Below are 87153 nucleotides of genomic sequence, written 5' to 3' on the forward strand. Positions count from 1 at the left end.
GCCAATCTGGATAACAGTTCGGGAATTGCGGTTTTTTCATTGGATTTTTCAGCCGTGGCTTGTTGCCCCAGTACTAAATTAGCTTGAGCGGCAAACGCAGACACCAGATGCAATGGCTTCTTATCTGCCTTGCCTGAACGGCGACTGGTTTTGCCATCTATCGCAATAATTTCGTTATCTGCAAAAATCGGCAATACGCCTCGAACCCAGCGGTAGAATGCTTGTTCAAATTCATCAGGGTCAATGAGAGAAAACACTCGCCCAAAAGTATCGTGTGAGGGAATACAGGGTAAGGAAGGAATTAGCTTCTGAAACCATTCAATTTTTTCTTTTGCCCATTGCTCCATCTCAACAAAAGTATCCGCCCCTGCCAACGAGGCACATATGGCAATGGTTAAAATGGCAGGCAACGAGTAAGCAATTTTGTGTTTTCCACGTGGATCTTTAATTTTTACCAATAAATCCAACAAATTATCTGTTTTTTCTATGATGAGTTTCTTTCTGATGAGAATAATTTATAGAAAATAATACACTATGGCTTAATTGATTAAAATGGTGAGAGAAAATTTTTCATGCGATTGCCCTGGGAAGGTGATGGTTCAGAAGGTATTGTTGCGGTTCAATATCACGGCAACGATTATTTAAGCGGCGGCAGCGGCAGTGACCATATGGCAGGCAACGGCGGTGATGACTGGCTGTTTGGCGGCGATGGCTATGATGTGCTTTTTGGTGATTCTTCCGTGGGCTATGATGTGTTTAGCGATCCTTCCGAGGATAATCATGAATTAAACCAAACCCAAATCGGCAATGATTATTTATTCGGCGAAGCGGGTGATGATGAAATCTTTGGCGGTTTCGGCGACGATACTTTAGACGGCGGCGAGGGCTATGATCAGTTATTTGGCGGCGGCGGACGCGATTATTTAATCGGCGGCAACGACGATGATTATCTGTACGGTGATTTTTCCTTTGGTATCGGGAACGATCAGGTTGCGGTTGCCGATGAATACGATGATGTTTTGGACGGCGGCGCGGGTGATGATGAATTATACGGCACTCAAGGCAATGATACCTTATCCGGCGGCACGGGCGATGATCGATTATGGGGCGATGATTATGCTGCCGGACATCAGCACAATCAAGACATGGTGGGTGATGATCGCTTGTATGGCGGCGATGGTAATGATTGGTTATTTGGCGGTTACGGTGATGACCATTTAGACGGTGGTTTGGATATTGATTCTTTAATTGGCAGCGGCGGACAGGATTATTTGGACGGCGGCAGCGGCGATGATTATATGTGGGGCGATTTTTCAGATGGAGATGGGCGCGATGTGATTCCTGAAAGCGATGAATACGATGATGTTTTAAACGGCGGCGACGGCAATGATCAAATGTGGGGCGGACAAGGCAGTGATGCGTTGTACGGCGGTGCGGGAAACGACTATTTAGACGGCGGCGATGTTGATTTAATCGGCGACGGCAATGATCGTTTATACGGTGAAGCGGGCAACGATACTTTGGTAGGCGGTTTGGGTGATGATGTCATAGACGGCGGCACAGATGATGATCACATGGCAGGAGAGGACGGCAACGATACACTGAATGGCGGTAGCGGCAATGACTTTTTGTGGGGTGATTTAAGTGCTCTCCCCACAGACCAGCTGCCGGAAACAGGGGGCAATGATGTTTTGAGCGGCGGCGATGGCGATGATTATTTAGATGCAGGGTCTGGTAACAATGTTTTAAATGGCGGCAACGGCAACGATACGCTGTGGGTTCGTGGTGGCACCAGTATTTATACCGGCGGTGCGGGCAATGATGTTTTTCAAGTGCTCCGCCAAGGTTTGGGGGTGCAGACCATTACCGATTTTGAAGCCGGCGATGTGTTGCTTTTGGTTGATGCGGCATTTTCGGATTTTGAATTTCGCCGAAACCAAGATGATTTGGTATTAAAGCTCAAAAGAGATACCCAACAGCAAGTGATTGTTCAAGGTTATTTTTTGCTGCCTGATGATGCTGCGGCATTTATTGTTGAACAGAGCAGTCAAACGGGTTTTGACCCGTTTGGGGTAAAACTTGAGTTGCTGATTAATGATTCCAACGGCGGCGTAGATCCTGTTGATCCTGAAGATCCTAAACCCATCAACACCCCGCCTGTTGTTGGTGAACCACTTGCCGCGCAAACCGCGCAAATCGGCAATGTGTTTCAGTTCAAGTTGCCTGAAAACGCCTTTACTGATCCAGACGGTGATGTTCTGATTTACCGCATCAACAACATACCCGATTGGCTGCACTTTGACGAAGCCACAAATACTTTGGTTGGTACGCCGCCGGAAGGCAGTGTCGGCAGCCTGAACATCGAAGTATTGGCAATTGATCCGAGCGGTGAACAAGCGGCGCAAACGTTTGTTTTGAACATTCAACCAAGCAACCACAACCAAGCCCCCGTAGTCGGTATCCCGATTGATGCGCAAACCATCACCGAAAACAGCGAATGGACATTCAGGCTGCCTGAAAGTGCGTTTACCGACCCCGATGGTGATGTTCTGACTTACCGCATCGGCACCATACCCGATTGGCTGCACTTTGACGAAGCCACCAAAACTTTGGTTGGTACGCCGCCGCAAGGCAGTGTCGGCAGCCTGAGCATTGAAGTCTTGGCAATTGATCCGAGCGGCGAACAAGCGGCGCAAACGTTTGTTCTGAATATTCAACCAAGCAACCACGCCCCCGTAGTCGGCACGCTGATTGATGCACAAACGCTTACCGAAAACAATGAATGGACATTCAGGCTGCCTGAAAATGCCTTTACTGATCCAGACGGTGATGTTCTGACTTACCGCATCAACACCATACCCGCGTGGCTGCGCTTTGACGAAGCCACAAATACCTTGGTTGGTACACCGCCGCAAGGCAGTGTCGGCAGTCTGAGCATCGAAGTATTGGCAATTGATCCGAGCGGCGAACAAGCGGCGCAAACGTTTGTTTTGAACATTCAATCAAGCAACCACGCCCCCGAAATCGGCACACCAATTGATGCACAAACGCTTACCGAAAACAGCGAATGGACATTCAGGCTGCCTGAAACTGCCTTTACCGACCCGGACGGTGATGTTCTGACTTACCGCATCAACACCATACCCGAGTGGCTGCACTTTGATGAAGCCACAAACACCTTGGTTGGCACACCACCCAAAGGCAGTGTCGGCAGCCTGAACATCGAAGTATTGGCAATAGATCCGAGCGGCGAACAAGCGGCGCAAACGTTTGTTTTGAACATTCAACCAAGCAACCACGCTCCCATAGTCGGCACGCTGATTGATGCGCAAACGCTTACCGAAAACAGCAAATGGACATTCAAGCTGCCTGAAACCGCATTTACCGATGCCGATGGCGATACACTCAATCTAACCGCCACCTTGGAAAACGGCGAAGCCCTGCCAGAATGGCTGCAATTCAATCCCGACACCCAAACCTTCAGCGGCACAGCCCCTTCAGGCAGCCTCGGTAATTACAGCATCGTCATGACTGCCGCCGACCCATACGGTGCAAGCATTTCACAAACGTTTACGCTGGCTGTTCAATCAGCCCCGTACACCGTGGTTATCGGTACAGAACAACAAGATTTCTTATACTTAGACGACCACACCACAGCCATTCATATTGATGGACGCGGCGGTAATGACAGCATCAACGGTTCAGCGTATTCAGACATCATCAGCGGCGGCGATGGTAATGATCGCATCTGGGCAGGTGATGGCGAGGACTTGCTAATCGGCGGCGCAGGTGATGACCTTTTGGGCGGAGATGAGGGACGCGATATTTATGAATTCAGTAAGGGGCATGGTCAAGATGCGATTTGTGAATATGAATACAACGTTGCCAACACCATTCGCTTCACCGATGTTTCCTTCAGTGAAGTATTGTTTCAAATAACGGATACACGCAGTTTGATTTTGAGTGGTTATCAAGCGGGTGATCAAATTGAAATACGTCAGTTTTTCTCCAAAGAATACGGCTTGGTTGATACCTTTGTGTTTGCCGACCAAACCCTCACTTTGAGCGACTTCCAAACCATCGGTTTTACCATGCACGGCAGCGACAACAGCGATTGGCTCAGTGCCGGCTTTCCTTTGGTGGGATACCCCTTGAATTTATACGGCGGCAACGGTGATGACTGGGTTACTGGCGACAGTTTCAATGATGTACTGTATGGTGAAGCCGGCAATGATAATTTATCGGGAGATGACGGCAACGACATCTTGGACGGCGGCATTGGCAACGATGGCTTAGTGGGCGGAGATGGTGATGATTGCTATGTTTTCAGTGGCTTATTCGGTCAAGACATTGTTACCGATATGGGCGGGGCTGATACTTTGCGTTTCACTGATTTAAGTCTGGCGGATTTGTTGTTTGATAAAAATTACGGTCAATTGATGCTTTACACTCAAGACGGTGAGAATAGCGTGCAGATTGCCGGTCAATTGAATGATAATCCTCGATACAAAATCGAGCGTATTGAATTAAAAGATGCGGTGTTGGAAAACATAGATTTCAGCCAATACCTCGTTGCTACTGACCCGCAGCCGCAATCAATGACGGTGTTTGATGAGTTGAATCAGATGAATCAGCTGATGCAAACGGCTGGAATTTTATAAACGCTTTATAAGCGTTTTATCAAAGTGTGTTGTCAGCTTTTATTCAGGCAGCCGATTGGCAAGTGCATGAACTGATTTTTTAGGCTGACTGCACACTTTGATTGCTGCATTTGATTGCGGCAGAAGCAGGGCTTTTTTCAGGCAGCCTATGATTATCTATCGGTGGCTGCCTGAAATTTTATGAAAAAATATTCGCAGATGATGTACTTACAACCAAACGACTTTTTTCATTACACGCCAATCCGAAACAATCAAGCTCCATATAGCAGAAAGCGGAATGGAAAGCCGTATCCATGTACAATCCAGGCACAATCCATGTGCAGAAAATAGTTGTTTCGCTGTAAGACAAGTATAAAGGCTGCCTGAAAACGGTTTCAGGCAGCCTGTTGTTTGGTATTCGGTTTTTTATTTAATCTGCTGAGATAATCACTTTCATGGCTTTTTCGGCAGCGGCGTTGCTGAATACTTTATAGGCTTGTTCAAATTGATTCATGCTGAAACGGTGGGTAACCAGTTTTTGCGGTTGGATTTTTTGGCTTTTTAAAACGTTCAGCAGCATGGGGGTGCTGGTGGTATTAACCAAGCCTGTGGTGATGCTGATGTTTTTAATCCACAGCTGTTCCAAGTGCAGGTCAACGGGTTTGCCGTGAACGCCGACGTTGGCGATGATGCCGCCTTTGGCGACGATGTCTTGGCACGCTTGGAAAGTGGCGGGAATGCCAACGCATTCAATGGCAACATCAACGCCGTCGTTATTGGTTAATGCGAAAATCGCTTTTTGAACATTTTCGCGTGATGGGTTGATGGTGTGTGTGGCACCGAATTGCGTTGCCATTGCCAAGCGTTCATCGTCGTTGTCGATCATGATGATGACGGCGGGCGAGTAGAATTGTGCGGTAAGCAATGCTGCCATGCCGACAGGACCGGCGCCGACAATGGCAATGATTTGACCGGGCTGAACTTTGCCGTTTAATACGCCGATTTCAAGACCGGTGGGCAGAATGTCACTGAGCATCACGGCGGCTTCTTCATCAACGCTTGGCGGCAATACAAACAAGCTGTTGTCTGCGTGCGGGGTGCGCACGTATTCGGCTTGGGTGCCGTTGATTAAATGCCCCAGCAGCCAGCCGCCGTCTTCACAGTGTGCGGGCAAGCTGCGTTTGCAGTAACGGCAGCCGCCACAGGAGGTGATGCAGGAAATAAGAACTTTATCGCCTTTTTTGATGTTTTTAACAGACGAACCAACTTCTTCAACAATACCGACACCTTCGTGTCCCAAGGTTAAGCCTGCGGGTACTTCGGGCGTATCGCCTTTGAGAATGTGCAAATCAGTGCCGCAGATGGTGGTCTTGAGAATTTTCACCACTGCATCGGTGGCTTGCTCAATTTTGGGTTTGTCTGCTTCTTGGTAACGAACAGAACCGGGACCGTGATAAACCATGGCTTTCATAATTGACTCCTTTGGTGTTCGCCAAACTTAATTGCCAATATGACGCTCAACCCGAAAAATACGCCGATTCAAAATATAAAACCAAATAAAAAACACATTCTGAATTCGGCACGAAAACACAGAATTGCATCGGGTTTATTGCGGTTTGCGCTGTGTTCAGAACCATTGGCAATGGGTTTTGCGAAATGGGTAAAAAATACCGATTACAGCAACAGTATTGCAGACAGGTACAAAATGTACTTGTGTGCGTAGCATCATACGCTTGTTCCGTTTATGCGGTAATGAATTTTCAATGACACAATAATCATGACACCGCTAAAACGTAAATCCGCTTTGCAATTCTTCATCACCCACCAATTCAACCAATAAACCATACAACGGCGCAAGCGCGGTATAGCGTCGGGCGGCGCGGCGTAAATAATTGAGAAAACGCGATATTTCGCTGCGGTATTTGCTTTTTCCGTCGCGGTGGTGCAAGCGGGCAAAGATACCGGCAACTTTTAAATGACGCTGTACGCCCATTAATTCAAAATCGCGGTAAAACGCGTCAAAATCGGCAGGGACGGGCAGTTTGGCGGCACGGGCTTTTTCCCAATAGCGTATCACCAAATCCAAGACAAATTCTTCTTCCCATTCCAGAAAAGCATCGCGCAAAAGGGATACCAAGTCATAGGTAATCGGCCCGTACAGTGCGTCTTGAAAATCCAGAATGCCGGGTCGTTCGCGGGTGAGCATTAGGTTGCGCACGATAAAATCGCGGTGAACATATACTTTGGCTTGTGCGGTAATAACGGGTAATAAGGCATTGAGTGTTTGCTGCCAGCTTTGCTGCTGCTTCAATGTGAATGATTTGCCCAATTCTTTGGCAACAAACCATTCCGGAAACAATTGCATTTCGCGCCGCAATACTGTTTCATCGTATTCAGGCAGCCTGTCCGGTTCGCTGGCTTGCTGTAAAACAATCAATTCATCAATGGCTTCCAGCAATAAGGCTTTGTGCACTTCGAGGCGGCTGTCGTGCTGAAGTGCCGCCAAATAAGGTGTGCTGCCCAAGTCGCTTAATGCCATAAAGCCGTGTTCTGCATCGGCGTGGTAAATTTTGGGTACATTTACCATGTGAAACAATTGCTGTACACGGATATAGGGGACAATGCTCATTTTGTCGGGCGGTGCGTCCATGCAAATCACGGTATTGCCGTCGGCAAAAACAGCACGGAAATAACGGCGGAAATCCGCATCGGCGGCGGCAAAATTCAGTTTAAAGGTTTGTTCCGGATAGCGTTGGGCAAGCCAGTTTTTTAATTCGGTTTCGCGTTGCATAATGTTTTTTCGGGTTAGAATACGCGCTATTTTAACGGGCAAATTGAGCTTGGGTGATAATTTGAAGCCATTGTTTTCACAAAAGCCGCTGGTTTCGGCATTGGCAGCCGTGTTTGTGGTGTTTTCCGCATCGGTTTGGGCGGAAGGGACTGTAAGGCTGCCTGAAAAAACGAATACTGATGATGCGGTTTGCCAAGCATCTGCCGCTTCGCCGTTGCCGAATATCTCAGGCAGCGGTGAGGCGGCTTTGCCAACCGATGCCGTGCGCGTGGTGGCGGATAAGGTGGAAGGGCAATCACAGGTGCGCGTGCGCGCTGAGGGTGATGTGATTGTTGAGCGCAACACGCAAATTTTAAATGCCGATTGGATAGATTACGATCAAATCACACAAGATGTGCGTGCGGGTGATGCGTTTGTGTTGAACGACGGGCGCAGTACGGTGGCGGGTGAAACTTTGAATTACAACCTCGATACCGAACATGGGCGCGCTGAAAAAGCCCGTTTTGAATCACAAACGGCACAACGGCGTTTGCAAGGCGAGGGTGGTGTGGTGCTGATGGCGGGCAAACAACGATACCGTTTGGAAGATGTTAAATTCAATACCTGTCAAGCGGGCGATAACAGCTGGTATATTGCCGCCAAAAGCATGGACGCGGATTATGAGCAAAATATCGGAGTGGCGCGTGATGCTCGGTTTGTGTTCGGCGGTGTGCCGCTGCTCTATACGCCGTGGATTGATTTTCCGCTTAATGGTGAACGTAAAAGCGGTTTGCTCACACCCACGGTTAAAATCGGTTCTGACGGCTTTGAATTGACTGCGCCGTATTATCTGAATCTTGCCCCCAATTATGATGCCACTATTCGCCCGCATTACATCAGTCGGCGCGGTTTACAATTGGGCGGTGAGGTGCGTTATCTTGAGCCGGCTTTTCAAGGTGAAGTGCAAGGAGCGTGGCTGCCTGATGACCGCAAAAGCCGCTACAACAATCGTTATGAAATAGACTGGGTGCACAGTCATCAGATCGGTGGCGACGGCAAAGTCGGCATTGATTTCCACCAAGTATCCGATGACGATTATGACCGCGATTTTTGGGGCGGTATCGGCAGCAATGATGTCAATCTCAATCGGCAAATCTGGCTGAACCAAGAAACCAATGCTTGGGGCGGCAGATTGAGTAATTATTTTACTTTTCAAAAATACCAAACCCTTGCTTCGGAAAGCGGCTATAAAAATGCACCTTATGCGCTGATGCCGCGGTTGTCGAGCAATTGGAATCGTTATCTCGGTAACAATTACAATATTAATGTATTCGCGCAAGCCACTCGCTTTACGCACGACAGCAAACAAGAAGGTAGCCGTGCGGTGCTTTATCCGAGCGTTGCCGCCGATTATCACAACAGCTGGGGTTTTATTCGTCCGAAAGTGGGCGTACACGTTACGCACTATGATTTGGACACGTTTAAACAAGAAAAACAGCGCAGCTTAAACCGAGTTTTGCCCATTGTGAGCGTGGACAGCGGCGTGGTATTTGAGCGTCCGTGGCAGATTCGCGGGCATGGGTTTACCCAAACTTTAGAACCGCGGTTGTTTTACACATATATTCCGGGGCGTGAACAAAATGACTTGCCCTTGTTTGATGCGTCGGAAAACAGCTGGTCTTACGAACAATTGTTTCGTGAAAACAGGTATTCAGGGCAAGACCGAATCAATGCCGCCAATTCCTTAACAACTGCTTTGCAAACGCGGGTGTATGATGATAAAAACGGCGCGGAGCGGTTCAGCGCGGGTATTGGTCAGAAATGGTATTTTAATAAAGACAGTGTTTTGTTAGACGGCTCTTTGCAAAAAAATGAACGGGATCGCTCTGATATTTTGATGTTTGCCCGCGCCAATCTGAACAATCAAATTTTCTTGGAAACCCATTGGCATTACAATGAAAATTTGAATAAAACCGATCGCGCTGATTTGGGTGTGCGTTATCAGCCCGAAATCGGCAAAACAATTTCGGTGCGCTATCGGTATGGGCGGTACGAGGAATTGTATGACGCGCATTACGGCAAAACCCAACAAATTGATGCTGCTTTGCAGTGGCCGATTAAAAATCGCTATTCTGTTGTGGCGCGGTATAACTATGATTTCAGCCACAGCAAAGCCCTTAATCAATTGCTGGGTTTGGAATACCAAAGTCCTTGCCGTTGCTGGAGTGTCAGCGTGGTGGGGCAGCGTTATGTTAATGAAGTAAATCACAGTAAAAATGCGGTTTTTATCCAATTGCAATTGCGTGATTTAACCAGTGTCGGTAATAATCCGTTCACACAGTTGCGCACGGCGATACCGGGCTACAGCAATATTTATAATATGAGGTAAAGGGTAGTATGAAACACATCAAGCAAAATTTGTGGGCTTTGGGCATATTATTACTGGGTTTTCAGGCAGCCTTGGCGGCGGGTATTCAGAGCGTGGACAGTATTGCGGCAGTGGTGGACAACGAAGCCATTACTCAGCGCGATTGGGACAATGCCGTTACTCAATTAAACCGCAATGCCGCGCCGAATAATCAGCAAAGCGATGATCGTGATCGAATCCGCAAAGAAGCCTTGCTTAATTTAATCAACCAAAGTTTGTTGACTCAGGCGGGTGAACGGGCGGGCATTCAAATCAGTGAGGCAGACATTGATGATGAGCTGGCTCATGTGGCGAAAACACAAAAAATGACGGTGGACGCGCTCTATCGGCAAATCGCCAAAGAGGGCGTTAACCGAGATACTTTGCGGCGCACTGTCCGCAAACAATTGCTGGCTTATCAAGTGGTGCAAAGCGAAGTAATGAGCAAAGGGCAGGTGAGTGATGAAGAAGTGGCAGAAGCAATTCAGCGCGCCCAAAGAGAAGGCAAACCATTGCCGCCGCCCGTTGAATCACACACTTATCATGTACAGCATATTTTGATTAAAGACGATACGGAAGACACCCGCAAGCTGGCGCGGCAAATCTATGAGCTGGCACGTACCGGTACTTCATTTGCACAATTGGCATCGCAATATTCACAAGACGGCAGTGCCTCGCAAGGCGGTGATTTGGGCTGGCTGAGTGAAGGGCAAACCGTGCGTCCGTTTGAAGCGGCATTCAAAGCCTTAGAACCCGGACAAATCAGCCAACCTGTGCGCAGTCAATTTGGCTGGCACATCATCAAATTGGTTGAAATCCAAGACATGAATACGCCGGAAGAGCGGCAGTTTAATGGTATGCGTGAAGTATTGGTGAAAGAGAAACGCAGTGCTTTGTATAGTCAATTATTACAGCGATTGCAAGAGCAGGCGTTTATTCAGATTCGGGCTAAGTAAGTTGAAAGTGAACAGTGTATTTTAGAATTTCAGGCAGCCTTGATTAAGTTCTTGGTTGCTTAAAGATATTTGGAAAGAAAATTTGAAATATACATTAAGAACCCATGTTCAAAAAAATTCTTAATAAAATCATATGATGTCAAAAAATGACTCAATCATCGCCCATTGGCTATCTGTCAAATCACTCGGGTACATAAAGGATTACCTACTATCTTGGTTTATCTGCTAATTATACGCCATATGATTTTATTAAGAATTTTTTGAATATTGGTTCTTAAATATTATTGAACATAGGTTCTAAGGAAACTGAATTTCATGTTCATTGCCAAAATCAATAATATTCACTAAACAGCTATCTTTTGCACATGGATAGGGTTTTGGCTCAAAATTAAAATACTTGTTATTGTGAGTGAATTGCGGCAGTTCGGTTTCTATCGCAGAGCTTGATTGTTTCGGATTTTCGCACCGCTTTTCTCCGCACTGCGATGGTATTGTAGAATTTTGAAAATGCAGTTGTTCAGCTGTATCTGCAAAATTTTGTTGATGTGGTTTTGGGACTGCTCCATTTTAGCTGTCAAATTTTCGGAGCACCTTGCTAATTCTTGCAATTAACAGGAGTCTGCCAATGTCTTTTATTCGTAAAATATCCGCAAGACAATTGAGCGTATTGGCTCTTGTTATTTGGTGTTGCGCCTTGGCGTTACCTTGTTTGGTTACCTATTCAACAGAAGACTATTTGATTGGTCTTGCCATATTATTAATGGGCTGGTTTTCCTTATTAATGGGTAATTTTGCCTGGCTTGCCAATATCTTTTTTTTCTATTGTATTAAGCGTTTATTTTCAAAGAAAGTGCCCACTAATGCGGCAGTCATTACGGTTCTGTTGTCATTGGATACTTTTCGTATTACCCGTTATTTAGCCAATGGAGTGGGATCATATGCAACAATTTATGGATATGGTTTGGGCGTTGTTTTTTGGTTTTTGTCTATCTGCTTGATGTTTGTGGCTGTGGGGGTGCAGCAAAGTGAAAATAATAAGCCATTGCAAAAAAACACAAGGGGGATTAAAAAAACTTTCTCCGGCTTTTTGTGCTTGGGTTTATGTCTGCTGTTTATTATGATCGGCACAACGATTTATTTCGCTGTTCATGATCGATTGATAGCTAATCCGGAGGAAAAGCAAAGACTTAGCCATGTTGCTTTCAAGCGCGGCAAAGTGTGCAGTGCGCGAATAACCGTTCCTCAGCCAATTCAAAATATATCAGGGCCGATAAAATTGGTGCTGGGTGAAAATTTAACAATGGCGAGGTATCCATTTGCTCAAATAAAAGATTTACTGAGTTATGGTATTCAAAGCATACGTGTTGATGGACGAGATTTCACCTATGATGCAAATTCACCAAGTGGCGGGTTGGTTTCCGTTCCCTCCGTAGGTAAAGCAGCTGCTTTTCTTTATGTAACGGAAAGACCGAAAGATGGGATTACCGTAAGACTGGTGGAAGCCGAGACCAGACGCACAGTGTTTGAACAAACATGGAAAAATGTTAATGATGGTTCTGGTACTTACTGTCCTGATTATGATACTTTTTCAAGAGCAGATGAGCAGCCAAGACTGATTCTCACGCAAGCATTGGGGCTTGACGGTATTCAGAATACAGCACAACAAAAGCAAGAAAATAAATATTCTGAGATTGAGGGTGTTATTGTTAAGCGCACTCAAGGCATGCCAATTGGTAGATTGGAAAATAATATTCATTGTCCCGATGATATTGGTTGGGGACGTATTCCTTACGATTCAAAAATAGATACAGATGGAAATCCATTTCAAGTAAGGGATAAAGCGTATTATTTGGGTAGAAGTTATGATGGAATACAGAGAGCGGTATGTGAGGGCGAGTTTGTCTATATCTATCAGGTTTATGAAAAACCATACAAGGAAGGGCAATATATATTCAATATTCATAAACGATCACTCGGTGATTTTAAACAAATGTGGCAAAGGAGAATGACTGTTTCAAACATCAGTCCCGCGATTCATGAGATCGATTTAATCATTCAATCCATTAACAGCACAGCAGATGGTGCAATGCTAGAGCTTATTGATGCGAATTCAGGTGAGATGATGCAGGTGCAAGTTCCGATACATGATTAAGGTTGTTTGAACACACTTTGGTCAAAGTGAACTAAATGCCCTGGCTGAATAATTGAGCAAACAGCACCAAAAAATCAAGCCATTTTTGTGTAAACAAAAATGGCTTGATTGATTTTGTTGATTTAATCTTAATTTTCTTGATTCAATGCTTCTTCTACTTTTTCTTCCGGTGTATGGCGCACATCGATGCCTTTTGCCAAATACACCACGTGTTCGGCAATATTCACGGCGTGATCACCAATGCGCTCTACCGCACGGTTCATGGACATCAATTCAATACCGGTGCTGATGTTGCGCGCGTCTTCGGTCATGTGGCTGATTAAATTGCGGATTTGGCTGCGGTAGTCGTGGTCTAATTCACGGTCTGCATTCAATAAACTCAATAATGTTGCGGCATCAATGCGGGCGAACGCATCTAAGGCTTGATGCAGCATATTGCCGGCATGGTGGCACATGCGGTTGAAATGATAAAAATTAGCGGTCAGCACACGCTCCTGATTCAGTAAATCATGTGCAATCAGTGCCGCTTTTTTGACTTCATCGCCGATGCGCTCCAAATCAATGGTGATGCGGCTTACTGCCAGTATCAAACGCAAATCCCCGGCGGTGGGCTGGCGGCGTGCGATGATGCTTTGGCATTCGTCATCAATCAGCAATTCCATCTCATTGATTTCTTTGTCCGATTCAATCACCGTTTGCAAGGTATCCATTGCCATGGCGGACAAGGCTTGTTGTATGACGCTGACTTGTCTTTCAACCAAACCGCCCATTTGCATCACGTGTGTGCGCACATTTTCCAGCTCTTGGTGAAACTGGGTAGAGGTATGTTTTGACATAAAATTAGCATTCAATCAGTAAGTTAATAAATAGTGGGAATTGTATTTGAGTATCATGACAAAACCATGACAAAAACCACAGGTCAAAGATGTTTTAATGAAATAATGTGTTGATGGAAGTATAGCAGTTAAAGCGGTTGGCGATATCGCTGCGGTGGGCGGTGAGCGGATATTTTGCGGCATGATTGAATTTCAAGCATCTGCCTTTATATCGCCTTTATATCACATTTGAAATCAGGTATGATTTCAAAGATTTTCAGCAAAAAAAGAACTGTGGCTGCCAATGTTATTATCAATCGCCGCCGATATTCGGAATCATTGAGCAGGGCGGACATCAGGCGTGATTTTTCCGCGAGGGAATAAGTGTTATCAGAATTGAAAGTAACCGCTTAAAAAATGACCTGATAAAGCGGTTGTCAAAATCAACAGCTGCCTGAAATAACTGAAAGTGTTGTTTGATTCAGGCAGCCTGTCTTTTGTTAAATTATTGAAAAATTAACGTAATCTATTATTTGTAATCACTTTGGTTGTGGAGTTGGTATATGTGTGGTGTTTTGGGTGTGGTTGGGCATGAGCCCGTGAATCAGTTGTTGTACGATGGTTTGCAGATGTTGCAGCATCGTGGGCAAGATGCGGCGGGAATTGTTACCGCACAGGGGCAAATGTTTCATATGCACAAGGGCAAAGGCATGGTGCGCGATGTGTTTCGCACCCGCAATATGCGTGATTTGCACGGCAATATCGGTATTGCCCATGTGCGCTATCCCACGGCGGGCAATGCCGGCAGCAATGCCGAGGCACAGCCTTTTTATGTGAATTCGCCGTTTGGTATTGTGTTGGCACACAACGGCAATCTGACCAATACCGATGAGTTGTATCAAAACGTCTGCTTTACTGATTTGCGTCATATCAATACCCGTTCTGATTCCGAAGTGTTGCTGAATGTATTTGCGTGTGAGCTGGAAAACCAGGTTGGCAAACAAGCGCAGCTGCGTGTGGACAATATTTTTGATGCGGTTGCTGATGTCCATCGGCGCATACGCGGTGCGTATGGTGTGGTGGCGTTGATTGCGGGTTATGGTTTATTGGCGTTTCGCGATCCGTTTGGTATCCGCCCCTTGTGTTTGGGCAAAAAAGAAGAAAACGGATACACGGATTATATTGTGGCTTCGGAATCGGTGGCGTTTCCGAGTCTGGGCTATGATTATGTGCGCGATATTGCACCCGGAGAAGCGGTATTTATCAGCATGGACAGGCAGTTACACGCCCGCCAATGTGCTGAAACCACGCAGCTGAATCCTTGTTTGTTTGAATATGTGTATTTTGCACGCCCGGATTCTGTGCTGGACGGTGTGTCTGTGTATCAGGCGCGTTTGAATATGGGCATCACGCTGGCTGAAAAGGTGCGGCGTGAGTTGAATTTAGATGACATTGATGTGGTGATGCCTGTTCCCGATACCAGCCGCCCCAGTGCTATGGAGCTGGCGCAACACTTGGGTAAACCTTATCGTGAGGGTTTGTTTAAAAACCGCTACATCGGGCGCACCTTTATTATGCCCGGGCAGGCGGTGCGTAAAAAATCAGTGCGCCAAAAGCTCAATCCAATGGGCTATGAGTTTGCGGGTAAAAGTGTGCTGCTGGTGGACGATTCCATTGTGCGCGGCACCACCAGCCGTGAAATTGTGGAAATGGCGCGCCAATCGGGTGCGCGCAAAGTTTATTTTGCGTCTGCTGCGCCTGCCGTGCGTTTTCCGAATGTCTATGGGATTGATATGCCCACACGCGAAGAATTGATTTCCAATAACCGCATTCCTGCCGAAGTGGCGGCGGAAATTGGTGCAGACGGTGTGGTGTTTCAGGATTTGGCGGATTTGGAACAGGTGGTGCGCGAACTCAATCCGCGCATTGAGGGTTTTGATACGTCTTGTTTCAGCGGCTGTTACATCACGGGTGATGTTGATGATGCGTATTTGGAACGCCTCAGTGCAGGCAAGAAATCTTCATCGGCAGCGGCGTTTATTGCGCCGGGCTTGGTGGATCACAGTGTGCGCGTGGGGGACGAAGAAGAGTAAATCAATGTGCGAAAGCTGCCTTTACCCGTCTTTTAACAGCGGTGCAGACAATAAATGGCGATATTTGTGCTGAAATTCGTGCTGAATAGTTAAGGAAATAAAATGAGTGTATTGCAAACGGTAAAAACATTGGGGCAGCAAGTTTGGCTGGATAATTTATCGCGGTCTCTGATTCAATCAGGCGAGCTGGCGCAATGGCTGGCACAGGGCGTGTGCGGTGTAACGTCTAATCCGGCAATTTTTCAAAAAGCATTTGCACAAGACGCACGCTATGCCGATGATGTGGCGCGGTTAAAGCAGCAGCCCATGAGTGCCAAGCAGCGTTATGAAGAGCTGGCGGTGTTTGATGTTCAGGCAGCCTGTGATGTGTGTTTGCCTGAATATGAGCGCAGTGGCGGCGTGAGCGGCTTGGTGAGCTTGGAAGTGGCTCCTGATTTGGCAGACAAAGCAGACGCCACCGTTGCCGAAGCGAAACGGTTGTTTGCCGCCGTCAATCGTGCCAATCTGATGATTAAAGTACCCGCCACCGATGCCGGCTTGATTGCTTTAACCGAACTGGTTGCCGAAGGCATTCATGTCAATCTCACTTTATTGTTTTCGCGGCAGCAAGTGATGCGTGCGTACTTCGCTTATTGTGCGGGCTTGAGCCGCCGTCTGGATAAAGGGCTGCCGATTTGCGGTATTCAAACCGTGGCGAGTTTTTTCTTGTCGCGCATTGATACGGCTTTAGACAGCACGCTTCCTGAACATTTGCAGGGAAAAATCGCCATTGCGCTAGCCAAAACCGCATATCGTGATTGGCAGGCATTTTTCGGCGGTGCAGATTTTGCGGCATTCGGTGTGCAAAATGCCGCTCCCATGCGTTTGTTGTGGGCATCTACCGGCACAAAAAATCCCGCTTATTCTGATGTGCTGTATGTTGAAAATCTGATTGGTGAACATACCGTCAATACTGTACCTGATGCGACTTTAGCTGCCTTTGTTGATCATGGTATTGCTGCATCAACCTTAACGAAAAACAGTGATGAAGCTCAAGATGTATTAACCGAATTGGCGGATTTGGGAATTGATGCGGAAGCACTGGCATTGCGTTTACAGCAAGATGGATTGGCACTGTTTGTTAAGGCATTCGACGATTTACTGAAACCATTGGCTTAACCATTGATGCAAAAGCAATTGAAAAATACCGTTATGGTTTTCTGATGAACAGTTTTGTTTGCCTTGGCGATTGGATACGCCAGAGTGGTTTACCGCGTTTGGAAGCGCATATACTGCTGAGGCATATCGGCGGGTTCAGTCATGTACAATTGATTACACAAAGTGATTTCAGGCTGCCTGAAAACCTATTGATGTGCTTAAACCAAGCAAAAGAGCGGCGTATTCTGGGTGAACCCATGGCTTATATTTTGGGTGAACGCGAATTTTACGGGCGCGTGTTTCGGGTGTCTCCCGCCGTGTTGATACCGCGGCCGGAAACGGAGCATCTGGTAGAAGCGGCAATAAAAAAATTACCGAAAAACGGGCTGATTTGGGATTTGGGAACAGGCAGCGGGGCGATAGCGGTAACGCTGGCGTGCGAGCGGACAGATGCAGCGGTGTGGGCAAGCGACATCAGCGAAGCGGCTTTGCAGGTAGCTGCTGATAATGCGGCGCAAATGAATGCGCGGGTGCGATTTATTCAAGGTGATTGGTTTGATGTTGCGCCCAAGCCGCAATCGGTTGATGTTTTGGTTTCTAATCCGCCCTATATTGAAGTGAACGATGCGCATTTGAGGCAGGGCGATTTGCGTTTTGAGCCGCAGGGCGCACTCACGGATTTTGCCAATGGCTTAAGTGCGATTGAACGCATTGCCAAAGACGCACCGCTGTATTTAAAAAAAGGCGGCTGGCTGTTGCTGGAACATGGATTCAATCAAGGCGAAGATGTCAGGGCGATTTTGAATCGGTATGGATTTATCCATATTGAAACCGAACGCGATTTGGCAGGTTTAGAGCGGGTGAGTTTGGGGCAGCTGGGTGAATGACTTTCCTGCTGGGTCAGCATTCATCTTCTTCGGTGATGATCATGGCGCGGGTTTGCTGCCATGCTGATAAGCAGGCGGCATAGTGCGCCAGCGGAATATTGACTTTCAGGCAGCAATCCATTTGCAAATCCTGCGATACAACGGTTGCGCCGTGTTGTTTGACTAAACGCAGTGCTTCACTTAAATGCGGATATTCACAGCGCAGGTGAACCATTTTTTGGATTTCTTTTTCAATTTTCGGTGCATTGGCAAGCGCAAGGGCGGCGGCGGTTTTATAGGCGTGAATCAAACCCGGCACACCCAATAATACACCGCCGAAATAACGCACCACCACCACCAAAACATCGGTTAAATCTGCCGAATCAATTTGCCCCAAAATCGGTCTGCCCGCACTGCCCGACGGTTCGCCGTCGTCGTTTGCCCGAAAACGGGTGCCGCGAACACCCAGCCGATAGGCATAGCACCAATGCACGGCTTTGTGGTGTTCCTTTTGCAAGGCTTGTACCCGTGTTTTCACATCATCTTCATCGCCGATGGGGTATGCAAACGCCAAGAAACGGCTGCCTTTGTCTTTAAATTCAGCTGCCGCATCGGCACAAATGGTGGTGTAAGCGGTTTGCATGCGTTTTTTCAGGCAGCCTGTTAAGCTGCTTTTTGGGCGTTGTTGCTGATGTCTTCCAAACGCAAGCAAGCCACTTGTCTGCCTTGCCATTCGCGCAACGGCGGCTCGGTTTGCCCGCATTCGGCTCGTGCATAAGGGCAGCGCTGGTTCAGCGCACAGCCGACAGGCGGATTGAGCGGGCTGGGTAATTCACCTTTTAAATGCAAATTGGTTTTGTGTCCGTTGACGCTGGGCGCGGCGGCGAGCAGGGCTTGGGTGTATGGGTGCTGCGGATTTTCAAAAATAGCCTCTTTGCTGCCGTGTTCGACTGCTCTGCCCAAATACATCACCATCACATCGTCTGCCACGTGGCGCACCACGGATAAATTGTGCGAAATAAACACATAGGCGGTGTGGTATTCGTCTTGCAAATCCATGAATAAATTCAATACTTGCGCTTGAATGGATACGTCAAGCGCAGACGTGGGTTCATCGGCAACCACGATTTTCGGGTTTAACATCATGGCACGCGCCAAAGCAATGCGCTGACGCTGACCGCCGGAAAACATGTGCGGATAACGGGCGGCGTGTTCGGGACGCAAGCCGACCTGTTTCATCATGGTGTGTACACGGTCGCGCTTTTCGGTTTTACTCAATCGGGTGTGTATATCCAATGGTTCAATAAGCGATTGGGCAATGCTGTGGCGCGGGTTGAGGCTGCCGTAGGGGTTTTGAAACACCATTTGAATTTGGGTGCGCAAATGCTTGAGTTCGGCTTTGTTTAACCGAGCGGTGGCTTCATTGTTGATAAATAATTCACCGCTGCTGGGCTGCTCAATCAAAGTGAGCTGGCGGGCAAGAGTGGATTTGCCGCAGCCGGATTCGCCCACCACTGCCAAGGTTTTGCCCGGCATCAAAGAGAAAGAGACGCCATTGAGGGCTTTAACCACGGCTTTACCTTTGCCCAAACCCAAAGAAACGGGATAGTGGCGATGCAGATTATCGGCTTTTAAAACGGTATTGTCGCTCATGGCTGACTTCCTTCATGGCGTTTCGGTAAAGTGGCGTGAATACAGCGAACCAAGCCGTGCGCACTGATTTGCATTGATGGCGGCGTGCCGCAGCGGTCTTGTTTGTAGGGGCAGCGCGGCGACAGCAGACAACCGGCAGGACGGTCGTATTGGCTGGGAACAACACCGGGCAGACTGTGCAGACGGCTTTCGCCAACCGCCAATTCGGGAATGGCTTGCAGCAAGGCTTCGGTATAGGGGTGAGCAGGCTGCCTGAAAATATCGGGAACCACGCTGGTTTCAACCACTTGTCCGGCATACATCACTGCCACATCGTGGGCGTTTTCTGCCACCAAGCCCAAGTCGTGGGTAATCAGCACCATTGCCATGTGGGTTTCGCGCTGTAAACGCGCCAGCAATTCCATGATTTGTGCTTGCACGGTAACGTCAAGTGCCGTGGTGGGTTCATCGGCAATCAGCAATTTCGGTTCACATGCCAATGCCATGGCAATCATCACGCGCTGGCTCATGCCGCCCGAAAGTTGGTGCGGATAGACTTCCATGCGGTTTTTGGCATCGGGAATTTCCACGAGATTCAGCAAATCCAAAATCCGTTGCTGCACTGCTGCACCACGCAAGCCCAAATGGGTTTTCAAGACTTCACCGATTTGCATTTGCACGGTGAAGCTGGGGTTTAGGCTGCTCATCGCGTCTTGAAAAATCATGGAGACATCTTTGCCGATGATTTGGCGTTTGGCACGTGTTGATAAGGCTTGCAAATCTTGCCCGCCGAACATGAGTTTGTCAGCGGTAATGGCGGCAGAATCGGGCAATAAGCCCATGAGTGCCATCATGGTAACTGATTTACCCGAACCCGATTCGCCCACTACTGCCAGTACTTCACTTTTTTTCAGCGACAACGATACTTTATCCACCGCCCGAAAGGCGCGGTGTCCTTTGCCGAATGTAACCGACAGGTTGTCTATTTCCAACAGCAATTCTTCTTTGTTCATATTAAGACACCTGTTTCAATTTCGGATCTAAAGCGTCGCGCAAGCCGTCGCCTGCCAAGTTAATGGATAAAGCCGACAAGAAAATCGCCAAGCCCGGCCAAATGGCGAGCCACACATTGCTTTGAATGTATTGCCGTGCCGTACCGAGCATTGCTCCCCATTCGGCATCGGGCGGCTGAACGCCGAAACCCAAGAAACCAATCGCACCCGCGTCCAAAATTGCCGATGAAAAAATCATGGTGGCTTGCACAATTAAGGGTGCCATGCAGTTGGGCAGAATGGTGATGAATAGCAGACGTAGCGTGCCCGCGCCCATAATGCGCGAAGCGGTTACGTAATCCCGCTGCAATTCCACCATAGCGGTAGCGCGGGTGAGGCGGATAAAGGGCGGCATGCACACCAATGAAATGGTGATGATGGTATTGGTCATCGACGGGCCCAAAATGGCGGCGATAATCACTGCCAGCAATAAACCGGGATAAGACATCAGGACATCGTTTACCAGCATCACCACTTTGCCCCAGAGCTTCGGCCAAAAAGCAGCAGACAGCCCCAAGCTGACGCCGGTAATCATTGCCAAAAAAGTGGCGCACAAGCCGATAAATAAGGAGTAGCGCGCACCGTACATCAGCCGCGATAAAGTATCGCGGCCGGCATCGTCCGTGCCCAGCGGGAACATGGCAGTGCCGCCCTCTAAAAAAGCGGGCGGCAATTGTTCTTGTCCTGAAAACAATTCAAAAGGATCGTGCGGTGCGAGCCACGGTGCGGCTAAGGCAATCACAATCATGCCTGCCAATACCAATAAACCCAATACCGCGCCTTTATTGCGGAAAAAAGTACCGATAAATAATTGCCATTGCGCGGGCGGTTTGGGCGCGGCAATGGTTTCGGAAACGGTCATGTTGGTTGTTCCTGTATTTTTATTCCCGACAGTAAAAGGTTTCGGGGTTTGAAACAAACCGATTGCAACAAACTGCATTTTAAATGAAACCAAAAAGGCGGTTTGTTGTCTCCGGTAACAAAAATCTGCCGTTGTTTTCTGTACGGCAAAAAATCAGATTGGCTTTTGTGAAGATTACGGGCAATCAACGCGCCAAATAATAAATTGATTTTTTTATAATTTATCAATCAGCTTACGGGCAGGCTGCCTGAAAAACACACAAAAATTTTCAGGCAGCCTGTTTGTTCCACCGTTCACTGTTTGTTGTTGGTTAAATCAAACCCTGCTGCTTTAACACGGTTTGTACGCCTGCATTGTTTTCCACGCGTTGATAAAAAGCGGGTAAATGTGCATATTGGCTTAAATCAATGCGTAAAGATTCAGCCCATCGCAGCGTGGTGTAAACGTAAACATCGGCAGCGGTGATAACAGAACCGCTGAGATAGTCGCTGTTGGCCAATGCGTTGTTGATTGACGCATACAAGCCAATCACTTTGGCTTTGGCTTTTTCTTTAAATTTGGCTTGTGCGTCATCGCCGTCGGCAAGGCGAGCGGCACCGAAAATCAAACCGATGGCAGGGTGCAAATCACTGTTGGCAAACGCCAGCCACTGACGCGCCCGTGCTTGTGAACGCGCATCGCCGCCGCCGTGAATGTTTGCTTGCGGCACGAGGTCGTTCAGATAATCAATAATGGCGGTGTTTTGGGTTAAAGTCCAATCACCGTCCACCAATAAAGGCACTTGCCCTTGTGGATTGAGTGCCAAATATTCAGGTGATTTAATGAGCTCACGGGTGGCGGCTTCGGCAACAAAATCCAAACCGGACCAAACCAAAGCAGTGTGCGGCACAATGGAACACGCGCCGGGTAAATAGTAGAGTTTCAACATAAAATTTCCTCATTGATGATGTTGTGAAAACAGTTTGAAACGGTGAAACAACAAAAAATCAAATTATTATTTTAAAAATAAGGCAGTCAGGGCAGTATTTTTTTAAATGTTTAAGGCTGCCTGAATCTTCGCTGCGGCTTCGTCCACGCCGATTGCCACTGCTTCAGTGCTGCGGCGTGCTTGATATTCTACCGTACCCGCCTGCAAGCCGCGATCGCCAATCACGATGCGGTGCGGGATGCCCAAGAGTTCGGAATCGGCAAGCAAAACGCCTGCGCGTTCATCGCGGTCGTCAAGCAAAACTTCGATACCGGCGGCGTTTAGTTGTGCATAAATTTTATCGGCAGCGGCTTTGACGGCTTCGGATTTGTGGTAATTCATCGGCACAATCACCACGCTGAACGGTGCCATGCTGTTTGTCCAGACAATGCCGCGCTCATCATGGTTTTGCTCAATGGCGGCGGCAACAATGCGGGTAACACCGATGCCGTAGCAACCCATTTCCATGATTTGGCTTTTGCCGTTTTGATCCAGATAAACGGCATTCATGGCGGCGGAATATTTGGTGCGCAACTGGAATACGTGTCCCACTTCAATACCACGTGCCAGTTTCAGGCAGCCTGTGCCGCAGGGGCTGGGGTCGCCTTCAATCACGCTGCGCAAGTCCACAAATTCGGGTTCGGCAGCATCACGCCCGAAATGAAAGCCTGTGTAGTGGTGGTCGTCTTCATTGGCACCAATCACCCAATTGCTTCCTTTTTCGGCGGCAAAATCGGCATACACTTTGCCTTTAAAGCCCACAGGACCCAAAGAGCCGCCGTTTGCCCCGAAGGCTGCCTGAATGGCTTCGGCAGAAGCAAAGGTCAGCGGGGTTTTTACATCCGCGAGTTTTTCGGCTTTGATGTCGTTGAATTGGTGGTCGCCGCGCAGCAGCAGCAATACCAAACTGCCGTCTTCTTCGCCCTCAACCACAATGGATTTCAGGGTTTGTTCAATGGGTATGGACAAAAAGGCAACCAATTCGTCAATGGTGCGCACATTGGGTGTGTGAATTTTGCTTAAAATCTGCGTGGGCGCGGCGCGGCTACCTGAAAGCGGCAGGGTGGCGGCAAGTTCCAAGTTGGCGGCATAATCAGAAGCATCGCTGTAGGCAATGATGTCCTCGCCGCTGTCTGCCAATACTTGAAATTCGTGTGAACCCGTGCCGCCGATGCTGCCGTTGTCGGCGGCAACAGGGCGGTAATTCAAACCCAAGCGGTCGAAGCTGCGGCAATAGGCGTTGTACATGTCTTGGTAGGTGGCTTGCAGCGAGGCGTAATCAGCGTGGAAAGAGTAGGCGTCTTTCATGATGAATTCGCGCGCACGCATGATGCCGAAACGCGGGCGTACTTCGTCGCGGAATTTGGTTTGGATATGGTAGAAATTCAGCGGCAATTGTTTGTAGCTTTTGATTTCGTTGCGCACAATGTCGGTAATCACTTCTTCGCAGGTAGGGGCGAAACAAAAATCACGGTTGTGGCGGTCTTTGATGCGTAGCAATTCTTTGCCGTAAAATTCCCAGCGGCCGCTTTCCTGCCACAATTCTGCCGGCTGTACGATGGGCATTAACAACTCAATGGCACCGGCGCGGTTCATTTCTTCGCGAATGATGGTTTCCACTTTGCGCAACACGCGCAAACCCATCGGCATCCATGTGTAAAGTCCGCCGGCTTCGCGTTTAATTAAGCCGGCGCGCAGCATGAGTTTGTGGCTGATTAACTCGGCTTCGGCAGGTGCTTCTTTTAAGGTTGAGATAAAAAAACGGCTGGCTTTCATGCGAAATACCTTCTGAAAATTTTTTGGCATTGTAGCGGAATAGGTACGGTAAAACCACTTTGTCGGTGCGGCGGTGGTCAGTGAGCGGCATCGGTATTGAGCGGTTTTCTTTAAAATTCAAGGATAAAAAACGGTTATTTGTTTTTTACTAAAATTAACAGAAACGAATTGTTTTTTGTTTTCTCGGGTTTTTATGTCGGTGTTTTAAATGCCTTACAGCAGGATACGACCTTATTGGTGTGTTTGTCATGTGCTTGACCTGACAAGGTAATTTCGATAAAATTACCCGTTTCGCATTATTTGTGCGAAATTTTTGAAATCCTTTTCACTGGAGTTGAGTATGTACGCGGTCATAAAAACCGGCGGTAAACAATACAAAGTTACCGTTGGCGAAAAATTGAAAGTAGAACAGATACCAGCCGAACTCGACAGCCAAATCGAACTGAACGAAGTTTTGATGATTGCTGACGGCGAAGCGGTAACGGTGGGTGCGCCCTTTATTGAAGGCGCAAAAGTAACCGCCAAAGTAGTGGCACACGGCCGCGGCGATAAAGTACGCATTTTCAAAATGCGCCGCCGCAAACACTATCAAAAACATCAGGGTCATCGCCAAAATTTCACCCAAATTGAAATCGTGGCAATCGCTTAATTTTTGAGTTTTTAAGGAGTAGTTAAATGGCAACCAAAAAAGCTGGCGGTAGCTCTAAAAACGGCCGCGATTCAGAAGCCAAACGCTTGGGTGTAAAAGCCTATGGCAGTGAATTGATTCCTGCCGGTTCTATTATCGTTCGCCAACGCGGTACTCGCTTTCACGCGGGCGACAATGTGGGCATGGGTAAAGATCATACGCTGTTTGCCAAAGTTGATGGTTATGTGGAATTCAGAACCAAAGGTGCATTAAATCGCAAAACAGTGAATGTGCTTCCTTATACCGGTGCTGATGAATAATATTTTCATTGTAAAGTGATAATAAAATCATTGTTTTTAAAAATGCTACTTGAAATAAAACATTAAAATCAAGTGGCTTCAAAAACGGAAGCTGAATTCTGTATGATGCGGAATTCAGCTTTTTTCTTAACCGAAAATCAGTCCTCAGCCTTCTGGGCGAAGTCAGCGTGTTTTTGCTTTGTAAGACCGGCAGGAAAGAACGATTAACCACAATACTGCTTTGCAGATTTGCCAAATTTTTCAGGCAGCCTGTAACTTAAAGTTTGTATTGTGTTTGTTGTTTTCTGCTGATTTGCCGATGAGCGCAAAAATAGTGATAAAATCGCTGAAAATTTGATGCTGCAAGACTTTTTGGTGATTTTTAAGCATGTTTTGCGGTATTTTTCACCACGAATAATATTTGCTTGAGTTATTTTTCAACTGCATTTTATGATCCGTATCTTATTAAAACAGACAACTTTTTGAAAAACACCTTCATGAAAAATCCGTTCTCATGGCAACTTGGTTCTGCTTGGATGGTGGTTGCCGCCTTTTTTTTCACGCTGATGGGTGTATTGGTTAAGAAAACCGCCAATGACTTCGATTTTGGTTTTTATGAATTGGTGTTTTGGCGCACGATATTTGCCGTTGTGGTTTTGGGTGTGCTGGCATTGGCTCGCGGTGACCACTTTTCGACACCGCATTGGCAGGCGCATATCTGGCGCGGTGTGGCAGGTTCTTTAGGGGTATTGCTGTTTTTTTACAGTATTGCCAATTTGTCTTTGGCAACGGCAACCACGCTCAGTTACACCTCTGCGATATTTTTGGCATTGCTTTCATGGTTGTTTTTGAAAGAAAAAATTGCGCCGATGACTTTATTGGTGTTGTTGGCGGGTTTTGTCGGCGTAGTATTGCTGCTGGGACCTTCATTTTCAGCAGGACAATCCTTGTCTGCCTTAATTGGTTTGTGTGCCGGTTTGAGCGCAGCGTGGGCGTATTTACAGGTGCGTTACTTGGCGCAGCTGGGCGAACCGAATTGGCGGGTGGTATTTTATTTTTCGGCAGTGGCGGCTTTGATGAGCGCGGCATTGAGTACCTTAAACGGCTGGCAGCCTTTAACCGCACAAAACCTGCTTTATGTGCTGGGCATCGGGCTGACTGCCACACTGGCACAGCTGGCATTAACGCAAGCGTATCGAGTGGGCAGAAAATTTGTGGTGGCGGCTTTGTCTTATCTGACAGTGGTTTTTTCTGCTTTGCTGGGTTTTATTTATTTGGGCGATACGCTGCACTGGCAAGAAGTGCTGGGTATGGGTATTATTATCGCTTCAGGCATTTTGAGCAGTGTGCGTAAAACATCAACGGTAAACTGAAACCAAGGGGACAATATGATTTCTATCCGCGAACAAAGCTATGGTTTGAATGTGGCTTTATATAATGAATTCACACTGGAAGATTTTCGCACTTTTGAAGAAGCGGTGGCGCAAAATGCAAAGCGGGTGCATCGGCCTGATATTTTGCTGGATTTATCCATGCTGAATGATTTCACCATTGACATGGCGTGGGAGCAATTGCGTTTTATGAACGACCACGGCGATGATTTCGGGCGCATTGCCATTGTGGTGGACGACATTTGGATTAAACTGGGTGCGCATATTTCCGGTTTACTCACACATCAACACCCAAAATACTTCACAGACACTGCCAAAGCACATGAATGGCTACTGGAAAGTGTCTGAATTCAGCTGAATTCAGCCGATTGGGTAAAAAAGCACAAGTTTATCGGCTTGTGCTTTTTTGTGTGTTCCATTCAAACCGCAATCAGAACGGTTTAAAAATCACCAAATACAAAGCCGCTGCCATTAATAATACGGGAACTTCATTAAACACACGATACCAGCGGTGGCTGCGCTTGTTTTGCCCGCGCTCAAAGTTTCGCAGCAGTTTCAGGCAGCCCATATTGTAGGTAAACAGCAGCAAGCCCAGCAGCAATTTCACATGAACCCAGCCGAATGACCACCAGTGATTGACAAACACAACCCACACACCCGCGATTAAAGCCAATATGCCCAGCGGTGTCATAAAACGCAGTAATTTTTGTGCCATTACCAGCAGCCGTTGGTACTCAGCACTTGCGGGTGCACTCATTGCCAAATTCACGTAAATACGCGGCAGGTAAAACAAACCGGCAAACCACGCAATCACAAAAAAAACATGAATCAATTTCAACCATAAATACATAAAAATTCCTTGATAAATAGCGGTTTAATCACCCATTACGGCGTATAAACTGCTCTGCTAACCGTATCCATTCCAGCCATTGGCTGATCATCAGCAAATAACTTTCTTCTGCCAGAAATTTCAGCTTGGATTGCCACGTTGTGTAGCGGCTGGTGGTGGTGGGCGACAGCTGGGCGTTAAGTTCCAATATTTTGGCAATATAGGCTGCCCGCGCCATATGATACGGGTCGCTCACGATAATTATCGACTCAATATTATTGTTTTCTGCCACTTCTTTGGCATTGAGCAAATTTTGATAAGTGTCGCGCGAAGTGCTTTCGTAAACCATATTGTCTTCAGGCACGCTGTGCTGCAATGCGTAATTTTTACCCACTACCGCTTCACTCAAAAAGCCTGATTTGGGTGTGCCGCCGGTGAACAATAATTTTTTTACCACACCGTTTTGATGCAGCAAAATGGCGTGATTAATGCGCTCACGAAACACGGGCGATGGTTGCTTATACCACGCCGCCGCACCCAGCACCACCGCTGCATCAGCAGGTTGTAAAGGCGTTGGGCGGCTGTGATACAGCACCAAAGCCGCGCACACTGCCAAATGGGTGAAAATCAGTAATAAGCTGATTTTCAAGCCCAGCCAAACGGCATGTAAAAATCGAGGAAACGGAGATAGCATAAAAGGGTTAATATATAAAAATTTAAGGAAGCAAACGCTCAAGATGATCCAACGGACGGGCAATCACAGCCTTGCCGCCGTAAACCACAATCGGGCGTTCAATCAGAATTGGGTATGCCACCATTGCCGCAATCAAAGCGTCCTCATCAGCCTTGTCCAAATGCTGTTCTTGATACACCGCTTCACCTGTTCGCATCATTTCACGGGCAGATTTTACGCCCAATTGGTTCAGCAGCCGATGAATTTCCGCCTCATCGGGCGTTTCTTGCAAATACGTCCGCAAGCACAGCTGTACATCGTTTTCTTGCGCATATTCTTGCAGCCGCGCCAAAGCCGCACAGGATTTCGTACAGCGCGGATTGTGATAAATCGTTATCATTGATTTGGTATCCATATCACCCATTTTAAAAGTTATCAATACTGTTTTGGATAAAGGAAAGGCGGCAAGATACCAGATTTTTCAACTTTTCAACATTAAAAAATGGCTTTCAGGCAGCCTGAAAAATCAATTAACTGCTTCGTTTATCAATGGCTTTATTCTATAATGTATCGCTTTATCAAAACTTAACTGATTAAGCTGTATGCAAATCTATTTCGGCAGTCTGCACAAACCGTTTTTTCCGCAAGGTGCGGCAGTAACCATTGGTAATTTTGACGGTGTGCATCTGGGGCATCGGCACATTGCCGAGCGTCTGAATCAAGAGGCGCGCGCACGGGGGTTGGGCAGTGTGGCGGTGGTGTTTGAGCCGCAGCCGCCGGAATTTTTCGCGGGCAAAAATCAAGGTAAGATGCCGTATCGGTTAACGCCTTTGCGCGATAAATTATTGCTGCTGGGTGATACCGATTGTTTTGATGCGGTATGGGTGCTGCGTTTTAACCAAGCCTTCGCGGCGATGACGGCAAACGATTTTATCCGCCGTGTATTGATTGACGACTTAAATACGCGTTATTTGCTGGTGGGCGATGATTTTCGTTTCGGCGCACAACGCGGCGGTGATTTTGCATTGCTGCGGCAACAAACGGCATTTACTACCGAAAATACCCCTTCAGTGTTGGTGGCAGATGTGCGCGCGTCCAGCACAGGTGTTCGCCAAGCCTTGGCAAGCGGTGATTTGGTGCGGGCAGCGCAATTGCTGGGGCATGATTATGTATTGAGCGGTCATGTGAAACACGGCGCGAAAATGGGGCGCGATTTTGGCTGCCCCACTGCCAATATTCATTTGCCGCCGCATCACTACGCCATGAGCGGCGTATTTGTTGTGGATGTGTCGTCCGATCATTTTGCACGGCGGCGCGGCGTGGCGAGTTTTGGTTTTAACCCAACGGTGTCGCAGGGATATTTACAAAAACTGGAAGCACATGTATTTGATTGGCAAGGTGATTTATATGGTCAGCGCGTCAGTGTGCATTTTCTACATAAATTGCGTGATGAAGTGAAATTTGCCGATTTGGCAGGTTTGAAAACGCAGATACAGGCGGATATGGCGGCGGCAAGGGCGTGGCAGGTGTAGGGATTGGGCATACCTCATTGTTTTACCGTGCTTCATTGCAATGACAAACAATTAAATTGAAAACATGAGCAATCAAATCATTATCTACAACAGTGAAGACGGGCAAACCAAAATAGAATTACATCGTTTGAGTGAAACGGTGTGGTTGAGCCAGCTGGAATTGGCGGAGTTGTTTCAAACCAGTAAGCAAAATATTTCCAAGCACATTCAAAGTATTTTTGCTGAGGGCGAATTAGAAGAACAAGTGGTTGTCAACCAACAGTTGACAACCACTCAACACGGCGCAATGGCAGACAAAACCCAAAGCAAAACTGTGCAGTATTACAACCTTGACATGATTTTAGCCATCGGCTATCGCGTTCGTTCCCGACGCGGTGCGGAGTTTCGGCAATGGGCGAGTACCGTGCTGAAAGAATATCTGTTGGTGGGAGCGAGTTTAAATCAAGACGTTTTGCGGGCGGAAGCGGATTACTTTAAGCAGGTTTTAGCCAAGATACGCGATATTCGCAGCAGCGAGAAAATTTTTTATCGTCAAGTATTGGATATTTTTGCCACCAGCGTGGACTACAGCGGCAAAAGTGCTGAAGCGCAAGTCTTTTTCAAAACTGTGCAGAACAAAATGATTTTTGCGGTAACGGGAAAAACTGCACCTGAACTGATTTTTGCGCGTTTAGACAGCGATAAATTGCATTTGGGTTTAAGTAGTTACCCGAAAAATTATCAGCACAAAGTTGATTTATCCGTCAGTAAAAATTATTTGAACCAAGCAGAGCTGAATCACTTGAATTTATTGGTGTCCGCTTTTTTGGATACCGCCGAGTTGCAAGCCGGTAAACGCATTCAAATGACCATGAGCGATTGGATTGCCGAAGTGGATCGTTTTTTAAGTTATCAGCGTGAAGAAATTTTAAACCACAAAGGTACGGTTTCTCGCGCCCAAGTCGAGCAAAAAATTGAACAAGAATACCTCAAATACCGCGCTCAACACCCCGACATCAGTGCTGTGGAACAGGATTATGCCCAAGCGATGAAAAAAGTATTGCAAGAAGTCAAAACCAAGAAATAATCAGTTCATAATACAGGCTGCCTGAAAAACACAAACAAATTTAATTAACCCAAAAATCTACTCAATCTCAGTTAAAAAAACAAGAGCCTCAACATGACCGACTACCGCAAAACCGTTAATCTTCTCGATACCCCGTTCCCCATGCGCGGCGATTTAGCCAAGCGCGAGGGTGGCTGGCTGAAATCGTGGTATGAACAAAAACGCTATCAAAAGCTGCGTGATGTTGCCAAAGGTCGTCCGAAATTTATTCTGCACGATGGTCCGCCCTATGCCAACGGTGATCTCCATATTGGTCATGCTGTTAATAAAATTTTAAAAGACATGATTTTGCGCAGCAAAACCTTGGCGGGTTTTGATGCGCCCTATGTGCCGGGCTGGGATTGTCATGGTCTGCCGATTGAACTCATGGTGGAAAAACTGCACGGCAAAAACATTCCCGCCACCAAGTTCCGCGAATTGTGCCGCGAATACGCCGCCGAACAAATTGCACGGCAAAAACGCGACTTTATCCGTTTGGGCGTATTGGGCGATTGGGACAATCCTTATCTCACCATGAATTTCCAAACCGAAGCAGATATTGTGCGGGTGTTGGGGAAAATTCAGGCAGCCGGATTTCTTTACCGCGGTGAGAAGCCTGTAAATTATTGCATTGAATGCGGTTCGGCTTTGGCGGAAGCCGAAGTGGAATATCACGACAAAACCTCGTCTGCCATTGATGTGGCGTTTGATTTTGTGGATACCGCCGCATTGCTGAAAGCATTTGGGCTACCTGAAAACACGGCAAACCAAGTCCGTGCGGTGATTTGGACAACAACGCCGTGGACGCTGCCGGCAAATCAAGCGGTGAGTCTTAATCCGAACGTGGTTTATCAATTGGTTGCCGCCGGTAAAGATTATTTGGTGCTGGCAAAAGACTTGGCAGAAGCGGCGTGTCAGCGTTATGGCACACCGTACACGGTATTGGCAGAAATCGATGGCTACACATTGGAAAATCTGCTGCTGCAACACCCGTTTCTGGCGCGGCAAGTGCCGATTATTCTGGGTGAACACGTTACCACCGATGCCGGTACCGGTTTAGTCCACACCGCACCCGCACACGGCATGGACGATTACTTGGTCGGTTTGCGCTATCACCTGCCGATTGACAATCCGGTGCTGAGCGACGGCACTTTCCGCAGCGACACGCCGCTGGTGGCGGGCGTGAACGTGTGGCAAGCCAATGGGCTGATTATTGATGCACTGACGCAGTCGGGTAATCTGCTTGCCAACGCCAAATTACAGCACAGTTATCCGCATTGCTGGCGGCACAAAACGCCGATTATTTTTCGTGCCACCAGCCAATGGTTTATCGGCATGGATAAAGCCGGCAACAATGGACAAACCCTGCGCAATACCGCCATGCAAGCTGTGGAAGCCACGGAATTCTTTCCGTCTTGGGGGCGGGCGCGGCTGGAAGCAATGATTGAAGGCCGCCCGGATTGGGTGGTGTCGCGCCAACGCCAATGGGGAACACCCATGACTTTCTTTGTGCATAAAGAAACGGGTGAATTGCACCCGCGTTCTCAAGAATTGCTGGAAGAAGTCGCCAAACGCATTGAAACCAAAGGCATTGAAGCTTGGTTTTCACTTGATGCCCGTGAGCTTCTGGGCGATGAAGCCGATGTTTACGAAAAGCTGAAAGACACATTAGATGTTTGGTTTGATTCAGGCAGCACCCACGCCGCCGTGTTAAGACGGCGCGAAGAATTGGCTTGGCCTGCTGACTTGTACTTAGAAGGCAGCGACCAGCATCGCGGCTGGTTTCAATCGTCTATGCTGACCGGTTGTGCCACAGCCGGCCGTGCGCCGTATAAGCAGTTGCTCACCCACGGTTTTGTGGTGGACGGTAATGGGCAGAAAATGTCGAAATCACTGGGCAATGTGATTGCACCGCAAAAAATCAACGACACATTGGGCGCGGATATTCTGCGCCTGTGGGTGGCATCTACCGATTATTCCGGCGAATTGGCAATTTCCGATGAAATCCTCAAACGCGTAACCGAAAGTTATCGCCGCCTACGCAATACCTTGCGTTTTCTGCTGGCAAACTTGAGCGATTTTAATCCGATTGAACACGCCGTGCCGCAAGAACAAATGATCAGCCTTGATCGCTATGCCTTGGTATTGGCGCGGCAGCTGCAAGAAAAACTGGCGGGCGACTACTACCCGCGCTATGCCTTTCACTATGCCGTACAAGAAATCGTGCATTTTTGTGCCGAAGACATGGGTGCGTTTTATCTTGATATTCTCAAAGACCGCCTCTACACCACCCGCACCGACAGCCATGCCCGCCGCAGTGCGCAAACCGCGCTCTATCACATCACCCGCAATCTGGTGCTGCTGATGTCGCCGATTTTGTGTTTCACTGCTGAAGAAGCATGGGACATCATTGGCGGCGGCGAAGAAGACAGCGTGTTGTTCCACACCCTGCACGACTTTCCCGTTATGCCGGCGGCGGCTGAAGCGGAATTACTGAAAAAATGGCAAGCGGTGCGCAGTGTACGCGATGCCGTAACCGCCGCCATTGAACCTTTGCGTACTGATAAAGTAATCGGCTCGTCGCTGCAAGCCGAAGCGGTGATTACCGCACCCGAACCTTTATCAGGCTACCTGAAAGCCTTGGGCAGCGAATTGCGTTTTGTATTGCTGGTGTCTAAAGTGCGTGTGGAAAACGGCACGGAATTGAGTGTAACCGCCGCCGCCAGCCAAAGCGAAAAATGTGAACGCTGTTGGCATTACACCGATGACATCGGCAGCCATGCCGATCACCCAACCCTGTGCGCACGGTGTGCAGACAATATTGATGGGCAGGGTGAGGAGCGGCATTATGCGTAGTGTGGTGTTTAAATATTGGCGGCAGTATATGCAGGGCGGCATTTTGCTGATATTGGGTGCAGTTTTATTGAGTGCTTGCCAGCCCAAAGCAGCAGATGTTGCCGATTTTCCTTTACCCGCCTTGGGCGCGGCCGTATCACCGCAAGATGCCGCCGCTTGGGTTGGTATTTACCGCGGGCAGCTGCTTTGTCCCAATTGCGATTATATTGAAGCGCGGCTGGAATTGTTTCCTGACCAACAATACCGCTTTAACAGCCGCTATGTTGGGCGCGTGGTGGGCGAATTGCCGCGTGAAATCACAGGACAATTTCACTGGCGGCCGGACGGTTTATTGCAATTAGACCAAGCGGGCGACCGCATGGTGTTTTTTGTGGACGGCAAACAGCTGCAAATGCGCGGCGAAGACGGCAAAGCCTATCCTGATGCAAAAGGGAAAGTGTGTGGTTTGGATAAACAGCATTAGTAAATCCCACTATTATATATAGTAAAATCAATAAGAAACTGAAAAATATATTGGCATAATTAACTTATTCATTTCAAAGCATCAGAACACTGTCATGGCAAGGAGCGAAGCGGCAACCCGAAAGTAAATCGTGCTGAGTATTTAATTGCTTCGCTCGCCATGATGATGTCAGCGGAACGGAATTAACTGCTGTGGCTAAAACCAAAAATAAAGGCTTGATTTTGGAAGAAAAGCCCCGCAAAATAAGTTATTATTGATTGCAAGCATGACACCATGACCGACCCCAAAACCGTTGTGTTCGCCATTTTCACCCTGCAAGGCGGGGGTGCAGAAAAGTTTGTTTTAACCTTAGCACAAGCTTTTGTACAATTGGGTTATCAAGCCCATGTGGTGGCGTTTAAAAAACACATTGACCACGCATCCGCCAGCGGCATTCATTGTCATTTTATTCCCTACCGCCCTTTACGCGCTCTGCCCAAAGGGCGCTTGCGCTATTGGCTGGCGGCTCGGCTGTTTGACCGTCATATTCGCCGCCACATCGGCACGCCCGATTTAATCGTGTCAAACTTATGGCAAGTTGATCAAATTTTACATCACAGCCGTTTGCCGAATATTGTGCATGTGCTGCACAACACCACAAGCTTGGATTATCAATTAAATAGCAAGTATCCCAAAGCCAGCATTGCCCAATTGCGTTATGTGTATGGTAAACGCCCGTTAATTGCGGTAAGCCGCGGGGTGATGTTGGATTATCAACAATACATTGACGGTCAAGCACGCATCACCACCATTTTGAACCCGATAGCGCGTGAACATATTCGTCACTTAGCACAAGTCGATAACGTTGCTTATCCATCGCCGTATTTAATTCATGTTGGTAGATTTTCACCACAAAAAGATCACGCCACCTTACTGCGAGCCTATGCCGCTTCACACCGCCTGATGCCTTTATTATTATTGGGACAGGGCAAAGAAGAGAACAATTGCCGCCGCTTGGTGCAAGAGTTGGGGATTGGTGAGCAAGTGATTTTCGTAGGTTTCCAAGCCAACCCCTACCCCTTGATTGCTCATGCCTCCGGGTTTGTATTGTCCTCTCGTTATGAAGGCTTTGGTTTGGTGATTGCCGAATCTTTGGCATTGGGCATACCCGTGATCAGCACCGATTGCCCGAGTGGTCCCAATGAATTACTGCCGCCGCATTGCTTAGTACCTGTCGGCGATATTGCCGCTTTAAGCGCGAAAATGAATGAATTGATGCAAGAGCTGGAACGCTTCAAAACCTCGTTTAACGAAGATTTATTGCCTGAAAAAGTAGCACAGCGGTATTTGGATTGGTTGCAAACCTGTCCGGTTGCCTGAAAAAATTGCTGACACGCTTACTTTGATTTAACATCAACCTCCAAACCGCTTCTCAATATAGTCATAACCATAATGTCTTCTCCCTCCTCAGCCTCAGTCGTTTTCGTGATCGCCAATCTGCACGGTGGCGGCGGTGAACGCTTTGTTTTAACCATGGCACGTGCTTTTGCGCGGCTGGGTTATCAAAGTCATATCATCACCTTTAAACCGCTTGCCGATTATTCCACCGATCAACAAGTGCATTATCACTGTCTGCACAATCCACTGGACAAATTCTTGCCCAAAGGCACTTTGCGCTATAGCTGGGCGGCGAGGGTATTGGACAACTATATCCGCCACCATATCGGCACACCTGTTTTGATTGTGTCGAATCTGTACACAGCCGACCGTATCTTGCATTACAGCAAACTGCCGAATATTGTTCATGTGTTGCACAACACTCTGTCAATAGAATACAACTTGACAGCAGACGCAAGCGGCAAACAAACCGCGTTTTTAAAACAGCTCTACGGTAATCGTCCACTGGCGGCGGTCAGCCGTGGGGTGATGGAAGATTATCTGCACCACATCAATCCCGAAGCACGGGTTAAGGCAATTTTAAACCCGATTGACCGCGATCATATTGTCGCCCAAGCGCAAACTGAAAAGTCACCGTATATGGGTGGCTATTTAATCAATGTTAGTCGCTTACATGCCCAAAAAGACCATGCCACTTTGATTCGCGCTTATGTCGCTTCTGCTCAAACCTTGCCGCTGGTGCTGGTGGGCAAAGGCGAAGAAGAAGACAATTGCCGCCGCTTGGTGCAAGAATTGGGCATTGCCGATCAAGTGATTTTCACGGGTTTCCAAGCCAACCCTTATCCTTTAATTGCCCATGCCACAGGATTTGTATTGTCTTCGCGCTATGAGGGCATGCCCATGGTGATTTTAGAAGCCTTGACATTGGGAACACCGTTTATCAGCACCGATTGCCCGAGCGGTCCCAATGAATTATTGCCGCTGCATTGCTTAGTACCTGTTGGTGATATTGCTGCATTAAGTGAAAAAATGAATGAGCTGATGCAGGAGCCTGAGCGTTTTAAAATCCCGTTTAATGAAGACTTGCTCCCTGGAAAAGTGGCATTGCGGTATTTGGAATGGGTACGACAATGTGAAGTTACCTGAAAGCCAAGTAATAAAATTCCCTCTTTGGGAATTTTATTACTATAATATATCTGTTTTCAAAGGTTTAACACAATGATTATTGTTGGCAGAAAATTATTGGAGGCATTTGCGCTCAAACACGCAGACAGCAGAAAAGCATTGAATGTGTGGATTAACTTGGTTGAAAACAGCCATTGGTACACACCACAAGATATTAAGAGCATGTATCGCAGTGTAGATTTTCTCTCGGATAATCGTGTGATTTTTAATATTCGCGACAATCATTATCGTTTGCTGGTGAAGGTGCGCTATATAAACGGCGTGGTAAAAGTGGAGTGGGTAGTACTCATGCCGAGTATGATCAATTAAAGCTGTAGGAGAGTACAGATGGATACAGTAAAAATCATTAGAACAGAAGCCGATTATGAAGCCACCGTTCAGCGACTCGAACAACTAATGGACAATAACCCGCCAACAGGAAGTGAGGAGAATGATGAGCTGGACGCATTGGCGTGTTTGCTGGAAGCCTATGAAAACAAACATTATATGATTGTGCGTGAACCGATCACGGCACTGGAAGTGATTAAGTTTCAAATGGAACAAAACGATTTAAGCCAAAAAGGCATGGAAGCCTATTTGGGTTCTCCGTCTAAAGTGTCGGAAGTCTTAAACGGCAAACGCGCTTTGAGCTTATCCATGATTAAAAAATTACACCAAGGCTTGCATATTCCTGCTGATTTACTGTTGGATATTCGGGTTTAAACCACTTCGGATTACCATTAACACCTCAAAACCGTTTAGTCCTCATTTTAAAGTTACCATGCACCCCTTAGTCTCCGTCATTATCCCGTTTTACAACAACGAAGCCACTCTGGCAGAAACCCTGCACAGTGCTTTAAACAGCACTTATCAACAGCTCGAAATCATCGTGATTGACGACGGCTCCAAACAATCGCCGCAAGCGATTATTGATCGCATAAACAGCCCTAAAATCCGTTTACTGAGCCAAGTCAATCGCGGTTTGGCAGGGGCGCGCAATGCGGGGGTACAAATAGCACGCGGGGAGTTTTTATTGTTTTTGGACAGCGATGATTTGATTGAGCCGACTTATATCAGCAAAGCGGTGAACATTTTGCAAGACAATCCTCGAGTCAAGTTGGTGTCGTGTTGGGTAACGGAGTTCAATGAACGCGGCGAAAATCATTGGCAGACAACAGAACCATCGATCAGCCGTTTATTGTGGCAAAACTATCTGGCGTGCAGCAATCTATTGCGCAAAGCCGATTTTGATGCACTCGGCGGTTGCGATGAAAATTTAACCGTGTGCGAGGATTGGGATTTGTGGATACGTTTATTGCAACACGATGAAGAACTACACATTATTCCTGAACGCCTGTTTCGCTACCGCAGGCATGGCGCAGAGCACTTATCCTTAACCAATGCTCATTTCAAAAACCGTGACAAACAGCAGCAGGCGTTTCAAAAAATCTACCACAAACACGCGGTACGCATTATTGAACACTTCGGTAACCCGGGTGCATATCAATGGCTGTTTCAAAACTATTTACAACGTTCGTGGTATAAAAAAATCAGCGCGGGCAAGTGGCTGAAACGCTGGCAGGAAAAATTGTTTATTCGGGTGGTGAATTAAGCATGCCAAAAAACCGAAACACCGACAAAACGGTCATTTTCACCGCGCTGGATTTATCGGAGGGCGGCTTATCACGCTTTGTGTTGATTATGGCGCGTGCATTTGTGAACTTGGGTTATAAGGTCCACATCATCACGTTTCAGGCAAGCTGCGATTATCCGCCCGAAGCAGATTTTCATTACCATTTATTGCCATATTCACCTTATGCATGGCTGCCGCGCGGATTGTTTCGGCAAATGTCCAGCACCATTCGCAATATCATCAACGTGCATCGCTTTGACCGTTATGTGCGCACCCATATCGGGCAGGCGGATTTAATCATCTCCAACCAATGGATAGATCCGATTTTGCGTTACAGCCGGTTACCGAATATCTTACATGTTCTGCACGGTACGGTATCAAAAGAGCATTATTTAAACGACAATTACCATAAAAAACAAAAATGGTTGCAACACCTGCATGAGTATAAAGTATTGGTTGCTGTTAGCCGCGGCGCGGCAGAAGATTATCGCCGTTATGTTAATGAACGCGCCAACATCACCGCCATTCTCAATCCCATTGACCGCGACCGCATTCTCCAATTAAGTCAGGCTTTCGCTTCGCCGTATTCGGGCGATTATTTGATTCATGTCGGTAGATTTTGTGAAGCCAAAGATCACGCCACTTTGCTTCGCGCTTATGCCCAATCTGCCAGGACTTTGCCTTTGGTGTTGGTGGGTAAAGGTCATCATCAAGAACAGTGCCACCGCTTGGTTCAGGAACTGGGTATTGATGACCACATTTTTTTTGCGGGCGCACACGCCAATCCGTATCCTTTAATGGCACACGCCAAAGGTTTGATTTTGTCTTCCCGCAATGAGGGGATGCCACTGGTACTGTTGGAAGCATTGGCATTGAGTATCCCCGTAATCAGTACCGATTGCCCGAGCGGTCCCAATGAAATCTTGCCGCCGCATTGTTTATCCCCTGTGGCAGACACGGCAGCATTGGCGGCACAAATCAACGCACTTGCCGATAATCCCACTTACTTTAAAGCCAAATTTCATGAAGAGTGGTTGCCTGAAGCAGTGGCACAACAGTATTTGGCACGAATAGATGAATACAATTGCCATCAAGAAATGACAAGGAAATAAGCCTATGCACAGTAGATCACCAGTGGTGCTGATGATTGACAGTTTACGCGGAGGAGGGGCGGAACGCTTTGTTTTAACGCTGGCGCAAGCGTTTTCGCATTTGGGGTATGACACCCATATTATCCTGTTTAAAGACGGTGGCGTAGATTATGCTCTGGAAGAAAATATTCATTACCATTTTTTTGATTATTATCCCTGTGCTTGGTTACCCAGAGGTGCGTTGCGGCAACTTTCCCATGCGTTTCGCTGTCGGCTTAATGCATGGAGATTGGACGCTTATATCAAATGGTATATTGGTAAGCCGGGTTTGATTTTGTCCAATTTATTGTTGGTAGATCAAATTTTACGCCTCAGCCGTTTCAACGTGGTTACCCATGTTTTGCACCATGCCTTGTCGGCAGAAATTTACACAGTTTATACCGACATCGCTTGGCAAAATCGAAAAATGCAGGAAACACAAAGGCTTTATTATGGGCGACGGCTGGTGGGTGTCAGTCAAGGCGTGGTTGATGATTATGTAAACCATATTGATCCGCAAGCGCGGATTACCGCCATTTTAAACCCTGTTGATCAAGCCAAAATCACCGCACTAAGCCAAATTGAGCCGAAACCGTATCCGTTTGCTTATTTGATACATGTCGGCAGATTTTCCGAGCAAAAAGATCATGCTACCTTGATCCGTGCTTATGCCGCTTCTGCCCAAACCTTGCCACTGGTGTTGGTAGGCAAAGGTGAAGAAGAAGACAATTGCCGCCGCTTGGTGCAAGAATTGGGCGTTGCTGAGCAAGTGATTTTTGCGGGTTTTCATGCCAATCCTTATCCCTTAATTGCCCATGCCACTGGGTTTGTATTGTCTTCGCGTTATGAAGGCTTTGGTTTGGTGATTGCCGAGTCTTTGGCATTGGGCATACCCGTGATCAGTACCGATTGCCCGAGTGGTCCCAATGAATTACTCCCGTCGCATTGCTTAGTGCCTGTCGGCAATATTGCCGCTTTAAGTGCGAAAATGGATGAACTGATGCAATCACCTGAGCAGTTTAAAGTACCGTTTAATGAAGACTTATTGCCTGAAAAAGTAGCACAGCGGTATTTGGATTGGCGGGATAACAAATTGTTTACATAAACATCATTAAAATTTTTAATATACAAGAAAACCAGGGGTTGTCCTTAAATAAACAGGGACTGCCCCTATTTCCTTATTAAGCAATACAAAGGTTGTTATCTCATGAATATCCTCATCACCGGTGGTGCGGGTTTTATCGGCTCAGCACTGATTCGTTATTTGATTAACGAAACGGAACACTGCATTTTAAATATAGATAAGCTCACTTATGCGGGCAATTTAGAATCATTGGCAAGCGTTTCAGCCAATCCGCGTTACCGCTTTGCCCGTGCCGACATCGGTGACCGTGCCGCTGTAGAAAAATGGCTAAATGATTTTCAGCCCGATGCGGTGATGCATTTGGCGGCAGAATCGCATGTGGATCGATCCATATCCGGTCCTGCTGCCTTTATTGAAACCAATATCGTGGGTACGTATCAATTGCTGGAAGCCGTTCGCGCTTATTGGCAAGGGCTGCTTGAAAACCGCCGCCATGATTTTCGTTTTCATCATATTTCCACCGATGAAGTGTATGGCGATTTGCACGGCAGTGATGATTTGTTCACAGAAACCACACCATACGCGCCAAGCTCGCCTTATTCCGCCAGCAAAGCAAGTTCCGACCATTTGGTGCGGGCATGGCATCGCACTTATGGTTTACCGATACTCATCACCAATTGTTCCAATAATTATGGTCCTTGTCATTTTCCTGAAAAACTGATTCCGCTGATTATTTTGAATGCTTTGGCGGGAAAACCACTGCCGATTTACGGCAGCGGCGAACAAGTCCGTGATTGGCTGTATGTGGAAGACCACGCCCGCGCCTTGTATTGTGTTTTGACTCAAGCGCAAGCGGGCGAAACCTACAACATTGGCGGACACAACGAGCAAAAAAATATTGAAGTGGTGCAAGCCGTTTGTGCCTTATTGGAAGAACTTGCGCCCGAAAAACCGCAAGGTGTGGCACGGTATGCGGATTTGATTACCCATGTTGCCGACCGACCCGGGCATGATGTGCGCTACGCCATTGATGCCGCAAAAATTCAGCGTGATTTGGGTTGGACACCGCAGGAAAGTTTCGAGAGCGGCTTGCGCAAAACAGTACAATGGTATTTAGACAATCAAACATGGGTGGCGCACGTAAAAAGCGGTGAATATCGGCAATGCCAAAACGGCAATACAGTAGCGGAATAACCATGAATATTTTATTGTTGGGCAAAAACGGACAAGTAGGCTGGGCTTTACAGCGTGCTTTGCAGCCGTTGGGCAGGGTATACGCTTTCGGGCAAGAAACCAAAGCCGATGGGTTAAGCGGCGATATTACCGATTTTGACGGCGTTGCCCGTTTAATAAATCAAATTAAACCCGATGTGGTGGTGAATGCGGCGGCTTATACGGCGGTGGATCGTGCCGAACAAGAGTGTGAACAAGCGGAACAAATTAATCATCATGCCGTACGTCATTTGGCAGCGCAGTGCCGAGAGATAAATGCTTTATTGGTGCATTATTCCACCGATTATGTATTTAATGGGCAAGGTTGCAGCCCTTGGCATGAAGACAATGAAACCGCCCCGCTAAATATCTATGGGCAGAGTAAACGTGCGGGTGAAATCGCACTCGAAAACAGCGGAGCGCGGTTTTTAAATTTTCGTACTTCGTGGGTGTATGGCGTACACGGCAGCAATTTTATTAAAACCATGCTGAAGCTGGCAAAAACCAAAGACACACTCAATATCATCAACGATCAAATCGGTGCGCCCACGGGTGCGGATTTAATTGCAGACATCACTGCACATGCGGTGCATCATTATTTCAGGCTGCCTGAAAACGAACGCGAAACTTTAATGGGAACATATCATTTGGCAGCAGCAGGTGAAACCACGTGGTATGAATATGCCAACTTTATTTTTCAGGCAGCCCGTGAACAGGGATACGCCATGCAAATAAAACAGGTAAGCCCAATTACCACGGCAAATTACCCGACACCGGCTGTGCGTCCCTTAAATTCACGACTGGATACTCAAAAATTGCGTGCAACATTTAGCCTGCATTTACCTGAATGGCAAATCGGTGTGAAACATGCGATTAACGATATTTTAGAAAGCAAACCATGACCCGAAAAGGCATTATTTTGGCAGGCGGTTCCGGTACGCGCCTGCATCCCATTACATTGGGTGTTTCCAAACAGCTTTTGCCTGTTTACGATAAGCCGATGATTTACTATCCATTATCGGTATTGATGATGGCGGGAATACGGGAAGTTTTGATTATTTCCACACCACAGGATTTACCCAGTTTTGAAAAATTGCTGGGCAGCGGTGATGATTTGGGTATGCGCTTTCAGTATCAAATACAGCCTTCGCCCGACGGTTTGGCGCAAGCGTTTATTTTGGGCGAAAATTTTATCGGACAAGATTCGGTATGCTTGATTTTAGGCGACAATATTTTCTATGGGCAAAGTTTTAGGCAGCAATTACAGAGTGCCGATAATCAAGTCAGCGGCGCAACGGTATTCGGCTACTATGTAAACGACCCCGAACGTTTCGGTGTGGTGGCGTTTGACGAAAACGGCAAGGCTTTGAGCATCGAAGAAAAACCCGCACAACCCAAATCACATTATGCCGTTACCGGTTTGTATTTTTATGATAACCAAGTGGTGGATATTGCCAAACACATCAAGCCCTCGCCGCGCGGTGAGCTGGAAATCACTGATGTTAATAATATTTACTTGCAGCAAGGCAATTTGAATGTGGAATTACTGGGGCGCGGTTTTGCTTGGCTGGATACCGGTACACACGATTCCTTAATTGAAGCAGGTCAATTTGTACAAACCATTGAACACCGCCAAGGTTTACAAATTGCCTGTTTGGAAGAAATTGCCTTTTATAACGGCTGGATTGATGCCGAACAGTTACACTGCCGTGCCGAATTTTTCAAGAAAACCGGCTATGGGCAATATTTACTGAAAATCAGCAAAGAGCAGAGAATTGACCGCCGTAAACCATGAATATCGTGCCGGCATGTCATTATTCATTTGATTATTATTCAGGCAGCCTGAAAACAGATTAATCATTGGCTGCTGTGGCGAGGCAGTGTAAAGCCGCATTGTTGGTAAAATGGTCAATCAGCGAAATGGCGGTATTTGGCTTGTAATGACAATGTCTTTATCTTTCAGGCAGCCTGAAAAATCCAAAAAACCGAAAGAAAATAAATGCAAATTTCCACAACCCCCATTCGTGATTTATTGATTATTGAGCCGCGTATTTTTGCCGATGACCGCGGCTGGTTTTGTGAGAGTTTTAATCAACAAGTATTTGATTCATTGCTTATCGAACACGAGCAACAACCCTTGCCTTGGGTACAGGACAATCATTCCTTGTCTGAAAAAGGCGTGGTGCGCGGGCTGCATTATCAACTGCCGCCCCATGCCCAAGGCAAACTCGTGCGGGTGGTGCAAGGGCAGGCGTGGGACGTGGCGGTTGATTTGCGCATGGACTCACCGACTTTCGGGCAATGGTTCGGCGTGGCACTTTCAGGCAGCAATCACAAACAATTTTGGATACCGCCGGGCTTTGCTCACGGTTTTATTGCTTTGGAAGACAATACACAATTTCTTTACAAAACCACGGCTTATTACAATAAATCCAGTGAGCGCGCCATTTTGTGGAACGATGAGGCACTGAATATCGACTGGCCTATTGACAGCGGTATGCGCATTCGGCAAACCGATAAAGACAATCAAGCCCCAACATTGAGTGAGGCGAAATCGGCGGGCGATGTATTCGGCTGTGTTTCAGTCAAATAAGCCTTTTTCCCAAGATTATGCCAATCGGGGTAAAATACGCTACAATTCAAGCCATTTTCGTGGCATTAAATTTAAAGGTTTTACTATGTTAACAGGCAGCTTGGTTGCTATTGTTACGCCGTTGTGCGAAGACGGTAGCGTGGACTTTGAGCAGTTCAAACAATTGATTGATTGGCACATTGATGCCGGCACCGACGGCATTGTTGTTGTCGGCACAACCGGTGAAACCGCAACATTAAGCGTGAGTGAGCACATCGCTGTGGTGGAAACTGCCGTCAAACATGCGGCAGGGCGCATTCCGGTGATTGCCGGTGCGGGCGCAAACAATACCGGTGAAGCCATTCACCTTTCCCGCGAAGCCGAGCGCGTTGGTGCGGACATGACTTTATCTGTTGTGCCGTACTACAACAAACCCAATCAAGAAGGCATTTACCGCCATTTCAAAGCCATTGCCGAAGCCGCGGCGATTCCGATGATTTTGTATAATGTGCCCGGGCGTACGGTTGCCGACATGAGCAATGACACCATTTTGCGTTTGGCTGAAATTGACAATATTATCGGTGTTAAAGAAGCCACGGGAAATTTGGGCAGAGCCTGTGATTTGTTCAAACGCGCCCCCGCCGATTTTGCCGTGTATTCAGGCGATGATGCGTCCGCTCTGGCGTTTTTATTGTGCGGCGGACACGGCATCATCAGTGTAACCGCCAACGTTGCGCCCAAAGCCTTTGCCGAAATGTGCCATGCCGCCATGAGCGGCGATATTGCCAAAGCCCGTTGGTTAAATGATCCTTTGCAAAAGCTGCACGTGGATTTATTCTGCGAACCCAGCCCCGCGCCCACCAAATGGGCATTGGCAAAACTGGGTAAAATCCGCCCGATTTCACGTTTGCCGATTATCGAATTGTCTGAAAAAGGGCAAGCTGTGGTATTGGCGGCAATGCAAGAAGCTAAACTGATTTAATTTAAACATCATGGGAAAAGAATAATGAATATGGGGAAAGCACTGGTTTTAAGCGCGTTGACAGTCAGCTTGGCGGCGTGTTCTTCAGCCGATACAAAAAAACCGCGATACGATTATCAATCACCCGACAGTAAAGTTGTGCGCTTAGATGTACCGCCGGATTTAACCGATCCCAATCAGGGTGATCGCTATTATCTGCCATCGGGCGGCGGTGCGGTGCGCGCCAGCGATTTAAATACCGCGAAACCCAATGTTTCTGCCAATCAGGCGGTATTGGCAAATGTGGACAACGTTCATCTTGAGCGCGATGGCAGCATTCGCTGGCTGAGTATTGCCGACAAACAACCTGCTGAAATTTGGCCCTTACTCAAGGCCTTTTGGCAAGAACAAGGCTTTACCATTGACCGCGAAGAGCCGTCAATTGGTTTAATGGAAACCGATTGGGCGGAAAACCGCGCTAAATTACCCACCGACATGGTGCGCAGTTTATTTGATAAAGTGGGGCTGGGCGGTATTTACTCCACAGGAGAACGCGATAAATTCATCATTCGCTTGGAACACAACGGTAAAAACGGCGCAGACGTGTTTTTTACCCAAAAAGGGTTAATCCAAGCGTTTGACAGCAAACAGCAAGACAGCTTGCAGTGGAAACCCCGTCCGAACGACCCCAATTTGGAAGCCGTATTTTTAGCGCGCTTTATGCAGTATCTGGGTGCTGATGAGCAGCAAATTCGCAAGGAAGTGAATAAGGAGCAAACCCAAGGGACATCATTGGCAAAATTGGAAGACGGCAGTATTTTGCTCAGCGGACAGCAAGAACGCAATTGGCGGCGCGTGGCATTGGCATTGGATCGTGTTGGCTTAGATGTTATTGGTGAAAACACCGATCGCCATGTGTTTTTGGTTCAAGTTGCGCCGGCTGAAGGCAGCGCGGTTGCCAACCAAGAACCGGGTTTCTTCAGCCGAATGTTTGGCAGCGATAAAGACAGCCAAGCACCTAAAATACCTGAAAAATTAACCGTGCTGGTGATGCCGGCCGCAGACGGTACTCGTGTCAGCCTTGCTGATATTAACGGCAGTGCCTATGACAAAGCCGATGCACAAACTTGGCTGAAAAAACTGTATCAAGAATTGCGCTGATGCCGGCAATATTTGTTCTGTTTCATTAATTTCAGGCAGCCTCATCAAACAGGCTGCCTGAAAACATATGGCTCAGCGGCTGTTTTTTGTACATGGATACGATTTTTTATTCCGATTTCTACCATACAATGTTTGATTGTTTCAGATTGCTGTGTGATGAAAAAAAGCAGTTTGACTGTAAAAACATCATGAAAACAATACAACGCGAAATAGTATTCTCAAAATAATGGGAAGTAAGTGAATCATGCTTTGGTGGCTCTCCTCGTGCAATTGTGAAAAAGAATTGCCGTTTGCTTTTGGAGTAATATTGATTTTGCAGTGGTATTGATATTTATTTTGTAAACATCGGTTTCAGGCAGCCATGATATGGCATCATCACACCGCCGCGCGGCACAAACGGCATCGGGAAAATCAAGAAACCATTTCTGACAACGATAATGATTTATTTTGTTTTCAGGCAGCCTGCTTGATAAGGCTGCCTGAAAACACAAAAACAGCACACCATGAAAAAAAACCAAACCTTTTTATTGCTGATTGCGTCATTCACCTTGATGTTTATCGGCTTGGTCGCTTTGGGCGGTTATTTTTGGACACAAAGCCAAAAGGGCATCTCCTTGGTTTGCTTTTTGTTGTCTTTTGCCGCCGTGATCGGACAAATGGCTTCTTTGGCGTTGTTTTTGCGTGAACGCAGTTTTCAGGCAGCCCGTTTATCTCAATATCAAATCCAAACGCAAAAAACGGAATCCAAATCATGACAAAGCCCATGACACAGTTGGTATTGGCGAGCAACAACAGCGGGAAATTGACAGAATTTCAAGCCTGTTTCGCACCTTTGAGCATTCAATTATTGCCGCAAGCACAATTTCAGGTTGCTGAATGTGCCGAACCGTATCACACCTTTATTGAAAATGCCTTAACCAAAGCCCGTCATGCCAGCCGCATCAGCGGCTTACCCGCATTGGCAGACGATTCCGGTATTTGTGCCGCCGCTTTGGGCGGATTGCCGGGCGTGTATTCAGCGCGTTATGCGGGTGATAATCCGAAATCCGATGCTGCCAACAATGCCAAACTCAGTGCCGAATTAAGCAAAAAGACGGATAAAAACGTTTATTACTATTGCGTATTGATTTTAACGCGCCATGAAAATGACCCGCAACCGCTGATTGCTGATGCTGTCTGGCACGGTGTGTGGCAAACAGAGGCAGCGGGCAGAGGCGGATTTGGCTACGACCCGCACTTTTACTTGCCTGAATATGGGAAAACAGCTGCCGAGCTCAGTGCTGCGGAAAAAAATCGGGTAAGTCATCGGGGGCAAGCGTTGGCGGCATTGATGAATAAGCTGAAAGCGGCTGAAACACCGTAAAACCATTGCGGATTGATGAATGAAATCACCATAAAATGCGTTCAGCAAAGCGAGGGCGTTAATAATGAAGGGCGGATAATCGGCAATGCAGTCATCAGATGAACGAGAAAACACTATGCAAAAATTATCACCTTTACCGCTTCCGCCGTTGGACGATACGTTTCCTCGGTTTTTACACTGGGCGCAGCCCTTTCTTAATGAACAGCAGCAAGCAGAAACCGCGGCAACCATTCAGCGCTTAAAACCCGATGCCGAACAATGGCAAGCACAGTTGGCAGAAAAACAGAAAAATCAACCAACAGGCTGGTTGTATGATGATTGGATTCACTCCTATCTCAGCACCCGCGAGCCGCTCACCTTGTCCGCCAATTTTGCTGTTGAAATTTTCCCCGAAGTTCAAAAAGATGTTTCGTTTTTAGAGCATTTTATTCATGCTTTGGTACACATCGCTTCTCTTTGGCAGCAGAAAAAATATCCGCCTGAATCAGATCTGCGCGGCAGTGCCATTGATATGAATCCTTTTGCCGTATTGGGCGGTTATTGCCGAATTCCCAAGCCGCGCGAAGACATGCTGTATTTTGCGAGAAACAGCAAACACATTGCTGTTTATCATCACGATCAATTGTATCGGCTTGAGGTTTTAGACAATGATTTTCAGGCAGCCCAATTGCCCGACATCATCGGTATGCTGACAGCAAAGGCGCATCAAAACAATGATATTAGGCTGTCTGCGGCGGGATTTATGCCTATTGATGATGCGGCGGCATGGCGGACAATGCTGAAAGAAAGCCACGCGGATTATTTTGAGACGATTGAATCATCATTGTTTACGATTACCTTGATCGATGAAGCGGCAAACACCGAAAATGAAGCCTTGCGGCAAGCCTTGTTTTTAAACGGAAGTCATGGCTGGCCGTTTAAATCCATGCACTTTGTGTTTAATACTTTTAATAACCGATTGTGGGCAAATTTTGAACACAGCTACCAAGATGCCGGATTGCTGACTGCGTTGTTACAGAAAGTGCAAATCTTTATGGCAAATAATGCAAACGTCATTGGCGGTAACATTATTCGGGCATTGCCGCAGCGCATCAGCGAAAACCTGAGTACAAAACAGCAAAAACAATTGGCGGTTTATCAGCAAAACTATCTTCAAAAAACACAAAATACAGTGATTCAATCACTTAAATATGCCGTAAACCCGCAAGTGATTAAAACAGTGGGTGCAGATGCTTTATGCCAGCTGATTCATGTGTATGCCATTCTTAAAGTAATGGGTGAACCAAGAAGCATTTATGAGGCCGTTGCCGTACCGCATTTTGCTTATGGCAGAACGGAATGTGTCAGGGCTTTTTCGGCGCAGATGCAGGCATTGGCAGCGGCGATGCTTGGCGGGTGTACGGCATCAAAAGAGATTCTGAGTGCTTTATTGGCAGCAGCGGTACAGGAACACAAAAACCGCATCAAGCAGTGTAAAAAAGGGCTGGGTGTGGACAGGCATCTGCTGGGATTGAAATTAGCAGCCGAACAAGATAAATCCGTATCAACTGCTGCCCAAGTGTTTTTTAACGGACAAGCCTATCAAAAAGAATCAGAAAATTTCTTTTCAACATCATCATTGGGTGCGGTTGGCTTAACAGGCGTGCTGATTTATAACCCCGTTGAAAGTGAAGGATTTGGTGTGGCGTATGGTTACCGAGAAAATGCCGTGATTTGGCATTTGTCTTATGCCAAGCATTTGTCTGCCCAAGCGCAAGCCATTGCCGAAGCCTTTCAGGAAGGTTTGGCGTGTGCGGAACGATTGGTTGGCATCTGCGGTGAATATCTATTGAATGAAAAAAACCAATAATGGCAACAGTTGTTAATGCGGCGCAAGAGCAGGCGGGGTATTTCTTTTCAGGCAGCCGTTCTGTTTCCCTGATCCAGTTGCCGCCTTTATCCTTGTATGTTCACATTCCGTGGTGTGTTCGGAAATGCCCGTATTGTGATTTCAATTCACACGCACAGCAAGGCAGTTTGTCAGAACAGGATTATATTCGGGCATTGCTGATGGATTTGGAACAAGAATTACCGCTGGTGTGGGGAAGGTCAATTGGCAGTATTTTTATCGGCGGCGGTACACCGGGATTGTTTTCAGCCGCAGCCATTGATGAATTATTAAGCGGTATCCGCGCCCGCTTGCGTGTGTTGCCTGAAGCCGAAATAACACTGGAAACCAACCCGGGAACATTTGAGCAAGTCCGTTTTCAAGGATTTCGCCAAGCAGGGATTAATCGCCTGTCGATTGGCGTGCAAAGTTTTAATGATGCGGCACTTGCGGCTCTGGGGCGTATTCACAACCACCGTGAAGCCTTGGTTGCCATTGAAGCGGCATTGATGCTGTTTGATAAAGTGAATATTGATTTAATGTATGCTTTGCCGGCACAAAATGTTCAGGCAGCCTTAAATGACATTCAAACGGCAATGAACACGGGTGTACGCCACATCAGCGCGTATCAGCTTACCTTAGAGCCGAATACCGCATTTGGGCATACGCCGCCGCCCGGCTTACCTGAAGAAGATGCGCTTGCTGATATTGAAGAAGCCGTGCATGGGCGGTTAAGCTCGGCAGGGTTTTATCGTTATGAAACCTCTGCTTTTGCCCGCGATGCCGCACAGCCATGCCGCCACAATCTGAATTACTGGCAATTTGGTGATTACCTCGGCATCGGTGCGGGCGCACATGGCAAGATTTCATCGGCAAACGGTATTCTGCGTACCGTAAAAAGCCGCCACCCCAAAGATTATTTGGCGGCAATGCTGTCATCTTGCCCGCAAGATGCCGTTGTGCGGAAAGAAATTCACCCGCACGATTTGCCGTTTGAATTTATGATGAATGCTTTGCGTTTAACCGAAGGCGTTGACACTGCTCTGTTCACTGAACGCACGGGTTTGAGTGTGGCAAATATTAGCCGCAATATTGACACTGCCGTTAAGCGCGGTTTATTGGACAGCAACCCCGCCCGTCTGTACCCCACTGCTTTAGGGCAGCGTTTTTTGAATGATTTGCTGGCAATATTTTTGGCGGAAGGGAAAAATTGAATACGATAATTTGATTTTAGAGGCAGTAATATTGTTCCTAAAAAAGCAACCGCACTTGTTTTTATCAAGACAAGTGCGGTTGCTTTTTGATACAGTATTACGGTTTTTCGTTTTTTTAGATGCAAGAATATCAGCCCAAAGCCGCTGTTAATTCCGGTACGGCGGTAAATAAATCCGCCACCAAACCATAATCTGCCACATTAAAAATCGGTGCGTCCGGGTCTTTATTGATGGCAACGATGACTTTGCTGTCTTGCATGCCCGCCAAGTGTTGTATTGCACCGGAAATGCCGATGGCGAAATATAATTCGGGAGCAACCACTTTACCGGTTTGTCCGACTTGGTAATCGTTGGGTGCGTAGCCCGCGTCCACGGCGGCGCGAGATGCACCGATGGCGGCGTTCAATTTGTCTGCCAGCGGCATCAATATGCGGTTAAATTCTTCGGCACTGCCCAAGGCTCGCCCGCCGGAAACGATGATTTTGGCTTGTGTTAATTCAGGGCGGTCTGATTGAGTTAATTCGCGGCTGACAAATCGGCTCAAGTTTTGCACCGGCGCAGCGGCAATACTTTCCACAACGGCATTGCCGCCTGTTGCTGCCGCTGCGTCAAACGCAGTCGCGCGAATGGTTAATACCAATTGGTTGTCATCGCTTTGTACCGTGGCAAAGGCGTTGCCGGCGTAAATTGGGCGCACAAAAGTATGTGCGTCCACCACCTCGGTTAAATCAGACACTTGCGGACAATCAAGCGATGCGGCGATGCGCGGCATCAGGTTTTTGCCAAACGCGGTTGCCGTGGCGGCGATGTGGCTGTAATCTTTGGCGATACTTACAACCAAAGGTGCGATTTCTTCAGCCAGCCCGTTGGCGTAGTGTTCGGCATCAGCGAGCAATATTTTGGCAACACCGTTAATGTGTTTGGCTTCTTCTGCCACGCTTTGCGCATGGCTGCCGGCAACCAAAACATGTACTTCACCCAGTTTTTCAGCGGCGGTAACGGCGTGTAAAGTGGCGGGATTGAGTTTATTGTTGTCGTGTTCGGCAATAATTAATATGGTCATTATCATTCCTCAAATAACTTTGGCTTCGTTTTTTAATTTGCTGACAAGTTCGGCAACGCTTTCTACTTTTACGCCGGCAGTGCGTGTTTTGGGTTCAGCCACTTTGATTTGGCGCAAGCGCGGGGTAATGTCCACGCCCAATTCAGCAGCGGTTTTTTTCTCCAGTGGTTTTTTCTTTGCTTGCATGATGTTGGGTAATTTTACGTAGCGCGGCTCGTTTAAGCGCAAATCGGTGCTGATAACCGCCGGTAAAGTTAATGCCAGTGTTTCCAAACCGCCGTCAATTTCACGGGTGAGCAAAACTTCACCTTCGCCGATGACCACTTTACTGGCAAATGTGCCTTGCGGTGCGTTCATCAGGGCTGCCAGCATTTGTGCGGTTTGATTGGCATCATCATCAATTGCTTGTTTACCCAAGAGCAGTAAGTCCGGTTTTTCGCTGTCGGCAATGGCTTTCAGCAGTTTTGCCACTGCTAAAGGTTCGAGTTTTTCATCGGTTTCAACGTGAACAGCACGGTCTGCACCCATTGCCAAAGCCGTGCGTAAGGTCTCTTCACATTGCTTCACACCCAAAGATACCACCACGATTTCGGTGATTTTTCCCGCTTCTTTCAAGCGCACGGCTTCTTCTACCGCGATTTCGTCAAACGGATTCATTGACATCTTAACGTTGCCGATGTCCACGTCTGAACCGTCTGTTTTTACACGCACTTTGACGTTGTAATCAACCACCCGTTTTACTGCAACCAATGCTTTCATGGATACTCCTTGTGTCTTGTCTGAATTCAGTTATCACACGATGTTTTCCGACTGTGGTTTATTTTAACCAAATATGAAGGTCAATAGTGATGAAACTGTTTTGATTGGATTTTTTAATTTTTACTTTATTCAAAGCAATTAAACAATTCCTTTTTCTGCCAATGTCTGTATTTGTGCGGCATCCATGCCGAGTAAATCACTCAAAATTTCATGGGTATGCTGCCCCAATGTTGGCGGTGCCATGCGGTATTCTACCGGTGAGCCGCTTAATTTCAGCGGGCTGGCAACCAGCGGCACGCTGCCGTTGGCGGTGAGCGGGTGCGGCAGTTCGACTTTCATGCCGCGATGCTGAACTTGCGGGTGCGCAAAGGTCTGGGCGATATTATTAATTGCGCCGCACGGAACACCGGCTTTTTCCAGCGGGCTAATCCAATCGGCAACATTTTTTTCTGATAACGCAGATTGCAGCATGGATATAATAATTTCACGGTTGCGCACACGTCCGGCATTGGTTTTGAAGCGGTCGTCTGCTGCCCATTCTCGGTGATCAAGAATTTCACAAAGTTTGGCAAATTGGCTGTCATTGCCCACCGCCAGCACCATTTGCCCGTCTTTGGTATCGAACACTTGATACGGTACGATGTTGGCATGGGCATTGCCTTGGCGTTTCGGAATATTGCCCGATACCAAGTAATTCATATTCATGTTTGCCAAGGCGGCTACCTGAACATCAAGCAAGGCAGTGTCAATGTATTGACCTTCGCCGCTGCTGTGGCGGTGATTAATGGCGGCAAGAATGGCAACGGTTGCGTACATGCCGGTCATAATATCGGCAAATGCCACGCCGACTTTTTGCGGACCGCCGCCGGGTAAATCGTCGCGCTCGCCGGTGATGCTCATCAAGCCGCCCATGCCTTGTACAACAAAATCATAACCTGCCAAAGAAGAAAGCGGACCGTCCTGCCCAAAGCCGGTAATGGAGCAGTAAATCAGGCGCGGATTGATGATTTTTAAATCGTCATAGCTCAAGCCGTAGCGTTTCATGTCGCCGACTTTGTAGTTTTCGATAAATACATCACTGTTTTTCACCAATTCACGCACCAAGGCTTGTCCTTCCGGCTTGGATAAATTCAGAGTCAGCGATTTTTTATTGCGGTTTGCCGCCAGATAATAAGCAGAATCCGCAGTGCATTCTTTACCGTCTTTGTCTTTCAAATAGGGAGGTCCCCAGCCGCGCGTGTCATCGCCTGCACCGGGTCGTTCCACTTTGATTACTTCCGCACCCAAATCTGCCAAGATTTGTCCGCACCACGGTCCTGCCAGCACCCGGGATAAGTCCAATACGCGAATACCGCTTAATGCACCGCTCATCATCATTCTCCAATAAAGGATTCAGTTAAAAAATACATCTGCGTAAGAATTTGGTGTGATGTAGTTTGTTCGCATTGCAGAATATTATTTCGCCATGCAGAACACAATGTCATTATTAAGTTTAAATTCTAAATAAAGTATTGGCATTTGTAAATTCAATAAAATAATAATTTTTTGATAAATAATATATTATTATTTTACAAGCAGTTATTATTAATTATTTTTTACAATATTCCGCATAGCGAAATGATATTTCATTTTTATTGACGAGGTGAAGAAAGGTATGCAAAATTATCACGGAAAGTGCAAAGTTGAATAAAGCCTGAATTGAGACATTGGTCTGCTGTAACAAAACAAAATAAAACGCCGCAAAAGGCAAATAAATACGGTTACGGTTGAAATTTACTGCTTGTGGGTTAAGTGCATCTGCATTGAGAAATTAAAGCGGCGGGTAAATTTCTGCGGCAGTGAATCGTTTTTCACTTGTAACAAGTAGTTGGCCGTATGGCATCTTGTTTTTTGACTGTGAAAAATGGGTTTGGTAAGACAACATAATAAATACAACATAAATGAATGATTTGAGTATGACTGACTACATCAATAATGACATCGCCCGTTTCAATGAAGGAAGCGGCGAAAAAGAGAGGCAGTTTGTTACTGCGCTGGCACGAGGATTGGAAATTTTACGTTGTTTCAGTCCGGGTGAACGGTATTTGGGTGTGGCGGAATTATCACGCCGTTCGGGGATTCCGAAGCCGTCGGTTTCGCGTTTGGCAGGCACTTTGGTAACGCTGGGCTACCTGGATTATTCGCCGGAGTTGTCCAAATACAGTTTGGGCATAGGTGTGTTGTCGCTGGGATATGCCATGCTGTCTAACATTGGTTTACGCCAAATGGTACGCCCGATGTTGCAGGAATTGGCGGAATATTCACAAGCTTCCGTGTCCATCGGCATGCGAGACCGTCTAAGTATGGTGTATGTGGAAACCGTGCGCAGCACCGCACCATTGGGCATGAGGCGAGGTGTCGGTTCACGCTTGCCAATGGGCTTAACGGCATTGGGTCATGCTTATTTAGCAGGGCTGCCTGAAAACGAGCGGGCATTTTTAATGGGACAATTGAGTGAACGTGCCGGTTCGGCATGGCCGCAAATGCAAGAATCCATTGAACAAAATTTGCATCACTGTGCTGTTCATGGGTTTTGTGTTTCCATTGCGCAGTGGGAAAAAGATGTGAGTGCGGTGGCTGTGCCGTTTCGTGATCACGACGGCACTTTGATGTCGTTCAGCTGCGGCGGTGCGGCATTTTTGCTGACTGAAGATCGTTTGAAAAGCGATATTGGTCCGCGTTTGGTCAATATCGTTAATAGCATCGGCGGACAATCCCGCTGAAAATCATAAAGGAAAAAACATGATTCGCGATCAAGAAACCTTATCAATTTTGCTGGATACCATATCGCGCTTTGTTAAAGAAAGGCTGATACCGGCGGAAGAAACCGTTGCCGAAACCGATGAAATTCCGGCAGACATTGTTTCTGAAATGAAAGAAATGGGCTTATTTGGTTTGAGCACTCCCGAGGAATACGGCGGGCTGGGCTTAACCATGGAAGAAGAAGTGATGGTGGGTTTTGAAATCGCCAAAACCTCTCCGTGTTTTCGTTCCCTGATTGGCACCAACAACGGCATCGGTTCACAAGGCATTATTGTGGACGGCACGGAAGCGCAAAAACAACACTATTTGCCCAAGCTGGCGGCAGGTGAATTGATTGCTTCGTTTGCTTTAACTGAGCCGGATTCGGGTTCAGATGCCGCTTCGCTGCGCACCACTGCCAAACGAGACGGTGATTTTTATGTGTTAAACGGCACAAAACGCTTCATCACCAATGCGCCTGAAGCAAGTATATTCACCGTGATGGCGCGAACCAATCCCGAGATTAAGGGTGCGAAAGGCATTACGGCTTTTATCGTAGAACGCGGCACGCCCGGGCTGACTGTGGGTAAAGCCGATAAAAAAATGGGACAAAAAGGCGCACACACTGCCGACGTGATTTTTGAAAATTGCCGTGTTCCCGCCGCCAATATCATCGGCGGACAAGAGGGCGTGGGTTTCGGCACAGCCATGAAAGTGTTGGACAAAGGCAGGCTGCACATTGCTTCTATTTGCACCGGCGCGGCAGAGCGCATGTTAAATGATGCCTTGCACTACGCTGTTGAACGCAAGCAATTCGGTAAACCAATTGTTGAATTTCAGCTGATTCAAGCGATGCTGGCAGACAGCAAAGCCGAAATCTACGCAGCCCGCTCCATGATTTTGGAAGCCGCCCGCAAACGTGATCGCGGTGAATCGGTGTCCACCGAGGCTTCGTGCTGCAAAATGTTTGCATCTGAAATGTGCGGACGGGTGGCAGACCGTGCGGTGCAAATTTTCGGCGGTGCGGGTTATATCGCCGAGTATCCGATTGAGCGGTTCTACCGTGATGTGCGTTTATTCCGCATTTACGAAGGCACCACGCAAATTCAGCAAATCGTGATTGCACGAAACATGGTGAAAGATTTGCAGGCTTAATCACAGGCTGCCTGAAAAGGTTTTCAGGCAGCCTTTTATTTCATTTGCCGCTTTGTTTGAAGGAGAAATAACTTCGCGCAAAAATACAACACCAAACCACAGAAATGAAGCAAACGAAAAATCAAGCAGCCAATGATTTTTCAATTAAGACCAATTTGATAACCAAATGGTTTTAAAAATCATTACTCACGGTATTTATACCCACGTTTTATATGCAAATACAGCATTGTTATCGTGTTTTGTATTGGTTTTTACACCCGCGGTACCCGATTAAGAAATATATATTTTACGTTTTAGTGTGTTTGACTCAAACAGCCACTGAAATATCCAAATAAAAAACAGGAGATAAGTCATGAATACAACCACAGCAACACAACAACAGCCCGGCGGCAAGATTTGGATTGCCGTGTTCATCTTCGGCTTTTTGGTGCTGATGATGGACGGTGCTGATTTGATGTTTTTGTCTTACAGTCTAACTTCATTGAAAAAAGAATTCGGCTTAGATTCGTCGCAAGTCGGTTCACTGGGTACGATTACACTGGTGGGCATGGCAATCGGCGGCATTTACGGCGGCTGGGCGGCAGACCGCTTTGGGCGCGTGAAAACCGTGGTGTGGTGTACGATTATTTTCTCGGTAGGCACAGCTGTTTTGGGCGCAACCCAAAGCTATTGGCAGTTTGCCATATTCCGTTTTATTGCCGCTTTGGGTTTGGGTGCAGCGTATGTAACTTGTAACACATTGATGGCAGAGTATGTGCCGACAAAATACCGCACCACCGTATTGGGTACCTTGCAGGCGGGTTGGTCGGTCGGTTATTTGGTGGCAACTCTTCTGGCACGTGCGATTATTCCTGTATATGGCTGGCGTTGGTTGTTTTACATCGCATTGATTCCGGTGGTGCTGGCATTTGCCATGCAGTGGATTGTGCCGGAACCGCAGGCTTGGATTGCCGCCAATGCCAAACGGCTGCAGCAAAAAGCGGCGGGGCTTGCCAATCAAGTGGTGGAAAAAACCGAAAATGCCTACAAAACCATTTTCAGCAACCCTGCTGTGCGTACCATGTTCATCTTGTGGTGTCTTACCGCCGGCTTTTTGCAATTCGGTTATTACGGCATTGCCACTTGGCTGCCAACCTATTTGGAACAAGAAACCGGCATGGCGTTTAAGACAATGACCGAGTACATGGTGGGCTATTACATTGCCATGATTCTGGGCAAAATCATCGCCGGTTGGGTAGCGGATCGCATTGGCAGACGCGCTGTGTATGCGTTTGGCGCAATTGGTGCAGCGGTGTGTATCCCTTTAATCGTGTTGTACAGTACCCCCGCTAATATTATTTACTTAATGATTGCCTTTGGTTTTGTTTATGGTATTCCCTATGGTGTCAATGCCACTTACATGACCGAAAGTTTTGAGACCCGTATTCGCGGTACAGCCGTGGGCGGTGCGTATAACGTGGGGCGTGTGATGGCTGCTGCTGCACCGTTTGTGATCGGTTTTCTTGCTGATAAAGGCATGATAGGGGTGGGCTTTTTCGTGATGGGCGGTGCATATTTCCTTTGCGGTTTAATCCCTGCCTTGTTTATTAAAGACAAATTGTTTGACCCGCAAAAGTCGAATTGAGTGAATTTAATTGGTTGCGGCTGTGTTTCAGGCAGCCTGAAAAGCAGAATGTGTGATTACCGTTGTGTTTGGCAGTCAGTAATCGGCATGATGTTTCAGGCAGCCTGAAAAACAAAACATGCTGTGGTGTGCATGGCGCACCAATCTGCGGTTTATGCTGCAACTTTTTAGAATTTCAGAATCGGCTGTTCTGCAAAGGAAACATCATGCAAGAAACAATCAACAGCGTGGTATTAACCGAATACCCTGCTCAATATGTTGCGCTGGTGCGTTTAAATCGCCCTGAAGCCAGAAATGCGTTGAATAATGAAGTACGCCGGCAATTGGCGCACGTGTTTACTGAATTGAGCGGCAATGCCGACATTCGCGCCATTGTTTTAACCGGCGGCGATGAAGTGTTTGCGGCAGGTGCAGACATCAAAGACATGACCACTGCCACCACCATCAGTATGTATCAGCGTCATGCCGAACGCTATTGGCAAGCCATAGCCGATTGCCCCAAGCCGATTATTGCCGCCGTGAACGGCTATGCTTTGGGCGGCGGCTGTGAATTGGCAATGCATGCCGACATCATCATTGCCGGTGAGGGCGCACGGTTTGGTCAGCCTGAAGTCAAAGTGGGCGTGATGCCGGGCGCGGGCGGGACACAACGCTTAATTCGTGCCGTTGGTAAATTCCAAGCAATGCGCTTGTTGTTTACCGGTTGTATGGTTAAAGCACCCGAAGCCTTGCGCATGGGTTTGGTGAGTGAAATGGTTGCCGACGGAGAAACGGTGGCGCGGGCAGTGGAAATGGCACAGGAAATCGCCAAAATGCCGCCGATTGCCATTGCGCAAATCAAAGAAGTGGTGCTGTCGGGAATGGATTTGCCTTTGGATGCGGCTTTAACCTTGGAGCGCAAAGCATTTCAGTTGCTGTTTAGCTCACAAGATCAAAAAGAGGGTGCAAACGCATTTGTGGAAAAACGCACCCCGAATTATCAGGGAGAATAAACATGGCAGTCAGCGAAATCAATATGATGGGTATTGTCGGCACCGGCATTATGGGTGCGGGTATTGCCCAAATTGCAGCGCAAGCAGGAATTCATGTGCTGCTGTTTGATGCGCGCGAGGGCGGTGCGCAAACGGCGAAAAATAATTTAACCAATACTTTAAATCGGTTGGCTGAAAAAGGGAAAATCACTGCTGAAGCGGCACGGCAAAGTGCGGCATGTTTGACGGCAGCAGAAAACTTAACTGCTTTATCGCCCTGTGATTTGGTGGTGGAAGCCATTGTTGAAAATTTGGAAGCAAAACGTGATTTGGTGCAGCAGCTGGAAGCCATTGTGCGCACTGATGCCATTATCGCGTCCAACACTTCATCGTTGTCGGTAAGCGCGATTGCCGCAGGTATGCAACACCCTGAACGCATTGCCGGCTTTCACTTTTTTAACCCAGTGCCGCTGATGAAAGTGGTGGAAATCATTCCGGGCATTAAAACCGATATAAGCGTATGCAATACCCTGCAAGCCTTGGCGGAAAAAATGGGACACACGGGTGTGCGTGCGCAAGATACCCCGGGCTTTATCGTCAATCACGCAGGGCGTGCTTACGGTACCGAAGCCTTGAAAATTCTGGGTGAGGGTGTGGCAAGTGTGGGCGACATTGACCGCATTTTGCGCGAAGGCGCGGGCTTTCGCATGGGACCGTTTGAACTCTTGGATTTGACCGCTTTAGACGTTTCCCACCCCGCTATGGAATCCATTTACAACCAGTTTTATCAAGACCCGCGCTATCGTCCGCACCCGCGCACCCGCCAAATGCTTACGGCAGGTTTACTCGGGCGGAAAACCAATGAGGGTTTCTACCGCTACGATAAAGGCGTGATGCTTAACCCTGCACCGCCGCAGCCTGTTCCCGAAGTGAACAATATTCCCGCTGTGTGGCTGGGTGCGGAGTGTGATGCAGATCGCGAGCAGCTACGGACTTTGGTGCAAAATGCAGGCGGTGTATTGGACGAGGGTGCAGCACCGCAACCTGCTTCTGTTTGTTTGCTTGCTGCTTGGGGCGAAGACGCAACCACTGCCGCATTGCGTTATCAGGTAAATCCTGCGCAAACAGTGTGTATTGATTTGTGGTGCAACCCTGCCAAACACCGCACGTTAATGCTCACCCCAATTACGGCAAAGCACACACGCGATGCTGTGCATGCTTTATTTGCTCAAGACGGTGTTGGTGTTACGGTGATTCACGATAGCAACGGCTTTGTGGCACAACGTGTTTTGGCAAGCATTGTGAATTTAGCTGCCGACATTGCGCAGCAACAAATTGCGGGTGTGAAAGACATTGATTTGGCGGTGCGTCTGGGCTTGGGCTACCCGTACGGTCCTTTGGCGTGGGGTGATTTACTGACTGCGCCGCGTGTTCTAACGGTGTTGACGCACATTTTCGAGGCAAGCAAAGACCCGCGCTATCGCCCCAGCCCGTGGCTGCGCCGCCGTGCTTTATTGGGCATACCGCTGGTGCAGGAAGAAACGGCGGCAGTTGGGTAGTGTTGTTGTTTCAGGCAGCTTTTCATGTCTGCAAAGGCTGTGTTCGCTATTGCAGCGAGAATGCAGCGGTGCGGTAATTTGCTTCAGAAATGATTGAGCGGTTGCTGATTGTCATTCGCATAGCTGCACAGGTTGCCTGAAAAGATGCCGGTACATGATTCAGCATGTATTGCACGGTATGTTACCCCTGAAAACCGTATTCCATTCAATCGGCGGCTTTATCCGAGTGCTGAAGCTAAGGGCAAGATCAACGTGCGGCACCCCTATTTTTAATCAATTACCTAATTTCGGAGTAAATCATGTTAGACGCTTTTATTTATGAGGGTTTGCGCACCCCGTTTGGTCGTCATGCAGGCGCGTTGGCAAGTGTACGTGCCGACGATTTGGTGGCGGGCGTGATGCGTCAATTGTTGGATAACAGCCCGTTTCAGGCAGCCGATATTGAAGACGTGATTTTGGGTTCGACCAATCAAGCGGGTGAAGACGCACGCAATGTGGCACGCAATGCGTTATTGGTGGCAGGGCTGCCCCATACCACGCCCGGACAAACCGTTAATCGGCTTTGTGCCAGCGGTTTGGCGGCAGTGATTGATGCGGCACGTGCCATTACTTGCCAAGAGGGTGAATTGTATTTGGCAGGCGGTGTTGAAAGCATGTCGCGCGCACCGTTTGTCATTGCCAAAGCCGAATCTGCCTACAGCCGTGATATGGTGGTATTTGATTCCACCATCGGCGCACGTTTTCCCAATCCGCGTTTGGTTGCACAATACGGCAACGATACCATGCCGCAAACAGGCGATAATGTGGCAAAAGAATACGGTATCAGCCGCGAAGAAGCCGATATTTTTGCCGCTGCCTCGCAAGCCAAGTATGAAACGGCGCGTCAAAATGGTTTTTTTGACGGCGAAATTTGTGCCGTGTCTGTGTCCACAGGGAGAAAAACACCGCCCAAACTGATCAGTGAAGACGAACATCCTCGCCCCGCTTCTGATTTTGCAGCGTTATCCAAATTAAAACCGCTGTTTGAAGGTGGTGTGGTTACGGCGGGCAATGCTTCGGGCGTAAATGACGGCGCGGGTGTATTGTTTATCGGCAACCGCCAAATTGGTGAACGGCGCGGCATTCAACCCATGGCACGTATCTTATCCGCCGCCGCTGCCGGTGTTGAACCGCGTATTATGGGCGTGGGACCTGTGGAAGCCATACGCAAGGCCTTGGTTCGAGCGAATTTAACCCTGAACGACATGGATATTATCGAAATAAACGAAGCCTTTGCGACACAAGTTCTTTCTTGTTTAAAAGGCTTGGGCTTGCCTTTGGACGATGCTCGTGTCAATCCCAACGGCGGTGCAATTGCCGTTGGTCATCCTTTGGGCGCGTCCGGTGCGCGATTGGCATTGACTGCTACACGGCAATTGCAGCGTACCCAACAACGTTATGCTGTGATTAGTTTGTGTATCGGGGTGGGGCAAGGTTTGGCGATGGTCATTGAACGGGTTTAAGTGAATGCAATTGTTGGCGCGGCAGACAAAAAAACGGTTTTTTTATCTTTATGTTTGCTGCGCCGCTATTCGTTGATTCAAGATTTATCGGTTGCGCAGATAAAGATGTTAAAAAATTTGGATTAGGTATTGACGAGTTAAATGCCTGTCCATATAATGCCGACTTCTTTCCCCGATAGCTCAGTCGGTAGAGCGACGGACTGTTAATCCGCAGGTCCCTGGTTCGAGCCCAGGTCGGGGAGCCAAAATTGGGTCGTTAGCTCAGCCGGTAGAGCAGCGGACTTTTAATCCGTTGGTCGAGCGTTCGAATCGCTCACGACCCACCAAATACTAAATTAAGCTAATCTGTCGATTAGCTTAATTTTTTTTGTATGTTAACCATGTTTATAATTCTTTTTTTGCTCAATTTATAGCTAAACGACTATTTTCTGCACATGGATACAATTTTCATTCTGCTTCCTGCCGTATAGGATTTGATTGTTTTGGATTGCTGTGTAATGAAAAAGAATGCAGTTTGGCTGTCAATTCTGATAAGACGAAATTTTATTTGCGTTAAGTCATATGGTTAAGTGATTTGCGAAGTAAAAATCCATTATTCCATTATAGGTATAGGCTTTAATCTCTTCGGGTCATATTCCCCGCCGCTCTGCGGCGTATAATTCGAAAATGAGTATATACCGATATAAGAATTATAATGTAATAGTTTTTCTTTACCACTTTGTATTTCCGGAAAAGTATACAGGATAGTGTTAAACGATAATGTTGATTTGGTATTAAGATAAGTATGTTTGGGAATAAAATTAAGGTACAAGGTCAAATTTTTGGAGATTGGAGCAGATAAAGATCATGTTCATTTTTTGCTTCAGTCTGTGCCAACGCATAGTATTATGAAATTGGTTACATTGATAAAGAGTTTAACGGCAAAGAAAATATTTAAACGTTGTTCAGATGTTAAAAAAAGGTTATGGGGCGGAGAATTTTGGAACAATGGTTATTTTGCAAGTGTAGTAAGTTAAGCATGGTGATGAATATATGATAAATCGCTGTGTACAAAAGCAGGGATTAGGGGATATAAAAACTTTATAATAATAATATACAACTGAAATTATTTTAGCAGATACCTCGCTGCTCTGCGGTGAGGTTATTCATTTATGGATAAATTGTTTGATATATTTTTGAATTTACAGTAAATTTATAAAAAAATCGGCGGCAAAAAATAAACATGATTTGCAGATAAATGTAAAAATGCACTAAGATGTTACCTTTGATTTATCAGATCTATATCAACAAAATTCACACAGAAAGACACACATGAAAATCTTATTATTGGGCGCGCCCGGCGCGGGCAAAGGCACACAGGCACAATTTCTTACTCAGGCTTTCGGTATTCCGCAAATTTCTACCGGCGATATGTTGCGTGCAGCAGTGAAAGCCGGAACGCCCTTGGGTTTGGAAGCAAAAAAAATTATGGACGAGGGCGGTTTGGTTCGTGATGACATCATCATCGGCTTGGTGAAAGAACGCATTGCCGAAGACGATTGTGCCAATGGTTTTTTGTTTGATGGTTTTCCGCGCACATTGGCGCAAGCGCAAGCCATGATTGAAGCCAATGTAGAATTAAATGCGGTTGTGGAAATTGATGTACCGGATGCTGCTATTATTGAACGGATGTCCGGCCGCCGAGTACATTTGGCTTCAGGGCGCAGTTATCATATTGTGTTTAATCCGCCGAAAACGGCAGGTAAAGATGATGTAACCGGTGAGGATCTGGTGCAGCGCGATGACGATAAAGAAGAAACTGTAAAAAAACGCTTGGCGGTTTATCATGAACAAACAGAAGTATTGGTGGGGTTTTACAGCCGGTTGAGCGGCGAGTCTGCGCCGCGTTATGTAAAAATCGATGGTACGCAAGCAGTGGAAAAAGTGAAACAGGATATTTTATCCGCATTGAAATAAATCGAAACCGCCGTTTATCAGAGAAAATAAGCGGCGATTTTTCAATTGGTTATTTAGACTTACTCTATGCACTGACGCTGATCAAATGCCATAAAAACATTGCTACTACGGTCAATAATATTGCCAGCGCACAACCGATTTTTGTTGCTACACCCACGATAAAGCCGATAAAAGTGGCTATGCCCACTTTGCCTGCCGTTAATAAATCACGGCGTGCCAAAAATTCACCGATAGCCGCACCAATCAATGGTCCGATAATCATGCCGGGCAAGGCAAAAAAGATGCCGATAACACCACCTGCCAACGCGCCCCACAGAGCTTGTTTGCTCGCACCGGAAAATTTCGCACCCAATAAGCCTGCCACATAATCTAAAGCCGAACCAATGATTACCAACACCGCAAGCACAATCAACGTGGTTGTGCCGATGATTTGATATTGGGTTGCGTAAGCCAAAAGCCATGTGCCGCCAAACATTAAAGGCAAACCGGGTACCGCAGGCATGATTGTTCCCAATAGGCCGACGCACAAGAAAATCAATGCCAAAGTAATTAAAATCGCTGTCATTTTTATCCTTTTATTCAATTTGATACAACAGACAAATATAGCCTAAAGTGGAAAAATCAATCCATCGTTTGAACAAGCAGGCACTTTTATTCCTTCAAAACACCACAATTCACTTAACGCACGTAAAGTAAAATTATTGCATCGGTTTGAATGTTTGTGCCGACAGAATAAAACAAGCAAACCGTGTATTTTGGTTGTCAAATATCATTACTAATTAAATGCTTTCAGGCAGCCTGAGTAAAAATACTCAAGCCATAAATGATAAATCAATGCTGTTCAATAGAACGGCAGCAGCTGGTCAATATTGCACTGTTTTCGGAAAAATAAGCCATTAAACTGCAAATTAATGCAATTTGAAGCAATAAATATTTGGCTTTTCAGGCTACCTGAAATCAGAGAAACAGCGTTGGTAAGCTCAGTTCACAATATCGAGTGCTTTCTTGAAATAAAGATGCCCCAAGGTGTAATATGCTGCCAGCTTAATACAACTGACGAATTGTACTATTAATATTAACGGGCAAAGATGCTGTATTAACAGGCGTGTCGGTGGCTTTGTTATTGGCATTGCTGATATTGCTTTCACTCTGTTGTCAAAATTATTTCCTATTGTATTTTTATCAAGAAAAAAGAAAATCAATCATCATGAGTTCCTCTGAAACCCGAGCTGTGTCAACAGCACCGCAACGACAATCCATTGATTCCATTCGGCGTAAACGCAATCTGATTATTTTGAGCATTACCTTGTTGCTGTTGGCGGTTGGTTTCACGCTGATGTATTTTTTAGTGTGGCAGCACAACGAAGAAACCGATGATGCTTATGTGAACGGGTATTTGGTTCAGATTACCCCGCAAATCAGCGGCACGGTGCAGGCAGTTGCCGTGGAAGACACCCAAAGCGTAAAAGCAGGGCAAATGTTGGTGAAGCTAGACGATACCGACATGAAGCTTGCCTATGAACGGGCGCAAAATGAGTTAATCAACACGATACGTCAAAATCAGCAGCAACATGCCTCACGTGATCAAACGCAAGCACAGGTTACTTCGCAGCAAGCGCAATTGGCGCGTTTACAAGCCGATTTACGGCGGCGTGAGCAATTAGCGGGTGCGATTTCAGCAGAAGAATTGAGTCATGCCCGCGCGGCGGTGGCAGAGGCGAAAGCAGCATTGCTTGCTGCGCAATCGCAGCAACGCTCCGCTGAAGCGGTGCTGGGACGCAATGTACCGCTACGTGAACAGCCGGCAGTATTGACTGCCGTAAGCCATGTAAAAAATGCTTGGTTGAATTTACGGCGCACCCATATTGCCGCGCCGATGGCAGGGCAAGTGGCAAAACGCAATGTCCAATTGGGGCAGGAAGTGGCAGTGGGTACGCCATTAATGGTGGTCGTCCCTTTGGAAAAAGTTTGGGTAGATGCTAATTTTAAAGAAGGACAGTTGGTGGACATGCGTGTGGGGCAGCCTGCACTGATTACCGCAGATATTTACGGCAGCAAAGTGAAATACCAAGGCACAGTCGTTGGTTTTTCTGCCGGTACGGGTTCTGCATTTTCCTTGCTGCCCGCACAAAACGCTACCGGCAACTGGATTAAAGTGGTGCAGCGTGTACCGGTGCGTATCGAATTAAACGCTAAAGATTTGGCGGCGCATCCTTTGCGTGTGGGTTTGTCAATGAATGTGGCTGTGGATACGCGTGATAAAAATGGTCAAACAATGCAGCCAGCCGCCGTATTGCCTGAGGGCGAGGCGTTGCCTGATGTGGATTGGTCGCCGGTGGAGCAGGTTATCGACAATATTTTTACAGAATATACGCATTGAATATCAAGGCTGCCTGAATGAAACATTCTCCTTTAAGCGGTGTGCCTTTGATATTGGTAACGTTGGCATTGTCGCTGGCGGTATTTATGCAGGTGCTGGATACCACCATTGCCAATGTGGCACTGCCCACCATTGCCGGTAATTTGGGTGCGGCAACCAGTCAGGGTACGTGGGTGATTACCTCGTTTGCGGTGGCGAATGCGATTTCCGTGCCGCTCACCGGTTGGCTGGCGCGGCGGTTCGGCGAGGTGCGGGTATTTGTGGGTGCCACGCTTTTGTTTGTGCTGACATCGCTTTTGTGCGGCATCGCGCCGAGTTTGGGCTTTTTGGTGGTGTTCCGCATATTGCAAGGCGCGGTGGCAGGACCAATGATTCCTTTGTCGCAAAGCCTGTTGATGGCGGCGTATCCGCCGGAAAAGCGTTCTATGGCGTTGGCGTTGTGGTCAATGACGATTGTGGTTGCGCCGATTGTCGGTCCGATTTTGGGCGGCATCATCAGCGATAATTGGCATTGGGGCTGGATTTTCTTCATCAATATCCCCGTGGGTTTAACCGCGGCATGGGTGAGCTGGCGGCAATTAAAACACCGTGAAACCGAGCGCGTGATTCAGCCGATTGACGGCATTGGCTTGGCGTTAATGGTGTTGGGCGTGGGCGCTTTGCAGATGATGCTGGATTTGGGTGAAGATGCAGACTGGTTCTCATCTACCGAAATTGTGGTGCTGGCCGTGGTGTCGGCGGTGTGTTTGAGCTATTTTGTGATTTGGGAATGGGGCGAAAAACACCCGATTGTGGATTTACAGTTATTTCGCGACCGTAATTTCAGCGTTGGCGTGATTACCACGAGTGCCGCATTTATGGTGTATATGGGTGCGGTGGTGCTGTTGCCTTTGGTGTTGCAAACTCAATTGGGCTACACTGCCACATGGGCAGGTTTGGCAACCGCACCCATTGGTATTTTCCCGATTTTGCTCTCGCCCATTATTGGTAAATTCGGCAATCGCTTGGATATGCGCGTATTGGTAACTTTTAGTTTTACTATTTACGCATCGTGTTTCTTTTGGCGATCCGAATTCACGGCGCAAACCGATTTTATGTCGGTGTTCTGGCCGCAATTTTGCCAAGGCTTGGGTGTGGCAATGTTTTTTATGCCATTGACCACCATTACGCTTTCGCACATGGCAGGTCATCAAATTGCTTCTGCCGCCGGTATTTCCAATTTTGTCCGCATTCTGGCAGGCGGCATCGGCACATCAATTATCACCAATATGTGGGATAACAGGGAAGCCTTGCATCATTCGCGTTTGGTTGAAGCGGTAACGCCATACAATGACACCGCACAGCAAACATTGAAGGGCTTGAATAACATAGGTTTGAACGGCGCACAGCAAGCGGGTTATTTAGACAAAATCATTGCGCAGCAAAGCCACATCATGGGTTCAAACGATGTGTTTTGGCTGTGCGGTATTGTGTTTTTGATATTGATTGTGCTGGTGTGGTTTGCCAAACCGCCGTTTGGCACTAAAAGCAGCAAAGGCGGCGGGGCGCATTGAATTTTGGTAAACACCCGCGTATTGAATATTTTGTATTTATTAAAGTTGTTTTGTGAAAAATGACAGCTGTTTTGGTATGAGAAATAGCAGACTTTATCTCGAAAAATCCGCTGTTTCCTGCTATAATTAACTGTTTCTGAATATCGGTTTCAGACCAAGCCATACGGCATTCAACTCGTGTTCAATCCCATAAAACAAAGGGCTTTGAATACAGGCTTTCAGGCAGCCTGAAAACCGTTCTCCCATTGCATAAAGAATCTCTATGACCAATACACATGAAGCGCAAGAATACGGTGCAGACAGCATTAAAGTCCTTAAAGGTTTAGACGCTGTGCGCAAACGCCCTGGTATGTATATCGGCGATACCCAAGATGGTACGGGTTTGCACCACATGGTATTCGAGGTGTTGGATAATGCGATTGATGAGGCTCTGGCTGGCTATTGCAACATCATCACTGTTGCCATTAATTCCGACCAATCAATCACGATTGAAGACAACGGACGCGGCATTCCAACCGATATTCACGCCGAAGAAAACCGTTCTGCCGCAGAAGTCATCATGACTGTGCTGCATGCCGGCGGTAAGTTTGACAATAACAGCTATAAAATTTCCGGCGGCTTGCACGGTGTTGGTGTGTCGGTGGTAAATGCTTTGTCCGATTGGCTGAAACTCACCATTTACCGCAATGGCAAAGAACATTTCGTGGCATTTAGCCGCGGTGATGTGGTCGCTCCTTTGCAAATATTGGGCGATACCGACAAACAAGGCACACGCGTTCAATTTTTAGCCAGCACGGATACCTTTGGTGTGGTGGAATACAGCTTTGATATTCTTGCCAAACGTATTCGTGAATTGTCTTTTTTAAACAATGGTGTGGCGATTGAATTAATTGATAAACGCGATGGGCGCCATGAAAATTTTGCATTCAGCGGCGGTGTGGCGGGTTTTGTTCAATACATGAACCGCAACAAAAACGCGTTACATGAAAAAGTGTTTTATGCCAACGGTGAAAAAGACGGCATGGGTGTGGAATGTGCCATGCAGTGGAACGACAGCTATCAAGAAAATGTGCAATGTTTCACCAACAATATTCCGCAGCGCGATGGCGGCAATCACTTAACCGCATTGCGTCAAGTGATGACGCGCACGCTGAATAATTACATCGAAGCCAACGAAGTTGCCAAAAAAGCCAAAGTGGAAACCAGCGGCGAAGACATGCGAGAGGGATTGACTTGCGTATTGTCCGTAAAATTGCCCGATCCGAAATTCTCTTCACAAACCAAAGACAAGCTGGTTTCCGGTGAAATCGGTGCGGTGGTGAATGAAATCATCAGCCAAACCCTAACTGATTTTTTGGAAGAAAATCCGGTCGAAGCCAAAATCATTACCGGCAAAATCGTTGATGCCGCCCGTGCCCGTGAAGCGGCACGTAAAGCACGTGAAATTACCCGCCGCAAAAGCGTTATGGACGGTTTAGGGTTGCCCGGGAAGTTAGCAGACTGCCAAGAAAAAGATCCCGCATTATCCGAGCTTTATCTGGTGGAGGGTGATTCCGCCGGCGGTTCTGCCAAACAAGGGCGAGACCGAAAATTTCAAGCGATTTTGCCGCTCAAGGGCAAGATTTTAAACGTAGAAAAAGCGCGTTTTGAAAAAATGCTTGCCAGCCAAGAAGTCGCCACTTTAATTACGGCACTGGGTGCGGGTATTGGCAAAGAAGAATTCAATCCCGATAAGCTGCGCTATCACCGCATTATTATCATGACCGATGCCGACGTGGACGGTGCGCACATTCGCACCTTATTGCTCACCTTCTTCTACCGTCAAATGCCCGAATTGGTAGAGCGCGGGCATATTTATATCGCCCAGCCGCCATTGTACAAAGCCAAACACGGCAAACAAGAGCGTTACTTAAAGGACGAATGGGAAAAAGACCAATTTCTGCTCAGCCTTGCCTTGGATAAAGCACAAATCGTGTGCGGCAACACGATATTAGAAGGTGATGCTTTGGCACAAATTGCCAAACAATTTTTGCTGGCAAAAAGCATGGTTCACCGCGAAAGCCGCCTGATTGATGCCGCTGTGCTTACTGTTTTGCTTGATATTGATGCTGATTTGGATTTCAGCACAGAACTCAGCACGGACACCACGATTGACCGCATCAGCCGACATCTGCAAGGCGGCGATATTGTTTTATTGCGCCGCACTGACGCAGATGGTGTCAATAGCATCGAAATTACCCGTAAATTGCACGGTAATACTGCCATAACTTACCTTAACCAAAAATTTGCAGACAGCAAAGCCGGTCAAATTATCCGCCAAACTGCTACGCTACTGAATGGGTTAGTAGGAGAGGGCGCGCAATTGGTTAAAGGCGACAACCGCATCCCCGTTTTCCGTTTTGACGAAGCACTGGATAAATTAATGAGTGCTGCCCAAAAAGGACTCAGTATTCAACGCTATAAAGGTTTGGGTGAAATGAATCCTGATCAGTTGTGGGAAACCACCATGGATCCGAAAGTGCGCCGTTTATTGAAAGTGCGTATCGAAGATGCGATGGTTGCCGATGATGTATTTGTTACCCTTATGGGTGATGAAGTTGAACCGCGCCGCTTGTTTATTGAAAATAATGCGCTGAATGCACAGGTGGATATTTAGACCAAGACCGAATGGTTCATTGAAACGGTAAAATTGCTTATGGTCATGAGATGAAGCTGTTTTGGATTGTGAGTACTTGGGTGATTACGATGCACCGCTTTCATTTTCAGATGATTGAACGGCAAATAATGGATTTCTGCATCGGCGTATTTCTTTGTTGCGGATATAACATGAGGTACTTGAACCGAAAAAACAGCGATTGCCGATGTTTGCAAATGATGAGGCAATCCAACGTTGTGATTTAATTTTCAATTCAATTGATTTAAAAGCGGATTATCGTATTTTGCTGCATTGATGTAATTATGTGGAACAGGCTGCCTGAAAACTTCAGTCAGCCTGTTTTTTGCCGTATTATGCACAGTGCGATGGTTGCAGCAGCTGCTTTTTATTTTATGGCTAAACTGCTGTTTTTGCACATAAGATATGGCTTTTCATCGCATTGGCTCAAAATCAAAAACATCAGTCATTGTAAATAAAGCGAGGCAATTCGGTTTTTGCCGTACATGGTTTGATTGTTTCGGATTGCCGCGTGATGAAAAAAGCAGTTTGGCTGTTATTGGCGGGGAAAACGAACGGCAAAGGAAATCCAAATGGATTGGTTTTGGTGGCAATACGCAGTCATGGCGGTTTTGGGGGTTGCGGCGGGAGTGGTTAATATTTTGGCGGGCGGCGGTTCTAATCTGGTGCTACCGGTATTGATGTTATTTGGTATTCCTCCTGATGTTGCCAACGGCAGTAATCGCATTGGTATTTTATTGCAAGTTTTTACCGGTATTCACGGTTTTCGGCGGGTTGGGCGGCTGCCAACGCAGGATTTGCCCGCCATTTTGCTGCCGGTATTAGCAGGGGGTGTGTGCGGTGCATTGCTGGCATCGGTTTTGCCCAATTCGCTGTTAAAACCATTGTTGTTGGGTACGATGTTGATTATGGCGGCTGTGATGTTGTTTAAGCCGGCTATTCTGTTGCCTGATACGATTGCCGCACCATTTACGGTTGCTCAAAAACCACAAGCCATTTTTTGGTTGTGGGTTGCGGGGGTGTACGGCGGTTTTGTGCAAGGCGGTGTGGGGTTTGTGCTGATGATGATTTTGGGTGGTTTATTGCGCTATGATTTACTCAGTACCAATGCCCTGAAATTGATCTGTACTTTGGTGTTTACTACGGTGGCATTGGCGGTGTTTATTTGGCAGGGAAAAGTATGGTGGTTTTTGGGATTGATTTTGGCGGCAGGTTACGTGGTTGGTGCTGTTATCGGTGTGCATTTTGCGGTAAAACTGTCCCCGAAAATCATGCGCTGGGTGGTGTTTGTGATGACGCTGGTTGCGGCATCGGCGGCATTGATTTTTTAAGTGCAGGGAAACATAGCCAAACCACTTTCTTTTTTACCATGCAGCAATCCGAAACAATCAAGCCCTGTGGGGTAGAAACCGCAATGAAAAGCCGTATCCATATATGCAACAAACAGTGGTTTAGTTATATAAAAGGCTGCCTGAAACTGTTTTTGTTTTCAGGCAGCCTTTTTATTGAATAAACAAGAGATTATTCTTCATTCAGCAATCGTTCTACTTCGGCAATGTATTGCTGCATTGCTTCGTCTTTACTCATGCCTTTAATTTTTCCCCATGCTTCATATTTTTTCTTTGCCACCAAATCAAACATACTTGGCTTTTCATCACCGGCATCGCCTGAAGTGGCTTGTTTATAAAAAGCATACAACTTCAATAAAGTGGTATTGTCAGGGCGTTCCGCCAAGCTCACAACATCATTTTGTGCTTGGGCAAATTGTTGGGCTAAATCGCTCATGCTCTATCCTTTCGTTCCGATATTGCCGTTGTGTTTTCAGGCAGCCTGAAAAACGAGAAATAATGGTGTATTACTGATTTTCCGTGATGGCTTTTTCCAGATTTTCCTGTTCCATGAAGCCGGAAAAAACTTTTCCGTTGGGGAAAACCAAAGTGGGTGTACCGTTAAAGCCAAGTGTTTGACCCAAACGCATGGTTTCGGCAATGGGGTTGGGGCAAGCGGGAACGGTTGGCGGTGCAATTTGATTGCGCATCCAGTCTGTCCATGCTTTGGTGCGGTTGGGCTGACACCAAAGCTGTTCTGATTTGGCTTGGGCTTGTGGGTGCAGACTGGGAATCGGCATCATAAAATTATCAATGGTGAGGTTATCCATTTTGGCAAATTCACTTTCCAAGCGTTTGCAATATGGACAATCGGTGTCGGTGAATACCGCAATTTTCCGCTCACCTTTGCCGCGCACTTCGCGAATGCTTTTGTCGAAGGGCAGAGCGGTAAAGTCCACTTTGGTGATTTCAGCCAGCCGCTCTTCACTCAGGCTTTTCATGTTGTTGATGTCCAATAATTCACCCACCAACATATGATCGGCATTGCCATCAACGTAAACCAATTGGTTGCCGCTTAACAACACTTCATATAAACCCGCCAGCGGTGCGGTTTCTACGCTCAAAACTTTCAGATTTTGAGCAGCGTAGGTTTTCTCCAGTTTGGCGGTGATGTTTTTTTTGGCTTGAGCCGTAACGGGTTTGCCGGCGGTTTGTGTGCTGCTGTTACCGGTAGATTCGCCGCAGGCAAACAGGGGCAGGATACACAGCAAGGTGAAACAGCGGTAAATAAAGTGATGAGTCATATTGTGCCTTTATGATATTCAGTACAGGCTGCCTGAAAAATTAATTGATGTGTTTGAAAAAAGGCAGGCTCATAAAGCCTGCCCTGATGAGAAGATATTATCGGTGGCGTTCCAAGTCAATGTCTAAGCCCAAAGAACGAATCTCTTTGACAAGTACATTGAACGATTCCGGCATGCCGGCTTCGATTTTGTGTTCACCTTTAACGATGTTTTCATACATTTTGGTGCGTCCGGTTACGTCGTCTGACTTCACAGTGAGCATCTCTTGCAAAGTATAAGATGCGCCGTAGGCCTCCAGAGCCCAAACCTCCATCTCACCAAAACGCTGACCACCGAATTGTGCTTTACCGCCCAAGGGTTGTTGGGTTACCAAGCTGTACGGACCGGTAGAACGGGCATGCATTTTTTCGTCCACCAAATGGTGCAGTTTCAGATAGTGCATCACGCCCACAGTTACTTTTCGGTCAAAGGCTTCACCGGAACGGCCGTCATACAAAGTGATTTGGGTTTTGCTGTCATTAAAGCCCAGTTTCTGAATATCCGTGTCATCGCTCGGATACGCCAATTCGAGCATGGCTTTGATTTCGTCTTCGTGTGCGCCGTCAAATACGGGAGAAGCAAAAGTCATGCCTTTGGACAAATTACGTGCCAGTGCCAGAATCTCATTGTCTTTTAAGGCTTTCAGATTTTCTTTTTTGCCGCTGTGATTGTAGAGTTTGTCGAGGAACGAACGAATATCTTTTATTTTGCGCTCTTCAGCCAGCATTTTGCTGATGCGCTCGCCAATGCCTTTTGCCGCCCAGCCCAAATGCACTTCCAAAATTTGTCCGATGTTCATGCGGCTCGGTACGCCCAAAGGATTTAACACAATATCCACGGCGCGGCCATCTGCCATATACGGCATGTCTTCCACCGGCAAAATACGCGAAATCACCCCTTTATTGCCGTGGCGGCCTGCCATTTTGTCGCCGGCTTGCAAGCTGCGTTTAATGGCAATGAATACTTTCACCATTTTTTGCACACCCGGCTGCAATTCATCGCCTTGAGTGAGTTTTTTCTTTTTGATTTCGTATTGTGCGTCGGCTTCTTCACGTTTTTGCTGTAAAGCGGCTTTGATGAGCTCCACTTGTTTGGCAATGGTATCATCTGCTAAACGAATATCAAACCAATCGTGTTTGCTTGGCAAAGAGGCAAGATATTCGGCAGTAACCGGTTTGCCTTTACCCAATTTCAAAGGACCGCCGTTGGCTTTTTGATCAATGATTAAACGCTCAATACGGTCAAATGCGTCTTCATCAAACACTCGCAGCTGGTCGGCTAAATCTTGGCGGTAGCGTTTTAATTCGGATTCAATAATGGATTGTGCGCGTTTGTCGCGGGGAATGCCTTCGCGGGTAAACACTTGCACATCAATAACTGTGCCGCTCATGCCTGTAGGCAAACGCAGAGAAGTGTCTTTTACATCACTGGCTTTTTCACCGAAAATCGCCCGCAGCAATTTTTCTTCGGGCGTAAGCTGGGTTTCGCCTTTTGGGGTTACTTTACCCACCAACACATCACCGGCTTCTACTTCTGCACCGATATACACAATGCCCGATTCGTCCAAGCGGTTTTGCATGCGTTCAGACAAATTGGGAATGTCGCGGGTGATTTCTTCCGCGCCCAATTTGGTGTCCCGCGCCACCACGTTCAATTCTTCGATATGAATGGTGGTGTAGCGGTCATCTGCCACCACGCGTTCAGAAATCAAAATGGAATCTTCGTAGTTGTAACCATTCCACGGCATAAAGGCGATGGTCATGTTCTGACCCAATGCCAATTCACCCAAATCGGTAGATGCACCGTCGGCAACCACATCACCGCGCTGCAAAACATCGCCTTTTTGCACAATCGGACGTTGGTTGATGTTGGTGTTTTGGTTGGAGCGGGTGAATTTCACCAAATTGTAAATATCCACGCCCACTTCACCGGCGGCGGCTTCATCATCGTGTACACGCACCACCACGCGGTTGGCATCAACATAATCCACCACGCCGCCGCGCCGTGCAGTGATGGCGGTTGCACTGTCAATGGCAACATCACGCTCAATACCGGTACCCACCAATGGTTTTTCGGCACGCAAACACGGCACGGCTTGACGCTGCATGTTCGCGCCCATCAAAGCACGGTTTGCGTCATCGTGTTCCAAAAACGGAATCAAAGAAGCGGCAACCGATACCACTTGATTGGTTGCTACGTCCATGTATTGCACACGGTCAGGCGTTGCCATAATGGTTTCGCCTCTTTCGCGGCAAGTAACCAATTCATCAATCAAGCGGCCTTTGTCGTCCAACTCGGCACTTGCTTGTGCAATCACATAGCGGCCTTCTTCAATGGCGGATAAATAATCAATGTTATCGGTAACTTTGCCATTTTCCACGCGGCGATAGGGAGTTTCCAAAAAGCCGTATTCATTGGTACGGGCATACACCGATAAAGAATTAATCAAGCCGATGTTCGGACCTTCCGGCGTTTCAATCGGGCAAACACGTCCGTAGTGCGTGGGGTGTACGTCGCGCACTTCAAAGCCGGCACGTTCACGGGTCAAACCGCCCGGACCCAATGCCGATACACGGCGTTTGTGGGTGATTTCTGACAGCGGGTTGGTTTGATCCATGAATTGTGATAATTGGCTGGATCCGAAAAATTCTTTAATGGCAGCGGAAATGGGTTTGGCATTGATTAAATCGTGCGGCATTAAATTTTCAGATTCCGCTTGGTTCAACCGCTCTTTAACGGCACGTTCAACCCGCGCCAAACCGTTGCGGAATTGGTTTTCAGTCAGCTCACCCACTGAACGCACACGGCGGTTGCCTAAGTGATCAATGTCATCTACTTCGCCTTTGCCGTTGCGTAATTCCACCAAAGTGGCAATGCTGGCAACGATGTCGGCAATCGACAGCACAAACGTGCCTTCTTTTTCCGCACCGGCAAAGGTTTGATTCATTAAGCGGTCATACCACGTGCCTTTTTGCGAATCAATTAAATGGTGTCCGTAAGTACGGGCATTGAATTTCATGCGACCGACGCGGGACAAATCATAGCTGTCTTCACTGAAAAACAGGCGGTTAAACAAGGCTTCCACTGCTTCTTCGGTGGGCGGCTCACCCGGGCGCATCATGCGGTAAATGGCAATCCGCGCTGCTTGCCGATCGGTAACTTCATCGGTGCGCAGGGTGTGTGAAATATAGCCGCCCTGATCCATATCGTTGACGTAAAGTGTGTCAATTTCACTCACGCCTTGAATATCGAAACGCGCCAATAATTCTTCGGTGATTTCGTCATTGGACGATGCTAAAATTTCACCGGTATCTGTAATAATGACATCGCTTGCCAATATTTTGCCGATTAAACTTTCCGGCTCAATTTGCAAACGTTCGATTTTGGCGGCGGTGATGTCGCGAATGTGTTTGGCGGTAATGCGTTTGCCTTGTTCTACCAACACTTTGCCTTTGCCGTCAATAATATCAAATTTAGCGGTTTCTCCGCGCAGGCGGGAGGGTACTAAAATGGTTTCCACGCCGTCTTTGGATAGGAAAAAGTGTTCTTTATCGTGGAACATTTCCAGAATTTGCTCGCCGGTGTAGCCCAAGGCTTTCAGTAAAATGGTTACCGGCATTTTGCGGCGGCGGTCAATACGGAAATACAGCAAGTCTTTTGGATCAAACTCAAAATCCAGCCAAGAGCCGCGATAGGGAATGATGCGGGCAGAGAATAATAATTTGCCGGAAGAGTGGGTTTTGCCTCGGTCGTGCTCAAAAAATACCCCGGGCGAGCGGTGTAATTGCGACACAATAACGCGCTCAGTACCGTTAATGACAAACGAACCGCTTGATGTCATCAGCGGAATTTCGCCCATATACACTTCATTTTCACGCACTTCTTTAACCACATTGGGTTTAGATGACTCTTTGTCCAAAATCACCAAACGAATGCGTGCACGTAACGGCGAGGCATAGGTCATACCGCGCAATTGACATTCTTGTACATCAAACAGCGGTTCACCCAGCACGTAATGCACAAATTCCAAACGTGCATAACCGTTATGACTCACAATCGGAAAAATAGACAGGAAAGCTGCCTGAAGGCCTGATTCTGCGCGCTGGTCAAAAGGGCGGTTGTTTTGCAGGAATTCAGAGTAAGAATCCAATTGGGTGGCCAATAAAAAAGGGACTTCCACGACATTGGCGCGTTTGGCAAAACTTTTGCGAATGCGTTTTTTTTCGGTAAAAGAATAGGACATGGGCGAAGCTCCAAAGGGCGGGTTTGGCAAGCAATGCTTTCTTGCGTCAAGTATTTGATTGTTTGAAAAGAAAATCAGCGGTTTTGTATTTTACATACAACAAAATAAAATCAATGAAAGCAAAACACCGCAAGGCGGCTGTCTTGAGAGCAGACAGCCTTCGGCAGTGTCAGTAAAAAATTGGGTTAATTTAAAAGAACTGATTATTATACCTTATTTTTTAATAATATGTTTAACTGGGGAATAAATATTTATGTGGTGCTTTGACAAAGTATAAAGCATGCGGCAAGCTGGGATACTGAATTTGTTGTGCCGAGTTTTGTCATCGGCCATTTTATTTCCAATAAAATTGGTGTCCGACAGGATTTTTCGGCTGTTTTTGCAGATAATACGGTTTTTTGGAATCATACCACTGCATTGTTGTTTTGCGCAGGGCTACCGTTGTTGTCCTGCTTTCATTTTTAACATTAACCAAAAATTAAACGGCATTCTTATGAATTTAACCCCCACCCAGTTTGTGCGCTATATCGCCGTCATTTTCTTTGCCATAGCGGCAGATCAGTTGAGTAAATGGCTGGTTTTGACGCGTTTTAATTTTGCCGAGCGGCTGAATATTGTCCCGAATTTTTTTGATTTAACCTTGGTTTTTAATACCGGTGCTGCGTTCAGTTTTTTGGCAAATGCCGGCGGCTGGCAAAAATTTTTCTTTCTCGGTTTGGCGGTTGTGGTCTGTGGTTATTTGCTGCGTGCTATTTGGAAAAATGAATTCGGCAGCGTGGGTAAGTGGGGCGCGGCTTTGATTGTCGGCGGGGCGGTCGGTAATGTGATTGACCGCCTGGTTCATGGTCATGTAATTGATTTTTTGCTGTTTTATATTAAAAATTGGTATTATCCCGCGTTTAATGCTGCCGATAGTTTTATCTGTGTCGGTGTGGTTTTGCTGTTGTGGGACGGATTTTGCAGTAAGAAAGATGTTGATTTAATTAAAAAAGCACGTTAAAACACAGCCGCGATACTGAAAAATAGGCATGTATCAAGATTGCAGATATTCGTGAACGATGTGGCAATTGCTTATTTTATTCGTAAAAACCAGTTGCTGCGGCTTATGCGCATGGCATCAGCTTGGTTGCTGATGGCACGCAATTTGGCAGTCATTTAGCAGTAAGCACGGTAACAACCGTTTTATTCGGCTCGTAAATGCCCGTTTTCCATAATCCACACGGCGTCAGCCAAGGCATTAACGTCGGCTTCGTCATGGGTAATCAACAAAACAGGCAGGTTTAAGCGCGTTTGCCATTCAAGCAGCTCGCGGCGCATTTTTTGGCGCAAATTTGCATCAAGTGCGGAAAAAGGTTCGTCCAAAAGCAGGGCTTGCGGCTCGGTAATCAAAGCGCGCGCCAGTGCGGTTCGCTGTTTTTGCCCGCCCGATAATTGTGCGGGATAGTGTTCTGCCACATTCTGCAAATCCATTTGTGTCAGCCAATAATCGGTTTCAGGCAGCCTTTGGTGCTTTTTTGGGTTGAATAAACCCGTTGTTAAACCGAAAGCAATGTTTTGGCGCACGGTTAAATGCGGGAATAGAGCATAATCTTGAAAGACAAACGCCAGCCGCCGCTTGTTTGCCGGTGCATTGATTTTTTTGGCGGCATCAAAAAAAACCTGTTGATTGAAGCGAATCTCGCCTGTGTCAGGGGTGAATAAACCGGCAATGCTTTTGAGCAGCAAAGTTTTGCCGCTGCCTGAAACCCCGAGTATTGCGTTGCGTTTGGCAGAGGTTTGAAACGCTGCCGACAAACAAAATGTTTTGTTGTCGGGTGCGGATAAGGTTTTTTGAATATTAACGTGAAACATGAGTGTGTTTGTGAAACATGAGTATATTATTGTGAAGTGAATTTGCGGTTTCGTCGGCGGGAAAGCGTATTCACCGCCAACAGCAACACGGCGCACACGGCAGAAATAATCAATACCAAACTGTTGGCAACATCGTCCTGCCCCGCTTGTACCGCTTCATAAACGGCAATCGAAAGCGTTTGGGTTTTACCCGGAATGCTGCCCGCTACCATAATGGTTGCACCGAATTCTCCCAGACAACGGGCAAACGCGAGCAGTAAACCTGCCAGAATGCCGTGCTGTGCCAAAGGCAGCGTTACCCGAAAAAACACCGCCCGTTCGGGCAGACCCAATATCACGGCGGCTTGCTCCAATTGTGTGCCCAAGGTCTCAAAAGCGGCGCGGGCGGGCTTATACACCAGCGGAAACGATGATACACAAGCAGCTATCACTGCCGCTTGCCAAGTAAAAATCAAATGGATACCAAAATAATCCGCCAGCCATTTGCCCAAAAAGCCTTGTTTGCCAATCAATACCAAAAGGTAGTAACCCAATACCGTTGGCGGCATGACCATGGGCAAGGTGCAGAAAATATCCAATATTTCTTTGCCCCAAAAGGTTTTCTTGGCGGCAAGATAAGCCAAAGCAATACCGAAAACGGCATTAATCGCTGTTGCCCATAATGCCACTTTCAGTGATAGCTGCAAAGCCTGCCAAGCGATACCCATACGTTATTTTCCGTGCAATGGTTTAAAGCCGTATTGCGTCAAAATATTTTGTGCCGGAGCCGATAACACAAACCGAATAAAACGCAAAGCGGCATCTTTGGGCGGCTGATTGTGGTTTACTGCCGCAATCGGATAAACAATGGCGGTTGGTACAGGTAAATTTAAACTTGTTTTAACGGTGTTTTGCATCTGCTTTGCATCGGTGGCAAACACCAAACCGGCATCGGTTTCATCACGAGCCACATAATTTAAAGCCTGCCGAACGTCTTGTGCTTTAATAAATTTTGGCTGCAATGCTTGCCATAACCCTGCTTGCGTCAATACCAGCTGCGCATAATGTCCGGCGGGTGCGGTGTCGGGATTGGCGATGGCAATTCTGCCAATGGCTTGTTGCTGTAAGTCTGACAATTGCCGCAAAACAACATTGCTGTTTTTCGGCACAATCAGCACCAATTCATTGCCCGCAAATACCTGCCGATGTTGTGGCATAATTAAATTTTTTTGCTGTGCTAAATCCATGGTGAGTGTATCGGCAGAGGCAAATACATCAGCCGGTGCACCATTTTCAATTTGCCGCAATAAAATGCCCGATCCGCCGAAATTCAGGTGCACCGTGTCTTGCGGATATTGCTGTTCATAGGCTTTGGCAATGTCTTTGAACGCATTGGTTAAGCTGGCTGCCGCTGACACCACAATATCCGCTGCCAGCAGGCTGCCTGAAAACAAACACAAAAATATGCTGAGCAGCAAACGTTTGCCTAAGCTGCGGGTGGTTGAATTGTTCATGATTTTCCTTTCATTAAGAATGTCAGTGTGCTAATGCCGCAGTACCGATTTTTGCCGGTGCAAGACATTAAGGCAAGAATAACACGGACGGTACGGGAAAGAGAATAATATCAAATGAGGATTGGTATCATCATTATTAATAATTAAGTAATGGCGTTTCATATTTAAACAGAATAAAAGCCAATCGGCGTATTTTTAATTCGAGATTCAACAGCATCTAAAGCGCAGTCAGTATTCAAACGGTGCTTTTTCAGGCAGCCATTTTTCTAAAACATGTTGCAATGCGGTTTTAAATTCAGTTAATGCGGTTAAGTCGGTTTTTTTAAAAGCGTCATTGAGGCAAGCAAAATGAATTTTCGGGTGTTGCTGAAGGTAATCAGCGGCTTTTTGCAGTTGGGTGAGGGTGGCGATATTGCGCACAAAGCCGTCGTTGTGCCATTGCGGGATAAATTGCCCCGAAGCCAAATGCCAATAACGGTACAAATAGGCGGTTAGATCATTATCGGCGCGGAAGCGGTTGGCTGAAGAGATGCACATGGCTTTGCCGCAATGTTGGTAAACCTGCTGTAAGGTGGTTTTGGTATGGGCTTGAGGCAAATGCCAGTGTGCAAACCAAAAATAGCGTTTGTAAAAAAAATAAAGCAACGCATTGCTGATTTTTGCTGTTAACGGATAGCTTTTGGCAAACAAATGTTCCTGTTTTAATGTGCCAATGGTGTGGTGTTGATTGATGAGTTCAACGGCGTTATTCAGCGAAGCAACCCATGTGCTGCTGCCGCGCAGCAAGGTGAACAGGCGGTTGCGTTTCAGCCAGCCGTGGTGAATAAAATCAACCGGCAAGCCGTGCTGAAAAAAGCGTTCCGGTGATATGGGGCGCAAACACATTGTATCGTCGTTTAAATACACAAAATGTTCGCTGACATCATCAGGTAAATTCACCAAATTCATTTCAATGGCAGATGAATTGAAGGTGGGCAGATGCGCTGTGTTGAGAAACAATTGCCGATGGGTGATGATTTTGATTTTGGGGTGATTGATGTTCAGCCACGGCGGCAGATGTCCTGCGGTAATCAACACAATATGGCGATACCATAGGCAATTTTTGGCAATCCCGCGCAATACATAGCGTAAAGTGCCTAAATCCTGATAACGAGTAATACCGGCAGCATCTGCATCTGCTGTTTGTTTGGGTAAATAACGCTGTTTTTCAGCCAGCCATTCAGGATCGGTATCGTCCACCCACGGCAAAACGAAATCAATTTCCATGATTATCCACTTGTTCCAATAATTGCCGCCACTTTTGATAGATATTGGCGGGTGTATAGGCAGCGGCATTGTGTTTACCCGCTTTACCCAATTGTTCGCGCAAAGTTTCGTTTGCCAATAAGCGGTTTAATGCGGCGGCAAATTGTTGGGCGTCGCGGTAAGGAATCAACAGACCGTCTTGCTCGTGCTGAATAATGTGGCGCGGTCCGTGGTTGCAATCATAGGAAACAATGGGCAAACCCAGAGACTTGGCCTCCAGCAAGGTCATGGGAAAACCCTCTTTGAGTGAACTGCAAACATACACCGAAGCGGACAAATATTCGGGTATCACTTCTTTAACAGCGGCTTGCAATATGACTTGCCCTTGTAATTGCTCTGCTTCGATTAAGTCTTGCAAACGCTGCTGCATTTCTCCCTTGCCGACAATATACAATTGCCAATCGGGATATTGGCGCAACACCGGTTTGATTTCCCGAATCAATAAATCATAACCTTTAATGGGCGCGAATCTGCCGAGTGTGATGATTTTTTTTGCCGCATAATCAGGTAATGGCAAATGCTCGGCGGCAAACGGCAGGGCATTGGGAATAACACATACATTGTTTAAACCGTTTTTTTGCTGATAAGTGTTGCGGTCTTCTTCGGTTAAGACAACTAAGGCATTTAAATGGCGGTAAATGCCTTTAAGCCAATTAACTTTGGGTCCTCCTGTACCATACGCACCGTGGTCACACCCGATAATTGTATTTTTTCTGAATAGGCGAAAAACACTGAACGCCAAATTACTCCACACATCTGTGCTGATATAAATTCGGTCTGATTTAATGTTTTTTAGCAGCCAGAAAATCAATTTAATCTCATAAACAATCTTCAATAATCTTCTGTGGGTATGCTTGCCAAAATTCAAATGTTGGATAGATAAGTTTGGGGGAATGTCATAGGTACAAGTATCATGATTGGCAGATTCAATACTGGTTAAATACACTTGATGACCCTGCTGAATAAACAAACGTGCTGTTTCCAATACCACACGTTCCCTGCCGCCAAGCGGATTGACATCGGGAATGAAAAAATGGATTTCCATACAAATTCCTTTTAATTTTATATGATTTTTTATCTTTTTTTACTTAAGCATCAATGCTTAGCTTCGCTGAAAATATCATTATTCATTGTGTGTTTTTGCGAAAAACCGTCCATAGCCGATACCACACACCAAACAGCACGGCACAAACCAAGCTGACAGCAGTAGCCGTTTGCAACCATGCCGCATAGTTGTTGATGGTTTGTTCGCGCAGTGCAAATATGCCCGCCGCCGTCAACGCCGTTGCCAGCACTGCCGTACCGATAATCAGGACATAAGTGCGCCATTGAGATAAGTGAATAATACGGCGATGACTGTAATACACCATTTCCGCTCCGCGCAACAAAAATGACAGCACCGCGCCGCCGAGTAAACCTGCCAAACCGTAGTGGCGGATTAAAATCACCGAGGCAATCAGGTTAATGCCGGTTTCCAGCAAGGCTTGCGGTTTGGTTTGGCGATAATGCCCCGCCGCCATAATCAGCGTAACGGCGGGAATGCGGCAGTTCTCAATAAACCCTGCCAATAAAAACATCAACGCCAATGTGGGCTGATGATAATCGGCATCGGTCATATTCGCGGTGTAAAGAGTGATAAACGGCATAAATAAAATGGCGGTTGCGCTGTAAATCCAGCCCAAGGCGCAGAAAAAGATGATTTCATAACGCAGAAAGTGTTGCTGTGTTTTTGCCAATTCGCCGTGCAGCGTGTGTCCGAAAATGGCTTGCATGCCTTGTGAGGCCGTTTGCAAAAACAGTTTTACGCCCATAAACACCAGCGCATAAACGGCATACACACTGGCATCTTTGAGTGTCAAAAACAGAGTAATCAACACCAAGGGTGAACTGAATATCACCAAGGCACACAATTGATGAAACAATACGTCCCACGTTTGTTCAATGTGATAAGCATTTTTTTTGTGCCAATGAAAATGCAGGTCCGAATAAGTGTGGCGCACATAAAATGCGGTCAGCCCGATTTTTAACAGCAAAACGGCAGAGGCGACACATTGAACCGCCACAATGGAATAGCCCCATTTAATCAGCACATACGATGCCGCCACATTACCCACAACGCTAACCGCTTGCACGGCAGACAAAACATATTGTTTTTGATCGGCAGCAAGCAATACGCGGTATGTGCCGAACAGAAAAAAATCCAGCACATTGATAAAACCCAGCAACAAAACCATGATCAGTGTTAATTGCGGGCTTAATTCATGGCGGGTAATCCACGCATAAACGCACGCCAACAGTATCAAAGCGGGAATAAACAGGCTGCCTGAAAAGCGATACAGCCGCCGCACCGATGCCAAAATACGGTTGCGCAATGCAATATCACCACGAGCCAGCGGCTGATACAAAGCCACAATACCAGCCGCGCCCACGCCTGCTTCCAGCAGGGTTAAATAGGAGATAAATTGTTTGGCAGAGGCAATCATGCCGTTGATTTCCGAGCCGTAATACACAATGATCAAGGGCGGCAGAATAAAACTGCCCACGGTGTTGATGATTTGCAGCAACAGATTGGCGGAAATATTTTTAATAACGAGGGTGCGGACGGCGGGCATGGTGGTTTAGTGGTTGGGCTTCGCCGTTAATCCATGGATTTCATGGTGTTGAAGACGGGCAGGCGTTCTTGAATTCGTGATAATTTGGCGTGGTTTAAGTGTGCGAGATGCAGACATTATTAAATTTTTATCGAGTTGTACTGCAATATATCATACTAGGGTCTGTGGATATTTAAAACTCAGCATAGTCATTTCAGCAGCACAAAAATAAATCATCACCGAAAAAGACAAATCCGTTTTATCGGTTCTCATTGTAACTCGCTTATATTCTTTCAACTGCATAAAGTAATTTTCAACCAATTGAGTATCATCTTCAGCAGCAAAACCGCACCCGAACCACTGCTTGACCCCTTTAGTGATTACCTTGATACGGTACATTATTATCGTGCTGATAACATCAGCGGCTTAATACAGCAAGGCGGTAATGAGACTGAACTGCCGACAGACACCACACCATACGGCGATAATCAAGACAATGAATTAACCGGCACACCGTATGATGATGAAATTTATGGTTTGGCGGGCAATGATACTTTGTATGGTTATTACGGCGATGATGTGTTAAACGGTGGCGACGGTGATGAAGAAAGTGCTATTAAAACCCTGTATCACGGCAACAATTATCTGGGTAGAGGCAGCAGTGTGGCATGTTGTTTGGAAATTGTGAAAAAGCCTAATTTTACCGTTGCATACCTAAAATAAAGGGGAGTAATATGCTGAAAAATGTTAAGCAGCATCGCGTTATCTATCTGTATCTTTGTGAGGATTGGGTAATGTATTCGATGAACCAAAATTTACTAGACAGGCTGCCTGAAAGCATGGGACTGAGTTTCCATGCTTTCAGGCAGCCTGTCTGTGCTTAAATTACAGGTTCTGAACTCTACTACTTTGTTGCATAGTAATAGCGACAGTATAGTGAATAGCAAAAAAGCATAGAATTTAGCTATTTACGAAAGCATTTTCTGTAAAATATTTTCGCAAATGGCTTGATTAGCAAACAAAGGCATACAGCCTGAGCAGTAAAAATCAAGGGTTTGATTATTTACCATACTTTAAACTAAGGATATATATTATGGCTTTTGTGAATGAAATTATTTCTGAGGAAGATATTCAGAAATATGGGCTTGATGAACTTATGGGTGATTTCTATCCTTTCGATCTTGATTGGGGTAAAGGAGGAAAAGGAAGACCACCTTTTTTCAAGCATGTTTGGACAATAGACCGTGAACGTGATATTTATTTCATGATGGTTAAAACAATTAAAGAAATAGGATTGAGTGATAACCCAGAACCAACAAACAAAAGAATTGCTGTTCTTAATTTTCAAGGGTGGCGTGTACCTTTGATAGTTGAACGTACCCATTGCCCGCATTCTTTTTCAGATAATCCTTTTTTGCTTGCTTGGGATTTATTGGAAATAGATACTTCAAATGTACCGGAGATGTCAAAAGAATCTGTTATTACTGTATTAAAAGATGCGCTTACTATTTATGGTTATAACAGTGCGAAAAGCAAACAAAGTCCTCATACCGTTGTTGAATTCAGTTTTTAATCACTAAAATTTTAGGAGAATCAAAATGTCACTAACCATGATAGAAGCCAATGCACTTCTTGCCAATGTTTCTACTGATGAAGATTTGCGTAATCTGATTGCTCAACTTGATGTTTCCGGTTCAGGTTCTACTACTTTGCTGTATAGCGGCAGTATAGTGAATAGTAAAAAAGCATAGAATTTAGCTATTTACGAAAGTATTTTCTGTAAAATATTTTCGCAAATGGCTTGATTAGTAAATAAAGGTATATTGCCTAAGCAGTAAAAATCAAGACTTTGATTGTTTACCACACTTTAAATAAAGGATACATATTATGGCTTTTGTGAATGAGAGAGTTTCTGAGGAAGATATTCAGAAATATGGACTTGATGAATTAATGAGAGAGTTTTTTCCTTTTGACAGAGAATGGAAAAATGGAAGACCGTCAGGGTTTTGGTACTCATGGACGATAGACCGTAATAGAGGTATCTATTTTTTAATAACAAAAACCATTACAGAGACAGGTGATAGTGGGCGTCCAGAACCAACAAATAAGAGAATTGCTATTCTTAATTTCCAAGGAAAGCGTATCAGTTTAATAATTAAACGTACTTATTGTTCACCTTCTTTTTCTGATAATCCATTTCTAGTTGCTTGGAGTTTACTGGAAATTAATACTTTAGAAGTCCATGAAATTGATAGAACAAATATAATTGATATTCTTAAAGAAGCACTTTCAGTTTATGGCTACAGAGGTGCTTATAGCAATAGAGCAACTAATGTTGTTGTTAAATTTAATTTTTAATCAATTTTTTAATCACTAAAATTTTAGGAGAATCAAAATGGCACTT

General features: G+C 46.7%; 76 protein-coding genes, 2 tRNA genes and 1 pseudogene. 52 read left to right on the plus strand and 27 right to left on the minus strand.

What is annotated here, in order from left to right:
• Positions 1–467 (minus strand): ISAs1 family transposase (locus tag Q384_RS00005; RefSeq protein ID WP_156956368.1); only part of this gene is annotated, 467 nt, incomplete at its 3' end.
• Between the two features lie 105 nt (positions 468–572).
• Between Q384_RS00005 and Q384_RS12465 the strand changes: the two genes are divergently transcribed.
• A complete protein-coding gene (locus tag Q384_RS12465) occupies positions 573–4661 on the plus strand; it encodes a putative Ig domain-containing protein (RefSeq protein WP_051940195.1) in 4089 nt (1362 codons plus the stop codon).
• 409 nt (positions 4662–5070) lie between these two features.
• Here the strand turns inward: Q384_RS12465 and Q384_RS00020 are convergent, their stop codons facing one another.
• On the minus strand, positions 5071–6111 hold the full coding sequence (locus Q384_RS00020; RefSeq protein ID WP_037585182.1) for a zinc-dependent alcohol dehydrogenase family protein: 1041 nt from the start codon (positions 6109–6111) through the stop codon (positions 5071–5073).
• A 315-nt stretch (positions 6112–6426) separates the two neighbouring features.
• Entirely contained in the window at positions 6427–7431 is a 1005-nt protein-coding gene (amgK, locus tag Q384_RS00030) for an N-acetylmuramate/N-acetylglucosamine kinase AmgK (protein WP_037585184.1), read from the minus strand.
• A gap of 1 nt (position 7432) precedes the next feature.
• Between amgK and Q384_RS00035 the strand changes: the two genes are divergently transcribed.
• The 3 genes from Q384_RS00035 (at position 7433) to Q384_RS00045 (ending at position 12925) form a co-directional block, all read left to right on the plus strand.
• Complete coding sequence (locus Q384_RS00035; protein WP_084224331.1) at positions 7433–9799, plus strand: LPS-assembly protein LptD; 2367 nt, start codon at positions 7433–7435, stop codon at positions 9797–9799.
• 8 nt (positions 9800–9807) lie between these two features.
• Positions 9808–10773 carry a peptidylprolyl isomerase gene (locus Q384_RS00040; RefSeq protein WP_051940197.1) on the plus strand — a complete coding sequence of 322 codons (966 nt, stop codon included), beginning with the start codon at positions 9808–9810 and terminating at the stop codon, positions 10771–10773.
• A 625-nt stretch (positions 10774–11398) separates the two neighbouring features.
• Positions 11399–12925 carry a hypothetical protein gene (locus Q384_RS00045; RefSeq protein WP_037585185.1) on the plus strand — a complete coding sequence of 509 codons (1527 nt, stop codon included), beginning with the start codon at positions 11399–11401 and terminating at the stop codon, positions 12923–12925.
• Between the two features lie 128 nt (positions 12926–13053).
• Here Q384_RS00045 and phoU read toward each other — a convergent pair whose 3' ends face one another.
• Positions 13054–13761: a phosphate signaling complex protein PhoU gene (gene phoU / locus Q384_RS00050; protein ID WP_037585186.1), complete on the minus strand. Its 708-nt coding sequence runs from the start codon at positions 13759–13761 to the stop codon at positions 13054–13056.
• A 542-nt stretch (positions 13762–14303) separates the two neighbouring features.
• Between phoU and purF the strand changes: the two genes are divergently transcribed.
• The 3 genes from purF to prmC all read left to right on the plus strand — a co-directional run bounded on the left by purF (position 14304) and on the right by prmC (position 17857).
• Complete coding sequence (gene purF / locus Q384_RS00055; RefSeq protein ID WP_037585187.1) at positions 14304–15833, plus strand: amidophosphoribosyltransferase; 1530 nt, start codon at positions 14304–14306, stop codon at positions 15831–15833.
• A gap of 102 nt (positions 15834–15935) precedes the next feature.
• On the plus strand, positions 15936–16991 hold the full coding sequence (gene tal, locus Q384_RS00060) for a transaldolase (RefSeq protein WP_037585188.1): 1056 nt from the start codon (positions 15936–15938) through the stop codon (positions 16989–16991).
• Positions 16992–17035: 44 nt separating this feature from the next.
• On the plus strand, positions 17036–17857 hold the full coding sequence (gene prmC / locus Q384_RS00065) for a peptide chain release factor N(5)-glutamine methyltransferase (protein ID WP_037585189.1): 822 nt from the start codon (positions 17036–17038) through the stop codon (positions 17855–17857).
• A 13-nt stretch (positions 17858–17870) separates the two neighbouring features.
• Here prmC and Q384_RS00070 read toward each other — a convergent pair whose 3' ends face one another.
• The 6 genes from Q384_RS00070 to Q384_RS00100 all read right to left on the minus strand — a co-directional run bounded on the left by Q384_RS00070 (position 17871) and on the right by Q384_RS00100 (position 24125).
• Positions 17871–18479: an IMPACT family protein gene (locus Q384_RS00070; RefSeq protein WP_156956373.1), complete on the minus strand. Its 609-nt coding sequence runs from the start codon at positions 18477–18479 to the stop codon at positions 17871–17873.
• A gap of 20 nt (positions 18480–18499) precedes the next feature.
• Positions 18500–19489 (minus strand): peptide ABC transporter ATP-binding protein, encoded by a 990-nt coding sequence (locus Q384_RS00075; protein WP_037585191.1) that lies wholly within the window; start codon positions 19487–19489, stop codon positions 18500–18502.
• Positions 19486–20481: an ABC transporter ATP-binding protein gene (locus tag Q384_RS00080; RefSeq protein ID WP_037585193.1), complete on the minus strand. Its 996-nt coding sequence runs from the start codon at positions 20479–20481 to the stop codon at positions 19486–19488. The genes Q384_RS00075 and Q384_RS00080 overlap by 4 nt, the downstream gene beginning before the upstream one ends.
• Position 20482: 1 nt before the next feature.
• Positions 20483–21382, minus strand: a complete 900-nt coding sequence (locus Q384_RS00085; protein WP_037585194.1) for an ABC transporter permease — start codon at positions 21380–21382, stop codon at positions 20483–20485.
• Positions 21383–21692: 310 nt separating this feature from the next.
• Positions 21693–22310: a glutathione S-transferase family protein gene (locus Q384_RS00095; RefSeq protein WP_037585196.1), complete on the minus strand. Its 618-nt coding sequence runs from the start codon at positions 22308–22310 to the stop codon at positions 21693–21695.
• A gap of 102 nt (positions 22311–22412) precedes the next feature.
• Positions 22413–24125 (minus strand): proline--tRNA ligase, encoded by a 1713-nt coding sequence (locus Q384_RS00100; RefSeq protein ID WP_037585197.1) that lies wholly within the window; start codon positions 24123–24125, stop codon positions 22413–22415.
• Between the two features lie 340 nt (positions 24126–24465).
• Here Q384_RS00100 and rplU point away from each other — a divergent pair, with 340 nt between their 5' ends.
• The 4 genes from rplU (at position 24466) to Q384_RS00120 (ending at position 26791) form a co-directional block, all read left to right on the plus strand.
• Positions 24466–24774, plus strand: a complete 309-nt coding sequence (gene rplU, locus Q384_RS00105; RefSeq protein ID WP_037585198.1) for a 50S ribosomal protein L21 — start codon at positions 24466–24468, stop codon at positions 24772–24774.
• Between the two features lie 26 nt (positions 24775–24800).
• A complete protein-coding gene (rpmA, locus tag Q384_RS00110; RefSeq protein ID WP_037585199.1) occupies positions 24801–25073 on the plus strand; it encodes a 50S ribosomal protein L27 in 273 nt (90 codons plus the stop codon).
• A 476-nt stretch (positions 25074–25549) separates the two neighbouring features.
• Complete coding sequence (locus Q384_RS00115) at positions 25550–26425, plus strand: DMT family transporter (protein WP_037585200.1); 876 nt, start codon at positions 25550–25552, stop codon at positions 26423–26425.
• Positions 26426–26440: 15 nt separating this feature from the next.
• Positions 26441–26791 carry a SpoIIAA family protein gene (locus tag Q384_RS00120; RefSeq protein WP_037585201.1) on the plus strand — a complete coding sequence of 117 codons (351 nt, stop codon included), beginning with the start codon at positions 26441–26443 and terminating at the stop codon, positions 26789–26791.
• 82 nt (positions 26792–26873) lie between these two features.
• Here Q384_RS00120 and Q384_RS00125 read toward each other — a convergent pair whose 3' ends face one another.
• From Q384_RS00125 to arsC, 3 genes are read right to left on the minus strand one after another with little or no spacing between them, the layout of a single operon-like run.
• Positions 26874–27293: a CopD family protein gene (locus Q384_RS00125; protein ID WP_037585202.1), complete on the minus strand. Its 420-nt coding sequence runs from the start codon at positions 27291–27293 to the stop codon at positions 26874–26876.
• A gap of 28 nt (positions 27294–27321) precedes the next feature.
• Positions 27322–27966: a YdcF family protein gene (locus Q384_RS00130; protein ID WP_037585265.1), complete on the minus strand. Its 645-nt coding sequence runs from the start codon at positions 27964–27966 to the stop codon at positions 27322–27324.
• A 22-nt stretch (positions 27967–27988) separates the two neighbouring features.
• Positions 27989–28345, minus strand: a complete 357-nt coding sequence (gene arsC / locus Q384_RS00135) for an arsenate reductase (glutaredoxin) (RefSeq protein WP_037585266.1) — start codon at positions 28343–28345, stop codon at positions 27989–27991.
• Between the two features lie 202 nt (positions 28346–28547).
• Here arsC and ribF point away from each other — a divergent pair, with 202 nt between their 5' ends.
• The 17 genes from ribF to bamC all read left to right on the plus strand — a co-directional run bounded on the left by ribF (position 28548) and on the right by bamC (position 46174).
• Positions 28548–29477, plus strand: coding sequence for a bifunctional riboflavin kinase/FAD synthetase (gene ribF / locus Q384_RS00140; RefSeq protein ID WP_037585203.1), 930 nt, complete (start codon positions 28548–28550; stop codon positions 29475–29477).
• 64 nt (positions 29478–29541) lie between these two features.
• A complete protein-coding gene (rhuM, locus tag Q384_RS00145) occupies positions 29542–30543 on the plus strand; it encodes a RhuM family protein (protein WP_037585204.1) in 1002 nt (333 codons plus the stop codon).
• A gap of 93 nt (positions 30544–30636) precedes the next feature.
• On the plus strand, positions 30637–33417 hold the full coding sequence (gene ileS / locus Q384_RS00150; protein ID WP_037585205.1) for an isoleucine--tRNA ligase: 2781 nt from the start codon (positions 30637–30639) through the stop codon (positions 33415–33417).
• Positions 33410–33880: a copper resistance protein NlpE N-terminal domain-containing protein gene (locus Q384_RS00155; RefSeq protein ID WP_037585206.1), complete on the plus strand. Its 471-nt coding sequence runs from the start codon at positions 33410–33412 to the stop codon at positions 33878–33880. The genes ileS and Q384_RS00155 overlap by 8 nt, the downstream gene beginning before the upstream one ends.
• A gap of 273 nt (positions 33881–34153) precedes the next feature.
• The gene (locus Q384_RS00160; RefSeq protein ID WP_037585207.1) at positions 34154–35239 is read left to right on the plus strand and encodes a glycosyltransferase; all 1086 of its coding nucleotides are present in this window, start codon (positions 34154–34156) and stop codon (positions 35237–35239) included.
• Positions 35240–35311: 72 nt separating this feature from the next.
• Positions 35312–36403, plus strand: a complete 1092-nt coding sequence (locus Q384_RS00165; protein WP_037585208.1) for a glycosyltransferase — start codon at positions 35312–35314, stop codon at positions 36401–36403.
• Between the two features lie 72 nt (positions 36404–36475).
• The gene (locus Q384_RS00170; protein WP_211251058.1) at positions 36476–36751 is read left to right on the plus strand and encodes a type II toxin-antitoxin system HigB family toxin; all 276 of its coding nucleotides are present in this window, start codon (positions 36476–36478) and stop codon (positions 36749–36751) included.
• Positions 36752–36769: 18 nt separating this feature from the next.
• On the plus strand, positions 36770–37144 hold the full coding sequence (locus Q384_RS00175; RefSeq protein ID WP_037585209.1) for a helix-turn-helix domain-containing protein: 375 nt from the start codon (positions 36770–36772) through the stop codon (positions 37142–37144).
• 58 nt (positions 37145–37202) lie between these two features.
• Positions 37203–38033, plus strand: coding sequence for a glycosyltransferase family 2 protein (locus tag Q384_RS00180; RefSeq protein ID WP_051940202.1), 831 nt, complete (start codon positions 37203–37205; stop codon positions 38031–38033).
• A 2-nt stretch (positions 38034–38035) separates the two neighbouring features.
• Positions 38036–39166 carry a glycosyltransferase gene (locus tag Q384_RS00185; protein WP_051940203.1) on the plus strand — a complete coding sequence of 377 codons (1131 nt, stop codon included), beginning with the start codon at positions 38036–38038 and terminating at the stop codon, positions 39164–39166.
• 4 nt (positions 39167–39170) lie between these two features.
• Positions 39171–40289 carry a glycosyltransferase gene (locus tag Q384_RS00190; RefSeq protein WP_037585210.1) on the plus strand — a complete coding sequence of 373 codons (1119 nt, stop codon included), beginning with the start codon at positions 39171–39173 and terminating at the stop codon, positions 40287–40289.
• A gap of 102 nt (positions 40290–40391) precedes the next feature.
• The gene (gene rfbB, locus Q384_RS00195) at positions 40392–41462 is read left to right on the plus strand and encodes a dTDP-glucose 4,6-dehydratase (protein ID WP_037585211.1); all 1071 of its coding nucleotides are present in this window, start codon (positions 40392–40394) and stop codon (positions 41460–41462) included.
• 2 nt (positions 41463–41464) lie between these two features.
• Positions 41465–42382: a dTDP-4-dehydrorhamnose reductase gene (gene rfbD, locus Q384_RS00200; RefSeq protein WP_037585212.1), complete on the plus strand. Its 918-nt coding sequence runs from the start codon at positions 41465–41467 to the stop codon at positions 42380–42382.
• A complete protein-coding gene (gene rfbA, locus Q384_RS00205; RefSeq protein WP_037585214.1) occupies positions 42379–43275 on the plus strand; it encodes a glucose-1-phosphate thymidylyltransferase RfbA in 897 nt (298 codons plus the stop codon). The genes rfbD and rfbA overlap by 4 nt, the downstream gene beginning before the upstream one ends.
• A 204-nt stretch (positions 43276–43479) precedes the next feature.
• A complete protein-coding gene (rfbC, locus tag Q384_RS00210; RefSeq protein ID WP_037585215.1) occupies positions 43480–44073 on the plus strand; it encodes a dTDP-4-dehydrorhamnose 3,5-epimerase in 594 nt (197 codons plus the stop codon).
• Between the two features lie 85 nt (positions 44074–44158).
• A complete protein-coding gene (gene dapA / locus Q384_RS00215; protein ID WP_037585269.1) occupies positions 44159–45034 on the plus strand; it encodes a 4-hydroxy-tetrahydrodipicolinate synthase in 876 nt (291 codons plus the stop codon).
• Between the two features lie 24 nt (positions 45035–45058).
• Positions 45059–46174, plus strand: coding sequence for an outer membrane protein assembly factor BamC (gene bamC, locus Q384_RS00220; protein ID WP_037585216.1), 1116 nt, complete (start codon positions 45059–45061; stop codon positions 46172–46174).
• A 242-nt stretch (positions 46175–46416) separates the two neighbouring features.
• Here the strand turns inward: bamC and Q384_RS00225 are convergent, their stop codons facing one another.
• Positions 46417–46692, minus strand: a complete 276-nt coding sequence (locus Q384_RS00225) for a hypothetical protein (RefSeq protein ID WP_156956369.1) — start codon at positions 46690–46692, stop codon at positions 46417–46419.
• On the opposite strand from Q384_RS00225, the gene Q384_RS00230 reads away from it, so the two are divergent.
• The 4 genes from Q384_RS00230 (at position 46678) to hemW (ending at position 50618) form a co-directional block, all read left to right on the plus strand.
• Entirely contained in the window at positions 46678–46929 is a 252-nt protein-coding gene (locus Q384_RS00230) for an NGO_0222 family membrane protein (protein ID WP_037585219.1), read from the plus strand. The genes Q384_RS00225 and Q384_RS00230 overlap by 15 nt on opposite strands.
• Entirely contained in the window at positions 46926–47537 is a 612-nt protein-coding gene (rdgB, locus tag Q384_RS00235) for an RdgB/HAM1 family non-canonical purine NTP pyrophosphatase (RefSeq protein ID WP_084224332.1), read from the plus strand. The genes Q384_RS00230 and rdgB overlap by 4 nt, the downstream gene beginning before the upstream one ends.
• A 115-nt stretch (positions 47538–47652) precedes the next feature.
• A complete protein-coding gene (locus tag Q384_RS00240) occupies positions 47653–49386 on the plus strand; it encodes a choline/carnitine O-acyltransferase (protein ID WP_037585220.1) in 1734 nt (577 codons plus the stop codon).
• Positions 49386–50618: a radical SAM family heme chaperone HemW gene (hemW, locus tag Q384_RS00245; RefSeq protein ID WP_084224334.1), complete on the plus strand. Its 1233-nt coding sequence runs from the start codon at positions 49386–49388 to the stop codon at positions 50616–50618. Before Q384_RS00240 ends, hemW begins: the two co-directional genes overlap by 1 nt.
• A gap of 130 nt (positions 50619–50748) precedes the next feature.
• Here hemW and Q384_RS00250 read toward each other — a convergent pair whose 3' ends face one another.
• The 3 genes from Q384_RS00250 to Q384_RS00260 form a co-directional block, all read right to left on the minus strand.
• The gene (locus Q384_RS00250) at positions 50749–51681 is read right to left on the minus strand and encodes an electron transfer flavoprotein subunit alpha/FixB family protein (RefSeq protein WP_037585222.1); all 933 of its coding nucleotides are present in this window, start codon (positions 51679–51681) and stop codon (positions 50749–50751) included.
• A gap of 9 nt (positions 51682–51690) precedes the next feature.
• On the minus strand, positions 51691–52440 hold the full coding sequence (locus Q384_RS00255) for an electron transfer flavoprotein subunit beta/FixA family protein (RefSeq protein ID WP_037585224.1): 750 nt from the start codon (positions 52438–52440) through the stop codon (positions 51691–51693).
• A gap of 138 nt (positions 52441–52578) precedes the next feature.
• Positions 52579–53811, minus strand: coding sequence for a CaiB/BaiF CoA transferase family protein (locus Q384_RS00260; protein ID WP_037585226.1), 1233 nt, complete (start codon positions 53809–53811; stop codon positions 52579–52581).
• A gap of 584 nt (positions 53812–54395) precedes the next feature.
• Here Q384_RS00260 and Q384_RS00265 point away from each other — a divergent pair.
• From Q384_RS00265 to adk, 10 genes and pseudogenes are all read left to right on the plus strand, one after another.
• Complete coding sequence (locus Q384_RS00265) at positions 54396–55202, plus strand: IclR family transcriptional regulator (protein ID WP_051940207.1); 807 nt, start codon at positions 54396–54398, stop codon at positions 55200–55202.
• Between the two features lie 19 nt (positions 55203–55221).
• Positions 55222–56376 (plus strand): acyl-CoA dehydrogenase family protein, encoded by a 1155-nt coding sequence (locus tag Q384_RS00270; protein WP_037585227.1) that lies wholly within the window; start codon positions 55222–55224, stop codon positions 56374–56376.
• A 352-nt stretch (positions 56377–56728) separates the two neighbouring features.
• A complete protein-coding gene (locus tag Q384_RS00275; protein ID WP_037585228.1) occupies positions 56729–58000 on the plus strand; it encodes an MFS transporter in 1272 nt (423 codons plus the stop codon).
• A gap of 206 nt (positions 58001–58206) precedes the next feature.
• Positions 58207–58992, plus strand: a complete 786-nt coding sequence (locus Q384_RS00280; protein WP_037585229.1) for an enoyl-CoA hydratase — start codon at positions 58207–58209, stop codon at positions 58990–58992.
• Between the two features lie 2 nt (positions 58993–58994).
• On the plus strand, positions 58995–60530 hold the full coding sequence (locus Q384_RS00285; RefSeq protein WP_037585231.1) for a 3-hydroxyacyl-CoA dehydrogenase: 1536 nt from the start codon (positions 58995–58997) through the stop codon (positions 60528–60530).
• Between the two features lie 299 nt (positions 60531–60829).
• Positions 60830–62032 carry a 3-oxoadipyl-CoA thiolase gene (locus Q384_RS00290; RefSeq protein WP_037585233.1) on the plus strand — a complete coding sequence of 401 codons (1203 nt, stop codon included), beginning with the start codon at positions 60830–60832 and terminating at the stop codon, positions 62030–62032.
• A gap of 169 nt (positions 62033–62201) precedes the next feature.
• Positions 62202–62277: transfer RNA gene (locus Q384_RS00295), tRNA-Asn, on the plus strand.
• Positions 62278–62282: 5 nt separating this feature from the next.
• Positions 62283–62358, plus strand: a tRNA-Lys gene (locus Q384_RS00300).
• A 340-nt stretch (positions 62359–62698) separates the two neighbouring features.
• Positions 62699–63118 (plus strand): annotated as a pseudogene (gene tnpA / locus Q384_RS12830) (IS200/IS605 family transposase).
• Positions 63119–63343: 225 nt separating this feature from the next.
• On the plus strand, positions 63344–63988 hold the full coding sequence (gene adk, locus Q384_RS00305; protein ID WP_037585235.1) for an adenylate kinase: 645 nt from the start codon (positions 63344–63346) through the stop codon (positions 63986–63988).
• A 64-nt stretch (positions 63989–64052) separates the two neighbouring features.
• Here the strand turns inward: adk and Q384_RS00310 are convergent, their stop codons facing one another.
• On the minus strand, positions 64053–64553 hold the full coding sequence (locus tag Q384_RS00310; protein ID WP_037585237.1) for a DUF456 domain-containing protein: 501 nt from the start codon (positions 64551–64553) through the stop codon (positions 64053–64055).
• A 642-nt stretch (positions 64554–65195) separates the two neighbouring features.
• Between Q384_RS00310 and Q384_RS00315 the strand changes: the two genes are divergently transcribed.
• From Q384_RS00315 to Q384_RS00330, 4 genes are all read left to right on the plus strand, one after another.
• Positions 65196–66368: an HlyD/EmrA/EmrK family protein gene (locus Q384_RS00315; protein WP_051940212.1), complete on the plus strand. Its 1173-nt coding sequence runs from the start codon at positions 65196–65198 to the stop codon at positions 66366–66368.
• Positions 66369–66385: 17 nt separating this feature from the next.
• Entirely contained in the window at positions 66386–67921 is a 1536-nt protein-coding gene (locus tag Q384_RS00320; protein WP_037585238.1) for a DHA2 family efflux MFS transporter permease subunit, read from the plus strand.
• A 262-nt stretch (positions 67922–68183) separates the two neighbouring features.
• On the plus strand, positions 68184–70577 hold the full coding sequence (gene gyrB / locus Q384_RS00325; protein WP_037585240.1) for a DNA topoisomerase (ATP-hydrolyzing) subunit B: 2394 nt from the start codon (positions 68184–68186) through the stop codon (positions 70575–70577).
• 590 nt (positions 70578–71167) lie between these two features.
• Entirely contained in the window at positions 71168–71926 is a 759-nt protein-coding gene (locus Q384_RS00330; protein ID WP_037585241.1) for a sulfite exporter TauE/SafE family protein, read from the plus strand.
• A gap of 190 nt (positions 71927–72116) precedes the next feature.
• Here Q384_RS00330 and Q384_RS00335 read toward each other — a convergent pair whose 3' ends face one another.
• From Q384_RS00335 to rpoB, 3 genes are all read right to left on the minus strand, one after another.
• On the minus strand, positions 72117–72380 hold the full coding sequence (locus Q384_RS00335; protein ID WP_037585243.1) for an acyl-CoA-binding protein: 264 nt from the start codon (positions 72378–72380) through the stop codon (positions 72117–72119).
• 70 nt (positions 72381–72450) lie between these two features.
• On the minus strand, positions 72451–73227 hold the full coding sequence (locus Q384_RS00340; protein WP_051940209.1) for a DsbC family protein: 777 nt from the start codon (positions 73225–73227) through the stop codon (positions 72451–72453).
• 97 nt (positions 73228–73324) lie between these two features.
• Positions 73325–77509 carry a DNA-directed RNA polymerase subunit beta gene (gene rpoB, locus Q384_RS00345; protein ID WP_037585244.1) on the minus strand — a complete coding sequence of 1395 codons (4185 nt, stop codon included), beginning with the start codon at positions 77507–77509 and terminating at the stop codon, positions 73325–73327.
• A gap of 493 nt (positions 77510–78002) precedes the next feature.
• On the opposite strand from rpoB, the gene lspA reads away from it, so the two are divergent.
• Positions 78003–78509, plus strand: coding sequence for a signal peptidase II (lspA, locus tag Q384_RS00355; protein WP_037585247.1), 507 nt, complete (start codon positions 78003–78005; stop codon positions 78507–78509).
• A gap of 182 nt (positions 78510–78691) precedes the next feature.
• Here the strand turns inward: lspA and Q384_RS00360 are convergent, their stop codons facing one another.
• From Q384_RS00360 to Q384_RS00385, 6 genes are all read right to left on the minus strand, one after another.
• Positions 78692–79360, minus strand: a complete 669-nt coding sequence (locus Q384_RS00360; RefSeq protein ID WP_037585248.1) for a sulfate/molybdate ABC transporter ATP-binding protein — start codon at positions 79358–79360, stop codon at positions 78692–78694.
• A gap of 26 nt (positions 79361–79386) precedes the next feature.
• Positions 79387–80067 (minus strand): molybdate ABC transporter permease subunit, encoded by a 681-nt coding sequence (gene modB / locus Q384_RS00365; protein ID WP_037585249.1) that lies wholly within the window; start codon positions 80065–80067, stop codon positions 79387–79389.
• A 3-nt stretch (positions 80068–80070) separates the two neighbouring features.
• Positions 80071–80853, minus strand: a complete 783-nt coding sequence (gene modA / locus Q384_RS00370) for a molybdate ABC transporter substrate-binding protein (RefSeq protein WP_037585250.1) — start codon at positions 80851–80853, stop codon at positions 80071–80073.
• Between the two features lie 228 nt (positions 80854–81081).
• A complete protein-coding gene (locus Q384_RS00375; protein WP_037585251.1) occupies positions 81082–82119 on the minus strand; it encodes a stealth family protein in 1038 nt (345 codons plus the stop codon).
• Positions 82109–83203, minus strand: coding sequence for a glycosyltransferase family 4 protein (locus Q384_RS00380; RefSeq protein WP_037585252.1), 1095 nt, complete (start codon positions 83201–83203; stop codon positions 82109–82111). The genes Q384_RS00375 and Q384_RS00380 overlap by 11 nt, the downstream gene beginning before the upstream one ends.
• A gap of 82 nt (positions 83204–83285) precedes the next feature.
• Positions 83286–84770: a lipopolysaccharide biosynthesis protein gene (locus tag Q384_RS00385; protein ID WP_051940211.1), complete on the minus strand. Its 1485-nt coding sequence runs from the start codon at positions 84768–84770 to the stop codon at positions 83286–83288.
• A gap of 300 nt (positions 84771–85070) precedes the next feature.
• On the opposite strand from Q384_RS00385, the gene Q384_RS00390 reads away from it, so the two are divergent.
• The 5 genes from Q384_RS00390 to Q384_RS00400 all read left to right on the plus strand — a co-directional run bounded on the left by Q384_RS00390 (position 85071) and on the right by Q384_RS00400 (position 87107).
• Positions 85071–85472: a hypothetical protein gene (locus tag Q384_RS00390; protein ID WP_037585253.1), complete on the plus strand. Its 402-nt coding sequence runs from the start codon at positions 85071–85073 to the stop codon at positions 85470–85472.
• A gap of 11 nt (positions 85473–85483) precedes the next feature.
• Positions 85484–85633, plus strand: a complete 150-nt coding sequence (locus tag Q384_RS13030; RefSeq protein ID WP_156956371.1) for a hypothetical protein — start codon at positions 85484–85486, stop codon at positions 85631–85633.
• Positions 85634–85842: 209 nt separating this feature from the next.
• The gene (locus Q384_RS00395) at positions 85843–86322 is read left to right on the plus strand and encodes a hypothetical protein (protein ID WP_037585254.1); all 480 of its coding nucleotides are present in this window, start codon (positions 85843–85845) and stop codon (positions 86320–86322) included.
• A gap of 25 nt (positions 86323–86347) precedes the next feature.
• Positions 86348–86500, plus strand: coding sequence for a hypothetical protein (locus Q384_RS13035; RefSeq protein WP_156956372.1), 153 nt, complete (start codon positions 86348–86350; stop codon positions 86498–86500).
• A gap of 136 nt (positions 86501–86636) precedes the next feature.
• Positions 86637–87107 carry a hypothetical protein gene (locus Q384_RS00400; RefSeq protein WP_037585256.1) on the plus strand — a complete coding sequence of 157 codons (471 nt, stop codon included), beginning with the start codon at positions 86637–86639 and terminating at the stop codon, positions 87105–87107.
• Positions 87108–87153: the final 46 nt, after the last annotated feature.

Source organism: Stenoxybacter acetivorans DSM 19021 (assembly GCF_000745895.1).
GTDB lineage: Bacteria > Pseudomonadota > Gammaproteobacteria > Burkholderiales > Neisseriaceae > Stenoxybacter > Stenoxybacter acetivorans.

Excerpts from the sequence above, each read along its gene's own strand:
- Q384_RS12465 (WP_051940195.1), top strand. The coding sequence starts at position 573 with ATGCGATTGCCCTGGGAAGGTGATGGTTCAGAAGGTATTGTTGCGGTT.
- Q384_RS00020 (WP_037585182.1), bottom strand. The coding sequence starts at position 6,111 with ATGAAAGCCATGGTTTATCACGGTCCCGGTTCTGTTCGTTACCAAGAA.
- amgK (WP_037585184.1), bottom strand. The coding sequence starts at position 7,431 with ATGCAACGCGAAACCGAATTAAAAAACTGGCTTGCCCAACGCTATCCG.
- Q384_RS00035 (WP_084224331.1), top strand. The coding sequence starts at position 7,433 with ATGTTTTTTCGGGTTAGAATACGCGCTATTTTAACGGGCAAATTGAGC.
- Q384_RS00040 (WP_051940197.1), top strand. The coding sequence starts at position 9,808 with ATGAAACACATCAAGCAAAATTTGTGGGCTTTGGGCATATTATTACTG.
- Q384_RS00045 (WP_037585185.1), top strand. The coding sequence starts at position 11,399 with ATGTCTTTTATTCGTAAAATATCCGCAAGACAATTGAGCGTATTGGCT.
- phoU (WP_037585186.1), bottom strand. The coding sequence starts at position 13,761 with ATGTCAAAACATACCTCTACCCAGTTTCACCAAGAGCTGGAAAATGTG.
- purF (WP_037585187.1), top strand. The coding sequence starts at position 14,304 with ATGTGTGGTGTTTTGGGTGTGGTTGGGCATGAGCCCGTGAATCAGTTG.
- tal (WP_037585188.1), top strand. The coding sequence starts at position 15,936 with ATGAGTGTATTGCAAACGGTAAAAACATTGGGGCAGCAAGTTTGGCTG.
- prmC (WP_037585189.1), top strand. The coding sequence starts at position 17,036 with ATGAACAGTTTTGTTTGCCTTGGCGATTGGATACGCCAGAGTGGTTTA.
- Q384_RS00070 (WP_156956373.1), bottom strand. The coding sequence starts at position 18,479 with ATGCAAACCGCTTACACCACCATTTGTGCCGATGCGGCAGCTGAATTT.
- Q384_RS00075 (WP_037585191.1), bottom strand. The coding sequence starts at position 19,489 with ATGAGCGACAATACCGTTTTAAAAGCCGATAATCTGCATCGCCACTAT.
- Q384_RS00080 (WP_037585193.1), bottom strand. The coding sequence starts at position 20,481 with ATGAACAAAGAAGAATTGCTGTTGGAAATAGACAACCTGTCGGTTACA.
- Q384_RS00085 (WP_037585194.1), bottom strand. The coding sequence starts at position 21,382 with ATGACCGTTTCCGAAACCATTGCCGCGCCCAAACCGCCCGCGCAATGG.
- Q384_RS00095 (WP_037585196.1), bottom strand. The coding sequence starts at position 22,310 with ATGTTGAAACTCTACTATTTACCCGGCGCGTGTTCCATTGTGCCGCAC.
- Q384_RS00100 (WP_037585197.1), bottom strand. The coding sequence starts at position 24,125 with ATGAAAGCCAGCCGTTTTTTTATCTCAACCTTAAAAGAAGCACCTGCC.
- rplU (WP_037585198.1), top strand. The coding sequence starts at position 24,466 with ATGTACGCGGTCATAAAAACCGGCGGTAAACAATACAAAGTTACCGTT.
- rpmA (WP_037585199.1), top strand. The coding sequence starts at position 24,801 with ATGGCAACCAAAAAAGCTGGCGGTAGCTCTAAAAACGGCCGCGATTCA.
- Q384_RS00115 (WP_037585200.1), top strand. The coding sequence starts at position 25,550 with ATGAAAAATCCGTTCTCATGGCAACTTGGTTCTGCTTGGATGGTGGTT.
- Q384_RS00120 (WP_037585201.1), top strand. The coding sequence starts at position 26,441 with ATGATTTCTATCCGCGAACAAAGCTATGGTTTGAATGTGGCTTTATAT.
- Q384_RS00125 (WP_037585202.1), bottom strand. The coding sequence starts at position 27,293 with ATGTATTTATGGTTGAAATTGATTCATGTTTTTTTTGTGATTGCGTGG.
- Q384_RS00130 (WP_037585265.1), bottom strand. The coding sequence starts at position 27,966 with ATGCTATCTCCGTTTCCTCGATTTTTACATGCCGTTTGGCTGGGCTTG.
- arsC (WP_037585266.1), bottom strand. The coding sequence starts at position 28,345 with ATGATAACGATTTATCACAATCCGCGCTGTACGAAATCCTGTGCGGCT.
- ribF (WP_037585203.1), top strand. The coding sequence starts at position 28,548 with ATGCAAATCTATTTCGGCAGTCTGCACAAACCGTTTTTTCCGCAAGGT.
- rhuM (WP_037585204.1), top strand. The coding sequence starts at position 29,542 with ATGAGCAATCAAATCATTATCTACAACAGTGAAGACGGGCAAACCAAA.
- ileS (WP_037585205.1), top strand. The coding sequence starts at position 30,637 with ATGACCGACTACCGCAAAACCGTTAATCTTCTCGATACCCCGTTCCCC.
- Q384_RS00155 (WP_037585206.1), top strand. The coding sequence starts at position 33,410 with ATGCGTAGTGTGGTGTTTAAATATTGGCGGCAGTATATGCAGGGCGGC.
- Q384_RS00160 (WP_037585207.1), top strand. The coding sequence starts at position 34,154 with ATGACCGACCCCAAAACCGTTGTGTTCGCCATTTTCACCCTGCAAGGC.
- Q384_RS00165 (WP_037585208.1), top strand. The coding sequence starts at position 35,312 with ATGTCTTCTCCCTCCTCAGCCTCAGTCGTTTTCGTGATCGCCAATCTG.
- Q384_RS00170 (WP_211251058.1), top strand. The coding sequence starts at position 36,476 with ATGATTATTGTTGGCAGAAAATTATTGGAGGCATTTGCGCTCAAACAC.
- Q384_RS00175 (WP_037585209.1), top strand. The coding sequence starts at position 36,770 with ATGGATACAGTAAAAATCATTAGAACAGAAGCCGATTATGAAGCCACC.
- Q384_RS00180 (WP_051940202.1), top strand. The coding sequence starts at position 37,203 with ATGCACCCCTTAGTCTCCGTCATTATCCCGTTTTACAACAACGAAGCC.
- Q384_RS00185 (WP_051940203.1), top strand. The coding sequence starts at position 38,036 with ATGCCAAAAAACCGAAACACCGACAAAACGGTCATTTTCACCGCGCTG.
- Q384_RS00190 (WP_037585210.1), top strand. The coding sequence starts at position 39,171 with ATGCACAGTAGATCACCAGTGGTGCTGATGATTGACAGTTTACGCGGA.
- rfbB (WP_037585211.1), top strand. The coding sequence starts at position 40,392 with ATGAATATCCTCATCACCGGTGGTGCGGGTTTTATCGGCTCAGCACTG.
- rfbD (WP_037585212.1), top strand. The coding sequence starts at position 41,465 with ATGAATATTTTATTGTTGGGCAAAAACGGACAAGTAGGCTGGGCTTTA.
- rfbA (WP_037585214.1), top strand. The coding sequence starts at position 42,379 with ATGACCCGAAAAGGCATTATTTTGGCAGGCGGTTCCGGTACGCGCCTG.
- rfbC (WP_037585215.1), top strand. The coding sequence starts at position 43,480 with ATGCAAATTTCCACAACCCCCATTCGTGATTTATTGATTATTGAGCCG.
- dapA (WP_037585269.1), top strand. The coding sequence starts at position 44,159 with ATGTTAACAGGCAGCTTGGTTGCTATTGTTACGCCGTTGTGCGAAGAC.
- bamC (WP_037585216.1), top strand. The coding sequence starts at position 45,059 with ATGAATATGGGGAAAGCACTGGTTTTAAGCGCGTTGACAGTCAGCTTG.
- Q384_RS00230 (WP_037585219.1), top strand. The coding sequence starts at position 46,678 with ATGAAAAAAAACCAAACCTTTTTATTGCTGATTGCGTCATTCACCTTG.
- rdgB (WP_084224332.1), top strand. The coding sequence starts at position 46,926 with ATGACAAAGCCCATGACACAGTTGGTATTGGCGAGCAACAACAGCGGG.
- Q384_RS00240 (WP_037585220.1), top strand. The coding sequence starts at position 47,653 with ATGCAAAAATTATCACCTTTACCGCTTCCGCCGTTGGACGATACGTTT.
- hemW (WP_084224334.1), top strand. The coding sequence starts at position 49,386 with ATGGCAACAGTTGTTAATGCGGCGCAAGAGCAGGCGGGGTATTTCTTT.
- Q384_RS00250 (WP_037585222.1), bottom strand. The coding sequence starts at position 51,681 with ATGACCATATTAATTATTGCCGAACACGACAACAATAAACTCAATCCC.
- Q384_RS00255 (WP_037585224.1), bottom strand. The coding sequence starts at position 52,440 with ATGAAAGCATTGGTTGCAGTAAAACGGGTGGTTGATTACAACGTCAAA.
- Q384_RS00260 (WP_037585226.1), bottom strand. The coding sequence starts at position 53,811 with ATGAGCGGTGCATTAAGCGGTATTCGCGTATTGGACTTATCCCGGGTG.
- Q384_RS00265 (WP_051940207.1), top strand. The coding sequence starts at position 54,396 with ATGACTGACTACATCAATAATGACATCGCCCGTTTCAATGAAGGAAGC.
- Q384_RS00270 (WP_037585227.1), top strand. The coding sequence starts at position 55,222 with ATGATTCGCGATCAAGAAACCTTATCAATTTTGCTGGATACCATATCG.
- Q384_RS00275 (WP_037585228.1), top strand. The coding sequence starts at position 56,729 with ATGAATACAACCACAGCAACACAACAACAGCCCGGCGGCAAGATTTGG.
- Q384_RS00280 (WP_037585229.1), top strand. The coding sequence starts at position 58,207 with ATGCAAGAAACAATCAACAGCGTGGTATTAACCGAATACCCTGCTCAA.
- Q384_RS00285 (WP_037585231.1), top strand. The coding sequence starts at position 58,995 with ATGGCAGTCAGCGAAATCAATATGATGGGTATTGTCGGCACCGGCATT.
- Q384_RS00290 (WP_037585233.1), top strand. The coding sequence starts at position 60,830 with ATGTTAGACGCTTTTATTTATGAGGGTTTGCGCACCCCGTTTGGTCGT.
- adk (WP_037585235.1), top strand. The coding sequence starts at position 63,344 with ATGAAAATCTTATTATTGGGCGCGCCCGGCGCGGGCAAAGGCACACAG.
- Q384_RS00310 (WP_037585237.1), bottom strand. The coding sequence starts at position 64,553 with ATGACAGCGATTTTAATTACTTTGGCATTGATTTTCTTGTGCGTCGGC.
- Q384_RS00315 (WP_051940212.1), top strand. The coding sequence starts at position 65,196 with ATGAGTTCCTCTGAAACCCGAGCTGTGTCAACAGCACCGCAACGACAA.
- Q384_RS00320 (WP_037585238.1), top strand. The coding sequence starts at position 66,386 with ATGAAACATTCTCCTTTAAGCGGTGTGCCTTTGATATTGGTAACGTTG.
- gyrB (WP_037585240.1), top strand. The coding sequence starts at position 68,184 with ATGACCAATACACATGAAGCGCAAGAATACGGTGCAGACAGCATTAAA.
- Q384_RS00330 (WP_037585241.1), top strand. The coding sequence starts at position 71,168 with ATGGATTGGTTTTGGTGGCAATACGCAGTCATGGCGGTTTTGGGGGTT.
- Q384_RS00335 (WP_037585243.1), bottom strand. The coding sequence starts at position 72,380 with ATGAGCGATTTAGCCCAACAATTTGCCCAAGCACAAAATGATGTTGTG.
- Q384_RS00340 (WP_051940209.1), bottom strand. The coding sequence starts at position 73,227 with ATGACTCATCACTTTATTTACCGCTGTTTCACCTTGCTGTGTATCCTG.
- rpoB (WP_037585244.1), bottom strand. The coding sequence starts at position 77,509 with ATGTCCTATTCTTTTACCGAAAAAAAACGCATTCGCAAAAGTTTTGCC.
- lspA (WP_037585247.1), top strand. The coding sequence starts at position 78,003 with ATGAATTTAACCCCCACCCAGTTTGTGCGCTATATCGCCGTCATTTTC.
- Q384_RS00360 (WP_037585248.1), bottom strand. The coding sequence starts at position 79,360 with ATGTTTCACGTTAATATTCAAAAAACCTTATCCGCACCCGACAACAAA.
- modB (WP_037585249.1), bottom strand. The coding sequence starts at position 80,067 with ATGGGTATCGCTTGGCAGGCTTTGCAGCTATCACTGAAAGTGGCATTA.
- modA (WP_037585250.1), bottom strand. The coding sequence starts at position 80,853 with ATGAACAATTCAACCACCCGCAGCTTAGGCAAACGTTTGCTGCTCAGC.
- Q384_RS00375 (WP_037585251.1), bottom strand. The coding sequence starts at position 82,119 with ATGGAAATTGATTTCGTTTTGCCGTGGGTGGACGATACCGATCCTGAA.
- Q384_RS00380 (WP_037585252.1), bottom strand. The coding sequence starts at position 83,203 with ATGGAAATCCATTTTTTCATTCCCGATGTCAATCCGCTTGGCGGCAGG.
- Q384_RS00385 (WP_051940211.1), bottom strand. The coding sequence starts at position 84,770 with ATGCCCGCCGTCCGCACCCTCGTTATTAAAAATATTTCCGCCAATCTG.
- Q384_RS13030 (WP_156956371.1), top strand. The coding sequence starts at position 85,484 with ATGCTGAAAAATGTTAAGCAGCATCGCGTTATCTATCTGTATCTTTGT.
- Q384_RS00395 (WP_037585254.1), top strand. The coding sequence starts at position 85,843 with ATGGCTTTTGTGAATGAAATTATTTCTGAGGAAGATATTCAGAAATAT.
- Q384_RS13035 (WP_156956372.1), top strand. The coding sequence starts at position 86,348 with ATGTCACTAACCATGATAGAAGCCAATGCACTTCTTGCCAATGTTTCT.
- Q384_RS00400 (WP_037585256.1), top strand. The coding sequence starts at position 86,637 with ATGGCTTTTGTGAATGAGAGAGTTTCTGAGGAAGATATTCAGAAATAT.